Below are 115,343 nucleotides of genomic sequence, written 5' to 3' on the forward strand. Positions count from 1 at the left end.
CGCTCTTGGCCTGGCGTTGTTTTTAGGGGTCGGGGCTTCCGTGTTAATGAACCGATCAGATGAATCAGCAGCAAACGCCGTAGCGTAATTCGCCAATAAGTTAGAGGGGGATAACTCATGATACCAAATGGAATAGGTGGATCGAGCAGGGTCGTTAGAGATGATCGATCTTATGGAGGTGGGGCGCCGTTCGCCCCACCTTCCGGTAGCAGATATGTTCGGGCCTCTGTAGGGGCATTGGGAGCCGCCTCTTTGCTGGCTGTGGTTGTCGGTTCTGCCAAGGGAGGAAGGGCCGGATTGATCTTTGGGACATTCGCCGCAGCAGTAGGGGCATTGTCGTTGCTTGGGTGTGATAACGGTGGGAGCAGACCGAGGAGACGGGAGATTCCAGTACCATATCCCGTACCAATACCTGTGCCTGTACCAAGGCGTGAAATCCCCGTGCCATATCCTGTACCCTATCCTGTTCCTACCCCATATGGTGGTGATGAGGATTACGAAGGTGGAATCCGAAGAGGCGGTGGAACATACCGTGGTGGTGATGAAGATAGCGAGGGTGGTATCAGACGGGGATGGGAAACGCCAAGGCCGATACCTGTACCAACGCCCGAAATCCCGCGCGGTGATGAAGATAGTGAGGGTGGGATTAGAAGAGGTGGTGGGACATACCATGGAGGTTATGAAGGTAGTGGAAATGGTATCCCGAGCAGTGGTGGAGGCTCTTATGGTGGTGATGAAGATAGCGAGGGCGGGATCCGAAGATAATCAAATCAAACTAATGTAGATGCCGTAGCGTAAGGCATAAAGGGGGAAATTCATGATATGGCTGCGGTTGTCGGTTCTGCCAAGGGAGGAAGGGCCGGATTGATCTTTGGAACAATTGCCGCTGCAGGGGGGGCGTTGTCGCTGTTTGGTTGTGGTGGTGGTGAAAAGGGAAAAACCAAGCAATGGGAAAAGTCTGAGAGTGCTGTTCAGTCGGATGAAGTTGAACGGTATGCCAATGAGGGCAACGCGGACAAGCTGGATGAGATAGGGAACACTGCACGCTCGCGAAGCACCGCGATGGCCGAGAAGATCCGTCAGGCAAGACAAAGCAGATCCAAGACCGTTAATCATGAGGGACGAGAGATCCCTATTAAAGAGGCTGAGGCACTCGTTGTTTTTGACCGACTCGTTGCCGTCCGGGCCGACCTGAATGAGAACAGACTCTCTAAAAATGTCCAGGGCCGAATCGGTGGTGAATTGCCAGAAACCTGGCAACAGCGTCTTCAAGAAGAAGGGGGAAAGGCCCAGCAGTCCCAGTTTGATGGTTACCTGCTCCTGCTTCTTGATCAACTCGATGGGGAGGTGAGCAAAGACCAGGCAACTGCCGAGAGACTGGCAGGAGAAATCGCCTCCTTTGAAAAGCAGGCACCTAAGGTCCAGCTTGATAAAGCGACCGGCGACCTTCAGGGTTTTCGAACCGGCGAGGTTGGAAGAGAGCAGAGTCTCCATGGTCAGTATGCCAGTTTGGTTCGCAACAGGACCCATCAGCGGCTCTATTCAGCCAACACTGATTATCGGACACAGCATGATCGGAGTAACAAATTGTCTGTCTTGAACAGCACCTTGGTCAACCCGGCGGTCGATGCGGCCGTCTATATAGATACTCAGTTAGCAGAGATGATTCAAAATCGACGTCAGGAATTTATCCTCCTGGCCGAGGCGAGGAGACACGAGAGGGTCTTAACAACCTGCTATCGAGATGAACCGTATCACGTGCCAGATCCCATACCGGGTGGCGATGAGGATAGTGAAGGGGGCATCAAAAGAGGCGGTGGTAGACCCTCGGGCGGTGACGAGGACAGCGAAGGGGGAATCAAAAGAGGTGGTGGTGCAACCCCTCGTGGTGGTGATGAAGACAGTGAAGGTGGTATCCGCAGAGGTGGCGGGAGCCCTTCGACCGGTGGCGACGAGGATAGTGAAGGCGGTATCCGGAGGGGTGGAGGGACATCTCGTGGAGGCGACGAAGATAGCGAAGGTGGCATCCTGAGACAGGGGATGTTAGGATCTGGCCTTGCGGAAATCCGATATAAAAGAGTCCCCTATCAATGCTACGAAGACCAGAGTGGTTCTTACAAGACTCAGGCAGCAATTGTTGCCGAACGGGCAAAGAATGCGGCACGAAATGCCCAGGCAAGGCTTGAGACCCTTCAACCCCTCATTGGGCGGATGTATGGGGACCCTGTCATTAAGGCAGAGGGATTGGATCATCTCTTGCCGCGTGGATCGGTCCGACAGGTCCGTCCAGGATCGGGAGGGATTGAATATCTCTTCTACGACCCCTGGTTTAATCGGATTGATGACTTCTTCAGTCATTGGAGGGTTTACGACTCTCTGGATGATTTGGATGAGGCGATCCGTACAAAGAGCGAGTTTGGTCCGACCCTCTCATCCCTTAGGAGTTTGCAAGGGGCGGTCGGCTCCAAACAGGGTGAGGCGTCCGGATTTGTGAGCCGTGCGCTTGAGGCCGATCTGGCGCGACAGAGAGAAGAGGCCCGAAGCAAGCCTCAAACGCCACCGACTCAGTAATCCTGCTTTTTGAGACCCGGCCTTGTCCCTTGAAGAAAGATAAAGCCGGGTCTCTTTTTTTCCTTTCTGGAGTTTCCACTAAAAAACCGCTATCCTGCCCGTCGGGTATTTTACTATGGCACCCCCCTTAAAAGGTGAGGTCGTTTACCTCTTTGCCTTCGATGTCGCGGATGAGATCCGGACAGAGAAGGTGAGCAAGATCCTTTCCAAAAAGGCGATGCCATTTACCATCCCGCTCGACCATACGCTTCCCAAGGACATGCCTTTTTACACGCCGCTCACGATCGAGCCAAGGCCGCATGCCTGGAAACTGGGGGGACTCCCGATGAATATCGTTGTGAGGATTTATGATGTCGGGGTCGTCTCCCTCATGATCTCCGTCCCGTTCGAGGTCTCCTCTGTGAAGGAGCTCATAAAATTTCATGAACCGACCCTCGACAATCAGCGACCCCTCGACGCCGCTGCCCATGATCTCTGCACCGATATTGTAAAGAACCTCCAGGAATATATTGTGCGGGGGAGCGAAAAGGTGGGGACCCCAGAACCTTATACGGTCTTTACATTTCAGGAGGTTGGGGGGGTGGTCAATACCGGTCAATGGGTTGAGGAGCATCGACAGGAGATTGCCGGCCTGCTCGCGGAAACGGACGCCGAAAAACTGTCTCCTCAACAGGTGGAGGAGACATTCCGGCAGTCGATCAGCTTCAGTCAGGAAGATACGACAATTATTGACTGGGATTCAGCGTTCGTGATCGATCTCTCCGGTCCCCCCAAGGATATCCTTCACGTCCTGGAGCTTGCGAATCTCCAGCTGGAGGAGCTCGTCTTGATGGATCAGAGGCTCGACCGGTTTTTGGACCGGGCGTATGATGATCTCGAGGCAACGCGGTTCCCCTTTTTTGGATTTTTCAGAATGGGGCTCGCCAAGCTCAGACGATTCCGCATGGATGTCACGAAAATCACCGATGACGTCTCCAACATCAGTAAATTTTTTGGGGATTGGTATCTTGCCCGCGTTTATCTCGCTGCACGTGAACGATTTCACCTCTCGACCTGGAAGGAGAGCATTCAAAACCGCCTCTCTCATCTGGACCACCTCTACGAGGTTCTCCGAGCCGAGACCAATGAATCACGCATGCTCGTGCTTGAGTTTCTTATTGTGCTCCTGTTTATCATCGACCTCGTGGCCGTTTTTTTGAGGAACTGAGGCTGGTTCTCCGCTCACTTCTGGTAGGGTTTCCGGTTGACCAATAAGTTGACTTATGGTTGACTTATAGGGCCATGCCTTACAAGCCCTCTTTTCATATTACTCCGCACCTCCTAAAGGTTATTGAGGAAGTATCTGCCTGCCACCAAAAAATCATTATGGCCACCGTCCAGGTTCCTTGGGTCCCAATTCTCCAAAGAGAAGCCCGCACACGGATAACCCACAGTTCTACAGCCATCGAAGGAAATCCTTTGACGTTGGGTGAGGTGCAAGCCCTCGAAGAGGGGCGACCGGTTCCGGAGGCGGGAGAAAGAGCCCGGAGAGAGATCTTGAATCAATTGGCGGGGCTTCGATTCGTCGAAAAAAATCAGAAGAAAAAAATAATCACTCCTCGTGATCTTTTTCGTCTCCACAAAATTACCGCATCCGATGTCATGGATCAAGGTAAGGCTGGGCAATATCGTGTCTTCGGCGTCCGTGTTGGTTCCTACATTCCACCTGGGGCCAAAGAGGTTCCCAAACTCATGCAAGATTACCTCAAATGGTGGAACAAAGAGGCAGCAGAATGGCCCCCTGTAATCTCATCGGCCATCCTTCACTACCGCTTCGAGGAGATTCATCCTTTCGGAGACGGAAACGGACGTATGGGTCGTGCACTCGCCCTCTGGGAGCTTTATCGACGTGGATTTGACACAAATCATATTTTTTCTGTGGATGAGGTTTATTGGGAAAATCGGCCCCGTTATTATGCTCAGCTGGATGCCGTCCGAAAGGCTAACGGTGATTTGACCGGCTGGCTTGAATATTCCGCAGAGGCGCTCTATCTGACCTTGGAACGAGTCCTGGAACGTGTAAAACGCCTTACAGCAAAAGAGATAGCTAATAAAATAGTCCTCTCCCTCAAACAGGAACGACTCCTGCATCTCTTGCAAGATAAAGGGGGATTAGCCCCCAGCGAAATCTGGAGAATCCTCAAGGTCACCAAACAGGGGGCCGCAAAGATCTTAAAACCGTTGCTTGATTCAGGCCTTATTCAACGTATCGGCACCCGGAAGTCAGGAAGATACGTTGTGTCGGTTGTTCCCTTCTCGTTTTGATAAAAATTATCAATCTGATAATCTATGCCGCCGATATCTCTCAACAACATTTTGATTTAATTATCTTTTTAAAATGCCGGCTCCTCCTGATTTGGAGCTGAAATTGCACGAGTCATCACGCGTGGATCTCACTCTCCGCAAAGGCATCCTGATCGGTCTCTGCCTCCTCTTCGTCTCAACAATCGTTTGGGGAGGAAGCACGCCCAACCCCGTAAAACATTCAAGGTATTCAGAAAAGGAGAGGACAAAACAGGCGCTCCTGGAGGCCAAGGAGTTGAGGCAATTGGAGGGACGCAAAAGAACAGCCGTTCAGGAGATTCAAAGAGAGCTCCAACGGATAGCCAAATATAAAAAAAGAGATGCGAAGAGCCCAGACTCCACAAAGATATATGACTTAGTCGCTAGAAAATATGGGGACTTTGAGAAACAGATAGGGAGCCAGGATCCCGATGAATCGAGAGACGCGCTTCAAAGGTGTGAATTTCACGAATGTGCCGATCTCGATGATCTCCTCTCACTGGAAAACACAAAAAATGAGATCTCAAAAAAGATGGAAGAGCTCAGTCTGAAACTGGATCAGTTGAAGAAGATTCCAAGGTTGGGTCTGGTCAAGAAAGATCTCGAAACGGTCTCACGGCTCTCAGAGTTGTCCAAAAAAACCCGGAAAGATCAGGTGGCGACGAAGGCACACCATTTATGGAGAGAGGACCGGTCGAAAATACGGGCACTGGGGATGAACCTCTCAAAAATGAGTCACGTGGTGGCCAAGCAGACGGCCACCACCTTGCAGCAATTCACGACACTGATCAATGCCTTTGAATTGTACTTAGGCGATGAGCCACTGACAGCCACCGTACCGCCTTCGCAGACGATGACTGTACCTGTTCTCTATATCCACTGGTCGGACAACCCCGCTGAAATTAGTGACCGGGCAACACTCGACGAAGGTCTCCGTCAAATTCAGGAGTCGATCCGTCAATTTTCCTATGGACAGGCTGCGATCGACTTTACCGTCTGTGAGGCGGAGGGGGGAATTTATCCCGAGGAGGGCCCTTATGCCGAGGCGGTTCGGATCTGTGACCCCCAGCTTGATTATGTTGGAGAAGATGGGGAAACGCCACCGTTCATGTTGTTCTACCCTCTCCATGGCGGGGGAAAGACCCATTACAACACGCGATTTGATAGTGAAGAGGGGGAGTTTAGAACGGACACGGCGAAACCACACTGGGGGGCATTTAACGTTGATGTAGCGACCCATGAAATAGGACATGCGGCATGGGTCCTGAAACATGCCCACTCACTGGAGTGTGATGACTTTGTCTATGGTGGTACCACCTGTCGGCAGGGTGATGATTACGGGGACTACTTTGATACGATGGGTTACAATATTGGGCATTTTAATGCAAAGTACAAGGAGAAGGTCGGTTGGGTCGTCCCGAGGGTTTATTCCCCAATTCAGACTACCTATCTCCTCCGTCCCTTCGAAAGCGGCGAGACAGGGGACGTTGCACTCAAGCTGCCGGTCGATAACTCATTAACAGAGGGTGTTGCTGTTGATTACCGTGTCAATGAACTGTGTGACGATCTGTATATCGAGTATCGAAGGCCGATCGCTGGCGACGACGACGAGGCGTTGTTGAACGACTATATTGATTTGGGACTTGTCGATCCCGAAGGGGGGCTTGCCCTACATTGTGCCACAACAGAACCACCAGAGACCCATTATCGTTCAGACGGTTCTGCCTTTACAGGAGGAGGGACGCACAGTTGGCTCCTCGACTGTTCACCTTCATCACGCATCACCCGACGGGGTGACATCAAGGATTCATTGATTCGCCCAGGGGAGAGATGTGATGTCACCCAACTGGGATATGTTATAACATTCCAGCAGGTACGGCCTGACAACAGGGCGCAGGTGCTCGTGCAACGGTCATGTGACAACCCCAGCAGAGAAGAATTACCCGAGGAATGTGATGAAATCGACAATGACTGTGATGGGTGGGTGGATGAAGGGGGTGTCTGTCCCCTTCCTTCTCGCAGTTGCACCGATAGTGATGGAGGAAATAATCCGGTCGTCGGGGGAGGCGTTATCACCTCGACAGGTGGCCTCTTTCCCGTGACTGAAACCTTGAACGATTTTTGTGATGAAAGCGGCTCGATACTGACGGAATACGCCTGTATGGTAGGGGGCCGAAGTCACGCTATTTCTGGCCCTTGCCCCCCAGGTTTTTCTCAGTGCATCAATCCTGGAGGTGGTTTACCGGGATATTGTGTGCCTTGACCGTCCGGCTTGACACCGCTTAAGAATCCGATAAGAACTCCGCTCCCTCATGTCAAAAAATCTCTCGCGTGACGAACAGATCAGAAAGGATGCCGCGGATCTTCACCGATGGGGATATGTCCAGCAACTGTTCCGCGACATGGGCGGCTTTTCAAATTTCGCGATCTCCTTCTCTATTATTTCAGTCATCACGGGCGCAGCGACCCTCTACGGTCATGGAATCACATGGGGCGGACCAATGGTGTACGGATGGGGCTGGCCGATCGTCACCTTTTTTACGCTCTTTGTGGTCGCCAGTATGGCCGAGATCGCCTCGGCCTATCCGACCGCCGGGGCAATGTACCACTGGGCCTCCGTCCTGGGTGGCCCCGGCTGGGGCTGGTTCACGGCCTGGTTTAATTTCATCGGTCAGGTCGCTGTCCTTGCAGGGGTCGATTATGGGATTGCCCTGTTTCTGGCCCCGTTATTGGGACTCCCGGAGACGCAAACGTCTCTCTTGAGCCTGTACGCTATTGTATTGGTGAGCCATGGACTTTTTAATCACTACGGGATCCGAATCGTTGCCTGGCTCAACGACTTTAGTGTCGTCTATCATATTTTAGGAACGCTGCTCTTGATCGGTGCCCTTCTCTGGTTCGCCCCACTAAAACCGGTCTCATTCGCCTTTAAAACAGTCTGGACAGCCTCCCCTCATCCCTTTTGGTGGGCCTTTTTGGTGGGGCTCCTGCAACCACAGTGGACACTCACGGGTTATGATGCCTCAGCCCACACGACCGAGGAGACGGTTGATCCCAAGCGGAATGCACCCTGGGGGATGTTTCTCGCCGTTTTAATATCGGGGGTGATCGGCTTCCTCATGAATCTCGTAACAACATTGGCGATTCAGGACCTAAGCCTCACTACCTCATCCGCCAACCCCTACCTTTATATATTCGAAACGGCATTGGGAGAGCTGTTTGGAAGGATCATCCTCTGGATGGTCCTTGGGGCGATGTGGTTTTGTGGCTTATCTGCATTGACCTCGAGTGCCCGGATGCTCTTTGCCTTCTCACGGGACAGGGGGTTACCCGGTTGGCGGTTTTTGAGCCAGATCAGTGTGGCACACAAGACCCCGGCCCAGGCAACTTGGGTGCTCGTCGTGCTGGCTTTTCTAATCGCCATTTATTCCAAGAGCTACAGCGCTATTGTCTCGATCAGCGTCATCGGTCTTTATATCTCCTACATCCTCCCCGTCATCCTGGGGTTCAAGGCCCGTCTGCGCGGAAAGTGGCGCGATCGCGGCCCCTGGCATCTTGGCCGGTGGAGTCTTGTCATTAATGGAGTGGCAATCGCCTGGGTCGGTTTTATCTCTGTGCTGTTTGTTGTCCCACCAAACGAGCTGGCCGGCTATACGTTCGCGGGTCTCCTTCTGCTGTTAACCCTCTATTACTTCGTCTGGACAAGGAAACATTTTAAAGGGCCGAAACAGTCCTCATGACAAGAGACTAGGACCAGCCAAAAATAGGACAGAGCACCCACAACCCCCCCCAGATGATAAAAAATCCTACAATGTCGAAGATAACACCGACTCGAATCATCGCGGTAATCGGAACCCGACCACTCCCATAAACAATGGCATTCGGAGGAGTTGAGACCGGGAGCATGAAGCCGAAACTGGCCCCCAGGCAGGCCCCTAAGGCCGGCGGCACGGGAGAGATACCTGCTGACTTCGCCAACGCGATCATGACAGGAATGATCATACTGGCCGAGGCCGTGTTGGAAGTCGCTTCACTGACCAAGATGGAGAGTGCAATCGCAACACCGGTCACCTCCCACAAACTCTTGACCCCTGTGACCTCGGTCAACTGGCTGCCGATAAACTCGGCCAGCCCCGTGGAGAACATCAACTTTCCAAGGGTGAGTCCCCCTCCAAAGAGGATCAATGTTCCCCAATCAATCCTGACCGCCTGACTCCATCCGATGGTGAACTGCCTCTCCCTCCAATTGATCGGCAGAATAAAGAGGAGAAGGGCGGCAAAGACCGCTACGACCGACTCGTCCAGTCGACTCGAGACCAAGTGAACAAAGGCATGCTCTTTTCCATAAATCAGCGCCAATAGACTCGGAAGGATCCAGAAGAGAACCGCAACGCAGAAGGCGATAAACGCGTTCCTCTCGCCCCTGTTCCAACCACCATGCTGACTCTGTGCCGCCCGGGCGAGGTCCGGAAGATTTTTGAAGTCGGTCTCTTGCGACGGATGGAGGATCTTGAGGATCAAGAAAAGAACGCCATACATCACGACGAGCAGTGGAATCGTGAGAAGCATCCACTCAAAAAAGGTGATCTTCACCCCGGCAAGGCTCTGGATAAAGCCGATCCCGATCAGGTTGGGTGGAGAACCAACCGGCGTGCCAATGCCACCGACGGACGCCCCATAGGCAATCATGAGCATGATTCCCGACGCAAAACGGCGCCCGGGTGACTTGACCTCTGACATTGCATCGAGAACCCCCAGGGCAACGGGAAGCATCATCGCTGTGGTCGCACTATTGCTGATCCACATCGAGATCACGGCGGTGATCAATCCACAAGCAAGCAGGACACGAGAAGGGCCGCGACTCGCAAACCTCTTTGAGAGAATCGCCAAGGCAAACCGCTTGTGCAGACCATGGATCATGATCGCCTCCGCCAGGATAAAACTCCCGAGGAAGAGAAAGACGATCGGATCGGCAAACGGGGCAAGGACCTCCTTGGGAGGGGCGACTCCAAGAAAGACGGCCAGCAAGGCACCGAGGAGGGCAGTCGCGGGAAGAGGAATCGCCTCGGTGACCCAGAAAATCACAACCCAGCCTTGAACCGCCAAGAGTTGGTGCGCCGCGGGAGCCAAGGCAGGAATCGGGATAAGAAGGAGGGTGAGAAAAAGCAAAGGGCCTAAAAAGAATCCCGTGGTCTTTCTGATCCGTTCAAACCTCTCCTCCGCTGGAGACAAGAGCTCTTGAGACATAAAGGAACTCCCATCACGACCACGCCCAATTTTCAATGGGTAATGTTCGAACTGGTAGAAGCTAGTAGTCTTGCCTCTACCGCCATCCGTGTCCAGGTCGAATACATCTGTTTACAGGATAAACTGGCGGTGATAAACGGGCTCTCAATTTCCGGGGTAGCTCAGTGGCAGAGCTCTCGGCTGTTAACCGAGTGGTCGTCGGTTCGAATCCGACCCCCGGAGCATAGGGACAAGGAGTGATTTCAAGATAAAGTACACCAATGAATCTCTGGCTTCGTCTCATTGTGTTCATCCTTTCCTGACTCTCGCGTGGCCCCCTTCCATTTTTAGGTGAATCGGCCCTTAATTTCCACGTATTTCCTAATGATGCAGACCCCTTTGTAATGAATAACGGTCGCTATCTTACTTTTATGGATCTTGGGCGGATTGATATCATCTTAAGATCTGGATTGGTCAGGATGGTACTTAAAAAGAAATGGCGGCCTCTTGTGGGGATGCAAACTATTCGTTATAAAAAATCACTCAGGCTTTTTCAGAAGTTTCAGCTTAAAACAAAAATCCTCTGTTGGGATGAAAAGTGGTTTTATTTTGAACAGCGCTTTGAAAGGAATGGGGAGTTGATTGCTATCGGTCATATTAAGGGGCTGCTCCGTGGACCGAAAGGGAATGTGCCAACAACCGAAATAATCGCCAGCCTCAAAGAGCCAGTAAAGTCCCCTCCAATGCCTGATTTCATTTCAAAATGGCAGAGCGTCTATTACGCGAACACGAACGAGCCTTAGCGCCGATCCAACTTCTTGACGCTCTGGACTTATGACGCTGCGTATAGTTGATCAAATTGCCCAGTTTCACATCAACAAAAAATAACTCAGCGGCAGGTAAACAATTTTATCTTCTGGGAAGTGGGTTAGTTTTCCGTCACCGATAACAACGCCATAGTCACATTGAATCCTCTGCATGGTCTCGTTGGCTTGCGAACGCTCTTTTTCTCCTATACCGATTTCGATAGCGATTTGTTTCTTGTTGGCAATTTGCAGAATGAAGTCGGCTCCTCCCTGGACTCCGTCATAAGAGACTGCTCCGGCCCCGGATCCAATAAATTCCCGACTGAAATGCATCGCGGCGGCATCTTCTAAAAGCCTTCCCATGCGTGTATGGAAGGTGGCTTCTTTTCCGACAATCCCCAAAAGGGCCATCCGAATGGCCGGGGACATAAAAAGATACTTGGAAGGTTTGGTCAGTTTACTTTTGTGTGAACCATACGGCAAAACCCGGATCAATAACTCCGCCTGTTCCAATACAGAAAGCACCCTCTGTACGGTGATGCTACTTTCGATTCCAACCACGCTCGGCAATTTTGACAGACTTAAAACATCCCCGGCATCCGCAAGCAGGAAAAGCAACCGCTTGATCGCTTGCAGTGTCTGGGGATCAAAAGATTTCAGATTTTCAATATCCTTTTGAATAATCTTATCGAGCAGACCACTGATGGTTTCATAAACTTGAGTTGGATTTGAGAATTGAAGGGCAAACGGGAGCGTTCCCAGCATGAGATAATGCTGGATGTCGAGCTTATCGACGCGACTCCAGTATTGCAGAATCTCTTTTTCCAGTTGCGACAGGTTTTGATAAACCTCACGCGAATCGGATGCAAAATAGACCGCTTGTTTGATCTGACTTTTGAGTCCCTTGGCGGGAAAAATTCCCTGATGAAGCATCTGAAATTCGGGAAAACTTAAAGGGTATAATTTTTCTACAACAACCCGCCGATAGACATCCGGGTTTGTTTGCAGGGATACTGCAGACGATCCGGTGCAGAAAATAAATACCTGTTTGGTCCGGTCATAAAGCGATTTCAGGGCAAGTCCCCACTTCGGGTCGTACTGGACCTCATCAATAAAAAGGAAAATCGGTTTCTTGGTTCGCTCAAAGCTCTCGCCCAATATGCTTTCGTAGGCTTCGAGGATTTCCAGAAGATTGGAATTAACTAGGCCTGTTGCTTCATCGAGGGAGACATACAAGGTGCGTAGGGCATCAAAACGAGACTGTAGTTTCAAAAAGAGTTGAGACAATACGGTTGTCTTGCCGACCCCGCGAAGGCCGGGCACAATGATCCAGCGTTGCTCTGTCTTGCCAGCAAGAAAGTCATCCAGATGCCTCTCCAGTTTTTTGTAAATATGCCGTTGCGGGTAGATTTTCCCAGTAGGATCAGTAATATGGCCCTTTAAGCGATGGGGCGCCTGTGCGATTTGACCTTGAACATAATTGAGAGCGGCCTCTTTCACATATTCTAATATATAAGAAAAGTGGTTTTATTCAATATTAAAATATATAATACTATGATTCATTTTTAAATTCAGACGATTGCCCTATGTTTTCCCTGAAAATAGGGTGACATTTTGGCCGTGGTGGGCCTATACGGACGTGGGTGCGGCATAAGAGGTCGAGGGGGATCGGTTCATCAGGCCGGACGAGGTAGTGGCTGTAGTTCCGGAACCCGGTAAAAACGCCCCCTTGGAATTCAATTGTAAACGTTTTGCATAACAAAAGAAGCAAGGAGAAGGGTGGTGAGCGAGGAGTGCTGAGCAAACGGAGTGAGTCGAAGCATGACGAGTCGAAACACAAAATATTTCGTCTACATTCTCGAATCTTCCGACGGAAGATATTACACCGGTTACACAACCGATCTTGACCGCAGGTTCAAAGAACATCAAGCTGGAGTGGGTGGAAAATTTACTCGATCATTCGGTGCGGATAAAATTCTTCATCATGAATTCTATGCAACCCAATCCGAAGCGCTAAAACGAGAGGCACAGCTTAAAGGATGGACGCGGGCTAAAAAAGAGGCTCTCATCCGTGGTATGACAGAGGAACTCAGACACAAAGCAATTTTCAGACAGTCTCAAAGATTATTGAGACAAAAATCTTGGCCCCGCATCAAGAAGTTGAATCCATCTTAATTCTTCCTGTACGCCCCCAGAGTACGTTTTTTCTGTTTTTTTTGTATTCTTACGCATCTTTGTAAAATTCAAGTTGATACTGTCTACGAAAGTTGACTCGGGTAGTAGCCGTATCCGCTAAAAGTTGAAATGCTATAGAATTCCTTATGTGGCAGAAGCGAAAATGAAATTTGCGTTAACGTATAATAAACTTAAAACGATAATTACAGTTTTGGGGCTGGTTATTGCGAGTTACCAGCAAGGTTTGGCCGAAGTCTCCATTGTTGCCCAAAATAGAGCTTCTCCCAAACAAATCATTGTTAAATTTAGATCCGAGCTTTCCCGACCAATTGAGGATTTGCTGCCAGAGAATCTGAGATTTGACAGACCTAGTCAAAATGAGAGCTTGATAGATCTTTTCGATCAACACGCCTTAAGGAGTGTCTTAGATCAGCATGACTTCAAAGCAATGCGTCCCTTATTTGAAGATTTGGTGCGCAGAAAAAAACAAAGCGGCAAATCTGAATCTCAAATTTTCAAGGAGATTAAGAGCAAATTTGCAGAACGCACAAAACGCGTCATTGAAAAATCCCAGATACCGGAAAACATTTCAGGAACTTATGCTCTTGAGTTCGACGACTCCATACCCACTGACAGGATCCATGAAATAATTGCTGCCCTCGAGCAAAACCCTCAAGTCGCTTATGCCGAGCAAGACGGCTGGATTTGGGCGGCGATGACTCCTAACGACCCCATGTGGTCCTCTTCCCTTGCAGATCTTAACGAATATGATCTCTTCCATTTTAGAACTACCGGAAAACTCGGTCTGGTTCGCGAGAACTTCGAGCAAGCTTGGGATGTCACAACGGGTACGGGGGTGGTGGTTGCTGTCACCGACACGGGCCTTGATTGCGATCATCCGGATATGGCTGCTAACTGTTGGACAAACGATAAGGAAATTCCTGGAAATGGAATCGATGACGATGGCAATGGCTATATTGACGATACTTGGGGTTGGGATTTTATTAACAATAGTAATGATCCGACAGATGACAATAGCCACGGTACTCATGTGGCTGGCACCATCGCGGCCGTCGGTAACAATTTCTTAGATGTTATTGGCGGTGCCTTTGGTAGCAAGATAATGCCAGTGAAGGTGTTAAATCTTAGCGGCATTGGCCAATGGTCCGAGGTAGCCAGTGGGACAAACTACGCTTGTAATAATGGTGCGGATGTCATTAATGCCAGTTTGGGAGGCTATGGATTTACCCAAGCCATAGCGGATGCTGTTGCCGCTTGCCGCAGCCTTGGCGTTACCTATGTTGCTGCCGCTATGAATGATAACGTGGACTGTGCGGCATCGTATCCCTGCAGTTATAGCGGCGTTCAATGTGTTGCTTCTTTGGATGCTACAGATGAAAAATCAAGCTATTCTAATTTTGGCAATTGTATTGATGTGGCGGCTTACGGCCGGGATATAGTTTCCCTTCAGGCAGGTGGCATACCGGACTATACCAACACCGTAAGATGGATGAGCGGTACCAGTATGGCCACACCTCAGGTGGCAGCCCTGGCCGCTTTGATTATTTCAAAAAACCCGAGCTTTAGTAATGATCAGGTAGCTCAGATCATACGAACAACTGCAGATGATATTCACGACGCGGGCTTTGATATCACTAGTGGTTATGGGCGAATCAACGCCTGGCAGGCTGTCCAAGTCAACAGTGCTTTAGAAGCCATTATTACAGCTCCTCTGGTAGCTAACCAGTTACTAGCGAGAACCGATGTAACAGGTAAGGCGTGCGGAGCAAATTTTTCCAGCTACGTATTAGATATTGGTGCTGGCCAGAATCCCATCTCTTGGACAACTCTTTCCAGTTCCTCCTTACAAGTTTGCGGTGCTGGCACGGGAGGAAATCTGGGTTCTATAAATGTATCAAGCTTAGTTGAAGGTACTGCTTACACCCTGCGTCTTACTGTTACCGACACATCGGGCAACCAGTATGTTGATCGCGTGGGTGACCTGAAGTTTGCCATATTGCCCACTGTAACTATCATCTCTCCTCTGGAGGGTCACACGTATGGCGGTGCAACCGTTTTAGTGTCTGGCACGGCTTCGGACAACATAGCCGTGGACAGAGTGGAGGTTCAATTAGATAACGATCCCTACATCCTGGTCTCTGGCACAGACAATTGGTCTTACGAGCTAACCATTCCCCGAGATAATTACCAGGTACACATTGTTCGAGCTAAAGCCACGGATAATTTTGGTAACCAACAAATATCAATTGTTACCATTATTGTGGATACACGACTTCCCGTTATCTCAAACGTTTTAGCAGATCAAATTGAGGCAACTTCTGCTCGAATCACTTGGACAACAAATAAAAATGCAGATTCTCAAGTAGAGTATGGTTTAACCACAGCCTACGGCAATACCACCACTGTAGCGCCTGCTTTAGTTACGAGTCATTCCCAGAGCATCACGGGTCCAACCGTTCTTGTTCAACTAATAACACCTTTACCACGGCGAATCCGCCAGACATCACCGCTCCTACCATTTCCATGAGCTCACCTCTGGAGGGTGCCACGGTTACCGGTTCCGCTGTAACGGTTTCAGCTTCTGCGTCGGATAATGTTGGAGTCGTTGGCGTTCAGTTTAGACTCGACGGAGTAAATTTAGACACAGAGGATACCTCTGCTCCTTATAGCATCATTTGGAATAGCACCTTAACAGCAGGTGGAGCCCATACCCTTAGCGCTTTAGCCAGAGACGCGGCGGGCAATCAAGCGACCGCGACGAGTGTTAATGTAACGGTGGATAACACCGCTTGCGTCAGTTAAAATTACAAGAACTGCTTCCGGCATATCCGATGTCTATACCAATCCGAGGATAGTGGGAATTTTGGCTGGTGAAACCTATCGTGTTTCTGCGTGGCTGCGCCGAAGTGAGATTGGAGGCTCTTCTTCTTCCTCGGGCGCCAGGGTGACCGTGCGCTGGTATAACAGCTCTGATTCTCAACTGAGCGAAGACACAGTTTGTAGTAACTTGCAGGGAACTGCCGATTGGACAGAGTGTACGCGATCTTTTGTTACCCCACTTGAAACAGCCAAGGCTCGTGTTTTTTTAAGATTGTACAATTCTACGGGCACCGTGCATTTTGACGACGTTTCTCTACAATTTACCGCTCCAGATACCATTGGTCCTTCTATCTCGGGTATTTCTGTTTCCGGGATTACCGACACCCAAGCTACGATTGCCTGGACGACCAACGAAGATGCAAATTCTCAAGTGGAGTACGGCCCCTCGATCGCTTATGGCTTGAGCACGGCTTTAGATAGCGCGTTGGTGACTGGTCACAGCCAGAATCTGACAGGACTTAGCGCGTCTACCTTGTACCACTATCAGGTTTGCTCCGCTGACGCGGCTGGCAACCGAACCTGTTCTGAAGATCAAACACTGAATACTCTGGCCCCGCCCACGGTTGGTACCAACCTTGTTTCTAATACAGGTTTTGAATCTGGAACCTCGGGGTGGAGTTTTTGTAGCAGCTCGTATTGTTCAATAGACAGTGCTATCTATAGATCGGGAACGTATGCCGCTAAAATTACCCGAACTTCCCGTGGCATCTCGGAAATTTATACTAATCCAAGAATTTCCGGTGTTACCGCCGGGCAGAATTACCGTATTACCGCCTGGTTGCGCCTAGAAGCTGTTGTTGATAGTTCTTCCTCTTCCGGTGCGCGTGTTGTCGTTCGATGGTACGACAGTTTGAGTTCTCAAATTGGGGGAGATGTTACCGTTTGTAGTGGTATTCAGGGAACCGTAGATTGGACCGAGTGCTCTAACCTCTTCATTGCCCCCGCCTCCGCTACGCAAATGAGGGTATTTCTGCGTCTCTATAATGCCACAGGGAGCGTGTGGTTCGATGATGTTTCGGCCAACCAGGTCACCTACTAACTCGTGTTATGGGACTTTTTACTTATCACATAACGGTGAGAAGCGCCGTGAATTTTAGTTATTCCCGCCCAGGATGATCGGTAGACCATCCTTCCCGCTTCCGATCACAACCACCTTGGTGTTCTGACTGTCGGCCAGTTTGGCGGTTGCCTCGATTCCCTTCCAGGTGAGGAAGAAGGGAGTCAGTCCGCTCGTGACGATTCGTTGAAAATCGGCGATTCCCTGTGCCTCGACCCGCTTTCTGTCCGCCTCCTGCTTCTCCTTGTCCAAGACGAACTTCATCTGTTCGGATTGTTGTTCCGCCTCCAATTTTTTCTCAATGGCCGTGGAGAGGATCTGGGGCAGAGTCACATTGCGGAGCAACACTTTTTCTATTGTAATGCCGCGTTCTTCCATGAGGGGGGCCAACTGCTTGTAAATTTCGTCTGACATCAGACTTCGTTCGGAGGTGTAAAGCGCCTTCGCCTCATAGCTGGCTGTAACTCCCCTCACGACGGAGCGGGCCTGTGGAACGACAACAACCCGTGTGTAGTCGGGGCCAATTGTCCGGTAGACCTCGGCCGCCTTTTCCGGATTGAGGCTAAAGAGAAGCGAGGCGTCGAGCGTGACGCTCAACCCCTCTTTGGAGGGGACATTCGCCGCCTCCTCGATCTGCTGGGTCCGGATCGACATCTTGTGGATCCGCAGGAGGGGATTGACGATGTGAAAACCGGCCGGAATCGTTTCACTATAAATCTTTCCAAAGAAATCCTTGATTCCAACATTCCCGGCCGGGATAATCGTGAAACATTTTGACGAGAGCCAGACCAGAAACAGGAGTCCTACGTAGAACAGCAATCCTTTCTTTCTTGGGAAGAGGCGGTCCAGAAGATCTCTTGGATTAAATGACTCGTCGCTCATGGTGATTCTCCTTTTGACTAAAAAAACAGGTTATGGATACGTAGGGTTTCATACAGGGGTATAACATGGGTCCGCAAGATAAAAAGGGGCGCATCTGTTTTCCATTTGAGACCCCCTACATCAACACGATTCCGGTTGGGGATCAGCCACCCTATCCGGGTGACTTCAAGATCGAACAACAGATCCGGAACATGATCCGCTGGAATGCGATGGCGATGGTCGTTCGAGCTAACATGCGTGAGCCAGGGATCGGCGGTCATATTTCGACCTACGCCTCCTCCGCAAACCTCCTGGAGGTCGCCTTTTGCCACTTTCTAAAGGGGCATGATCATCCGGAGGGAGGGGACCAGGTCTTTTTTCAAGGGCATTCCTCGCCCGGAATTTATGCCCGTGCCTTTCTGGAAGGGCGGGTGACGCTTCAACAGGTGGAGAACTTTCGTCGCGAGTTGGCGGAAGGAGGGGGACTCTCTTCCTATCCGCATCCGTGGCTGATGCCTGATTTCTGGGAGTTTCCAACCGTCTCGATGGGACTCTCACCGATTCAGGCGATCTATCAGGCGAGGTTTAATCGCTATCTTGAGGATCGTGGAATCAAAGAGACGAGTAGTCAACGTGTCTGGGCGTTTGTGGGGGATGGAGAGATGGACGAACCGGAGTCGATGGGCTCGATCACCGTCGCCTCACGTGAACAGCTCGACAACCTGATTTTTGTCGTCAATTGTAACCTTCAACGCCTCGATGGCCCGGTTCGCGGCAACGGCAAGATTATTCAGGAGCTGGAGTCGATCTTTCGGGGGGCCGGCTGGAATGTGATCAAGGTGATCTGGGGGCGTGACTGGGACCCGCTGCTTGCTGCCGATAAAGAAGGGCATCTCGTTCGGCGAATGGGCGAGGCGGTCGATGGTGATTATCAGAAGTATGTCGTCGAACCTGGCAGCTATACACGGCAACATTTTTTTGGGAGAGATCCGGAGCTTTTAAAGATGGTTGAGTTGTTGACGGACGACCAGATCCGACGACTCCGTCGTGGGGGGCACGACACCTTCAAGATCTATTCTGCCTACAAGGCGGCTATGGAGAATAAGGGCAGTCCGACGATCATTCTGGCAAAGACGATCAAGGGATATGGATTGGGCGAGGGTGGAGAGGGACGAAACATCACCCATCAGCAAAAAAAGCTTAACGAGGCGGAGCTCCGGCAGTTTCGGGACCGATTCAAGATCCCGATTTCGGATAAACATCTCAAGGAGGCCCCCTTTTATCGCCCGCCGGCTAATAGCCCAGAAATAGAATATCTCCTCGAACGCCGCCGGGCATTAGGCGGGTTTGTTCCACGCAGAAAAACAGCAAAAGAGAAAATTTCAACCGTTACACTGAGCGATTTTCGGGAATTTCTTGTCGGAACCCAGGAAGGACGGGAGGTTTCGACAACAATGGCGTTTGTCTCTCTTTTGTCAAAGCTCCTCCGCCATCCCCGTCTTGGAAAATTTATCGTCCCGATCCTTCCTGACGAGGCGAGGACTTTTGGAATGGAACCGCTCTTTCGTCAGGTTGGGATCTACTCCGCCATGGGTCAGCTTTACGAACCGGTCGATGCGAAGATGATCCTTTACTACCGCGAGGCGAAGGAGGGGCAGCTCATTGAAGAGGGGTTGACCGAGGCAGGGGCGATCTCCTCTTTTGCAGCGGCTGGCAGTTCGGAGTCGAGTCATGGGGTAATGATGATCCCATTCTACATTTTCTACTCGATGTTTGGTTTCCAGAGGGTCGGCGATTTGATCTGGGCGTTGCAGGATCAACGGTGTCGCGGTTTTATTCTGGGGGCGACGGCGGGAAGGACGACGCTTTCCGGTGAAGGACTTCAACATCAAGATGGTCACAGTCCTCTTTTTGCCAGTGCCTATCCGCGCGTGAAGAGTTACGAACCGACCTTTGCCTACGAGATCCTTGTTCTCATTCGAGAAGGGATCCGCGAAATGTACGAGAGGGGAAGGGAGCTGATGTACTACCTCACCCTTCAGAACGAGAATTATCCGATGGCACCAATGCCGGACGGTGTTGAGGAGGGAATCCTCAAGGGGATGTATCTTTTTTCCAGTGGGGATATGGGAGGAAGGGCACAGCAAGCGGCGCCCCTACGTGTAACACTGTTGGGAAGCGGCTCGATTTTTCAGGAGGTTTTGAAGGCGCAGAAGATTTTGAGGGAAAAGTTCCATATCGTTGCTGACGTCTGGAATGTCACGAGCTACAGTGAGCTCCGACGCGAGGCGCTCGAGGTGGAGCGTTGGAACGTGCTCCATTCAAGCGAACCGCAAAAAAAACCTTGGATCACCCAGCGGTTGGGCAAGGTAGAGGGGCCCGTGATCTCTGTCAGCGACTGGATCCGGGCGGTCCCGGACCAGATTGCACGATGGGTGCCCCATTTTTATTCGTTGGGAACTGATGGTCTTGGGCGTAGTGCCTCGCGGGCGGAGCTGCGTCGTTTTTTTGAGGTTGATGCCGAATCGATTGTCGTGGCGAGTCTCTCCCAACTGGCCCGGCAGGGGAAGATCGGTCATCAGGTGGTAGGGGAGGCGATCCAAGGATTTGGAATCAATCCGGCCAAAGAAGATCCAGGTCTATAGCGTTTCAACTTTTTATTCGTACGGTAGTGCGGATAAAAAGTTAGAAATACTTATGGTTGGTCATTTTAAATTGTACTCATTGAAAGTTAATAAACCATATCCTAAATTTAAGATAAACTTTGGTCCTATTTTTGAACCCTTGCAATGTGTAGCGGATTGTATATACTTCAAGAATCCGTGGATTTCACCTTGCTCAAGGGGTTCGAGTGGGACGTCGGGAATATAGCAAAAATACAGAGCCGCCTTGACCTGGCCACGGTCGAGTTTGCATTTCATGGAGGACCCTATGTGGCATTTGATGAAAAGCATTCCTCGCACGAAAAGAGGTGGCTGTTGGTTAATAAAGTACAGGAACGATGTATTTTTATTATTTTTACAACACGTGACAGAAAAATTCGCGTGATTTCGGCAAGGTACATGAGAAAAAAGGAGGCCAAGAAATATGAAGACTGGTTCAAAAAGGAGTAAGGCAAGAAAGGCCTATTCAGAGACCGATATTGATCGGTGGCTTAAGGGAGCCGACTTGTCGCGGCTTTCTTCAAAAATCAAATTTCACAAAGTCAGTTTTTCCAATCTACAACCGACCGATTGGGACAATCTTTATGAAGACTTTCAAAGGAGCAAGCCAATTAGTATCCGTCTGCCAGTGCGTGTGATTGACAAGTTGAAGCAGGTCTCTCTCCAAAAAGGAATTGCTTATCAGTCGCTGATTCGGATGTGGGTGACCGAGAAACTGCAAATGGGCTCTTAATGTTGTTGTTTTTGCCGATAAGCTTTGGTCATCGACACCGAGCAATCATTGGAATATAATAGGTCTCACGTGAATCCTGCCCTTAAGAAAGGTTATTGGGGAGCGGTCATACTGCTTTGTGTCTTTATCATGGCCGGTTTTCCCGCACCTCGGATAAAAAAAGAGGTCAAGCGCAAGTTCCCGAAATCTCTTATAAAAGTAGAAGAGCTCAGGATAAAAGAGGAGGTGCCGCTGGAGGTTATTGCGAAGGACCGATTTTTTAAGGCCCTCATTCGTAAAGGTGTGGCGAAAAAAAAGGGAGGGGCAAGGATCGAGCCACGGCGGGCGATCCCCTCTTATTATTATCGCCCGTCGATTGACCCCAGGGTCCTCTCAGGGATGGAGCGACGCAAGACGATTCGGGTGAGTGTATTTGCAGATGACACGGATTACTCACCCCCTATATCAGACGATGATATTGAAGAGACATTTGAATTTGCCTCAGAGACGCTTCAGTCAAGTACGGGTTGGGTTTATCGAGTGATTGATATCCAACACGGGAGCTACTCAGCTTTGGGATCCAATGCCTCGGATTATCTTCAAGAGAGGTCTGATGGAGAATTAGAGTTGCCCGACTACATCGTTTTCTTTGCAAAGGATACCGATTCCCTTAGTTACGGGGGACACACCCTTGGTCCGTTTGCCTTTGAAACTGTTTGTAATCGAGCGGGTTCTCCTTACTATCCGCCGGGAGACGTTTATGGGGCGGTTCTTGATTGGCACCATCTGCTGGGCAGGTGTGGCTATGAGCTTGAGGGTGACTCCTATGTTCATGTGAGCTCAACTTCGTCAGGAGGAGCATGTCGTAATCAAGATGGACTTGAATGTGTCTTCCGCTATGGGGAATGGCAGTGTCCCGATCTCCTCGAGGATCCTGACTTCCTTCCATTTCTGGAAGACAGGCGTCTTTTTACCGCTGCCACTATCAACCACGAGCTCTTGCATTCTTTTGGACCTCCGGGGAGGAGCGATACCAATCATGGCTGTGGTCCTGAGGTCCCACCGGAAATTGTTGAACTATCAGCGTTTAACATCTGTGGGACAACGATCAGCTCTCTCTCGCAAGCATCCCGAAGCTGTGCGGGTGATCCCCGTCCACCAGGACTCCGTTGTAGAGAGGATCTGGAATGTCAAAGTGAACAGTGTTATTCCTTTCTCCCTCCTTCCGGGAGACGGACACGGTCTCTCTGTTCTCAATCCTGTGAAAGTGATGAAGATTGTTCCGCGGTTGAATTCTGGAGGGTGAGCTGTCTTGATCGTGCCGGGTCGCCGGTGACAGAAAAGGGATGCTATTATGAGTGATCCCTTGCCAGTAAAAATCCTTTGACTTCCTGCGTCAGTGTAAGAAAAGGGTGCCAGTGGCCTTCCCGGTAGGGCGGGCTTACCTTAAGAGGGGGAGATTACTGAAGGAGGTTTATTTTATGGAAGCTGTCATTGTTGCCGCGGTTCGAAGCCCGATGGGTAGATCCGGTAAGGGACTTCTTCAAAACATGAGGATTGATGACTTGGGTGCTGTGGTGGTTCGTGAGGTTCTGAAAAGGGTGCCCAATCTCGATCCCAAGGAGATTGAGGATGTCCAGATCGGCTGTGCCATGCCGGAAGGTGAACAGGGGATGAACGTGGCACGTCAGATCAGCATGCTCTCCGGTATCCCGCTGGAGGCGGCCGCCACCACGATCAACCGCTTTTGTGCCTCCGGATTAGAGTCGATCTGTAATGCGGCCTTGCGGGTCATGACCAGTCACGGCGATGTTTTTGTGGCAGGCGGGGTGGAGTCAATGAGCCATGTTCCGATGGGGGGATTCAATCCCTCGCTCAACGAAAAATTTTTTCAGGGAGGTTTGCCACAGGCGTACGTCTCGATGGGGATCACGGCTGAGAATGTCGCCTCAAAATATAAGGTGAGCCGTGAGGATCAGGACCGGTTCGCCCTCGGTTCTCACCGGAAGGCGGTTGCGGCCCAAAAAGAGGGGAAATTCAAAAGTGAGATGATGGCGATTGAGGTCCAGCTGCCGGATGGAAAGAAGGTGCTCCTCGACCGGGACGAGACCCCACGTGAGGAGTGTAGCCTCGAACAGCTTGCCAAGTTGAAACCGGCTTTTTTAGAGGGAGGCTCAGTCACTGCAGGGAATTCATCACCACTGACCGATGGTGCCGCGGCTGTTGTTGTCATGTCGATCGATCGTGCCAAGGCGTTGGGGATTCGTCCGCTGGTTAAAATTCGTGCCATGGCCGTCGCCGGTCTGGAACCGGAGTATATGGGGATGGGTCCTGTCCCTGCCGTCAAAAAAGTTTTGAAGAGGGCTGGCATGACACTCAAGGATATTGATGTGATCGAGATCAATGAGGCGTTTGCGTCCCAATCCCTTGCGGTTATTCGCGAGTTGGACCTCGATATGGAAAAAGTGAATCCACATGGAGGGGCGATTGCCCTCGGCCACCCGCTTGGTTGCAGTGGCTCTCGTATTATGGCGACGCTGATTAATGGTTTAATTATCAAGAATAAAACCGTTGGTCTTGAAACGATGTGTATTGGGGGCGGCCAAGGAATGGCCGCGATTGTGGAGCGGTTGTGATAAAGGCCCATCTGCTTCGTTGGCTGGCTCGGATGCTCCTCGACGTACGACACAAGTACGCCTGCGGTGCTCCTCACCAGCCTGCCTTGCATCCGGGCCTTTCTCCCAACCGCTCCTCGGATGGGTAGGAGAATGACCCCCTCTCCCCCTAAGCGGGAGAGGGGAATTGATATAGGGATGATGTTGGAGGGTGAGGGTGGAAATCAAAAGAGTTGCCGTTCTTGGTTCCGGTATCATGGGGTCGGGCATTGCGGCTCATCTGTCGGGGGCCGGGATTCCTTGTTACCTCCTTGATATTGTCCCGAAGGAGCCCGGTGCGGATCGCAACAGGTTGGCGAAGGCCGGAATCGAAGCACTCCTGAATTCAAAGCCGTCCCTGATTTTTTCAAAGAGAGATGCCCGATTGATCACTCCAGGCAACTTTGAAGACGATTGGGAAAAGTTGAAGGAGTGTGACTGGGTCATTGAGGTGGTTGTTGAACGGCTCGATATCAAACGGCAGGTCTTCGAACGTGTCGAGCAGACAGTCCGTCCTGAGACGATTGTAAGCTCAAACACATCGGGATTGTCACTTCGCTCGATGTCTGAGGGGCGCTCCTCTCCTTTTCGGAGAAATTTTCTTGTGACCCACTTTTTTAACCCTGTCCGTTATATGAAGCTCGTTGAGGTCGTCTCTTCATCCGAGACGGATCCCGGTACTGTCGAGACCATGGTCAGATTTTTGGAACAAAAACTTGGCAAAGGGGTTGTTTTTGCCAAGGACACCCCTAATTTTATCGCTAATCGGATCGGGGTCTTCGGCTGGTTTTCTGCCATGAAGTACATCCTGGAAAAAAATTATCCTGTCGAGGCGGTCGACAAAATTTTGGGGCCGGCGATTGGTCGTCCCAAGAGCGGGATGTTTCGGACGACCGATATGGTGGGGGTTGATACACTGGCCCATATCGCCCACCACACCTACGAGAGTTGTCCCAATGATGAGATGAGGGAGATTTACAAGGTCCCGAAAATTGTTGAGGAGATGATTGAAAAAAAACAGCTTGGGGAAAAAACGGGGCAAGGTTTCTACAAAAAGGTAAAACGGGGGGATGGAATCTCCGAGATTTTGGTTCTCGATTGGCAGACGGGCGAATACCGTTCTCAACAGAAGGTTCGTTATCCTTCACTTGGCAAGGTGAAGGAGATCGAATCATCCGCCGCACGATTGAAATTTTTTGTAAATCAAAAAGATGAGGGGGGAGAGCTTGCCTGGAAGGTTGTTCGTGACACCCTGCTCTATTCTGCCAACCGGATTCCTGAGATTGCTGATGATATCGTCAATTTCGATAATGGAATGAAGTGGGGATATAACTGGGATCTGGGCCCGTTTGAAATCTGGGATTGCCTGGGCGTCAAAGAGGCTGTCGAGAGAATCCGCCAGGACGGCTTCAAGATTCCATCGTTCGTTGAAGCGGTCCTTCAGAAGGGTGAAGGGACATTTTATCGCCGAGGCGCCGCCGGTCTTGAATATTTTGATCTCCATACCTCTTCCTACAAGGCAATCCGGCAGGGAGAGGGGGTCCTCCTTCTGAAATCAATCAGGGAACGGACGCCAGTGCTTCGCAAGAATGATTCAGCCTCATTGATCGATATTGGGGACGGTGTCCTTTGTCTCGAATTTAACTCCAAGATGAACGCGATAGACGACGAGATCTGCTCCCTCATGAAAGAGGGTGTTCGGGAGGCGGAAAGAAACTTCACGGGCATGGTTGTTGCCAACGAAGGGGAGAACTTTTCGGTCGGTGCCAATCTGATGCTCCTCTTCATGGCGGCCCAGATGGGGGATTGGAAACAGATCGAAACCGTTTTAAAAAACTTTCAGGACGCCTGTATGGGGCTCCGCTATTCCGCCAAGCCGGTTGTCGCCGTTCCTTTCAATCTCGCGTTGGGTGGTGGTTGCGAGGTCTGTTTGGGGGCCGATGCGATTCAGGCACACGCGGAGCTGTACATGGGGCTTGTCGAGTTGGGTGTTGGACTGATCCCGGCAGGCGGCGGTTGCAAGGAGATGATCCGCCGGTTCGATGAGTCGGTTAAGATGGGGCCTTTTCCAAAGGTGCAGCGGGCCTTTGAGACGATCGGTTTTGCCAGGGTCTCTACCTCTGCCAAGGAGGCGCAGGAGATCGGTTACATGACCAAAAAAGACAGGATCAGCCTTTCACGCGACCGTCTCCTGACGGATGCCAAGCGTCGTGTTGTGGAGATGGCCAAGAACTACCAAAGACCGGTTCCCAGGGAAGATATTGTTCTGCCGGGACATGGTGGCTACTACGCCATGGTCTCAGCGATTGAGGGTTTTCGCCTGCAGGGGAAGATCAGCGAGCATGACGAGGTGATCGCTAAAAAGCTTTCTCACATTCTTACGGGTGGCGATAGGCCGAACATGGGAAGGGTCTCGGAGCAAAAACTGCTCGACCTCGAACGGGAGGTTTTTCTCTCACTTTGTGGCATGGAGAAGACGCAGGAACGAATCCAACACATGCTATTAAAAGGCAAGCCGCTCCGAAACTGAGTCCTTCGATTCATAAATTCGGTGACGAATTTGTTTGCTCAGGACTAGTGCTGAGCGAGTAATTTTGTTGATTTTTTTGGCTTTGTATATACGCCATAGTAATTACGAGTCGAAGTACTGAGGAGTTTTATGCGTCGGGTGCGAAAGGCTGTCATTCCTGCTGCCGGTATTGGAACCCGCTTCCTGCCGATCACCAAGGTCGTTCCAAAGGAGATCTTGCCGATCGGCAGAAAGCCCGTGATTCAGTATGTTGTCGAAGAGGCGATTGCGTCGGGGATCGAGGAGATCATTTTTATCATCAGCCCTGGCAAGGAGATGATTGTTGATTATTTCCGCTCTGATCCAGTTCTTGAGTCTGTTCTGGGTGAGAGAGGGAAGAGGGAGGAGATTGAGCTTCTTGGCCGTATCCCGACTTGCGCCAAGGTTAGCGCCGTCTACCAGAGGCAACCGTTGGGACTGGGTCATGCGGTTCTTTGTGCCAAAGAGGCGGTTGGGAATGAGGACTTTCTCGTCATCTTGCCGGATGTGGTTGTGGATGCGAAGGTGCCGGCCTGTCGTCAGTTGATAGAGGTGTGTGGAAAAGCGTGGGGGCTCTTGATGGAGAAGGTCCCAAGAGAGAGGGTCAGTTTTTATGGAATTGTTGAGGTTGAGCGCGTTGGAAATGAACTCTATCAGATCCTGGGGGCTGTTGAAAAACCGAGTTCGGAAACTGCCCCGTCCGACCTTTCCATTTTAGGACGCTATCTGCTCCCCCCAGATGTTTTTTCCTGTATTGAGGCACTGACACCAACGGCTTTGGGAGAAATCCAACTTACAGAAGCGATTGATCGGCTGACGCGTCAGAGACCGGCTTATGGAGCGGTATGCCAGGGACTCCTTTTTGATGTAGGGACACCCGAAGGATTCATGCGTGCGGGGAGACACTATTTGGATACGGATCTTCCGTAGTCATCCTCAAGGCGGATAATATCATCCTCACCGAAGTAGGCCCCTCTCTGGACCTCGATAACCTCAAGAGTTTCTTTCCCGTCGTTGCCAAGTCGGTGGGGTGCTTCACAGGGGATATTGATTGATTCACCAGGCGAAAGAATTGATTCATGATCACCACAAATGACGCGGGCAATTCCCTTGAGGATAACCCAGTGTTCCGAGCGGTGGCGGTGTTTCTGCAGACTTAGTTTTTTCCCGGGGTCGACCAGAAGCCGCTTGACCTTGTGGTCCGGGGTGTCTTCCAGGATTGTGAACGATCCCCAAGGACGTCGGACGGTCCGATGAGAAACGGTCAACTCGTTTTTTGTTTTTTTGAGCCGGTCGACGATCTCCTTGACCTCTTGAACCCGTTCCCGCGGACTCACCAGGACCGTGTCGTCTGTTCTGATAATTACAAGATTTTCAATCCCGATGGTGGCGATGAGACCCTGATCGGCATAGAGGAGTGACGAGCGTGTATCGCGTGTCAGCGTCTCTCCACGAATGACATTTTGATCTGAATCCTTAGGGCTGATATTGTAGTACGCCTCCCAGCTTCCCAGATCGTTCCAGCCGGCCTCCATCGGTATGACAACGCCACCGTCTGTCTTTTCCATGAGTCCGTAATCGATCGAAAGTTTTGGGAGGGAGGCATAACCGCGTTCCAAGGTTGCCGCAGTAAGTGATGGATCTCCAAGTTCTTTGGCAATGCTGTAGATTTCAGGCCGAAGTCTCTTTAGAAGGGTCTGAAAAACTTCCGCACGAAAGAGAAACATGCCGGAGTTCCAGAAGTAACTTCCTTCCGCCAGATAGCGCAACGCTGTTTCATAATCCGGTTTTTCCACGAAGGAACCAATTTTGAAGCCACCGGGTGTATTCAAAGGATGCTCGGCTCGAATATAACCATACCCCGTTGCGGGGTAGAGGGGGCGGATGCCGAATGTGACAATCGCCTCTTCACCGACTAACCGAATCCCCTTCTGAAGGGCCTTCATAAAGGCTTCTTCATTGGAGATGAAATGATCAGACGGAAAGATCCCGATAATCGCCTTTGGATCTTGACGGGCAATCACTGCTACGGACCACGAGATGGCCGGGAGGGTGTTTCTTCCCTCAGGTTCCGCCAGAATCATTTTCGTGAGGTCGGGATGAACGGCCTCCAGTTGACGTTGGACCTCAAAGTGATGATCCGCTTGTGTCACCGTTACAATATGATCTGGAGAGATGGTTTTAAGCAGACGCAGCGCGGTGAGTTGGAGGAGCGTCTTTTCTTCCGTTAACGGAAGGAGTTGCTTGGGCAGGAGGCTTCGTGAGAGGGGCCATAAGCGGGTTCCGGTCCCACCGGCCAGGATGACGCCATACAAAGAGGGCATAGAAAGTCTCATAACACCGGCCTATAGAAGGCGCAATATCTCCCGTGCCAAGGCCGGTGCCGCCGTTAAGCCTGGCGACTCAATCCCCAGAGCATGAATCCAGTTCCCCTTCTTTTTGAGGATGAATTCGCCAACGGGTTGTCCTGCCCGAAAGAGTTTTGGCCGGTTTCCTGAGTATCCCTGTGAAAGGCTGAAGTCTTTGAGATGGGGCAGATAAAATCTTACGGATCTCTGAAAGTCTTCTATCGAGGAGAGAGGAGAATAGTTTGACTTCTCGCGGATGAAAAAGGCATTGGGCCCTACCAAAGTTTGGCCGTCAAGGGTCGGTGTCAGATGGACCCCCAGACCATGGGCCGACCGATTGGGAAGGTGATAGACGGGACGTTGGAGCGGTTGTTGGTTAAGGAGATAGTAATCCCCACGACAAGGTCGGATTTCGTATTCATTCAACCCGGACCAGCGAGCGACCTCATCGGCATAAAGTCCCGCGGCATTAATCGCAAGATCAAACGGAATTTCTCCACGTTCTGTTTCCAGTGCACGCTCTCCCCTGAGCCCGGTGACCCTGCATCCCAGAATGATATGGACTCCCCGTTCCTCAAGGTAAAGCGCCATTGATTTGAGATAGCCCGCGGCATCGACGAGCCCTGTTGAAGGGATGAAAATTGCTTGGGTAGGTCTTAGAAGAGGTTCTTGCCGAGAAAGTTGTTTTGGGGAGAGAAGTTGAGGTTTGGTGATCGGAAGATTCTCTATCCGGGCAAGAAAAGTTTCCAGATCTGCTTCCTGTCCCTCTTCAGGGACGATCCATTTACCACAGGCCTGGTGGTTGACATTCAACTCACGGAGCCATTGATAGGTGAACCGGTTTCCCTCAATGCAGACCTTTTCCTTGAATGAACCAGGTTTGTAGAAAACTCCGGAATGGATAACGCCGCTGTTTCTACCGCTTGTCTCCTCTCCAAGAGACGAGGCCGTCTCAAGGAGATAAACCTCATCCCCCCTCTCCTGAAAAACTCTCGCTGTATGAAGACCGACAATTCCGGCACCGATGATAACAACTAACATTTTTTCTCCAATTAAGAGATTGGCAAATCGGCATCCTGTTTTTTAAGAAAGTAGAGTCCTGTCACCAGCTTCAGGAGAAGATTAAAGACAGAAAACAGGAGGCCTATGTAAAAGAGGAGCTCCCCTACGGAAAGCAAGCCATTTTCCAGCGGAACTCCCTGGATATGAGGCTTGAAGAATTCCACCATTGCGGCCTGTGTGGTACCGAGCCCAGAAGGAGTGATCGGGATTGTGCCGACCAGAACGACAAAGGGAAAGAAGGCGAGTACTTTTGCGAGAGGGATTGAGGCCTGAAAAAAATGGGCGACAACATAAAGGGTTGTGTTGAGTGCCAGATGCATCGGTAATCTAGCCATAATTCCGCGAAGATAATCAGTCGGGACCGCATGGTGGAAGGTGTGAAAAAGGTCTCTCGTTCGGACCCATTTCAAGGTGCGCCAGTTGAGCGGAAGCCGAAAAAAGAGAAAGAGTGCGAAGAGGCCAACGGTACTTCCTCCCCAGATGGCCTGGATGAATTGACTCAGGTTAATCTCATGTACAACAAGATTTGTTGTCAAAGAGCCGATAAAGGCAAGCAAGATCGTTGTGTAGAGGTCGATCAGAACAATAAAGAGCATAAGGCTCGAACTTTTAAAAAAAGGGATCTTTTTCTTCTGTTTTAAAAAATAAGCGAATGCGCCCTGGCCGGCTCCAAAGTTGAGCGTCATCAGGAGGTACGAGGCGAAACGGATTGGCCCTATGTCTCGTACGGAGAGGGGATGTCCAAAGTGCGAGAAGAACCAGCCCAGCGACCAACAGTCGAAAAACCACATGAAAATGAAGTAACCAATAGAATAAATACAAAACGGCAAGACATTGAGGTATTGCCATGCTGTCAGAATTTGTGAGGGGGGGTACTGCCGAAACAGGTAATACAGGATGACCAACGCAAGGGCCCAAGGGAGAATTTTTTTAAAAGACTTTATGAGCAGAGAATGAATTTTACTCTCCGTTCTTATTTTGAGACTACAAATTTGTCGATATTTTCAAAGGCTGGAGAGGCTTGGGAGGAGTCTGGCAATCCCTCCGACTTAAAGGTCGGGATAAGGTCGGCGAACAATTGGAGAAGGGTCTCTGAGTCACCTGCTTGGGCGATCTCTTCAAACTCTCTGATTTTGTTCATCAGGAGGTGATGGTTCATTGGTGCAGAACTTTCTACCAGCATGATGTTTTCAATCCCGGACGGTTTGATTGATTCGTCTTTCCCAACAAGTTCTTCATACAGTTTTTCGCCGGGTCGGTGGCCAATAAAGGAGATCGGAATCTCAGTGTCCGGGAGATAACCGGTCAGGCGGATCAGGTTTCGAGCCAGCTCAAGCACCTTGATCTGTTCGCCCATCTCGAGCACAAAGACGTCTCCCTTGTGTGCCAAAGCAGTCGCATGAAGGACAAGATGAACCGCTTCGGGGATTAGCATAAAATATCGCCGCATCTCTTCATGGGTGATGGTGACAGGCCCTCCCTCCTCGATCTGTTTTATGAATCGTGGAATGACACTGCCGTTGCTGCCAATGACGTTTCCAAAACGGACTGAAGCAAAAACAGTTGGGTATCTCCTGTCCATTTGCTGTATGAAAAGCTCGGCGATTTTCTTGGTGGCCCCCATCACACTGGAGGGATTAACGGCCTTATCACTTGAGATGAGTATGAAGCGTTCAGCCCCATGACGTGCGGCGGCCTCGGCAACAGTTCGGGTTCCCGCAACATTGTTTTTCACTGCTTCACAGGGATGAGACTCCATCAGGGGGACATGTTTATGAGCCGCGGCATGAAAGACAATCTGGGGGCGAAGTTGTTCGAAAAGCCGATGAATCAACGTGTGATCGGTTACATCAGCAACCAGCGGATGAATTCGGGATGGAGGAAGTTGGGCTTGGCGGAGCAAGTCCTGTTCAATTTCGTAAAGGCTGTTTTCATGTCTTTCCACAAGGATGAGAGACCGTGGCTTCAGCGTCATGATTTGACGACAAAGCTCGGATCCGATCGATCCTCCAGCTCCCGTTACGAGCACCCTCTTTCCTTCGATCAGATGACGAACAGGTTCCGAATCGAGGTTGACAGGGGCCCGATCCAGAAGATCTTCGAGAGAAAGATTCCGGATTTGGCCGACGGAGATCTTTCCATCCAGAACATCCCGTAGATTAGGCAAGGTTTTGATCGGAATTTTATAGGGCTCCAGAATTTTTACCAATTCTCGAATCTTGGAGGGAGACATTTTGGAAATCGCAATGAGGATCTCATCGGGGGATCTTTCGGCAACAATCTTGGCCAGGTTTTTTCTTGTTCCAAGAACAGGGATGCGGTGAATCGATTGCCCCACTTTGGTCGGATCATCGTCGATGAAGCCGATCGGTTCATATTGGTAAAAATTATTGTTCTTTATATCGCGAACAATCATCTCTCCCGCGTCGCCGGCACCGAAGATGAGAACCTTCTTTTCGTAGTCGGGGTGTCCCAGTTCACGGTAAATTCGGCGGGTCAGACGCATCCCCCCCAAAAGGCAGACGAGCAAAACAGAGTCGATGATAACAAGGGTCGTGCTGGCGTCGGTTGTTTTTAAAAAAAACTTGAAGCAAATGGCAGAGAAGGCACTGCTCAAAAAAACGGCTCCGATGATGTTTCTTAAGTCCCAGATGCCGGTATAACGCCAGAGCCCCTCATAAAGCCGGAAAGGGATAAAGGTGGCTCCGCGGATCAGGAGGATCCATGGAAGCGTTGCCTCGAAAAGGTGAGTTTCTTCCTCGGACAGCAGGCCATTGTAGCGGAGGAGGAAGGCACAGTAGTAGGAGAAGACAATCGTTGTGAGATGAATGACGATGACAATAAGGCGCCGGTACTTCATAATAACTTTCTTGCTCGATTCCCATTGAGACATCATAACGACTTTACGAATCCTTTCCCTTGACCCCTACCGTGCCTGAACAATGTGGACGGAGCCTGGTGGTGGATAGGGGCTCAGTTTTTCCTCGCGCAAAGCGACCTGACAGAGAAGCGGCTCAACCTTCTTCCGCCTCAGAATTTTATGGATTCCCTGGAGGGCAAGCGGTTTGGCGAAAATAGCAACCGCCGTCAAAAAAGTAAGCTGCAGGTCCAACCAGAGTGACTGATTCTCAATATAGAATAATCCAAGACGGCTTTTCCAGGGGCGGATCAGCTGATTATACCCCAGATCGGGATTAGGATGACCTTTCAGGATCTCTCCTTCATCCGAAAAGACGATGGAAGAGAGATCGGTAATCCCCGGCTTGACAGAAAGCAGTTTTTTTTCCTCTTTTGTATAGAGAGCGACATCCCGTTCTACATTGGGACGGGGTCCGACCAGGGACATCTCGCCCCACAGGACGTTCCAGAGTTGGGTTAGTTCATCAATTTTGAAGCGCCGGATAAAATGGCCGACAGCCGTAATCCGAGAATCGTCTCCGGCGGTAGAATCAATCCCGCTTCGATCGGCGTTGATGACCATGGAACGGGCTTTAACAATCCTGAAGGTTTTACCATTCACTCCAACCCGCGAAGCGAGGTAAAATGGGGAGTGGCGATCCTGAAGCCAGACCAGGAAAAGGGTTGGCAGAAGAATTGGCGAAGAGAGGAGAAGGCCGAATAGGGAAAAGGTCATGTCCATGAGGCGCTTCACGAGTAAGGTCTCCATCTAAAATAGTGTGTAAATAAAAGGGGCTACGGCGGATCCCTGTGAAAAAATCATGAGCCCCCCGAAGAGAAAGAGGGTCAGGAGGATCGGCAGAAGCCAGTACTTTTTTCGCACCCTCATAAAGGCCCAAAGCTCTGATAAGACCGAAATCAAAACAACCTCCTCATACTCTCCCTGATATCCAATTGGTTCTTCTTAATCCAGTAGGAGGGTTGGTCCTTGACTGGACAGAATTTCTGAGTATCAGCTCCAAAAATTTTTTTCAACAACCCAAGTGGGGTTATTACAAGGTAAAAAACAATCAGGAGCGTGAGGGTGGTCAAAACACTGCCGATGATCGATGTCACCTGAGCCCATCGTTTGTGCACCTGTTTCAGCGATGAAGGTCGGAAGAGACCTAAGGTTAGAATAAGAACGGCCGGGACGAGCAGGTAAAGGCGAGGTTCCTGCTGTTTGACGAGTGGGATCAGTGCCCAGAAGAGCAAGGCACAGCCAAGAGCCACCCCGAATTTTTTGAGCTCTTTGGTATTAGTCGAGTTCAAATTTTCGTCTCCAGTCCCCTTCCTCATGAAGCGGTTTTTGGGCTGTTTTTTCCAAAATACAGTTTTCCATAACAAGATAATCCATTCCCGTCCTCATAAAGCATAGGTAGGCATCCTCCGGTGAGCAGACAATCGGTTCGCCACGAACATTAAAGGATGTGTTGACGAGTACCGGGGTGCCGGTTTTTTCCCCAAATGTCTTGATTAAGTTGTAAAAGCGCGGGTTTGTTTCCTTGTCGACCGTCTGGATTCTGGCCGAGTAGTCTATGTGTGTAATCGCCGGGATATCTGATCTTGGTTGATTGAGAAGATCGATTCCCCAGAGCCTTTTCGATCCATTACGACTTGAGGGGATTCTTCTTTGTTCTTTGACCGGAGCAACCAGAAGCATGTAGGGGCTGTCGCAATCGATCTCAAAGAACTCCTGAACCTGTTCACGCAAGACGGAAGGGGCAAAGGGACGGAACGATTCCCGAAACTTGATCTTGAGGTTCATCGTCGACTGCATATCTGGATTTCGGGCATCCCCCAGAATGCTTCGGCCGCCAAGTGCCCTCGGTCCAAACTCTGTCCTTCCCTGAAACCACCCAACTACTTTCCCCTCTTTTAGAATATCGGCGGTCCTGGAAGAGAGCTCCTGGTCGGGATATTTGCGGTAGGGGATCTCCTTTGATTTAAGGAACTCTTCCACCTTCTCGTTGGAATAGGAGGGGCCGAGAAAGGCTCCTTGCATCTGATCCTGTTTTTCATCAGAGATCCTTGGATTGTCCAGGTATTGGTACCAGGCGGCGAGTGCGGCCCCAAGCGCCCCGCCGGCGTCGGTGGCCGCGGGTTGAATCCAGATGTTTTTGAAGAGTTTCTGGCGCAGGAGCTTTCCGTTGGCCACACAATTCAATGCAACACCTCCGGCCATGCAGAGGTTCTCTTCGCCGGTCTCTTTCCTGGCAAAACGGGCCATACGAAGAATAATCTCTTCAACGACCTCCTGAACGGACCGGGCGAGGTCCATTTCTCTTTGCGTCACCTCCGATTCCGGTCTTCGTGGAGGGCCGCCGAACAGACGATCAAATTTTTCATTCGTCATCGTTAGCCCCTTACAATAGTTCATGAACTCCATATTGATGGCAAGTGACCCGTCCTCTTTGAGATCGATCAGGTGGCGGTAAATAGCATCGACATAGCGAGGCTCGCCATAGGGGGCGAGCCCCATCACCTTATATTCTGCCGAATTGACTTTAAATCCGGTGTAATAGGTGAAGGCAGAATAAAGAAGGCCTACTGAGTGAGGGAAGTGGAGCTCATATAACAGTTCCAGCTTGTTGCCTATTCCTCTCCCAATAGAAGCGGTTGCCCATTCCCCTACTCCATCAACGGTCAATACCGACGCTTTTTTAAAAGGAGATGGGAAAAAGGCAGAGGCGGCGTGAGATTGGTGATGCTCTGGAAAGAGCATGAGATGTTCCCAGTCCCTCTTCTCTTTTTTTGTCGGGCCAAAGAGTTTGTTGAGTTCTTTGGCCAGAAGACTTTTTAAGAAAATTTTCTCTTTAATCCAGATCGGCATTGCCTTCAGGAAGGAGCAAAATCCGGATGGCGCGAAGGCAAGATAAGTTTCAAGGAGGCGCTCAAATTTAAGAAACGGTTTGTCATAAAAGGCAACAAAGTCGATCTGCTTGGGCGTGATACCAGCTTCCGCGAGACAATATAAAATTGCATTCCCGGGAAAGGAGGGGTCATGCTTCTTCCTTGAAAACCGTTCTTCTTGAGCCGCGGCGATGATCTTCCCGTCCCGCACCAAACAGGCGGCGCTATCATGGTAGTAGGCAGAGATTCCAAGGATGTAAGTCATAATGATCAACCACAATTCGGACTTTTGGATAAACTGTTTCGCCTCTTTATGTTCTTAATGTTCTTAAACAGGCTTTGTAAAGTGGACTGCCTTAAGTATCTCATCACGCCTTGCCGGATGGGCAGCAATAAGATTCTCTATTCGAAGCTTGTTCAACGTTCTCAAGGGGTTACCATTAAAATCAAAGAGATCGTATCCAGTCTCTACGGCTATCAGTGCACCCCCTACATAGTCCCAGACAGACTTTGGAGTCAGACTGATTACCCCCGAACAGGATTTTTCATATCCGGCCCTTGCTAGTTTGTAGGCAATACTCCCCATCGGTGTGATCTGTTCAGGGGCCCAGTTCTTAAACAGCCCTTTTTTGCAGTCGGTTCGGCTTACCAACCACCGGGTACCGTGGTCTCCTTCCCTCAAAAGCATCCTCTTATTATTTCTAAAAGCCCCCTCTCCTCTTTTTGCACAAAACAGCTCTTTGGTGATCGGGTTATAGACAATCCCAATCTCGGGTAATCTGTTTATAATAAGGGCGAGTGATATTGCAAATTCATGATTTTTATTGATAAATTCTCTTGTCCCATCGAGTGGATCGATGACCCAGTAGCTTTGACAGCTAAAATTAAACGCTTCTCGGCTGTTATCCTCTTCCGAAAGGATAGGGCCAAGTCCTGTTTTTTTAAGCCCTTCTACGAGAATTTGATGGGATTTTTTATCAACAATCGTTGAAGGATTTTCAATATTTCTATTGTAGTTCAATGGCCGCGTTTCTCGAAAGCCATTTTCAATGACCTTTCCTGCCTTAAGTACTATTTTAATAATATTTTCAATCATTTAGTTATGTTTATCGATGATGTGTGATTTGCTTTGAGCGCTCATCCGATGATTTGAAATTAATTGCAAGGGTCAAATAATTTTCTTGCTATCTCAGATGACCCTTTAATATATGTTTCGCCTCCTGAACGTTCTATTTAAGAACAGTGGGTGAGGAAGTGAATTCAGAACATTTGAACGGAAAAGAAATCATAGTCTTGAACCTTCTCTCGGGTGACTCTCTGGCATCCCAAAGGCAGATTTCCGGACGGACCGGTTTTTCGCTCGGGCTTGTCAACTCGACCATAAAAAACTTGATCAGGGCAGGGTTTCTCAAGGTTGCGAAACTAAACAGTAAAAAGCTTCGTTATCTCCTGACCGAAGAGGGCTCAAATCTTCATGCCAGGCGTTCGTATAACCTGGTCGTTTCAGCAATAAGGCAATATCAACAAATTCGGGAACAACTACAAAAACAACTTATAATTCTTTATAATCAGGGCCATACCGATTTCATCCTCCATGGAAATCAGGAGATTTCTGAGGTTATAAGACCGATCATACAGGAAGAGTTGTCGAACAAGGTCTCTTTTCGTACCGAGGCCTCTCCTCATGATGAAAAAAGTATCCTGCTCAAGTTTTTTGGCGAAAAATCTCCACCTGATTTTAAGGGGCAGGTGGTTGAAATCCGCCTTGAGGTTCAACCATGAATCAGTGGTATGTTGTTCAGACAAAGCCGAGGCATGAGGAGATTGTAAAGGGACAGCTTGTTCAGGCCGGTTACCAGATCTTTCTTCCCAAAATGAAGGCATTCTCTACGAACCAGTCATACTTTAAACCGCTGTTTCCTTCCTACCTGTTTGTCTGTTCCGATTTTGAAAATAACTACCTCAGGAGAATGGTCCATTTTACTCGTGGTGTCCTACGAATCATTGGGGATGGTGAGAGGCCGGCCCCGGTCCATTCCAGTGTTATGGAGACCCTCATCAATAGTGTGAACAGTGGGCAGGTTGTTGAGCAGGAGCTACTGTTGAGGCAAGGGGATTCGGTGCGGGTTAAGAGTGGAGTTCTCAAAGACCTGATTGGAATTATTGAAAAGAATGTCTCGACCTCCGGGCGTGTAGGGGTGTTGTTTCGATGGTTCTCCGGAAAGATGAGGGCACATCTTCACTATCGCCAGGTTGAGGTGGTTTAATAGACGATAAGATTGTAACTAATTGAAACTTAAAGGAAATACTATATTTCCCTTGGGCGGTAGCTCGCCTGACACCCCTCACCCATAAAGGCTCTTAAGTTAAAGAAATTCCCTCTCCCGCAAGAGGAGAGGGAGAAAAGATTTTAGCGGTAAAATCAATTAAGGAGGATTCGGGTATGGCAGAAAAGCGAAAAATCGGTGTCATCGGACTGGGGTATGTTGGGTTACCACTTGCGGTTGCCTTTGGGGACTGTTTCCCGGTGGTTGGTTACGATCGGGATCGACGTCGTGTGAATGACCTCCTTGAGGGGCGTGATCGTACTAATGAAATTACAACGGAGAAACTGACCCAGTCAAAAATAACCTTTACAAGTGACCCGAATGATCTGGCGACGGTCAACTTTTTTGTGGTTACCGTCCCAACCCCTATTGATGACGCCAAGAGACCAGATCTCTCCTGCCTTGTCTCCGCCTCGGAGACCGTCGGTGCCAGACTCAAAAAGGGAGATATCGTTGTTTATGAATCAACTGTTTATCCCGGTGTGACGGAAGAGGAATGTATTCCTGTTCTGGAAAGAACCTCGGGTCTCAAGGCCGGTTCCGATTTCTTTGTCGGCTATTCTCCGGAACGGGTCAATCCCGGAGACAAGGAGAGGACCCTTACACGCGTTTTGAAGATCATCTCCGCCCAGAATGAGGAGACGCTAGCGGTCATGAATGCGGTCTATGGGCAGGTGATCAAGGCGGGTCTGTATCAGGCCCCCAGCATTAAGGTGGCGGAGGCGGCCAAGGTGATTGAAAATATCCAGCGTGATCTGAACATCGCCTTGATGAATGAGATCGCCGTAATCTGCCATCGTTTGGGTATTGATACCGCCGAGGTTTTAAGGGCGGCGGGGACGAAATGGAATTTTCTATCTTTTTCACCAGGGCTGGTTGGTGGCCACTGCATCGGCGTTGACCCCTACTACCTTACCCATAAGGCCGAGATCCTCGGTTATCATCCACAGGTCATCCTGTCGGGGCGTAGGATCAATGATTCTATGGGGATCTACATCGTTCAGCAGGCGGTCAAGAAGATGATCCAGAATAATCATTCGGTGAATGGTCATCGAGCCCTCGTGCTTGGCCTGACCTTTAAGGAGGATGTCCCGGACCTTCGAAACAGCCGTGTTCCGGAAATGATCAAGGAGCTTCAATCGTTTGGGCTTGAGGTTGATGTCTATGACCCGCTGGCGGATCCGGAAGAGGCCTTTGAACATTATGGTGTCCGCCTGGAACAAAATCTCGACAAGAAGAAGGGGTATGCCCTTTTTCTCGTGGCGGTCGCTCATAAGCCGTTTAAGGGGATGAAGGCATCCGTCATTAAGCAGATGGCGGCTTCTCAGGCGGTTGTTGTCGATGTAAAGAATCTCTTTTCGAAAGAGGATTTTGTGGGCACGGGACTCAACTACTGGAGAATTTAAATGTCTAATCCTTTCAGTCTGGAGGGGAAGGTCATCCTGATCTCGGGTGGATCTGGCTTGCTCGGTTCTTCGCTCGTGAGTGCCTTTCAGGAACAGGGTGGGCGCGTCATTGTTTTTGACCTGAAAGAGGGGAAGAGTTCCACTGTCTGCTACTATGAATGCGACGTGACAGATGCGAAGAGCATTCAAAAGGCCGTCCAGAAGGCGATAAAAGATGAAGAGAGGATTGATGTGCTCGTTAATTCGGCCTATCCCCACAACAGAAACTGGGGGAAAATTTTTGAGGAGATCAGCCGCGAAGACTGGTCTGAAAACGTCGATGGGCATTTGGGGGGCTATTTTCAACTCACGCAGGAGGTTGTTCGTGAGATGAAGAAGCAGAAGAGGGGAAGCATCATACAGGTAGGTTCCATTTATGGCATGGTCGGTCCCGATTTTTCCATTTATGAAGGGACAAGTATGACGATGCCGGCCGAATATGCGGCGATCAAGGGAGGGCTAACGACTTTAACGCGCTATCTGGCAACTTACCTGGCTCGCTTTAACATCCGCGTCAATATGGTTTCCCCGGGTGGTATCTATAGTGGTCAACCGGAGTCGTTTGTAAAAAATTATGAGAAGAGGGTTCCGTTGGGCAGAATGGCAACTCCCGAAGATATTTGTGGAGCGGTTCTTTTTCTCTCAAGCGATGCGGCCCGTTACATAACGGGTCAGAATTTGGCCGTCGATGGCGGATGGACCGCCTGGTAATTCCTTGGTTGGCAGATTTTCAAGGGCCGCTCTTGTTTTAATAGGGTTTGGGATTTTGGGTGTTGTTGGTTGTTCAGTGAAATGTGAGCCGTCGGCCCTTCTTGTAGAAGAGGAACCGAATTTACAAGCCTACCGGTTTTCTGACATTGGTGTTGGGCAAGGGGTTCGGATGATTGGCGATCATCTTTATATCTACGGTCAGTCCGAGACAGGAGGGATTGTTCAGGAGCTCGATTCCAATCTCAAGCCGACCGGGTGGATCGGCAGTCTCAACTACCAGGGATTTCCTCTGGTCGCCAAGCCGGTCTCCATTGCCTACCATGAGGGGAAGCCGACTTTTATTGGGGCTACGTCTCATAAGCGGAAGGCCGTCTTGTACCAGATCGACTGGAGCCTCTTCTATGAAGATAAGAATCTGGATCGAGCCCTCTTGAGGACGATTGAAGATCCGGAATCGGGAGAGGCGACCCGACCCGAATATGTTCTGTACGGTGACCAATGGTATCTGGCGACGACGGGGTATGATCGGGAGAAGACGGAGATTCGCCTTATGGATCCAGAGAGGTTGACCGAAGTTGATTCAACGACAGAGGTAGGTGTTATACGGTATCGCATTGAGGGAGATCCCTACATTCAAAATCTCTTCTGGTCGGAGTCAGAGTCGCAGTTGGTGCTGGTTCAGAACATCGGTTACGTCAAGGGATGGCGGCTGACCTCTCTCGATCTCCAAAAGGCGGTTGAGGGAGGGGTTGCACCGATTGTAAAGACGCGCTGTTTCCCCGATCAGTCTGAACTGGAGGGATACAGCAGGCTCTCTGATACGAGGGAGGTTTTTTTGACGTCGTCTCTCAAGGAGAATTTGTTTGTCTCCCCCTCTCCCTAGGAGGAGATTTTGTTGGTATGGAACTCAAAAATAAAAAGATTTTAGTGACCGGGGCGGATGGTTTCATCGGCAGTCACCTCGTTGAGGGGCTTCTAGAGGCTGGGTGCCGGGTTAAGGCATTTGTTTATTATAACTCGTTTAACTCCTGGGGGTGGCTTGATACTTTTTCTAAGAAGGATCTTCAGGAGATCGAAATTTTTACAGGGGATATCAGGGATCCCAACGGTGTTCGAACTGCGGTTAAAGGCCAGGAGATCGTTTTTCATCTAGCTGCCTTGATCGGCATCCCATTTTCGTACCACTCGCCCGACTCTTACGTTGATACGAATGTGAAAGGGACTCTAAATATTCTTCAGGCGAGCCGGAATGAGGTGGTGGAGAAGGTGCTCGTCACATCGACTTCTGAGGTTTATGGAACAGCTCAATATGTACCAATTGATGAGAGGCATCCGTTTCAGGGGCAGTCCCCCTACAGTGCCTCGAAGATTGGTGCCGATCGGATGGCAGAGTCTTTTTATCGCTCTTTTGAAACGCCGGTTACCATTGTTCGGCCGTTCAACACCTATGGTCCCCGTCAATCGGCACGTGCCTTTATTCCAACGGTCTTGAGTCAGCTCTTGGGTGGTGCAAAGAAGATCCGTATTGGGGCGCTTGGTCCGCGGCGTGACATGAATTATGTCAAGGATACCGTTGCCGGTTTTCTGGCGATCGCAAAATCGGACAAGGTCATTGGTGAAGAGATCAACATTGCGAGCCAGACGGAATGTACGATGGGTGATGTTGCCCGTGAGATTCTCTCTCTTGTCAATAGGGAGGCGGAGCTTGTGACGGAGGAAGCACGTGTCCGTCCGGGCAAAAGCGAAGTGGAACGACTGTACGGTTCTAATGAGAAGATTCGGAACCTCACCGACTGGTTGCCTCGTTATGACCTCCGGAGTGGTCTTCAGGAAACAATTGAATGGTTTCGTCAGAACCTCGATCGATATAAGCCGGAAATTTATAATATTTAGGAGTATCCCCTCCTTCACCCTCCCCTTAATGTAAGGGGAGAGAAGGGGCGGGGATATGATGCCCAAGATGGATTCGTTCATTTCGCTCTCTGTCCCCTCTCTCAAAGGGAACGAACTCAAATATCTGGCCGACTGTATCGAGACCAACTGGGTTTCGTCGGTAGGGCCTTATGTGGACCGGTTTGAACGGGAGGTTGCACATCGACTAGGGGTTCCTCATGCCGTTGCCTGTGTCAATGGCACCGCGGCGTTGCATGTCTCCCTCATTGCGGCGGGTGTCCAGGCGGAGGATGAGGTCATTGTCCCGACGGTCACTTTTATTGCCCCCGTGAACGCGGTTCGTTACGTTGGTGCCTGCCCCGTTTTTATGGACTGTGATGACCACCTTAATATGGATGCAGCGAAGCTTGTCGATTTTGTTGAGAAGGAATGCCACTTCAAGGATGGAAGGCTCTTAAACAGGAAGACCGGTCGCCGTGTCTCTGCGGTGATTGTGGTGCATGTCTTTGGTCATCCAGCCAATATGGAATTGATCGTGCAGCTTACGGAAAAATATGGTTTGAAACTGATTGAAGATGCAACAGAATCAATCGGGTCTTACTACAAAAGTTTAAAAGGGAAAAAACGTTTTGCCGGATCGATCGGAGATTTTGGCTGTCTTTCATTTAATGGGAACAAATTGATTACGACCGGGGGAGGGGGGATGGTGCTAACCAATGACGAAGCCTCGGCCCGACGGGTTCGTCATCTGACAACACAGGCGAAGGAGGATCCCCTCTATTTTCGACATGATGAGATTGGGTTTAACTATAGACTCACCAACCTCCAGGCCGCGGTAGGGGTGGCGCAGTTAGAGCAACTGGAGAAATTCATTGAGACCAAGAGGAAGAATTTTACAACCTATCGGGAAAGTCTTTGTGGTGTGACCGATTTGCGATGGATTGAGGAACCGGAGGGGACATACAGCAACTATTGGCACTATGCCTTGGTGGTAGACAAAGAAGGGGATCGGGATCGTCTTTTGATCCACCTCCGTGAGAAGCGGATCGAGGCTCGCCCCCTTTGGGCCCTCATCCATCGGCAGAGGCCGTATCAAAAATTCCAGGCCTATCGGATCGAAAAGGCGCTTCGATATGAGTCGGCCGTTCTGAATATCCCTTGTAGTGTCAGTTTGAAGGAAGAAGAGATTCAAAGGGTGACCGAGGTCATTAGGAGTGATTGGCGTGTCTTCTAAAGAACCAACTGTCTTGGGGCTGATCTGCGCCCGGGGAGGAAGCAAGCGCGTTCCTCGGAAAAACCTGCGCCCGTTGGGAGGAAAACCACTGATCGCTCATACAATACAGACGGCCCTTCAGTGCCGCTATGTGAGCCCACTCATTGTTTCTACGGAGGATGAAGAGATTGCAAAGGTGGCAAAGAGATGGGGTGCCGATGTTCCATTTATGAGGCCTGCCCCCCTGGCCGCCGATGATTCCGCCGAGTGGTTGTCCTGGCAGCATGCCCTGATACAGATGGAACGGATTCTGGAGAAAAGGATCGATTATCTGATTGGTCTGCCGACAACCTCCCCTTTCCGAAGTACTGAAGATATTGATGGTTGTTTTCAAAAACTGATTCATTCGGATGCAGATGCTGTGATCACGCTGTGCGAAGCAGACAGAAACCCGTATTTCAATATGGTGACATTACAGGACAGTTGGTTGAAAATAGCTATCCCTTCTGCCAAAAGGGTTGTGCGTACCCAAGAGGCACCGACTGTTTATGGTATCACGACGGTTGCCTATGCCTGTCGACGAGACTTTGTTCTCAATTCGGAGAGCCTTTTTGATGGGAAAATACAGGGGGTTTTAGTTCCCAAAGAGCGAGCGCTCGATATTGATACTGAGATTGATCTCAAATTCGCTGAATTTCTGATTCAGAATCAAGAATTGGTGTCCCCTCCAGTAAGAAGGGCCCTGAAAACAGATTGACTCCCAGGGGCATCTATAACAGAATCATCAACTAATCAGTATGCATAGCTTAGCAGTTCAAAAAAATACGACAGTTTGGGAGCGGATTTATTCCAAGAGGGAGGCTGGTTCGAGCCAGAGCTACCCTTGCGAAGATCTTATTATTACAATCAATCGATATTGTTCAGGCCTTGAAACCGCAGGCACGAAGGTGTTGGATGTTGGATTTGGGTGCGGAAATAATCTCAAGTTTTTGGCCAGGAAAGGGTTTGATTGTTACGGTGTTGAGGTCTCTCGCAGTGCCGTTGAAACCGCCTCTGAAAATCTTGCCGGGGAGGGTCTTCGGGCCGTTTTAAAACCGATTGAAAATCATCATTACCCGTTCCCCGATCACTTTTTTGATATTGTTGTCGCCTGGAATTCCTTGCCGTATACGGATGAGGAGAGTCTTCAGAGTGCCCTGTCCGAGGTCAAACGAACCTTAAAGCCTGGCGGTATGTTTTTTGCGACATTTGCCACGTTTAAGGATTCCCGGGTGACTGAAGGAAGGAAGATATCGGAGCGGACCTTCGAGGTGACCCTTTCCAATCAAAAGGGAAGTGTCATCCATGCCGCAAAGGATGAGGAGCAGGTAAGGAAGTTATTCGGCCTCTTTGAGAGGCTCGAGATTGGTTATTCTGAGATTACCGTGAAGGGTGTTACTATTTCACATTGGATTCTGTACGGGAGATAGCAAGGGCTGACTGACCCAGGGAGGTTTTTATGATGAGTGATTGTCTATTAATTTATCCCAATCCATCGGAGGATGCGACCGTCAGGGGGCCTGCCCTCAGTATCTTTTATCCGGGGGCTCACGCCGAAAACAACGGGCTGACAATCGATTACTACGACCAGCGCATGGATTCGCCTGAGAAACTCAAGACTTGTCTGGAAAATACGATGATGGTTGGTATTTCGAGCATGACCGGTAATCAACTCCGACAGACCGTGAATCTTCTGGAGATGATCAAGAGGGATTATCCATCTCTCCCAATCGTTATGGGAGGGGTTCATCCCAGCATGCAACCTCTCGAAACCATGAAGAATCAGCATGTTGACTTTGCGGTGATTGGAGAAGGAGAGGAAACCTTAACAGAACTGATCAAGGCGGTAAAAAATGGTCAGGCCTACGACAAGATCTTGGGATTGATATGGCGGAAAGAGGGCCAAGTTATCAGGAATGCGGATCGACCTCAACTCAGGATGGCCAATCTCCCTTTTCCTGTTACAGAAAAATCAAAACCTTATTATCAACTCGCTAGCAAGTATAACGAGCTCTTTTACATCCACAGTAGGGGATGTCCTTATAAATGCCGCTTCTGTTACAATTTAGAATTTAATGATGCCAAATGGCGATTGATGCCGGCAGACAAGATGGAAAGAGAAATCGGAATGCTTAATGAGATCTGCGGTGGTATCAATTATCTTTTCTTAAATGATGATTATTTAGGTTCAAACCCGGCTGTCATTAAACGCGTAAGCTCCGTGATGAAGAAGTACAATATCCGATGGGGGACCTGTTTACGTGCGAGCGATATCCGCGAAGATTCCCTCCCGTTGTTTGTTGAGGGGGGACTCGATCGAGCTCTGTTTGGTCTTGAGACTGGTTCGGAACGCCTCCTAAACGGCATTATTGGAAAGGGGCTTGTTCAGGGACTGGAGGATATCAGACGATGTGTAACGTTGCTCTCAAAAACCAATATTTTTCCTACCTACAGTTTTATGTGTAACGTTCCAACGGAAACTCGCGATGATATTAAGAAGACCCTTTCGATGATGGATTGGATTCACAAAACTGACTCCAAGGCAAGGCTTGGCCTCTATGTATATACCCCCTATCCCGGAACTCCGATGTTCAACGATGCCTTAGAGCAGGGATTTACGATGCCGGAGTCGTTAGAGCAGTGGGGAGAAATGAGCTTGCACAACGCGCATTTTAGCAAGCGTGCTGAAAGTTTGTATTATCTTGCTGGGCTTGTTTTCAGAAGGGATGTCAGTCGGCAAAAATTTCCGGGGATTCTTCGCCTTATGATATTGCCCTTTGAGTGGTCAGCCTCGATTCGCTGGAAGCTCCGCTTTTGGAGTTTTTATGAATTTGAGAAAAGATGCGTCATGTGGCTCTTTAAGTTTGGCACTTCTTTCCGGTTTAGAAGACAGAAACAGTTGGCCGCCGAAAAGGCAAAAGAACCCGCTTTCCTCATGCACCTGGGAGATTCAGAAAAAGAGGATCAGGAAATCCTGGATTCCCTAGAGGGGGTTTGCCAGCCGGAGAGCCCACGTGAAGTCAAACGCAGCCTTTATGCGAATGCAACCTCTGTCGGTTGAGTGTTCGAAGGCTCCGATCAAAAACAAACAAACTTAATGGTTCTATCGACTCGAAATGGTACTGACCAACGGAGAATCGTTGTTGGGCATCAACCCCAGTATCTCCCCCATTTGGGATTATTCAATAAGATTGCTAAGGGAGGTGCGTTTGTTTTTGTTGATAATGTTCAATACCAAAAAAAATCATGGCAAAATAGAACCTTGATCAAGGGGCTGGACGGAAAAGAAATCAGCCTGACAATACCGGTGCAGACCAAGGGGCGTTTCTCTCAAAGAATCAGGGATGTCGAGATCGTCGATCTTCACGCCTTGCGGAAGCATCTGAAGACAATCCGACTCAACTACCAGAAGACGGTCGGCTATGACGAGGTGATGCCGAGAATCACGAAGTGGTATGAGCAGAATGTAAAATATCTGGTCGATGTAACGATCCCCTTGATGCGGGAATGTTTCGAGTTGTTGGGAATTCAGAACGAAATATTTATCGGTACTGAACTGGGTCTTGAAAAATCAAAAACGGAGCTTCTTATTGAAATCTGCCAAAAAACAAATTGGGCCAATGTTTGTACAATCACTGAAAAACAGGTGGTACCTGAGAGATCTTGTGTTGTCGGGGTATGAGCCAAGATAAAAAAATACTGGTAACGGGAGGGTGCGGTCAGTTGGGGGTATTTGTCGTAAACCGTTTGGTTGAAGAGGGATATGAGCTGGTTGTTCTCGATAAGAGTCTGCCTAACTCTGACACCCATGTGATATTTCAAAAAGGAAAGGTAAAGTTCTATCCGTGTGATTTACTTCATGAGGATGAGGTTCGCAATTTAAGTCGGGAGCTCAATCAAATTCAATGCGCCATTCATTTGGCCTCGATGGTTGATGGATCGGTCGATGTTCTGGGGTCTGCCGTGGCGAGTATTAAACTGAATGTTCTGGCAACGATCAATCTGCTCTCTCTTGTGCCTCATCTGAGACACTTCGTCTATGCAAGCAGTATGATGGTTTACGGTTATCCACAGTTGACTCCTCTTCCTGAAAGACATCCGACAGAGCCAACCAACATTTATGGGGTGGCAAAGCTGGCGGCGGAAAAATATCTCCATGTCTATGCGTTACAGCAGAAGGTTAAGACAACCGTGTTAAGACTCAGTTCGCTTTACGGCCCTGGTCAGTATTCCGAGGGGAACCGCAATAGGGTCATCCCTCTGTTCTCCAGAAAAATAAGAAATGGTGAGCCGTTGACCATTTTCCCGGGAGATGAGGAGGAAATCAGGGACTATTTACACTTGAACGACGCAGCGAGGGCGTTTGTACTGGCCGTTCAAAAAAGCGAGGGGGGAGTTTTTAACATCGGTTCCGGGAGAGGGATCAGTATTCGGGATCTCGTGGAAACAATGGTTCATCTTTCAAAGAGAGAGGTTCGATGCCAGATGGGGGATCGGCGCCCATCCAAACCGGCCAATTATACTTTAGACATCACAAAGGCGAAAAATGTTCTGGGATTTGAATCCCGGATTCCGATTCAGCATGGTTTGAAGGAGGAGATTCAGGCGAGTGCTTAACGGAAATGAAAAAATCCTCGTGACGGGTGGCACCGGCCAATTGGGGAGTTGCTTGATTGAGCAATTGGTAGAAGGAGGCCTCAAACCATTTGTGATGGGCCGGCGAATCGAGCGGTCCCCAATTCTCCAGAAGCTTCTTCATGACGGCAAGATTTTATTTGCTTCGGTTGATCTCATGGAAGAGGCGGCGCCTATTGAAGATGCGTTAAGAGGTTTTAGCCCTGAAACTCTGATCCATTTGGGAAGCGTTGTGGACCAAAGGTCTGATTTCTTTTCATCGAGCAGGCAAACAATTACGGTGAATCTGATCGGAATGGTTCACCTTTTACAATCCCTGCCTGATTTAAAGATGATTTGTTATGCCAGCACCACCTCTGTCTATGGGATCCCCGAATTTCTGCCGATTGACGAAAGACATCCGACGAACCCTGTGAACACCTACGCGGCCAGCAAACTGGCCGCCGAAAAATATCTAACCCTTTTTTCTGAGTCAAAGGGGATTCCGGCCGCTCTCTTAAGAATATCCAGTGTTTATTCTGAGCTTCGTTATGCCCCAGAGCTCCAAAGGGCGATTCCTGAATATTTAAGGGCAGTGAGGGATGGTAGTGACCTTGTTGTTTGGGGGAAGGGTGACGCGAAGCAGGATTACATCTATATTGATGATGTGATTTCCGCCATCCTTCTTTCCGTTGAAAAGAGGTTCAATGGTCTGCTCAATATCGCTACGGGTGAGTCCCATACGGTACAGGAGGCGGCGGAACGGATTAGGGGAGTTGATGGGAAGAGCCTCTCCATAAAACAGAAACCCGTCGACACAAAGGCGGCTGATTATGCCTACGATATTCGTCTGGCAAGATCTCAAATCGGGTTTTCGCCACGGTACAGTTTTGAAGACGGCTTGTCCCGATGTGTGAGTGCCCTTAAGCGGTAGAGAAATATGGTGGAAGAGAAAACATTACTCGAATCCTGTGGCGGAACAATCAAGGCTCTAGCGTTGTCAGGCATCCGTTCGGAATACGATCTTTTTTATCCGCTGTTGAAGGCGTTGAATGAAGACGCCTGCTTTGATCTCGGCGTTATTGCAGAGAGTGCCCATTTATCACCTTTGCACAATTATTCGTTTAACCAGATGAAGAAGGACGGCTTCCGGATTGCGGAGGAGATTGAAAATCTGCTCTACTCCAACACAGAATCGGGCAAGGTAAAGTCCGCTGGCATCCTGCTGCAATCACTGGCACAGACCTTTAGAAGAGAGAAACCGGATCTAGTCTTGATTATTGGAGATCGGGAAGACCCTATTATTGGGGCGTTGGCGGCTAATTACATGAACATACCGACTGTTCACATTGCGGGGGGAGACAACACCTTTCCAAAGGGGGGGGATGTTGATGAACAGGTGCGACATGCCACCACAAAATTGAGTCATGTTCATCTCACAATGACAGAGGAGCATTCCCGGCGGGTTCTTAAATTGGGTGAGGAGTCATGGCGGGTTTTTACGGTTGGGAGTGGAGGTATTGACTGGATTCGGATGGCTGGTGATTTGGATCTTCGTGAAGTGGAGGAGGTGCTGGGGGTTGCAGTGAATAACGACTATATGATTGTTCTCTACAACGCCCTGAGCTCCGAAATTGATAAGGCGGTTGATGAATTGAGCCTCTGCCTTGAGGTAGCGGCCGAAACGTGTCTTGAGGTTTTTGTAGGGGCACCCAACAGCGATCCTGGCTTTCACGATATTATCACTTTGTTCAAGCGGTATGAGTCCCTGCCAAAATTCCATGTTTACAACTACCTTCCGCGGCGGATTTTTACCCGTTTGCTGTCTCATGCAAAATGCATCCTGGGAAACTCTTCCCTGGCGATGCATGAGGCCGAATTTATCGGACTTCCCGCAGTTAATGTAGGACAGAGGCAGTGGGGACGTTTGGCGGGGAACCAGGTCCAGTTTGTCCATGCCGATTTTGAAAGTGTAATGGGCGCTGTTAATAAAGCGTTGCATGACAAGGAATATAAAAAATCAATTACACGTGGAAAAAGTATTTATGGAGATGGCACCATGGCCAAGCGTTCACTTGAAATTCTTAAATCGCTTCCTTCCAAGGAAAAATTGTTGGCCAAGCGGATTACCTATTAATGGCGAGAGCTAAACCGGGAAATATTCTCCTTGTGGGAGGAGGTGGACACAGTCGTGTGGTGCTGAGCACGCTCCGGGCGCTTGGAAATTTTCAGATCGTCGGCCTTGTTGATAAGAATCTTAAGCCCGAGGTGTTGGTCAATGGAGTTAAAGTATTGGGAAGTGATGAGGTGTTACAGGAGGTTTACCGGCAGGGGTGCGACCTCGCCTTTATCAGTGTTGGATCGGTAGGCAATTCCGGAGTTCGACGGAAACTTTTTGAGAAGTTGACGACCATCGGATTCTCTCTCCCTTCCCTGGTTGATCCAAAGGCGGTGGTGGATGATTCGGTTCAATTAGGAGCGGGAACTTATGTGGCTGCAGGCGCTGTTGTGCAGTCTGGGGCCGTTATCGGCAAAAATGTCATTATCAATACGGGAGCCGTTGTAGATCATGACTGTTCCTTGGGGGACTTTGTTCATCTGGCCCCGGGTGCGACCCTGTCGGGAGGGGTCCATGTCGGTGAGGGCTCTCATATTGGAACAGGAAGCTCCGTGATTGAGGGAATTTCCGTTGGGAACCAAACGATGATTGGAGCCGGAAGCGTGGTGATTAAGGACATTCCGGATGATTGCAAGGCATTCGGCAATCCCTGCCGAATTCAGGAGAAAACAAAATGAATAAAATCTGTGTCGTAACAGGAACGCGTGCGGAGTACGGTCTCCTCTATTGGATTATGAAAGAAATCCAGGAGGATCCCGAACTAAAATTACAAGTGGTTGTTGCCGGAATGCATCTGTCCCCTCAGTTTGGTTCTACCTATAAATTGATCGAGGAGGACGGTTTTCATATTGATCAGAAGGTCGAAATGTTTCTGGCCGATGATTCGGCGCTTGGAATTTCCAGGGCGACGGGAGAAGCGACCCAAGGATTTGCCGAGGCGTTTGAAAAGCTAAAACCCAATATGGTTGTCGTGCTCGGGGACCGGTTCGAGGTGTTGGCTGCAGCCACGGCGGCCCTGATTTCCAGAATTCCCATCGCGCATATCCATGGAGGAGAGACGACGCTTGGAGCTTTTGATGATTCAATCCGTCATGCAATCACCAAGATGTCGTATCTTCATTTTGCGGCGGCGGAGCCTTACCGTTCCACGATTATTCAGATGGGAGAAGACCCGGCAAGAGTTTTTTCCTTTGGAGCTCCAGGTCTCGATAATGTGGACCGGCTTTCACTTCTCAGCAAGGAGGAGTTAGAAAAATCCCTTGGTTTTTCTTTTCAAGATCTAACCTTTCTAGTGACTTACCACCCGGTTACACTGGATGAAAAAGGATCCCAAGATCATGTTCATCAACTCCTGGCGGGATTAGACCAATTTCCAAAGGCTAAGATTATCTTTACCCAGTCGAATGCCGATCCCGATAACAAGGTTATTACAGACTTCATGCAGGCCTATGTTAGTAGGAACAAGGGGCGGGCTGTCTTTTTTGCCTCGCTCGGACAGGCCCGTTACCTCAGTGTAATGAAGCATGTGGATGTCGTCATTGGAAATTCCTCGAGCGGTATTATCGAGGCTCCCTCTTTCAAGAAGGCAACGGTTAACATCGGTGATCGGCAGAAGGGTCGACTCATGTCCGATTCGATTATTTCTTGTGAAGAAAATGTCGTGTCGATTGTGGAGGCGATCCGGAAGGCGATAAACCCGGATTTTCAGTCTCAACTTATTTTTGTGAAAAACCTCTACGGAAGCGGAGGGGCCTCCTTGAAAATTAAAAATGCCCTAAAAAGTTTCACCTCCCAAGAGTTTTCACTTAAGAAAGAGTTTTTTCATTCCCGATCAAAGAGGGTTTTAGTTATTGCACCTCACCCCGATGATGAAACTCTAGGGGCTGGCGGGGCTCTTTTAAGACACAGGGCTGAGGGAGATGAGATTAATTGGCTCATCATGACCCATATCAAGGAGGATACGGTCTATCCGGAGGAATTTAAAAAAATCCGGGAGGAAGAGATTCAAAAAATTGTAAACTTCTACGGTTTTAAACGGAAGATCCAATTTCCCTACCATACAACCAAACTTGATACCTACCCCGCGGGGGAGGTCATTGGTCGGCTGAGTCAAGTTATCAATGAGATTAGGCCGGATGTGATGTATGTCCCAAACCGCAGTGATATTCATTCCGATCATCGAATGACTTTTGAATATGCAATGGCGTGCAGCAAGACTTTTCGGTTTCCTTTTTTAAAAAAGGTGCTGATGTATGAAACGATTTCTGAAACGGATCTTGCAACACCTTTTCCCGACAATGTTTTTACGCCCAATGTGTTTGTTGATGTGACGCTCTATGTAGAGAAAAAATTAAAGGCGATGAAGATTTACCAGTCCGAACTGGGGGAACATCCTTTTCCTCGCAGTCTGGAAGCCCTCAAAGCTCTTACCATTCTGAGAGGATCGGTCGCTCATGTGAAGCATGCTGAGGCCTTTATGCTTCTCAAGGAGGTCTAAGGGATGGCTCACACTTTCATTATTGCGGAGGCAGGCGTTAATCACAACGGCTCGCTCGACTTGGCCAAGAAACTGGTCGATATTGCTGTCGTGGCCGGAGCCGATGCGGTAAAGTTTCAGACATTTAAAGCGGAACATTTAGTGACGAAGGGGCTTGACCGAGCGGATTACCAAAAAACCAATCTGGGTGGTGGCGAGACACAATTTGAGATGCTCAAGCGTCTCGAGCTCTCGCAGAACGACTTCGCCAGCCTGAAAGAGTATTGTGACCGCCAAAAAATACTTTTTCTCTCAACCCCATTTGATCAAGAGAGTGCGCTTTTTTTGGTCCGGGAGATTGGCATGACCCATGTGAAGATTCCATCCGGGGAGCTGACGAACCTTCCGTTCCTCCGCTTCCTGGCCTCCCTGAAGAAACCGCTCATTCTTTCAACGGGGATGGCGGACCTTCAGGAAGTAAGGGTGGCTGTTCGGACCCTCCGGCAAATTTCCGAAAAAACAGCGCTGACTCTTTTGCATTGCACGACAAGTTACCCCTGCCCCGAAGAGGAGGTAAATCTGCAGGCGATGCAGACCCTACGAGAGACTTTCAGTGCGCCGGTTGGTTATTCCGATCACACCTTGGGATGGGAGATCCCCGTCGCTGCGGTTGCGCTGGGCGCCTCTGTGATTGAAAAGCATTTTACTTTGGATCGTCAGATGAAAGGACCGGATCATCAAGCCTCGTTGGAACCCGAGGAATTGAAATCGATGATTAAGTCGATCCGGAAAATCGAGATAGCCCTCGGTTCTGCAGAAAAGAGACCGACCGCCTCTGAACTGCGTATTCGTGAGTTTGGCAGGAGGAGTCTTGTCACGGCAAAACCACTTTTGGCGGGGAGTGCCTTGCAGGAGATCGATCTCGTGGCACGTCGTGCCGGGGTTGGCATCTCTCCGGCGGAACGGGATCGTCTGATTGGGCGTCGGTTGAAGGTGGACAAGGCTGAAGGAGAGGTCATTCGCTGGGAAGATTTAAGAGAGGAGCACTCATGAAGAACGGTTTTGAAAAACTGCTCATTGCCAATTCTCTTTCCGTGAAAGAGACGATGAGGAAAATGGATGAGGTTGGAGAGAAAATACTTTTTGTTATGGATGCCGAGATGAAACTCTGCGGGAGTGTGACAGATGGGGATCTCAGGCGGTGGATTTTGAAAGAGGGAGGCTTGGCGGAGCCGATCTTCAAGGTCTATCACAAGAATCCCGTTTTCTTTTCAGGGGATGAAAAAATAGAATCAATTCGGCAAAAAATGATCGAACGAAAGATCGATGCGGCGCCGGTCGTCGATCGAGAAAACCGTGTGGTCGATGTTCTCTTTGTAAGGGAGCTCACTGGGAAAGGAACAAACGTCTCAAGAAAGCCGATGCGTATACCGGTCCTGGTCATGGCCGGTGGAAAGGGGACACGATTGGATCCTTTTACGCGAATTCTTCCCAAACCACTTATTCCATTCGGAGAGAAGCCGATCATAGAAATTATCATGGATCATTTTCAGGAATTTGGATGTCACGATTTCTTTTTGACGGTGAATTATAAAGGCAAGATGATCCAGACCTATTTTGAACAGCCTGAAAATGGCTATCAGGTGAAGCTGGTCTGGGAGGATCAGCCGACAGGGACGGCCGGTAGTCTCAAGTTGGCTGCTCCTCACATCGATGCGCCGCACTTTTTCGTCACCAATTGTGATATTCTGGTGAAGGCAGATTATGAAGATATTTACCGGTTTCATCATTCCAACCATTACGACATCACTGTGGTCGGCTCCGTTCAGCATCTGTCGGTCCCCTTCGGGGTTCTGGAGGTGAAAAATGGCGGACATCTCGACCGGATCGTCGAGAAACCGGAGCTTGATCTTCTTGTGAACACCGGCATGTATGTTGTCAGGCGAGAAGCGGCAGATCTGATTCCGGAAGGGGTAAAGTTCGACTTTAACGAGTTTATGACGAAGGTGAAGGAGACGGGAGGGCGCGTCGGGGTTTATCCCGTGAGCCAACAATCGTGGATTGATCTAGGGCAGTGGCAGGAATATCACACGGCCTTAAGAAACCTGGAAGGATGAACCTCAATATCCTCATTTGTGGTCTCGGTTCGATCGGCAAGAGGCATGCCCGATTGATTCAGGAGAACTATCCACATCGTCTTTACGCCCTTCGAACCGGCAAGGGGCAGGAGAAGAATGATTTAGGCATCACGGAGCTCTCTTCGTGGGACGAAGTGGACCAACATCATTTTGATGTTGCCTTTATTACGAACCCGACATTTCTCCACATTGAGACCGCCCGCCGCTGTGCGGAGAGAAAGATGCATCTTTTTATTGAAAAACCGATTGATTGCCAGCTGGCCGGCCTGGACGATCTTTTGGCAACCGTTGAACAGCATCGTTTGACGAGTTACGTCGCCTATCCTTTGAGATTTCATCCAGCGATCCGGCGTTTGAAGGAAAAGTTAAAAGGGGAGGAGATAAAATCGTGCCGGATGGTCTGTACCTCCTTTCTTTCGGATTGGCGGCCGAATCAAGACGTCAAAAAGAGTTACTCGGCCCGTCGCGATCAGGGAGGGGGGGTGCTTCTCGATCTCTCCCACGAAATTGATTTAGCGGCATATCTCTTTGGGGAGGTCGAACGGATTCAAGGAAAAATGGAGCGACGGGGAGAGGTCACGATTGATGCAGAGGATTTTGCGGATCTGAAGATCACCCATGAAAAATCGGCAACAGAGGTTTATCTTGATTGTGCCAATCGACAAACCCAGAGGTTTCTGGAAGTTAAGACACGAAACTCCTTTGAAAAAGTGAATCTGTTGGATGACAAAAATCCACTTTACGAGGCCCAGCTTGACTGCTTTTTCAAGAATCTTGATAATCCAAAGATAGACAACAATCTCTTTGAGGCCTCACGCCTGTTTCGAAAAATCGTTGCCTTTAGGAATAAAGGCCTTTCATGGCAAACATCCGCGTCATAGCCCGTCTTGATATTAAAGGCCCCAACCTCGTGAAGGGGGTCCATTTGGAAGGGCTTCGTGTCTTGGGAAAACCGAACCACTTTGCCCGCCATTACTTTGAGACCGGGGCGGATGAGATCCTTTATATGGATGTGGTCGCAAGCCTTTACGGGAGAAACAATCTCCTTCACATCGTTGAGAGGACTGCCAAAGAGGTCTTTATCCCGCTCATGGTCGGAGGGGGGCTTCGATCCCTTGAGGATATCAAGGCGGTTCTTCGTGCCGGAGCCGACAAGGTAGCGCTCAACACGGCGGTGATCAACCGGCCTGAACTGATTCGGGAGGCATCGCGCAAGTTTGGATCTTCCACGATCGTTGTTTCTATTGAGGCGATTAAACAGCCTGATGGGCGGTACGAGGCGTTTACGGATAATGGACGGCAGGCGACGGGAGTTGATGTCTTTGAGTGGGCGGTTCGCGCGGCCGAACTGGGTGCTGGTGAGATTATGATAACGTCGGTTGATCAGGAGGGAACCGGTCGTGGCTACGCTATTCCACTCACCCGGAAGATTGCCGATGCTGTTTCGATTCCTGTGATTGCCTGCGGGGGAGCCGGGCAGGTACAGCACGTGCAAGAGGTCATTACGGAAGGAAAGGCGGACGCCGCTTGTGTCGCCTCGATGCTGCATTATCAGTTTATTCAGGAGATGGAGCATGACGAGGATTATTCTGACGAGGGGAATATCGAATTTTTGAAAAGAAAGAGGACCTACAGCCGGATTCAGGGGGCGACGATTCCCCAGATTAAAGAGTGTTTGATTCAAAATGGGGTCTGCTGCCGCACCCTGCCCAAGTTAGAGGAGAAAATTGTCAACGCCTAGATCTAAAGTAGCGATTGTTGATTACGGCATCTGCAACATGTTCAGCGTGAAACACGCTTGTGAGCGGGTCGGGCTGGAGGCGACGATTACCTCCTCGATTCCTGAAATCATACAGGCCGATGCGGTGATCTTGCCCGGTGTCGGTGCCTTCGGTGACGCGATGGAGCAGTTGAAGGCGCTTGATCTCATCTCTCCCCTTAAAGATCTGGTTGGTTCTTCCAAACCGTTTATCGGTATCTGTCTTGGCTATCAGTTGCTCTTGAGTGAGAGTGAGGAGTTTGGATCCCATAAGGGGTTGGGTATTGTGAAAGGCTCTGTCAAACGGTTTGATCAGCCACGTGAGGGAGATCATATCTTGAGCGTCCCGCATGTCGGATGGAATCAAATCTGGAAGGATACGACGACCTCCTGGGAAGGGAGCCCGCTTCGGGGAACGACCCCCGGCGACTATGTCTATTTTTGCCACTCCTATTATGTCCAGCCGGAGGATCAGAGTGTGGCACTGACACGCACGCACTATGGCCATTACGATTTTATTTCGAGTCTGCGTTGCCAGAATGTTTTTGGTTTTCAGTTCCATCCCGAAAAAAGCGGTCCGGTCGGTCTTGAGATGTATCAAAATATTGCGAAATTGATTGGTGCGTAAAGGAGAGAATTTATGGAATCAAAGTACGGTGCCCCTGCCGAGGTGAAATTTTGCAAGAGATGTGTGATGCCGAACCAGAGGCCCTCGTCCAGCAATGAGTGGGCCCATACGGCAGGGAGCAGGCATAAATTTATTCATTTTGATGAGGAAGGCGTCTGCTCTGCCTGTCGCTTTGCTGAGGCCAAGGATCAAAAAATTGATTGGCAAGAGAGGGAGAAGGAGCTGCTGAATCTCCTCAGCCGGTATCGTAGCAAGGATGGTTCTTATGACTGCCTCGTTCCCGGGAGTGGGGGGAAGGACAGTTGCTATGCCTCCCACCTCCTCAAGTACAAATACGGGATGCATCCGTTGACCGTTACCTGGGCCCCCCATCTCTACACGGATGTCGGTTGGAATAATCATCAAAACTGGGTGCATGTCGGCGGGTTTGATAATTACCTTTTTACCCCCAACGGACGGATTCACCAGTTGTTAACCCGAAATGCGGTCTTAAATCTCCTTCATCCGTTTCAGCCGTTTATTCTGGGACAAAAAACCTTTGCGACCAAGATGGCGGTCAAATTTAACCTTCCTCTTGTTTTCTATGGGGAGGCGCCGGGGGAGTATGGGGCGAATGTTTCTATCCACCAGAAGAAATTCTCAACAGGTGAAACGACGACCGGAAAGGATCAGGACGAAGGTTTTCGGCTCGATTTCACTCGCGGGCGCAGTGGTGAGAATATTTATTTAGGAGGCAAATCGGTTTCGGAATATCTTCGTGAAGGGACAACGCTCGGGGATTTGGATCCCTATCTTCCGCTCGATCCACAGATTGCGCAAAGCAAGAATCTCGAGTTCCATTACCTCGGTTATTACATCAAATGGATTCCTCAAGAGGCGTATTACTATGCGGTGGAGCATACCGGTTTTCAGGCGAATCCTGTGAGGACCGAGGGGACCTATTCCAAATACAACAGCATTGACGACAAAACGGACGGTTATTTCTACTACACGACCTACATGAAGTTTGGTTACGGTCGGGCGACCCAGGATGCGGCGCAGGAGATCCGCAACAAGCATCTGACCCGCGAGGAAGGGGTGGCGCTTGTTCGTAGGTATGACGGGGAGTTCCCGGAACGGTATTACAAGGAATTTTTGGAATATATTTCAATGACGGATACAGAATTTAAGGCCCTCTGCGACAAATTTCGCTCTCCCCATTTGTGGGAGCAGACGAAAGAGGGTTGGCGATTACGGCACGTGGTGTCGTGAGGGTATCCCCACCCCGTCCCTCCCCTTAAGCTAAGGGGAGGGTGAGGGAGGGGATAAGGAGAAAAATCATGTCAAAAATCATCAAGGTAACCGACGAGATTAAAGACGGGCAGCTGCCGAAGTTGCCGAAGGAGATCAAATTTTGTTCGCGGTGCGTTGTTTCTAATCAGCGTCCTCGAATTGGGTTTGATGAAAACAATGTCTGCAGTGCCTGTCATTGGGCCTATGAAAAACAGAGTTTGGTGAATTGGGATGCAAGGGAGCACGAACTCGTGAAACTCCTCGACCAGTATCGTTCCAAAGACGGGAGCTATGATGTCGTCGTTCCTGGCAGTGGTGGTAAGGACAGTTCCATTGTGGCCCACAAACTAAAACACAAGTATGGAATGCATCCGCTCACGATCACCTGGGCCCCCTTCATGTATACCGATATCGGGTGGAAAAACTATGTCGACTTCAAGGACTCTGGTTTTGACAACATCCTTTGTTATCCAGATGGCAAGCTCCATCGGAAGCTCTCTTTATTGGCATTTGATCTCCTGGGAGATGCCTGGGAACCGTTCGCCTACGGCCAACAGTCTTGGGCGTTTCAGATCGCGACCCGCTTCAATATCCCACTTGTTTTTTTCGGTGAAAATGGGGAACTCGAGTACGGCGGGACGACACGCAACAAAAATAAGGCGGGGGAGCCGCTCGAGGAATGGGCAGAGATTTACTACAAAGACTCAGGCATTTCCTATTTGGTGGAGCAGGGTCTGAAAAGAAATGTTTTTACGAAGGAGGAGGTCCACTCCAAGCTGTTTGAGCTTTACGAGGTCCCGGATCTCGATGCGATGAAGAGGGTTGGCACCCAAATGCATTGGTGGTCGTACTACAATAAGTGGGTACCCCAGGAGCACTACTATTACGCCGTGGAGCATACCGGGTTTACTGCCAATCCGGTTCGGTCAGAAGGGACCTATTCCAAATATGCCAGTTTGGATGACAAGACCGATGGGTTTCATTTTTATCTTGCGTTCATCAAATTCGGGATTGGGCGATGCACCTCAGATGCGGCACACGAGATTCGTGACGGGCATCTCACGCGAGACGAGGGGGTCGCCCTGGTTCATAAATATGACGGAGAGTTTCCGATTAAGTATTACAAGGAATTTCTTGATTATCTCGGTATCAACGACCAGGAGTTCTGGCAGGTTTGTGATAAATTCCGTCAGCCCCACATCTGGGACAAGGTCGATGGGAAGTGGGCGTTAAAACATCGCGTCGATTATATTCCTCCCCTTGCGCAAAGATAATAAAACATCACGTCGAGTTCATATCGCACCGCAGATCGTCTTTGCCGACGGGATCAGCGGGAGCGGCAAAACGGCCCTTTCGGCAGTCTTGCAGAGTCTGGAGCGGGTCGAGGTCCAGCGAATCGATCCGATTTATGAAGAGATTTGTGTGATGAGGTTCCTCGATCGGATTGAAGAGGATGCCGCCGTCACCTTGATACGGATTCAAAGTGACTTGAGCTGCCACGATATGATGATTTCTCGTGGTGCCAATTTCCGTTGCAGCGACCTCTCGTCTGTCATCGCCAGACGTGAGGAGTATGAAAGGCGACTAACTCTTCCCGATGGTCCTCCGGTTTTGGAGAGGATCAGGCAGGAACGTCCGATACTCCACTTAATGACCCATCAGACGATCGGAATTTCTCATCCACTCTTTGAAGCGGTTGGGGATAGGGGGGTGTTGATCGAAATGGTGAGACATCCGCTCTTTGTCCTGACGGCATGGCTCGATTACATAAGTCGGTATGGGACTGACCCGCTCGAACTCGACATCTGTCTCGATTACAAGGGACAGGACCTCCCCTGGTTTGCCTTGGGGTGGGAGGAGATTTTTCTCGAATCGAACCGCATGGATCGCATTATCCGAAGTCTCGACTTCTTGACTACAAGACGGAACCTCTTCTTGAAGAGTCAGCCTCAAAATGCACGGCTCCTCTGCATTCCGTTTGAAAAATTTGTGCAGGAACCATGGCCCTTTATTGAAAAGATCGAAACGTTGCTCGGCACAAAAAGAACCGACCGAACCGAGAAGGTTTTGCAGGAGCAAAAAATTCCACGAAAGGTTCTGACGGATGTCCCATCCCTGCACGCATTGCAACGATACGGTTGGAGGCCTCTCAAAAATGGAGAGACGACCAATGAGGCAGAGGTGCAGAGACAGTGGGGGTTGGTGAAAAAGGAGGCGTCGATGGAGGCGGTCAGAATTTTTGAACAGATTTGCTCTCACTATGAAAGAGAATATGGCATATCCCCACCCCCTCCCTCCCCTTATCTAAGGGGAGGGTTAAGGGAGGGGATATAGATATGTCTCATAAAATTTCAATCCTGGACTGCACGCTCCGGGATGGCGGTTACTACAACCACTGGGATTATTCTCCGGAGCTCGTTGCCTTTTATCTTTCGGCGATGGGGAATGCACGGGTCGATGCGATTGAGATCGGCTTTCGTCTCCTGGACAAGAAGGGGTTTAAAGGGCCGTATGCCTACAGTACGGATGAATTTCTTTCAAAACTTTCGCTCCCCAAGGCGGTTCTGATCGGTGTCATGGTCAATGCGAAGGACCTTTTAGTTTATGAGAGTGGTCCTGAGGCGGCTGTTGGCAAATTGTTTCAGCCCCAAAACCTCTCTCCGATTGGTCTTGTGCGTGTGGCCGCCCATTTTCAGGAGGTCGAACAGTGCGGCCCCCTTGTCCGGCGCCTTAGGGAAAAGGGATATCAGGTTGGCTTCAATTTGATGCAGAGCGGTGGACGGAGCCGGGAAGAGATTGAGAAGGTGGCAAGGATCATCTCGGGATGGAACGCCGTCGATATCCTTTATTTCGCCGATTCGCTTGGGAATATGAATCCATCCTCCATGGGAGAGATTGTTTTAGCCTTAAGATCTTTCTGGAAAGGCCCGATCGGATTTCATGCCCATGACAATATGGGACTCGCCCTCCAAAACTGTCTGGTTGCTGCTGAGTCTGGGGTTGAGTGGCTGGACGGAACGATCCTTGGAATGGGGCGTGGGGCCGGCAACGTTCGGACTGAACATCTTCTTATTGAACTTCAGCGGAAAGGCCTCGGGGATTTTTACCCGGATGCCGTTTTCCCTCTTGCCCTCGAGCATTTTGAGGAGCTTCGGCAGAAATATGGATGGGGCATGAATCTCCTCTACTATCTTTCCGCCTCCTACGGAATCCACCCGACCTACGTTCAGGAGCTCCTCGGCGGGCAGTCTTACGAACCTCATCACCTGATTTCGGCCCTGGAGTTTCTTAAAAAAGAGGGGGGGCGATCCTATTCCCAAAGTCAGATGAAAAGGGCAGTCTTGAAACCTCAGGGGGCATCCGAGGGGACCTGGATAGCGACCGGGTGGGCCAAGGGACGTGATTTTTTGTTGATAGCGCCCGGTCCCGGTACTACTCGGTATCGGGAGGCGATACTGCAGTTTATCGAGAGGACAAATCCGGTCGTGATCTGTCTCAATGCCAACAGCAGTTTCCCCTGGGAAAAGGTGACCGCCTACGCCGCCTGTCATCAGGCGAGGCTCTTGCTTGATTCTGAGGCGCTTTGTTCGCTCCGAAAGCCGCTTATCGCGCCGCTTGGTGCGATCCCCGATCCGGTCCAGTCCAAATTCAGCAATGTGGAAATTTTAAACTATGGCCTCCAGGTTGAGGAGGGGGTTTTTCGGACCTCTTCAACAGGATGCACGATTCCGTCCTCGCTGGTCGCCGCATATGTGATGGCGCTGGCGGTCTCGAGCGGGGCACGGCGGACGCTGCTTGCTGGCTTCGATGGTTTTGGGGCGAGTGATCCACGTCAAGCGGAGATGATGCATGTTTTGAACTGCTATCCCCAGATTGGTCGTGAAGTTCCTCTGCTTGCAGTAACACCAACCTCTTATCCAGTGACACAGAGTTCGGTTTATGCTCCTGACTTATAACTCACCCTGCACAGATCTCAACGATACCTGCGATCCCTCTCTTACATTAAGAGAGGGGGCGGGGGGTGAGTTATGAAACCCGTCATCATCATCCCGGCCCGTTACGAATCTTCCCGCTTTCCCGGCAAACCGCTCGTGATGATCAAAGGGAAGACTCTTCTCCAGCATGTATGGGGTCAATCGGTAAAGGCGTTGTCTCCTCCTCAAGTTTATATTGCGACCGACGACGAACGGATTGCGGCCCACTGCCGCGAAAAAAAGATGCAGTTTGTGATGACCCCTTCTTCCTGCGCGACAGGGACCGATCGTCTGTATGAGGCAGCCAAACAGCTCCCCGCCGATCTCTATATTAATGTTCAGGGAGACGAACCGCTTGTTCGACCGGACGATATTCTGAAGGTCTTGCGGACCGCCGAAAAGATGCCGGATCGTGTCGTAAACGCGATGTGCCCAATTCAAACGGAGGAGGATTTTCGATCCCCCTCTGTGCCGAAGGTCGTGGCAACCCCCGAGGGAAGACTCCTTTATATGAGCCGGGCGGCGATCCCGACCGACAAGAAATTTTCCTTCCGGGCGGCGATGAAGCAGGTTTGTATCTATGCCTTTTCCAAATCTCTTCTGGAGAGATTCGGTCGGGTCAAGGGGAAGAGTCCCCTCGAGGCGATTGAGGATATCGAGATTCTGAGATTCCTGGAAACCGGTGTCGAGGTTCAGATGGTTCAGGTTTCATCCTCATCGATCGCCGTTGATTTTCCGGGGGATATTGTACGGGTGGAAAAGGCACTTCATGCTTGATGTATCCCCACCCCTTCCCTCCCCTTAGACTAAGGGGAGGGAGTGAGGGGATATGGGGCGAAGATGGATCTAACTATTTATCGCTCGGCAATTTTCGACTGCGACGGGGTGATTCTCGATTCCAACGGGATGAAGTCCCGTGCATTTCGTCAGGCGCTTGAAGGGGAGGAACCGGAGTTAATCGATCAGTTTATCCGTTACCATCAGGAAAATGGAGGAGTTTCACGCACCATCAAATTCCGCCATTTCTATCAAGTAATGAAAGAAGAAAAAGATTTTGAAAAAAAGGCGGAGGCAACGATGCGTCGTTATTCAGAACTCGCCAAACAGGGCCTTTTGAGGTGTCCGGAGATTCCGGGAATCCGGAAGCTGCTTGACCATCTTTACGTCCAAGGAGCCTCGCTATTTGTGGTTTCAGGCGGGGATGAAGAGGAGGTGCTCTCGGTTTTTGAGGCGCGTAATCTGCTCCGTTATTTCAAAAAAATTCTCGGGAGTCCAAAGACAAAAAACGAAAACATGGCCCTTCTGGAAAAAGAGAGGTTGATCCATCGGCCCGCAGTCTATTTTGGCGATTCAGCGGCCGACCTGGAGGCGGCCGAGGCGTTTGGGCTCGATTTTGTCTTTGTTGCCTCCCGATCCGAGTGGCGGGACGGCCGCGACAAAATAGCGGCGAAACGCCTACCGGCGATTGAGGATTTTTCAAACTTGTGATTTCTGAAGAAATCATCGTTCCTTTTTTGGTTGTCGCCCTTTTTTCGATGGTCCAATCGGTCTTCGGCGTCGGGCTTCTCCTGTTCGGGACTCCGACCCTTCTGATGTTTGGCCATCCGTTTGAACAGGCGCTTTCGATTCTGCTTCCTTGTTCGCTGGTGATCAGCCTGCTGCAGGTACTCCAGGACAGGTCTTCTGTTCAGACGACTGCCGGAGAGATTATTGGGTTCACGTTGCCGGCACTTCTTGTCGGGTTGGGTTTTGTCCTCTATTGGGGGCACGCTTATAATGCCCGGTTTGCGGTAGGGCTTATGTTAGTGTTGACCGGCCTGATGCGGAGCTTTTCCGGCTTGAGCTTGTTTTTAACACGCCTTGTGTCGCATTGCCGCCGGCCTTATCTCCTGGTGATGGGACTGATTCATGGACTTACCAACATGGGGGGTGGACTTTTGGCTATTTACGCAAACGCCCAATCGGAAGAGAAAAGAATGATTCGATCCTGTATCGCCTTTGGATATCTGCTCATGGCCCTCACCCAGGTTGGCTTTCTCGTTTTTTGGAATTCGTTTGTTCTCGATCGTCGATCGGTGATCCTGCCGGTTTTGGCAGGTTCTGTTTATCTGATTCTGGGAAACAGGATCTTTCAAGCGGCATCCCATTATGTTTATCAGGGAGCGATGACTGTTTTCCTCCTTTTGTTCGGCATCACACTGATCTTTGTATGACTCCATTTATCCGACGCAGAGAAATTACTCCCCACATTGTTTTTTCCGGTGCGGTTTCCGGAAGCGGCAAGTCGGCGGTCTGCTCTATTCTCTCGAGTCTCAATCGGGTCGAGATCCGGATGATTGATCATTACTATGATGATATGTGCATTGTGAGGTACTTCGACCGGATTACGGAGGATGCTGCTACCGCAATGCTTCGTAACCATGCGGATGTCGCCTGCTACTACCAGATGATCGGTCGTCATGTAAATTTCAGGCCGACCGATGCGACGAGCGTCCTCTCCAAGAGGGAGATTTATGAAGAGAGGATGCGGCTCCCCGACGGCCCCCCGACCCTGGAAAGAATTCGGAAGGAACAGCCGATCCTCCATCTGGCGATCCATGACATTATCGGACTGACACAGCCGCTCTTTAATGCCTTCGGCGACCGGATGACGTTTATTGAGATTGTTCGTCATCCTTTACAGATGGTTCCCCATTGGTGTTCCTTTGTCGACCGATACGGTCAAGACCCGATGGAATTCCAGCTCTGCTGTGACCACCGTGGTCGTGACATCCCCTTCTTTGCGGTAAGCTGGGCGGAAGAATGGAGGGAGTCAAACCGGATCGATCGGACCATCAGGGCCTTCAAATTCTTTCGCGATCTGCGATCCACTTTTCTGGAGAGTTTGGAGGAACGCTTCAAAAAGAGGTTTTTCACGGTTTCCTTTGAAAACTTCGTGCACGACCCGTGGCCATTTATCCGGAAATTTGAAGAGATTCTGAATACTCTCAGTACGCCGCTGACGAAAAAGATATTGGAGGAACAGAAAATTCCCCGAGAGGTCCTGGCCAATGTGCCTGATCACTCCCACTTCAAGCGTTATGGTACCCAATCCCTGCAGGAAAGGGGCATCACGTCGGACCGGGAAGCGTTGGACAAGAACTGGGCGTTTGTCCGGAGAGAGGCCTCGCCCGAGTGCCTTCGGATCCTTGAGTCGCTCAGTATCGAGTATGAAAAAACCTATGGAAGAGTTGATTAAACGTTTTCTCGCCTGCGAGGAGAAGGGGCGGTTTTTTTCTCTCCATGTCAAGGGGCGGGTCGTCTGGGATTATCTTCGGTATCCTCTCTTCGAATCGCTCCTTTTGCGGAATCTTGCTCGTCCCGTTAAGCCGTCGAATTCCGCGAAACATCAATTTTATGTTTCGTATTCCGTGCCTCTCCTTGCTCGTTTAAAAACGTCTATTTTAGAATTTGCAGCGCTTTCTTCTTACCTTGTTCAAACGGCCTTCAGGAAGAGTCAGAAGAACAACGACATTATTGTGATGAACTATGATCGCAAGAACTTGATTGATGGCAAGCAGGTGAATATCCATTTCTACCCTCTCATCAAATGTCTCACGCCGGAATATTCCATTCTCTTGATTGATCCTTCTCATTATCAGGAACCGGTGGAGGAGAATTATCCCTGCGAGGTTCTGCGCTCAAACCTCCTTTATCACCGCGCCCGTCTTTTGTCCCGCTTTGTGCGGTTTTCCGGGGAGGAGAATGAAGTTTTCCATCTCATTCAAAAAGTTCTTGAGGATGAATTTAAGGTCACCTTTAATATCTCGAAACTGGCTCGTCGTTTTTTTGCCAAGGATATCGTACTTTCCCGTCTTTATGGGAAGATCTTTGACAAGGTCCGGCCGCGGCTCATCATTCACTCGGATACCGGGAATGCCAAGGGGTGGATTGAGGCGGCGCATCAGCGCGGAATATCGGTCATCGATTTCCAGCACTCACTTATGTCGCCGATCAATATTCTTTATCGGTATCCTGCCGGTTTCGAGAAGCTGAGCACCCTTTCCGACCACATATTTACCTTTGGCGAATTCTGGCATGATTACTATTCTGTTCCCGCCAGACTCTCCGCCGTCGGTTTCCCTTTTCTGGAAATGATGAAGCAGGGGGTTTTGGAAAAGAAAATTGCCAAGATGAAGAGTGTCGTCGTTATTTCGAGTATGCTTTCCCGGGAAAGGTTGGAAAAGATCGCACTCGATCTTTCCCGGAAACTTCCCGATTACTGCATCCTCTACAAGTTACGCTTCGAAGAATACAATCACTGGAGAGAGAATTATTCTGCGGAATTTCAGGCGAGAGAGAATATCGTCGTGATTGATAATAACGACAGGTCGCTCTATGAACTGTTTGCCGCCTCCCGCTTTCAGATCGGGATCAACTCGACCGCACTTGTCGAGGGGCTCTCCTTCGGCCTTACGACTTTTATCGTCAGGGACGGCTATTACGAGGAGATGAAACCTCTGATCGAGCGAAAGGCGGTTTTTCTTGTCGAAACGGCCGATGAAATATCGGAGAAAATCATTAACAATGAACGGCCTCCTTTCTCCGTAAGTTGTAACCAGATCTTCCGCGATGGAAGCCTGACTCACGTACGGCAGGCAGTGAACCTGTTTTTCCCCTGATGTGATGGATTTTCAGGAACTTTACGAAAGATTTTATAAGATGGAAGGAAGAGAAAATCTCTTCGACTATCGCGTCAGGAACCGCGTCGTCTGGGACTACCTGAGATACTACGTCTTTAAAGAGCTGGAGAAGGGGCAGTCGCTGCCGGGTCAGATTGTTTACCGGAAAAAAATCAGACCTCTTGTGCACGTGATGGATGGGATTGGGTTCATTCGGAGACGCCGCCTTTCTCCTCCCTACGATATTGTTGTCGTCAATTATTCCCGCAAGACAATGATCGATGGCAAGTCGGTCAACTCCCAATTTTATCTCACGATCAATGCCCTCAAGGATCGATACCGGATTCTGCTGATTGATCCTTCACGGTATCGGGAAGAAGTGGAGAAGTTCTACGGTTGTGATGTTGTTCGCTCCATCCCGTGGCACTACAGGGCGAAGCTGGGAGGTGCGCTGATGCGTTATTCCGGTGAAGAGAAACGGGTCTTCGATACAATTCGAAAGGTTGTTCTCAATGAGTTTCAGGTCGGGTTGGATATGGATGCGATCGTTCGCCTGGGATTCTCGTACCAACTGGGACTTGGAAAGGAATTCGCAAAAATTTTCAAACGAGTCAGGCCCCGCCTGATTCTCTATTCGGAGACGGGCGGTTGCAAGGGGTGGATCGAGGAAGCGCACCGTTTGGAAATCCCCGTGGTGGAATATCAGCACTCGATCATCTGGAGAGGTTCCGTCCTTTGTAACTATGATAACGGCGTTGTGTCGCGGGATTTGAAGACTCTTCATGACTATATCTTCACGTTTGCGGAGTCGTGGCATCCCCAGTATCTCTGCCCGGCGAAAAAAATTCCGGTGGGGCACCCTCTCGTGGATCGCCATTTGAGCGGCCTTGCGAAATCGTCCGGTCGTCCGGAGGCGATCCTTTTCATCTCCACCAAGCGATCGGGAAGGGTTTTGGAGAGATTGGCTTTGGAGCTTTCTCGAAGAATGCCGGGCAGGCCGATTTTTTACAAATTACGGCCGGATGAGTATATCGGCTGGCGAGAGGCCTATTCGCGGGAGTTTTGTGAAAGCCGTGACGTTACGGTGATTGATCGGGATATCAAATCGCTCTATGATTGGTTCGCGGAGTCCGGATATATTGTGGGTGATGCTTCTATGGCGGTTGTCGAGGGAATGGCGGCGGGCCTTGTCCCCTTTATCCTGAAAAACCAACTTCACGTTGTCTTGGAAAATTACGTGAAGCAGGGGGCTGCCTTTTTGGTGGAAACGGCCGAAGAAATAGAAATGAAGATTAAACAAAAAGAGTTGCCGAGAAATCCCTTGAGAAGGGAGCAGTTGTTTCGTCCGGGAAGTCTGTCAAACATTACCCAGGCTGTTGATGCCATTTTTAGATCAAAAGGAGAGGAGAGGAATCATGGATCCATTTCTTGAGCATCGCAAGGCGCAGGAAAAGAGGCATCAGGTCGCCACCGCAGGCGTCCTCGATCCGATGAATAGCCTGATCACCGTCGAACTGAACATCACCGAGTTATGCAATCGGACCTGTGTCTTTTGTCCCCGTGTGGATCCCAAGGTTTATCCCAATCGTAATCTGTCAATGAAACTGGATATGGCAGAAAAGGTGGCACGGGATCTTGTTCGGATTGATTATAAAGGGCGGATTTCCTTCTCCGGATTTGGAGAACCTTTCTTACATAAGGGGTTTGTTGATTTTGTGAGGATCTTCAGGGGCCATCTTCCCCAAAATACCATTGAGACAAATACCAATGGTGATTTTCTCAAGCCAGAAACTGTTAGGCGATTTTTTGAAGCCGGATTGACCTATCTTTATATCAATCTCTACGATGGTCCCGAGCAGCGGGAACCGTTTCATCAATTGATGGCTAAGGCGGGAGTCGATGAATCCCGTTATCGCCTTCGCGACCATTGGGTTGGGGCGACGGAAGACTTTGGGCTTAACCTGAATAATCGATCGGGAATGGTCTCTCTTGAAGATTCGACCTCTCCTCAGAAGCTTCAGGGGCATCCTTGTTACTACCCCTTTTATAAAATGCTGATCGATTGGGATGGCCAGGTCCTTTTCTGTTCCAATGACTGGGGGAGGAAAATTGTTGTTGGAGACGTACGGAATCACTCGGTCAAGGATATTTGGCTCTCCGAAGAGATGCGTAAGATCCGCAAGCGTTTGATCTTCGGGGATCGATCGGTGAGTCCCTGTGATACCTGCAATGTTAAAGGGACACTGCACGGCAAATCGAGCGTCGATCTGCTTGCCCGGCATTACCAATTTTTGGACGTTGTCCCCCTTTGTAAGGGGGACTCCAGGGGGTAGAGTATTTATGCGTCTCGGATTCATAGGAACAGGTACCGCGGCTCAGGAGCATGCCAAGGTCGCCTTGGCTTTGGGGCACCGGATTGTAGCGGCCTCGGCACGGAGTGAGAGTTCGCCGCGATGGGAGAGGTTTCATTCTCTCGCCCCCACCGCTCGTTTTATCGCCGACGTCGATTCCCTCCTCAAGGCCCAAGATGTGGATGCGATCGTTGTCAGTCTTAATTGGAATGTGACCCACGAATGGTTAGAGGCGCTCGTCACTTCACCGAAACCGATGCTGATTGAGAAACCGCCAGCCCTCGATCAAGAAAGACTTAAGTCGGCTCTTCATCGTCATCCGGCAACTGTTGCCAACAAAAGAGTGGCGTACAACAGGAGGTTGTACGAACCGGTTCAGATTTTAAGAGCCAGGGTGAAGGAAGGGGGACTGAAGTCGGTCGAGGTGACACTTTCTGACGATATCGAGCATTATCGATCGCGGTATGGAGAGGAGATCATTCCTCATCTCACAATGTTTGCCGGCACACATCTTTTAGATCTGATGATTTTTCTGTTTTCTCCGCTCCGTCTCCTCAAGAGCTATCCCTACCCGGAAAAAGGAGAAGCCAAACCGTATGTCTCTTTTCATGCCTTGCTTGAGAGTGGTGCCGGCGTTCCCCTCTGGCTCTCTTTAAATGCCGATGATCCGAGCCCGGTTGGGATTCGTTGCCGTTTTGACGATGGCACGACCTGGCATTTGGCCCCTCTCGAACGGCTTAAGGTTTACCGAGGATTTCAGATTGAGCCTCCGACAAAGGAAAACAACATTCGTCGTTATACCCCTAAGCTTGAAAAAGAAGTGGCAGTCGATAACCGTTTCAAGCCAGGTTTTCTGGCACAGATGGAGGCGTTTTTGAGTGGTCGCATGGAAGAGATGGCTACGCTGGATGATTCGTTGGCCTTGTTTGATCTGTTCGATCAAATTAAAGGGAAAAATTAAGAAATGTCTCAAAGGGAAAAACCTGGAACTGTCATTTGGCTCACCGGTCTCTCCGGTTCCGGAAAGACAACCTTGGCCTTCCGTCTCAAGAATGAATTTGAATTACAGAAGTTGCCTGTGGAGGTTTTAGACGGCGATATGGTTCGGGATTTTTTTGAAAATGACTTAGGTTATAGCCGAAAAGAGCGGATTCTGAATGTGAAGCGAATCGCGTTTGCGGCGATGCTCATGGCGCGTCACGGAACCGATGTTATCGTTGCGAATATTGCCCCCTATTATGAGGTCCGTGATTTTATTCGGCGTCACCTGAAGAACTATCTCCAGATTTATGTCAAGGCATTGCCCGAAACAGTACGAAAGAGGGATGTCAAAGGACACTATCGTCGTTTTGAACAGGGGCAGATTCGCGACATGGTCGGGATTGATGATGACTACGATCAGCCACGTCGGCCCGATCTCATTTTAGATACGGATTGTGAAACAATTGATCAGTCGTTGGCAAGACTTGTTGATTTTTGCCGACAAAAGGGAGCTCTGACATGAGGCTGGTTGTCGACCAAGATGCAGAACTAGAACTTGCCAATATTCAAGAAGGGGTCTTTGCCCCTCTTTCCGGTTTTTTTGGGGGAAAGGATTATCGCTCGGTCGTCGATGAGATGCATATCCAAAACGGCTCCCCCTGGACGATACCGGTTACCCTTGATCTGGATGAGGGGGAGGTGAAGAGGGCAACCTCTTCCGGGGTTCTGACGCTCATCCGTCACGATGGGACTGAATTGGGCAAGTTAGAGGTCGAAGATATCTTTCGGGTTGACCTTGAGCACGATCTTCAGAAGGTTTTCGGGACGACCGACCGTCGCCATCCGGGTGTTGATAAAGAGGGGAGTCGTTCTCCTTATCGTGTGGGGGGAAAAGTCCGACCGACAAGGCTGGTGACAAATCATTCGGCCCCTGCTTCCTTCTCTCCTGTCGAAACGAGGAAGATTTTTCGGGAACGTGGTTGGAAGAGTGTGGCCGGATTCCAGACCCGGAATCCGATCCACAAGGCCCACGAATATCTTCAGCGTTTGGCCTTGGAAATGACCGACGGCCTATTCCTTCAACCGTTGATCGGTTGGAAGAAAAGCGGGGATATTGCTCCTGAGGCGGTCGTTGCCTCGTATCGTCGGATGGTGAAAGATTTTTATCCACTGGATCGTGTCTTGTTTGGCACCTTGAGAACACCGATGCGTTACGCCGGTCCCCGCGAGGCGGTCTTCCACGCAATTGTTCGCCGGAATTACGGCTGCACCCATTTTATTGTTGGTCGGGATCATGCGGGTGTTGGCAATTATTACGGCAAATACGAGGCCCAAGATTTTTGTAAAAAATTTCCCGATTTAGGGATAAAGATTCTCGACTTCGCCGGACCTTATTTTTGCGGTGCTTGCGGCCATATTGTGACTGAAAGATCCTGTCCTCATGGTGAGAAGTATGTGGTGCATGTTTCGGGAACGGAAGTTCGGGATCGTCTGCGGCGGGGCGAGAAACCGCCTGTTGAATATATGAGACCAGAGATTGCTGAAGTGTTGTTGGAGATGCAGAAAGAGGGGAAGTTGTTTATTGAGGACTGAGGAGGAGAATCTATGGACTTTCGAGTTATCGTTACCTTGGGCCCCGCCATACAGCACGAATCGACACTGAAGGAGATTCATGCAGTTGGCCCCTGTATTTTTAGAATCAACGGGGCCCACAGCAGTGGGGCGGCAGTTCTGCAACAGGTGAAATTCGTACGCGGCATCCTCCCGACCGCCTCTCTCATGGTCGATTTGCCAGGCAACAAGATCCGGACGGAGTGCTTGAAACAGCCAATTTCTTTGGTGAAGGGGAAGACGATTCGCCTGAACCCTGCTGATCTGAATTTCAAAGAGTTTTATCGTTACGTCAAAGTGGGAGACAAGGTGTATGCGAACGATTCCGTTTATACCCTTGAGATTCATTCGATTGAGGGAGAGACCCTTTATCTACTTTCTCATTCGGATGGAGAGCTCACGAACAACAAAGGGCTTCATGTGCAGGGGATTCATCATCAGATCCCGTTTATTTTTGAAAAAGATATGGAGCTCCTCGAGGCGGGATCGCAATGTGCCATTGATTATATCAGCCTCTCTTTCGTCCGAACTGCCGAAGATATCCGAGAGGTGAAGCGCCTTCTTGCCCGTATGGGGAATCAATCGTCCCGCCTGATTGCGAAGGTGGAGACACTCTCAGCGGTTAAGAATCTGGGACATATCCTGAGGGAGGTCGATGAGATCAACGTTGATCGAGGGGATCTCTCGACGGATGTCGGTCTTTTCGAACTCGCCTCCTATCAGGAACGGATCATTGAGGCGGCGAAGCGGGCCGGCAAAAAAGTTTTTCTGGCGACGCAATTTCTAAAAAACATGGAGAAGTGGCCTATCCCGTTGATCGCCGAGATCATTGACCTTCATAAGACGGTTAAATCGGGGATTCATGGTATTCAACTCTCAGAAGAGACGGCCATTGGAAAGTATCCCGTCGAGTGTGTCAGGAATGTCTTTAAGGTTTATTACAATTCATTTTCGAGTTAACCAAGGATGAATGATGAATAGGGAAATTCTGCGCGATTACTGGGTCGGCGCCGCTTCTGAAGATCGCCGCCTCTTCTATGCCCGCCCCGTGAAGGAATGGCTCAAGTGGAGCTTAAGGCTTATCGAATACCTTCTGGCACGCTACCTGGGGTGGCTCTATCAAATCTTCGTTCATAAAAGGAGACTCGGAAAAGGGGGGAAATACGCCCGTATCAAGGATCAGCGTTTTTTTTCCTGGTATCTGCCGGGTCGGCCTTATTTTGAAATTCAGATAGGCAACGATACCCGTTGCTCGGCGATCCTGGCGGAATCCGATGAATTCTCTTTTGAACGTAAGGTTGATCGTATTTTGGATAGAGACAAAGACCTCCTGTTTGGAATGGCCCCCCTTGTTGGGACCGCCCAGACTGCTTTGGTCAAGAAGTGGAATTGTCGGGTGAAGATCAAAGATCTGACATCAGGAGAGATCCATTCCTGGGAGGAGCGTTTCCCCTTTAACGGACGCTCGGAACGATTTGCCTATTATCCGGGGGATGGTTGGGCGGAGTTTAGGATCTCGCTCACACCTTATGTCGGGCGCAATATCAGGGTCACCATCTCCGGCACTCCTGCCGTTTCCCTCGCAACGCCCCAGTTGATTGCCCGAAAAGAAAAGGCCAGAAATGTCCTTTTGATCAGCTTTGAATCGCTGACTGACTTTCGGTACCTTCGCGAAAGATACGGGAACAGGGTGGGGGAGCTTCCCAATCTGGAACGTTTGTGCGGGGAGAGTGTTGTCTATCCGAAGGTTTATTCACCGACCGATTGCACCCTCTCTTTTGCCGCCTCGATCCTGACCGGGCTCATGCCGAGCCAGCATGGGATAGGGAATTACGCGATCGCCGCCGACAGCTTTGAAAACAGCGTTTATCATCCTGAGCTCCGGACTCTTCCTGGGATGTTCAAGGATCACCGATTCTTGACTTTCTTTGGAGGGACCCAGGTGAGGTTCAGCTCCAAGGTCGGATGGGCCAGGGGATTCGATCACTATTTTCATGTCTTTGATAAGTGGGGGACAAACACTCCCCAGTTTGACTGGCTGACCCGCGCCTTTAGGACTTATAAAGAATACGACAAGTTTTTCTACACGCACATCGATTTTCTGCACGAACCTCTGCTCGCCTTCAACGACCGGGAACGGATGCGCCTTCTCGATCTTCCCCATCTGCAATCAAATCCGGAAGAGGCGTTGGCGAATCTTTACTTTGAGCAGCTGCATGAGCTTGATTTTCAACTCGGGCTTTTCCTCGATTATTTGAAAAACTCGGGCCAATGGGATCAAACAGCGATTGTTATTACGGGGGATCATGGTGGTGGGCTTCATTTTGTGAAACACAGCGAGTTCGCCTTGTTTGAGGAGAGGGTCCGGGTCCCCCTGATTGTCAAATATCCGGACTGGCAGGCCAATCCTCTCGAGAGAAAGCCAATCACCAATTCGATCTCCGAGATTTACCGTGTTTTGCATCATCTCTTAAGCCAGAAACTCCCCGACTATCTCGCGGCATTGCCGCAGTATCAGCCGGAATACTCCCAATATGCGTTTTCAGAGACGATCATGAACCCGAACCGGCAATACAAGCGGTACAATCTGGCCGTCATGAATCACCCCTACAAGTATGTTGTCTGGCGCGAGGTCGACTGGGATCGATTCAAGCCAGAGGCAAAGTCGAAGGAATCTTTGTTCCAGTCGAATGGAGAGACCTATCAGGAGGAGAAGGACCTTTGTCATGATCAGCCGGAGGCGGCTGAAAAATACCGCCAGCTCGCCGAAAAAGTTTTAGAGAAGAATCTCCGGTTTATGGAGAAGTATCCTCCGCAGAAGTATTGATATGAATTCGCGCGAACTCCTGAAATCATCCCTCTTTTACACGGTGGTCCAGTATCTGGTGCTGGGGATCGGATTTGTCCGGGGGCTTTTTACCGCCAAATATCTGGGGCCGGCGTTGATGGGGAGCTACGGTCTGGTCACGCTCATTTTGGAATATCTGCGATTTTCAAATCTGGGGATTTCAAACGCGATGAATCTTGAAGTCTCCGTCAACAAGAACAAGGCGGAAAAGAGCGCCTATGTGCAAAACGTGATCAACAACGCCTTCTCCTACATGGTGGTGATTGCGCTTCTGTTAGGTGCCGTCGCCGTCGTTTTCCATTTTTTTGCACCCGGTTTTGCCGCCGCGGAGTTTTCAAAATACACCTTCGCCATATTTTTTATCGGCATGGTCGGGCAGATCAAGGTCTTTGCGGTTCTTTATGCCCGCCTGTTTGACAAATACCGCTTCATCAATTTGATCGAGCTCGCCTCGGCGGTCGTTTTGTGCCTCCTCGTCGTTTTGTTCATCGCCGATTATCAGTTGAACGCCGTGATCGGCTCAATGATCGCCTCGTCTCTCTTGACCCTTTCTCTTTGCCTTGTTCTCATCCACCGGAAGGTGAGTTTGCACATTGATTGGCGGCTTCTTCGGAAGCTCGCCACGATCGGCATTCCGCTGCTTCTTTGTGTCCTTTTTGAAAAGGTTTTTCAGACCGTCGATCGGATGTTGATTGTCCGGTTCCTGACCCGTGAGGATCTCGGGTTTTTTACGCTCGCCTACACGGTTCTTTCCAATACCCTGGTGGTGTTGAGCTCCTTTACATTTTTGAATTACCCGAAATTTTTGGAAAGATTCAACATGTCCAACTATTCTGGGGAAGCGAGGGATCGGCTTTGGCATGATCTCAAGCGTTACAGCACGGTCTATTCCGGGGTGATTATTGCGATCGCCTTGATCGGCCTGATCCTGGTGGAACCATTTATCAAGATCCTCCTGCCGGCTTATGGGCCGAGCATTGTGATTTACCGGATCCTGATGATCGGTTCCATTTTTGAAATGATCTCCTACTTTGCCGGCGCCTATCTTGTTTCCAACAAATACCAGAATCTTATCCTCTGGATGTTGGCGATTTCTACGCTCACGTCCCTCGTTCTGAATTATTTCGCTATTCACATGGGGTGGGGGCTTGTCGGAATCGCCGTGGCGACCTCGTTTTCGATGAGTCTCTATGCGGCCCTCAAGATTGGATTTGTACTGGCGAAAATCGGCACCTTTTCTTTGCTCCGGCTAACCGATTTTTACAAAAAATATATTTTGCTCTTGGCGTTTGTCATTCCTGTCCTGCTTTGGTTGCCGGCTCACCTTTATCTCGCGATGCCGGTGTTTCTGGTCCTTTATCTCTCCGAGCTCCTAGAAGTGAAGAGAAGGCTTTTGCCTGTTAAAAGTAGATGAATATCCGCAAAATCAAAAAGAGAATTGACTCGGCTACCGATCATGGTATTGGGGCGCTGAAAGAAATTCAATTTTAAATAATGATGGATAAGTTCTGGAAAAACAAGCGGGTCTTGGTAACTGGAGCGGACGGTTTCATTGGATCCCACCTGACGGAGATGCTACTCCGATTAAAGGCGTCCGTTTCTGTCTTCGTCAGGGGTAATTCAATAACAGGGACGACCTGTTACAAGCTTAAAAACATTGTCCATTTGAAAGGCGATTTACGGAAAATTATCACTGGGAATATCGCCTCCCCTGATGCCATTTCCCTTATCAGGGACGATGCTTCTCAAATTATTTTTCACTTGGCGGCGGATGCTTATGTTCCAAACTCCTTTGAACACCCCCTGGAGGTATTTGAGACAAATTTGACGGGAACACTGAACATTCTAACAGCAGCTCAGCAAATCAAAGATATCCAGAGAGTTGTTTGCACCTCCTCGAGTGAAATTTACGGCAGTGCGCAGTACGCGCCGATCGACGAGAAACATCCTCTCTGCCCAACCTCTCCGTACGCCGCTTCCAAGGTTGCTGCCGATCGTGCTTCTTTTTCCTTTTGCAATACCTACTCCCTGCCAATAGCTATCATCCGTCCTTTTAATACCTATGGGCCTCGCCATACCTATGACGTTATACCCAAATTCATATCATTGGCACTGGCTGGGAAAGAGCTCACGGTTGATGGTTCGGGTGAGCAAACGCGCGATTTTACCTATATTGATGATATGGTTCGGGCATTTCTCACTATGGGTTCTCATGCTAAGGCTGTGGGGCAGACGGTTAATTTTGGTACCGGTGTTGATGTCTCTGTCAGAGATGTTGCCGAGAAAATCGTTCGTATCAGTGGATCAAAGTCGAAGATTGTTCACGTTCCAGAACGGCTGGCGCAGGTAAAACAACTTTTGTGTGACTATCGCTTGGCTAAGAGTCTCTTTGATTACCAACCAAGGTTCTCAATTGACGAAGGTTTGCGACTCAACATTGACTGGGCAAAGATTCAAAAGACACATTAGGGATGGAAAGCAAGTCTAATAATCCTGTTACCGTTGAGCTCAACGAAGCTGCTACTTCTGCTTCTGATTGGGTATTGAACTCCAGGATTCAGTCTCTCGATCAACAACCTGATTGTCATGGGGCCTTTTATGCTTGGGTCGATGAAGATGCGGCAGAAGAGAATTTTATTTACCCTGAAATTACAGGTTATGGGATAACTGCTCTACTTTATATTGATTCGTTGCAAAACAAAAAAAAACTTATGCAAAGAGCTTGTTTGGCCGGAGATTGGGTCCTGAATTACGGTTTGCATCGTGACTTTGGAGGAGTACCTCCACGGAATCAATTTTCGCCTCATAAGATCTTGGTTACTTTTGACACGGGTATGGTTCTGTGTGGTTTGTCCCATCTTTTCCAAAGGAGTAAAAAACCCGCGTATCTCAAAGGGGCACGACGTATGGCTGATTTTTTGATCGACCATGGGCAAAAAGGGAATGGCCTCTTTGACGCCTGCTTTGATCTTGTGACTCAACAATGGGTAGATACGCCAGAAAAATGGTCTACTCAAAGTGGTAGCTACCATGCCAAGCTGTCATTAGGTTTTTTGCAGCTCTATCATTTAACAGGTTCCGAAAAATATAGGACGGCCACGGAAAGAATTTGCGATGCCTCATTAAAGCTGCAACTTCCCACCGGACGATTCGTTACCTACCGCAACGATGAGGGGGCAGGACCGAATGCCGGTGCAACACATATGCATCCTCATCTTTATTCTGCGGAAGGTTTGTTGGTGGCTGGCATGATCCTTGACCGGCCTGAATATATTGACAGTGCGGCTCGCGCAGTACAGTGGTCATTAGAGCAGCAGCTGTCCGATGGTGGAGTGCCCTGCTTTGTCAGTTCCGCAGGTGATTGCAATGTCAACCAACGCTCTGACACATTGGCGCAAGTTTTGAGGATGGGTGCGCTCTGTCATGGGGTAGGCGGGTTGCCGGTATCGTGTCTTTCAAGTTTGGCCAGGCTGAAGCTCAAACTTCTTAGCTACCAAAACAGGATTCCAAATCAGCCTGAGAAAGAGAATGGCATGGGTGGTTTCTACTATGGTAAAGAAATCAATGGCATCCGTCGAAATCACGTTAATTTCTGGTGCACGGTATTCGCTTTGCAAGGTCTTGTTGCGTATAGAAACATGGTCTTGGACGGTGTTTTACCTGATCTGGAATACCCTGACATTCGTTACTTAATTTAATGAAAATCCTTGTTACAGGCGGCGTCGGTTTTATCGGCTCTTTTCTTGCGGATGAATTGATTGAAAAAGGGCACGAGGTGGTTCTTTACGACAACCTTGATCCGCAAGTGCATCTCAACGGGAAGATCCCATCCTATTATAATCCAAAGGCCAAGTTCATCTGTGGTGATGTGAGGGATTATGAGAAGTTTCGTGATGTCCTCCTGGATGGCGTGCAGGTCGTCTTTCACTTTGCAGCCGCAGTTGGCATTACTCAGTCTCAATACAGGATCAAGCATTACTGTGACGTTAATCAAGGTGGTACCACCAACCTTTTGGACATTCTGGCCAACCATAAACATCGAGTTTGCAAGATTATTGTCGCTGCCTCCATGAGTAGCTATGGCGAGGGTGTCTGTCGGTGCGAAAGAGATGGCGAAGTCCGTCCGCCTGTTCGAAGTCCAGAGCAGATGGAGAGAGGTGACTGGAATCTTTACTGCCTGCTATGTCATTCCAGAGTCGAAACAATTCCAACGAGAGAAGATGCCGCTTTAAATTGCAATTCAATCTATTCCATTAACAAAATGAATCAGGAACAGTCAGTCCTCAATTTCGGCCGAACTTATGATCTTCCGGCCATTGCCCTTCGTTTTTTCAATGTCTATGGACCACGGCAGTCCTTATCGAATCCCTATACGGGAGTCAGTGCCATCTTCATGAGCAGGATCAAAAACAACAAGTCTCCAATCCTTTACGAAGATGGCCTCCAGACAAGGGATTTTGTCTCCGTCCACGACGTGGTCAAAGCGAACATTCTGGCTCTTGAAAAAGACGAGGGTAATTACCACGTCTTTAATGTCGGCTCCGGCATGCCGACAACTATTCGTAGCGTCGCCGAGAAATTGGCTGAGGCTCTGGGAGTAGATATTTCCCCTGTGGTTTCCGATAAATTCCGTAAGGGTGATGTGAGACATTGTTGTGCTGATATGACCAAAGCGAAAAACCTTCTTGGATTTTATCCCTCTGTCTCATTTGATGATGGGCTGAAGGAGTTAGTGGAGTGGTCGAAGGGTGAGATTGCCGCCGACCTTTTTCATGAGGCGGAGCGGGAAATGGTAGAAAGAGGGCTGGCAGGTCATGAAGAATAGACGGAGGATTGTGCTTGTGAGCCCGGATTACCCCCCTCCCTTGTCTGCGGGGTCAGCGGTTTATTTTTACAATTTGGTAGAAAACGCTACTGAACCAATGGATATTTTGACGGCCCCATTGCCTGCCGGAATGCAGGATGTATCCAGCAGAAGACATGGGGTCATTCATAGTCGATTCCTGGTTCGGGGTAATGATGCGACATCGATTCGTCTCTTTCTTATGTACCTCTACCTTTTTTTCTGGACCTTAAAGATTGGCGTTTGGCGAAGGTATGAGCTTGTCGTTTTTTTTACCAGCGTCATAGGTAATGGATTCTTCTCCGTGCTGTTCCGATTATTGCGTGTCAGGATTATTAGCTTTATCTTGGCAGAAGAAATTCCAATGGCAAGGAAAGCTCCAGGTTTGAAAGGGATGTTAAAGCGTCTTTGTATTAAGGGATACTCCTGGGCGAACGCCTTTATCAGTAATTGCGACTTTGCGACTGCAATCCTGATCAGAATGGGAATTGATTCGAATCGAATCTGCATGATTCCAAGTCCAGTCGCTCACAAAAAAATTTGCTCGGATTTCACCAAACGTCATCTGCGAAGGAATGGGTGCTATGAAATCCTCACGGTGGCGAGATTGGCGAAACATAAGGGAGTTCATCTCATCATCGATGCTCTAGATATTCTGAGAAAAGATATTCCTGATATCCATCTTACGGTTGTCGGTGATGGCACTGAGAAGTGCTCGTTAATGGACCAGGTATCCAGTAAGGGTTTGGAGAGGCATGTCACCTTCACAGGGGCGATATTCGACGATGAAAAGATTTCTCTCCTCTACAACTCCTGCGACCTGTTTGTGCTGGCAAACATCATGCTTAAGAATGGCAATTGCGACGGGACTCCCAATGTTCTCATCGAGGCAAGCGCCCATGGCAAGCCGGTCATTGCGGGGATCGAAGGGGGAACCTCTTCCGCCGTTGTCGATGGAGTCACAGGCTATCTGCTGGATCCCCGTGATATCAGCCTCTTGAGCAAAGTAATGAAGAATCTTCTTCTTGACAGGGAATTGGCGGCGCGCTTGGGGACAAACGGCCGAAGAAAAGTTGAAGAGGAGCATAATCCTGTGAAGGCAGGTCTCCGGTTTTCTACGTTTCTTCGGCAAGTTGCATGAATCCTTCTGTTTGCATTGTTGGTAACTCTGTCTCGCTTTTGGTGTCTCCGCCTCGCATGACACCAGATGAAAAAACTTATGGGGAGAATTTAAGAGATCGTGGTTTTTCCATTATTCATGCGGGCAAGCAAGGGGCAATGGTGAGTGATGTTTATCGGTATCTTGAAGACGAGGCGATAAGGCATTTCCCAGATTATGTCATTCTTCATTTCGGAATTGTGGAGTCTTCATGCCGCGCCCAGCCTCGATGGCTTCAGGGTTTCTTATCGTTAAATGACTGGCAAAACAATATTACCGGTCAAGAATTCAATTCGGGGTGTGCAAGATTGTTCAAAGCGGCGCTACGCAAGGCTTATCGTCAATTGGTAGAAAACTTTTTGTATACGGCAGGACTTTCGTGGAGATGGCTGTCTCCCAAGGATTTCCGAAGTATCTATCTGGATGTGATCCAGAGGCTTCTCCGTCAAACTTCGGTCAGAAAGATACAGTTGATCGGTATTACTCCGGTTACAGAAGGACTTGAACGGCGTCTTCCTGGCACTCGAGCGAGCACCAAGGTCTATAATGCCATTATGGAAGAAATCAGCCGTAAGATCCCCAATACCCTCTATATAGATGTCGATACCCCCGAGTTTTCTTCGCACACCATCGACGGCATCCATTTCACGCCAGCAGGGCATAAACTGCTTGCAGACAAAATCGAAATAAATCTTGCCGGTGATCGGACATCTTACTCCGCCTGGAGCGAAATCAAGCCCTTTCCATTGGGAGACAAGCTGAAGAAATGGACAAAACAAGCAAAACAGCGAAACGGAATTCATAGAGACTAAGATATGCCACTGAAAGTAGTCGTCATTCTTGGAACGCGCCCCGAAGTTATCAAGATGGCCCCCATTGTGTTACGCCTCAAAGAAGATCGTAAATATTTTGAGACACAGGTCTGTGCAACTGCTCAGCACCGAGAGATGCTCGACCAGGTCCTCCATTTTTTCGGAATCCGGCCTGATATCGATCTGAACCTGATGAAACCTGATCAGACTCTAGCCTCCCTCACGGAAGATGTGATGCGGGAGCTGACAAATGTGATGGTAAAGATTAAGCCGGATCTTGTTCTCGTTCAAGGGGACACAACGACGACGTTTGTCGGAGCTCTAACATCCTTCTACCAAAAAATTCCTGTCGGACATATCGAAGCTGGTCTTAGGACCGACCATCTGTCTGCTCCCTTCCCTGAGGAAGCTTATCGAAGATTAGTGAGCGTTCTAACGACACTTCATTTTGCACCGACGGAGAGGGCGGCTCAGGCCCTACTTCGTGAGGGAGTTTCGAGGGCTTCAATTCATGTAACTGGAAATACCGGTGTTGATGCCCTCCTCGAGGGACTTCATCGGATTGAATCTGATCCCCCGTTCTTTGATAGACTTCAAAAGTGGTTTCACAATTATGTCGACCCCTCAGGTTTCCTCAAACATTCTGGACGACTTGTTGTCATCACTGGGCATCGCCGTGAAAATTTTGGCGAGGGATTCAAATCGATTTGCGCGGCCATCCGTACCCTTTCACGGGAGTTTGCTAGGGATTACTTTGTTTATCCAGTTCACTTAAACCCTAATGTCAAGGGGCCAGTCTATCAATACTTGAGAGAGATTCCCAACGTTCGCTTGATTGAACCGGTTGACTATCCTCAAATGTTGTATCTTATGCAAAAGAGCTGTTTGATCTTGACTGACTCCGGTGGAATTCAAGAGGAGGCACCTACCTTGAAGATTCCAGTACTCATCATGAGGGAAAAGACCGAACGGCCGGAGGGAATCGAATGGGGCTGCACTCATCTGGTTGGAACCTCCGAAGAAGTTATCGTGAAGAAGGCGGCTGCTTTTCTCACCTCTCAGGAAATTTTCCGGAGAAACTCATCAGGTAACCCCTATGGTGATGGTAAGGCGGCAGACCGGGTTAAGCAGGCAATTCTATTTTGGGCAGGTATCACACACCAGCGTCCGGCTGAATTTCTTTGAGATCTGCCCTCGGGTAACGGTTCTCGATTCAGGCTGGAAGGATCCGATCTCGTTGGGGAAATGGTTTGTCTGTGACAAGAGGAGGCCAGAACCAAATTGACAAGCGCGCAATGGAGAAAATTAATTGCTACTGTCTATAGTTTCCTCATCAAGAGAAAATTCTGTTCGTTCGGAAGGCTGTCGCGCATTGAGTTCCCCTCGGCAATGAATTTTCCCTCTTCAATGATGATTGGAGACCGCGTGTTGGTTCGGGAGCATGCTTATTTTAATTGTGCTCCGAGCGGGAAGGGACCGACCCTCGTCATCGGCAACGGCAGCTATATAGGACGTTTCTCTCATTTTAATGCCTATGAATCGGTGATCCTTGAAGAGGATGTGCTCATTTCAGACCGTGTTTTTATTTCCGATGCGCATCACAATTATAGCGATCCTGAGAAACCCATCATTCGCCAAGGGCTTACACGGGCACAACCTGTTCGCCTTAAGCAGGGTTGCTGGATCGGTGTGGGGGCTGTCATTATGCCCGGAGTTACCATAGGTCAAAATGCTATTGTGGCTGCCAACGCTGTAGTCACAAGAGACCTTCCGAAGAAGAGGTCATGGGGCTTGGTGCCTCATCAGTCCGACATGACCTACACGGAAGAGAACAACCAGCTCCTTGATCCTCCCTTGGCGGGTGTATCGACGATTGCACCGGACTGTTGCAGTGCTGCAACGGTCCGGGGTGTTCTTCAGGTGATCGACTCCCTCTCCGAGGAGCGGTTTTTGAGCTATGTCAAAAACTACTACCGGAAAGGTCTGGAGAAGTTCGGGGACAAATGGGTTTATGCTGATATTAACACCGTTCTTTACGGGATCTGCAAAAACATCCGGATACAATCCTACCTGGAAATCGGTGTTCGCAGGGGCCGTAGCATGGCGATTGTTGCTTCGCTCCGGCCTGAATGTCGGATCGCCGGCTTTGATCTCTGGCTTCCAAATTATTGGGATCAGGAAAGCCCCGGAAAAGAGTTCGTCCAGAAAGAACTTAAAAAAGTTGGTTACCGTGGCGAATTGGTATTCATGGACGGAAATTCTAGAAAGACGGTTCCCGAATATTTTAAGAAGAATCCGGAAGCTTACTTCGATCTCATTACAGTGGATGGTGATCATTCCGTGGGTGGAGCCAGAGTCGATATTCGTAATGTGATCCCTCGCCTCAAAATTGGTGGGGTTCTAGTCTTTGATGATATTACGAACCCATGGCATCCTTATCTAAGTCGAGTTTGGGACAAAATGGTGGTTTGCAACCCAAGGTTTGCTGCCTACTCCTTTAAGGAGTTGGGACTTGGTGTTGGTTTCGCCGTTCGGAGGTATTAAATCGCTTTAATGCTACTCAAGATAATTCATAGGCTTTATAGCTGGTGGTTGAAACTGTGGTTGGGACGCTTCGGGAGAAAATCAACCATTAATTTCCCGGCGACCATCGATTTTCCAAAGGTGGTTCACATTGGGAATAAAGTGTGGATTCGGGAGCATGCTTGGTTGAACTGTGACGGGCGCTTTAACAATTCTCCCAGACTGATGGTCGGTGACGGCAGTTATATTGGGAGATTCGTTCATATCAATGCCTATGATTCTGTAGTCTTGGAGGAGTCAGTTCTGGTTTCGGACCGCGTTTATATTACAGACGTCCATCATCGCTACCATGAGTCACAGACTCCTATCATGGAGCAGGGGGTTATGAAACCCCGGCCAGTAAGGCTCAAAAGGGGTTGCTGGATCGGTGTGGGGGCTGTCATTATGCCCGGAGTTACCATAGGTCAAAATGCTATTGTGGCTGCCAACGCTGTAGTCACAAGAGACCTTCCGCTCGCGGTGTTCCGGCTAGAAATTATGACAAGAAAGCAGGAGACGATTAATGGTTATGAAAAAGGCTATCATCACAGGAATCACAGGGCAGGACGGTTCGTACCTCGCTGAGTTGCTACTGGAGAAAGGGTATCGGGTTCATGGGTTGGTTCGAAGAACCTCTACTTTTAATCGGCAACGTCTCAAAAAAATTCATCAAGACTATGAGCATCGATTACCGAATTTTTCGATGCATTATGGAGACATGACCGATTCGAGCAGCCTTATTGACTTAGTGAAAAAGGTTGAGCCAGACGAGATCTATAATTTGGCGGCACAAAGTCATGTACAGGTTTCCTTCGAGATTCCAGAATATACAGCCCAGTCCGATGCCTTAGGCGTTCTTCGTCTTCTCGAGGTCATCCGCACCTACTCGCCAAAAAGCCGCTTGTATCAGGCCTCTACCAGCGAATTGTATGGTAACGTTGCCGAAGTTCCTCAGAACGAGAAGACCCCTTTCCATCCCAGCAGTCCCTATGCGGTTGCCAAGCTTTATGCTTACTGGATTATTCGAAACTACCGCGGGTATTCTTTTTAACCACGAAAGCCCGAGACGTGGAGAAACATTCGTGACTCGAAAGATTGTGCATCAGCTCTGTAAAATCAAACAAGGGAAAGCGGATGTTCTTTATTTGGGAAATCTTAATGCAAAGAGAGACTGGGGTTATGCCCCCGAGTATGTCGATGCGATGTGGTTGATGTTGCAGCAGTCGGTACCTGACGATTACGTGATTGCTACGGGAGAGAGCCATTCCGTACGTGAGTTTGTCGAGGAGACGGCTCGTTTACTCCAATTTGACATCGTCTGGTCCGGTTCTGGAGTAGAGGAAGTTGGATCTGATCGCTCTTCCGGTAAGGAATTGGTTAAGATTGATCCTCGGCATTATCGTCCTACCGATGTTGTTCATTTGTGTGGGGATGCTAAAAAGGTCGAGAAATTGATCGGATGGAAGCCTAAAGTCCACTATAAAGAGTTAGTGAAAATCATGGTTGAATCTGAAATGGCCGCATTGGAATCAGACAGAGAAGATACCTAGTGTCAGGAAAAGCAGTTATTACCGGAGCTTCGGGTTTCATTGGGAGGTTGTTGTCCAGAAGGTTAGAGGATCGTGGTTACAGGGTCACCCGTGTTATCAGGCCGGGTGGGTCTAAAGTGTCTGATGCCGCTGTTTATGAAGCGGACATTCGAAGACCTGGAGTGCTCAACACGGTACTCGATGATGGGGTGACGCTCTTTCATATGGCAGCTCAGGCAGATATTAGGAAATCGGTCGACCGGCCTCGTGCCGATTATGAGGTGAATCTGTCTGGATTTTTTGAGGTTCTGGAATCGACGCGACAATGTCACGCCCGAATCGTCTTCCCCTCTACAGGCTCTGTATTTGATAGAACAAGCCCATTGCCTCTTTCAGAGATGTCGAGGATGCGTCCGAACTCCCCTTATGCAGCGGCCAAATTAGCGGGTGAGGCCTACTGTTCAGCTTACTGGAGGAGTTACGGTCTGGATACCCGGGTGGCTCGTATCTTTAGCATTTATGGAGAGGGACTGCAGCGATTTGCCGTTTATGATCTCACTCGAAAGATCATGCAAAATCCACAGCGTGTAGAACTTAGGGGGGACGGCATGCAGATTCGTGATTATTTACATATTGAGGATGTTGTTGAAGGGCTGATTACTATTGCAGAGAACGGTCGGCCCGGGGAGGATTATAACCTGGCCAGTGGAGTGCCGGTTCGGATTGCCGACTTGGCTACGGAGATTGGTCACTTGTTGGGGTATTCGGATTTGGCTCTCATGCCGGATGGGGAGATACCACAAGGTGAGAACCCAGCTTGGTATGCCGATATCACTAAGATTCGTGATATCGGATTTAAGCCGCGGATTGCCTTGTCGGAAGGACTAAGAAATACAGTGAGATGGATTCAAAAACAATCAGAGGTGGCCTGATGGTGCAAAAACGCTTTTTATTGATTAGTCCCGATTTCGCCCCTCCCTTAGTGGGCGGCGGAGTCGTCTGGATCTACAATCTCGTCCAAAATTGTCCTGAAGAGTTTGATGTGCTGACAGCGAGCCTTCCCAAAAATCAGACGGAAATGATTGGATTAAGACCGCGGTTGATTCGGAAGAACTGGATCGCCACCTCTAACAATCCCCCCCGCCTCCGGCTAATGGCGTCTTACCTTGGCATGATGGGTTGGCTTATTTTGCAGAGACTGCTCGGTCGTTATGATACCGTTGTCGTTAATATGTGTGTTTTCGGAAATAGCCTTTTTATCCTCACTGGCAAACTCCTTGGACTCAAAGTGATCGGTGTTGCCTTTGCCGAGGAAATTACCACACCCCTCTACGGAAAAATCTGGAAAGACCGTATCCATTATTTCCTGTTGAAGCATATTTATAAGATGGCGACCGGTTTTTTTTCCGTCTGCGATTTTTGCCGTCGTCTTTTGATAGAAGTGGGTGTCTCTTCATCTGTGATTGATGTGATTCCTCCTTGTATTGATTCCACAAGGATTGTGCGGCAGAAGAAGGAGAGAAGCCCGGGCTACAAAGTGCTGAGCGTAGGACGTCTCATTGAACGAAAGGGATTTCATGATCTGGTGGGGGCGATGCATCGCTTGAAACCCGACCTCCCCCAGATCCATTTGACCATTGTGGGTGATGGACTGATGAAGCCGATTCTGGAGCAAGAAATTTCAAGGCTTAATCTCCATGAAAGCGTTCTCCTCGCCGGTAAAGCGGCCGATCAGGAACTTGCGGACCTTTACCAACAGAGTGATCTTTTTGTCTTGGCCCACCGGATGCTCGCGAATGGGGACACAGAGGGAGCTCCCACGACCTTTTGCGAGGCGTCCGCCGCCGGTCTTCCGGTGATTGGGGGAACCGGTGGAGGGGCGGATACGATGATTGAAGAGGGGGTGAACGGCTACATTGTCGATACGGAAAATATTGAGGAGCTTAGCGACAAGATTCGGTATTTGTTGCTCCATCCGGAGATTGCCCGGGCGATGGGAGAGGCGGGGCGTCGAAAGGTCGAACGGGACCATCTACCGGCACGGGTCGGAGTGATGTTGTCGGAAACACTGCGGCGGTTGACGGCGGAGAAAACGGTTGTGGAGCAGTCATCGAAAGAGGCCGATGCGGCATGAAGCGTGATGTTCAAAGGGCGGTTTTTCTCGATCGTGACGGGACGATCAACGTCGATCGAGGCTATGTTTATCGGATCGATCAATTTGAATTTATCCCTGGCGCGGTGGAGGCGATGCGGCGCCTCACGGAGAACCAGATTGCCATCTATATCGTGACCAATCAGGCCGGCATCGGACTGGGGTTGTATACCGAAGAGGATTTTTGGGGACTCACGCGGCATATGTTGGGAACTCTGGCGCAAAACGGCGTTCGTGTGGAGCAGGTCTTTTTCTGCCCCCATCACCCCGAGGCGACCCTTGAGCAATACCGGCAAAAGTGTGGTTGCCGGAAACCGGAGACGGGGCTCTTTGAAGCGGTGCTGAAGGAGTATCCGAAAGAACGGTTGACACTGGTCGGTGACAAAAAGAGCGACATTGAGGCGGGGCAACGGCTCGGGATCCGGACCTATCTGGTGGAGACCGGCTACGGGGCAGAACATAAGAATCAGGTCCGTGCCGATTTTGTCGCGCCCGATCTAAAGACGGCAGTGGATCATCTCTTAAGGGTATGAACCGTATCATCACGGAAAAAAGGGTTCCGTTTTTCTCCTTTGTCAACCTGATCTTTCTGGGTTTTGCTGTGACCCTACCACTCTGGGTTTTTCAGAAGGACATTCCGGGTGTCGGCCTCAATCTTTTTTTGTTGGGCACTCTGCCTGTTTACATCCTTGGCCCTTTCCTGCTGCTTAACAAGCGTATTTGGCTCTTTCACAAGGGAATTCTAGTGTTCTTTGTGGCCATGCATGGGCTATACATTAATCCGAATGTCGTTGTTGAGTTTTCGATGAACTTTGTTGTTCAGCTCGTGGCCTGTTTGGTTTTCTACGTTGTATTCGTGAATGCGATCGACAGCATTGATTTATACAGCCGCATCATAAAGGTTATGCTTCTTGCCACCTTCGTTATTACTGCCTATTTGATCTATCTCTACTGGTTCGTTTGGCACAGCTCCTATCTCAATACGATTCTCAACACAGAGGATCTCTATTATTCCGGGAGATTGGGGAAAAACACACTCTCCTTTTTCCTGGCTTTGCTCTTCCCTTTTTCCTATTCTCTCTTCGCGCAGAAAAAAACTCCTCTCAATTTTCTTGTGCTGCTGGTTCTGGGGATCGGCATTTTTTATACCCTCTCTCGCATGGCGCTTTTAAGCATGTTTTTTGTGGTAATCGCCCTCCCCCTTTTTTCCCTACAACGACGACGCTATCTTTTTTTGAGCCTCGTGTTGTTGGGGCTTGTGGGCGTCATAAGATTTCATTACAACTTCACGGGCGATGATTACATGAAGTTGAGGGATGCCCGTTATGAAGAACACGTTCGTACGAGGGGAGGGGAGGGGTTTAAGGGCGGGGGCGGACATAGAGAGCGTCTCCTGACTCAGGGGGTTAAAGAATTTCTCCAGCATCCCTTGTGGGGAGGCGGCGCAGATTCGTACAGGTTCAATGTCGGTTCCGCAAGTCACAACGACTATATTCAGATCCTCTCCGAATTCGGGCTGTTTGGTTTTCTCCTTTTTATATTGATTTTTGCCCTTCATTTTTTGGAACTGATACGATTGCGGAAACGTATCGAGGAAAGACATAGATGGCTCTGTGACGCCCAGCTTGTGGCTCTTTTAAATCTCGCCTTCATGTTAAACGCGATTAATGCCTATAATGTCATCCCGTTCTGGTTTATCTGGGCTGGATGCGGTGTCATGATTAAAATCATGAGTCAAAGGCAACCGGCGGTCGTTGTCCAACCTTAAATGATCCAGGAACTTTTAAAAATTATGGCCTGTCCCGAATGCTCCGGTGAGCTCCGTCTTGCCGTTGAAAGAGGGAATTTGGCCCTGATCGAAAACGGTTCACTCACTTGTCAAATATGCCTCGCTGTTTTCCTGATCCGGGATGACATTCCGTTCTTCAAACCTCAGGTTTCTCACGCCGGCGTCAGGAACCAGCAAGAGACTTATTCCACTTGGTGGGACGATTATCATGACGAGCAATCGATTGTTGATGAGGCTCATCGGCCATTTTTCTACAACAGTCTGAGGATTCAGGCAGAGGAGTTTGAGGGGAAGGTCGTTTTAGATGGTGGCTGCGGAAACGGACGCTTTTCCTATGTGGTGAGTCACTATCGTCCCAAACTTCTGATCTCTTTTGATATCAGCTCCGGTCTTCTGCATGCGAAGCGGACGATTACCGCGAGGTGCCCTGAGGCCCGCGTTGCCTACGTTCAGGGGGATCTCACACGTCCCCCGTTCAAGAAGTCGGTATTTGACATCGTTTTCAGCTGGGGTGTCACGCATCATACACCTGACACGGCCCAAACCGTCTCCACGCTCTCTTCACTCGTTCGTCCGGGCGGGCTGATGGGAGTTTATGTCTATGAGTTTCACCCCCTCTACGGCTTCAACCGGCAATCGCTCTCACTGCTTGCCTATCTTCGAAGCCTTTTTCTGATTCGTCCGCTTAGGTTTTTCTGCTCAAGACTTTCCGCTCGTATTGTGCAGATGATCTTCACGCCGATTTACTATCTCGAGAGGTTCTTTGATTTTGGCGTGGTTGGATGTCATGGCTCTGCAGAGGATAAATGGAATCGGGAGAGATACCGGCGTGTCGTGATCGACCGGTTTAAGACCCGCTACGCGTCGGAACATCAGTTGGAAGAAGTGATCGGTTGGTTTCGTCAAAGCGGTTTCAATGAGCTTCGTGTCGGTTCTCATCCCAAGGTATCGGTTTCCGGGGTCAAAATGCCGGACGGCTCTTCCTTGCCGCTGGAGATCAAGCTTTATACCCAGGGCGAGACAGATCCAACCGTTGCGAAATATCTCGAGAACGATCGTTTTTGGAAGACAGGTTCCTGATTATGTGCGGTTTTGTCGCGATTTATGATTCCTTGGCACGCCGGACTGTTTCCCTTCCGACGATCCGGAAGATGTGTGATCTGATCGAACATCGTGGGCCCGATCACTTTGGACAGTATGAGGGCGCTCATCTAGCGATCGGATTTCGGAGGCTTTCGATCATCGATCTTTCTGCCGAGGCGAACCAGCCGATGGTGAAGGGGGATCTTGTGATCTCCTTCAACGGGGAGATTTACAATTACCGCGAACTGCGGAAGGAATTGGAGGCAGAAGGGGTCTTCTTCAAGACGCAATCGGATACGGAGGTGATCCTCGAGGCGTATAAGAAGTGGGGCGTCGATTCCCTTCGGCGTTTTAACGGGATGTTTTCGCTCCTTCTTTGGAACCGATCGACAAAATCCCTTTTTGTCGCGCGCGATCGTTTAGGGGTGAAACCTCTTTTTTATGCGAGGCATAATGGCAGGCATCTGTTCGCCTCCGATATCAAGTCCCTTTGGGAACTGATGCCGCCGGCCAACCACCTGAATACGGCGGCGCTGAAGAGTTTCTTTGGCCACAGCTATGTCAACGATGACCAGACGCCGACGGCCGGGGTCGAGCGGTTTCCGGCCGCCCACTCTCTGGTGATCGAAAACGGTCAGGAAAAGTGGGAACGGTACTGGGATCTGAACAATGCCGCCTCCTCCCCTCTGTCATTCGAAGAGGCTGTCGAAAAGACGGAAACCATTCTTGAGGAGGCGGTTGGTATCCGTCTCCGGAGCGACGTGCCGCTCGGCTGTTTCCTGAGCGGCGGGGTCGATTCTTCTCTGATCACGGCATTAACCTCAAAAAAACTGGACCGTCGTTTTCATACCTATTCAATCGGATTTGATGAGGCTCGGAGTGATGAATCTCCGTATGCAAAGAGGGTTTCCGAACAATATGGAACCGATCATCATCACTTGCAATTGAATCAGTCTTGTTTGGAAGAACTCCCGAAGATAGTCTGGTATTATTCCGAACCTTTTGGTGATGCCTCGGCGGTCCCGACCTGGTTTGTCTCGCGGGAGGCGAGGCGCAATCTTACTGTCGTTCTCACCGGGGATGGGGGGGACGAGGCGTTTGGGGGGTATGTCGATCCGTTTACCGTTTATCTGGGTCAAGGTTACCGGCGGCTCCCCGTTTTTTTAAGAAGGGGGCTTGCAGGGTTGTCGGGATTGACGCGGCTGGAAAGGTGGGGGGCGATCGGACGCCGGTTCCGCCGTTTCAATGAACTCTCTTTTGCCTCCCCCGAAGAGATTGCGATCGCCCTGAAGGACGGGAGTTGGGGATCAACGCCGGGGATCTTTTCACAAAACGGGTACGATCATCGCTCCTCCATTCTGAAACACCTGCGGTCCTGTCGGAGTGACGATTCGGTCCGTTGCCTGCTTTATGCCGACATTCAGGATCGACTCTCCCATGATTTTCTGGTGAAGGTCGATATGGGGACGATGGCCCATTCCCTCGAGGCCCGTTCTCCCTTTCTTGATTATCGTCTGATGGAACTTGGCTATTCCCTGCGTCATTCCGTTCGTTACCATCGGTGGCAGAGAAAGGCGGTCTTGAAGACGATTGCACGAAAATATATCGATCGTGATATTGTGGATCGTCGGAAGATGGGGTTTTCGATCCCGCAAGCGAAATGGCTTCGTCAGTGGTGGCCGACGGTGAGGAAAATCATTGACCGTTCTTCTTCTCTGGATAATTTTATCGGCCGAAAAAGATTGTCTCCCGTCTTCGCCGAGTTTGAGAAGGGGAGGGGAGACCATGCCAACCGGATCTGGCTGCTCCTCTGGTACCAAATTTGGGACGGTCTCTTCATTTCAGGAGTGTTCCGGGCCGATCAGAAATTAAGCGAAATTGTGCGATGAAAATCCTGCACATTGGTCCTGTCAAAAATAGCGTAGCAGAGCCGGATTACGATCCCGGCTTCGACGTATTTCCAGGCCTGGGTGTCGATGGGCCGTCGCGGAGCATCCTCGGTCTTGCTCGTGCCCTTTCAAATGCCGGTATTGAGACAGGTGTCCTGCCGACCAAGGCGTTTACAAAACCATCGGGGCTGAATGGTAGCGTTGAATTTCTGACCCCCTACACCGGTCGCAAACACAACTTTTTTATTCGTGCTGGTCGATGGTTACGACAGATCGAGGCGGAATTTGGCCGGCCCGATCTGGTGAATTTTCACGATGTGTACGATCTTTTTTCCGTAGTCCTTGCCTCGGCAATGAAGAAGGAGGGATGGTCCTATATCGTAACCCCGAGAGGTGGGCTCCGCCTTTTTGCTCAGAGGAGGGATAGCTACAAGAAGAAGGTTGCCAATCCGCTTTTTTTCAGGCGCTACCTGAGAAATGCGCGTTTCATCCATGCCTTGGCCGACCAGGAGGCAGAAGAGGTCCGTCTCTTTGATCGGTCGCTCAAGACAATCGTTGTTCCGAACGGGATCCCGTCAGAGTTCCTTTCGTTTGCCGCGAAACTTCCGGGAGGTCCTTCAAATGGTCATGAGAAGCGCGAGAAGAGGATTGTCGGTTTTATCGGGCAAATCTTTGTCGCTATCAAGGGGATTGACCTGATGCTCGCCGCAATCCGGAAATTCCAGACCCTCCGAAACGATCTCAAGTTCGTGTTTGTGGGTCCCATCCCGACCGCGATGGATCAACACTGGGTGCAAAAAATGAGGGGGGAACTTCCCCATGCTAACGACGTCGCGTTCATTGGTCCGAAATACGGCCGTGAGAAATGGGCCGCTCTCAACAGTTTCGATGTCTTTGCCCTGCCGTCTCGAACAGAGGGGATGCCGGTCGTCGGTTTGGAGGCAATGGCCTTCGGCAAACCGTGTCTTTTCTCCAAAGGCTCAAACATGGCTGAGGTGATCCGGGAGGCCGAAGGGGGTTGGGATTGCGGGGACGGAGCCGAAACCATTTATGAGCGGCTTTTGGAGGTCGCCCGGACTCCCGACGCACAGCTTCAAAAATACGGAAACAATGCACGGCGCTATGTGGCTGAACATTTTACCTGGGACAAGGTTGTTCGGTCCTATATCGCGATGGCCGAGAGGAGTCTTTCTTGTTGAGAGAAGGTTGGATAAAACTGAGGTCGTGGCGTTGCGGGCCTCGATCTCTCTGGTATTTCGCTCTTCTGAAGGGGGTAAAATATGACGGCTAAAGCGGGGCCTCAAAAAATAGGCATTAACGGTCTGGGCCGGATCGGCCGGGCGGTCTTGAGGATCGCCCTCCAGAAGGAAGGAGTTGAAATCGTGGCGATCAACGACATCAATCCGGATGTCGGTAATCTTGCCTATCTGATCAAGTATGATTCCACCTACGGCCGTTTGCCGCACTCGGTGACGACCGAAGGGGACCGGATTGTGATTGGCAACGAAAAAAAGATTGCTGTTTATCGCCAAGAAAATATTGATGAGGTGCCGTGGGAAAAGAGCGGGGCGGAGATCGTCATTGATGCCTCCGGGGTTAGCAAGAATCTCCAGAGGGGGGCCCGGCTCAAACAAAAAGGGGTCCGTCATTGTGTTGTGACCAATTCGCCGCCGGAGGATCAGGTTGATCGGACGATCATCCTGGGCGCGAACCATGAAGAACTCGATGTCAAAAGAGATTTTCTGATCTCCAGCAGTATCTGCGACGCCAACGCCTTTGCCCCGGTCGTTCGACTCCTTGACCGGCATTTCGGGATCGAGCATGGTTTCTTGACGACCCTTCACCCCTGGCTCAATTACCAGAATGTCCTGGATGGGCCGTCTATCTCCTATGCGACACCCGGCCAGATCCACGATCATTACGCCCTGGGTCGGGCGAGCACGACGTCGCTGATCCCGAAAACGACCTCGGCAGTCAATGCCACCTGCAAGGCGCTCAAAAAGATGAAGGGAAAATTTTTGTCGATGTCGTATCGTGTTCCGACGATGATTGTATCTTCCGCGGACATCTCGGTCCAGTTGACCGAAAAATGCGATGCCGTGAAAGTCAGGGAGATATTCGAGGTGGCGGAACGGGACCAGTCCTGGAAGATCTTTTACAACAACAAGGAGGCGCTCGTCTCGGCCGATTTTACCGGATCGGAATACTCGGCCGTCGTCGATCACCGCTGGATCATGATGAATGATCAAAACTACTTGAAAATGATCCTCTGGTACGATAACGAGTGGGGTTACTCATCGCGTGTCATCGACCTGATCCACCTGCTTCAGGCGCGGGGAGTAGAATGACCTGGAAGGAATTTTACGACATTGCTGCCCCTGAGGAGATTCGATTTCGTGAATCCCAGAAGAATTTTTTCGTGAGATTGAGTCGTTGGTTTTCAACAAGGCAGGCCTATTTCTTGCATCATATGGGGGTCACCGGGAATATGGTCTCACTGTTCCGGATTGTTTTATCTGCTGTGGCCCTCTACCTTTTTTATTTCCTGACTGAGGGTCGATGGGGCAGTGCATTTTTGGGGATCCTTCTCATGGCCTGGCAATTGAATCTTGATGGCACCGACGGAAGTTTAGCGAGGGTTCAAAAAGCGACAGGACCCCTCGGTGCTGTCCTCGACAATATAGGATGCAACTATTCCTATTATGGTTTTTGGGTGGTTGTTGCCTTGATGACCGATCGGGTCGCTTTAGTTCTTTTGAGTCTTGTGACGGGATATATTCTGGTGAACATTCGCCATGGGGGGGGAGAAACGCTCCCCGCCGAAGTCGACTCGCGTTTCCGGTGGGCCCTTTATACGCCGTTACTGCTTGTGGTGATTCCGACGATGATGATCCTCCTCTCCCTCCTGTTTTCGCCCCATGTTGTTGCGTGGGTCGTTTCGGTCGGATACCTGATGATCGCCGTTGTTTGGTTGGGGTTGTATATTCGGCATTACTCTGTCGTGCGGTCAACGTAAACAAGCACCCAATAAACAGACTAAATTACGAAACGATTACTTTTTATTTTTTTCATCGCCTTCGTTGGCTTAATTATTTTCGGATATTGCAGCTTGAAAAACCCATCTATCACGGACAATGATTATATGCGAGTCATTGCTCGTGATGATAGCAGAATTTATAAACTGCCCCTCATTTTTTCAGATGGCGCTATCTTTCAAAGAAATCGAGAGATTCCTATTTCTGGGACTTGTTACAAAAAAGACGTTATCGAAATTTCTGTTGATACAATTAGTCAAAAGACTCAATGCCGGAACGGGTGGTGGCTTCTCGCTTTTCCGCCGATGCCAGCAGGTGGTCCTTATGACATCAGTGTTCATATATCAGGCGAAAGAGTTCTTACTCACGTTATAAAAAATATTTATTATGGTGAGGTATGGATAGCTGCAGGTCAATCGAATATGAGCAGGCAATCCGAAATTCCTGAAATACAATTTACACTCCCGGTTAATGTTTTTTATTTGTCTCCCTATTCATATTGCTTCAAACATTGGAAAAAACTGCAAAATCTTTCTGAATTTTCTGCAGTTGCCAGCCACTTTTCAATAGAATTGTCAGACCGTATTAAGGTACCGATTGGGATAATTCTAATTGCAGAGGGTAGTTCAACAATTGCACACTGGCATCCATATAATGACTCGAGCTATTATAACTCTACCATAAAAAAATTATATCCTCTGCCATTTAGGGGGGTTATTTGGTGGCAGGGAGAATCTGACGCATTGGGTCCAAGTTATTCTCTTTACAAAAAAATCAAACCTCAGTTGAGAAGCTGGATTCGTCAATTGTTAGGATGGAATTGGGAAGGTCCTGGCAATTTATACTTAACAAAAAAGTACGATTACAATTATTTGTTTACAAGCTTAATAGAGGAGTGGAGAGAGGATTGGGGAATAGGAGATTTCCCTTTTATCTTTGTCCAGCTCCAAAAATTAGTTAAAGAAAATAACCATTGGATCAAGGTAAGACAAGCACAAGAAAACGCATTACAACTTCCTAAAACGGCCATGGTAATATCTTACGATATTACCGATGGAGAACTTCATCCAGCTGATACGAAACCGGTGGCGTTACGGTTAGCAGATACCGCAGCCAGATTTTATAAAGACTCACATGCGGGCTTAAAGTAAAAGCTAAGTATCAAAAAAGCGGAGTACACAATGGTCATAGCGTCATCGGCAATAATACTTGAAAATAGAAAGCTTTTGCTCATCGAACGATCTGAGTCTATGAGAGTCTTTCCTCTGTGTTGGGCTTGTCCCGGTGGGTTAGTTGAAGAAAATGAGTCAGCAGAGCAAGCCGTATTAAGGGAGGTAAAGGAAGAAACCAACCTGGATTTTAGGCCAACAAAATTATTTTCTACAGGCATGTATCAAGATAGAAACCTTTATAGATTTCTTGGTGAGTGGTCTGGACAAGTAAGGATTCAGAAGAAGGAAATATCAAAGTGGGGTTGGTTTTCTTATGAAGATGCGGCCCATTTAACATTCGCTTTTGAGTATAGAGAAGTTATTGAAAAGTTGCACAAATATGGATTGATATGAGTCATGGAAAGAGACTAAAGAGTGGACATCATCGTCCAATATTATATAAATGATAGAGAAATAAAAAATTAGCAACATCGCAGTGTTTTCTATGGATGATTTCTATAAGTCGAATGATAAAAGATTAGATATGGCGAAGACTTATGGAGGAAAACTATCAATAGAAATAGATACTTTAGAAGATCTAAGAAATGCACAGGAACTAATTAAAAATTTTAAAGACAATAGTGAAGGATTAACAACAGTAGAACTAACTAAACAATATCTAATAAAAAAGGGGGTATTTAAAAATCCAAAAGTTGATTTTATAGACATAGGAAATATAAATCACATATATAAAATAACATCCGGTGGAAAAGAGTTATATTTAAAGTACTATGGAATTAATCCAAGAAGAACAACAGAAGCAATTGAAATGATAGGTTACACAACTTCAAGATTTGAAAATGAAGTTGAAGCATTGGGTTTTTTAAACAAAACATTAGACGATAAATATAAGGGAGCCATACCAAAGATTTATTTCATTGATTATGAAAATAGAGTATTATTGATGACAGATATAGCACAGAATAAAGAAAATTTAAAAGGGGCACTTCTAAAAGAATATAATTTAAATGAAATAAAAAAGCCAATAAAGGAACTAGCAAGTATGGTGGCACAGCAGCATGCAAGAAGTATAAATAAAAAACTCGAGAATACTGATGAAAATTTTGTAAGAAGATTTTACAACTTCAGGACGTTCAATTCAGCAGTAAATTTGACACAAAATGAAAGGGAATTAATAAAAAAAAGAGCAGAAAAAATCTTAAAGGAAAATGGGGAATTTCAATGCCTAATAAATGCAGATATATCCCCAAAACAGATTTTCATAAATAAAGATGAAATAGGAATCTGTGACTTCGAAATTTTATCACCTGGAGTAGCAAGCCATGATATAGGATTCTTTATAGGGAATTTAAGGCTAATAGAGATTATTAAGGAGGATAAAAATATAGGAAAAATAATCGAAGAATTTCTAAAAACTTACTTTAATGAGTTAAACATAGAATTAAATGAGAATAAAGACAGGTTTATCGAGTTTACCAAAGAAAATTTAAAGTTTTTTATTGGCCTAGGAATGCTAAACAGGATAGATGCAGTGCCATTGGAAGAATACATTCCAGAAAATAAAGTACAAAATATAAGGGAAGAAGCAAAAAAATTAATTTTTAATTCATAAATTATTTTTATTAAAATTGGAAACCTTAGATTCATTTAGCAAGCAGTTTTTAGCACTGGATGGAAATTTAAATCTTAATGATTATATATTATGTGATTATGTCTTTCAAACTCCCGCTAATCCTCTTGATGCAGCGTTAGACCTGTGTAAATCACAAAGTACTTCTAGTGCCGGATGGGGAGAATCTGCGCGTGTTGATGGTGAAACGGAAGAAATTGTTGGCAGGTTTGGGGCTAAGCTTTTATATTATGAGATAATAGGTGAATCAAGTATTCCTGATCTTCCTTTAGTGAATGATTTTCAGAAACCAAATGATGGGATTTATAGGAGGGTAAAGGTTAGTATGGCTTTGCCTGCTCGTAATTTAGCTTATAATATTCCCATTTTATTCACTGCTGCGGCAGGAGAAATACATTATCTTCCTGGATTTGTAAGTGTCAAATGGACGGATGTGCACTTTCCAAGTTCATATTTAGAAGGTTACAAGGGTCCTTCATTTGGGGCAGAAGGCATGAGGCAGCTTTCATCTACAACCCCTGATGACCCTCTGATTATTGCTGTAGTCAAACCAAGTCTTGTTCCTCCTAAACAATTTGCAGAATTGGTTTATCAGGCTGCAGTGGGGGGGGCTCAGATGGTAAAGGAAGATGAACTTTTAGTTGATATAATTGATTCTCCTTTAGAAATAAGGGTTAAACTTGCTGCTGAGGCTATACATAAGGCAGAGAATAAACTTGGAAGAAAAATATTCTATCAACCCAATATTACCGGTGATGTTGCAGATCTTCAAAGAAATTATGAAGTTGCTGTCGAAAATGGTGCCAATAGCGTTATGGTTAATGGCGTGGCTATTGGACTTTCTGCAGTTAAAATGGTGACTTCTTGGAGTAAAGTTCCTGTTGCTTCTCATTTTGATCTTACTGCGTGCATGGCAAAAGTGCCTTATCAGGGAATAAGCCATAGGGTTCTTGCTAAATGTCACAGACTTGCAGGTATTGATAATTTGGTAGTTCCTTCTTTTGGTAGAACTATGATGGAGTATGAATCTGATATCTTTGATGAACTGACTTCATGTGTCGATTACCTAGGTAATATTAAACCTTCACTGCCTTTGCTTGGCGGGGGTTTAAAAGCCACAAATGTTGGTTATGTCCTAAATAAAGCAGGTACAAACAATGTTGGTTTAATTGTTGGACATGGTATTTATGGTCATCCCGATGGTCCTACTGCTGGCACCAGGAGCATTGTTCAGGCAGTTGAAGCATATAAACACAGTATTGATGCCAGAGAATATGCAAAAACACATCCAGAACTTTCTAGAGCTATTGAGAAATGGGATTATACTCCTTACTGAATTTTTATGAACGATATAATCATAATTTGTTGATGTTCGGAGGGGGTCATGTCTTGACGGCCTGTTGCCCAAATCGACTGATTCTTGTGGGCTAACAATATGAAAGCCCTTATTACGACAGCTGGTTTGGGAACAAGACTGGAGAAAATGAGGCACACCAACAAATGTTTGCTTGAGGTAGGGGATAGAAGTATCCTTCGGCGTTCCCTGGATTCGCTGCATCAGCACGGAATCCATGAAGTGTATGTAGTCACCGGTCATTTCGCGGAAAAAGTTGAAAAAGAAGTAGTTGGTAAAGCAACCTGTCTTTTCAACCCGTTTTACAAAGTGTCTGGTATTGTCATTTCAATATGGTTTGCCAAATCTTTTCTCTATAAAGAAGATTTTATTTTTCTCACAGGAGATGTTGTTTACGATTCCGGTCTTATAGATAAAATATTGAAGATAAAAAAAGACATAGTTATTCCCATGGAGAAGAAAAATGAGTATGACAAGGAAGACTCAAAAGTAATTGCAAGGGACGGGAAGGTAGAAAGTATGGGGAAAAGATTACCGCTCTCAAAGGTGAGCGGAGAGTTTTGTTGTATAGCCGCATTTAACAACAGAGGGAGCAAGCACCTATTCGATAAAATAGATTCATTCCTCACCAGAGGAAAGTTGAAAACGAATTTAATGGCGGTTTTCAATGAATTAATCGCAGATGGTGTTCATTTGACTCCGATTGATGTCACCGGTATTCCGAGAATTGAAATTGATTTCTTGAAAGATTTAGAGGATGCCAGAAAAAGGGTATTGCCCTTAATTGATAGCAAGCCTGTTTCTTTTTACCGGTGAATATGAACGCCAAAGTGCTTTCTAATTTTGTCGGCTTTTTTGGCCTTGTGCTGCCAGTCGCGGCCTTTTTTTTCTTATTGCAGGCGAGTAATGGCGATAAGATAACACCTCTATTAGGATTGTCGTTTATTGGTATTTATTTATTAGTTGATTTTGTTCATGGCGGTGAATTGAGTCCTGTCGGGAGAGAATTAAAAAAAGTGGGGCATGAAGTAGGCCGCTTCCTTGTGTTGGTACTTTTAGGAATTTATGCCCAGAATGACATCATTCTGGTAGTGAATGTGTTTTCAGGGTGTCTTGTTTTTGGTTTTACCATTCAGGCATGGAGAGCCGCTTCTGATGATAATACCTCATTGGGTATAATAAAAAGGGTTTGTCTGCATCCCTTATCTCTTAATTCTCTGAGAGCCCTATTGATCATTTTACCGCCCCTTTTAGTTCTTTGTGCTTTTTTAAATATATCGTTAGTTAAGGTTTCTACTTTGGTTTCCATTGTTTATTTTATAGCTACTGTTTTTTGTCTCATGTTTAGTCTGCGTCTTGCCAAAGAAGGGTATGAGGAAAAGTAATGCTGGCCTATGCTGATTATTTTCAAAAGGTGTATCAGAATGTTCCTATCTGGGAGCGTTCAGATAAGGGTCCGGCGTGGAAAGTAACCAAATATTGTGGTATCCGGACTGCTTATCTTCTTTACCGTTTGAACTGTTCGGCAAACGCCTTGAATATATTCTTTTTCTTTGTAATTTTGTCAGGCTTTATTTTATTGTTGCAAGGGCCCGGCAATATAATTACCTGGTTTTTGGGGATTATCTGTATTTGGTCATCCGTATTTATTGACGGTGTTGATGGTGCTTTGGCAAGGGCGCAAGATAAAACCTCGCTCGTTGGGGCTGTGCTGGACGATGTTGGCCCGGAGATTAGCAGGACGATGATGATTGTTTATTTGTCACTTCAAAGCCGCAATCATTATTTTTTAATTTTAAGCGCTTTGTCAGCATACATTCTGGTTTTCTTTATTAAAAGGACGTGGGACAACCTTTTGCTGCCAACAAAGTGGGTATGGATCAAAAATATCTTTACTCATCCCGTATCGCCGGTTGGTGTACGATTTATGCTGGGAGTCTTGCCGGCCCTACTTGGGATATTCGCATTTTTTGAAGAATGGTTGAGACCATTTGCGCTTGCTCTATCAATAGGATACATAATTATGGCGCTATGTTGGTTACTTCTTTGTGCTTCCACGAATCAATCATCAAAAGAATTTCTCCCTTCTTCTTGATTCTCAGTTTGAGATATTTGAGGAAGGTTGGGGGGTCTCGATTAAAAAGAAGACTCAGCTCCACCGATGACCTTTTCTGAATTTCAATCCAAAACCCTCTCCGTCAACTCTGTCTTCAAACGGGAAAACTTTGACCCGTTAACGAATGCCATTAAATGGCTCGGCCTTCGTTTTGCCTATCTCTTGCACAAGATCGGGATTTCGGCCAACGCCGTCGATATGTTAGGAATATTTCTTTCTTTTTTGGGTTTCACATTCATGCTCCGGGCTGTTTCAGGCGAAAAACTTCTTCCTCTCGCAGGGCTTTTAATCCTCTATTTTCATGTCTTTCTCGATTTCGTTGATGGAGCGATCGCCAGAGCACAAAATACACTCGGTCCTATCGGGGCGATTTTGGACGAGCTGGGGTGCTTCGTGGATCGTGTCGCCCTGCTGATCCTGCTTGGAATTTTTGCGGGACACTCTCTTTATGTTCTGGGAAATGTTTTTGCCGCCGGCATCCTGCTCTACCTTCTTCCGTCCATCCGGGCAAATATTCCGAAGCGTGGTCTAGTTGGGATATTTTGCCGAATTTGCTGTAATAAGTATTCCCTGTTGTCGGTACGGTTCATGTTGGCTTTGCTTCCTCTTTTCATAGTGCTCACTGGTTATTTAGGCATTTCTCTTGAAGCGGTCTCACGTTTTATTTCGACAATTTATATTACGCTTGCTGTGTTTTGGTGTCTTGCATTGATTCCTACCTATCCGGTCATAAACCCGAAGGTGCCATGAAAAATCCCACTATCATTCTCTGCGTCGGCCACCCCTCAACCGGAAAGAGCACGAGCACACAGAGGATTCAATTTGAGCTGGCCAGGACGCGGAATGTTGACCTGCTGACCACCATGAGCATCCGAAAGGAGTTGGGACTTTTTAAGGATCTTTGGGCAGAGAAGGGTCGTGACCTGGTTTATGAGGAAATCACCCGCCATACGGAAGAGCGTTTGGCTAGGGGTGCGGATCTCATTGTCCTGGATGGTAATTTTAATAAGAGGAGAAGAAGAGAAGCGATCTATGCCGTGGCCCGTCGGCACCGGGCAGATGTTGTCGTCTTAGAATGTTATGTGAATGACCTCAATGAAATTAAAGAAAGGATGGATTATCGTCAGAAAAATCAAGAAGCTATTGCCAATCGCGCCTCGTCTCTGGATCTGTACCACCTCATTAAAGAGGAGACTGAGTCGCTCGAAGAGGATCTTCTTCCCGGGGGACAGAAACCCCTGATCCTTCATTTTAATACAGATACCCAGATTGTTTCCCTGTGCAATGTTGCTGCAAAAGATGGGGCGCTCCCGTCGGTAGCAGAACAGATCCGTGCCTGTCTTTCGCGCGAGTCATCCCATGCGCGCGAGAGTCAGGTAAAGGCGTTCCTATTCGATATCGGTGGGGTTCTTCAAAGTCTTCGGTGGGAGGCGGTTAGCAATCGGCTTGCAGATCTGAAGGCGAACCTCAGCATGGATGAATTCCGCAATGCTCTTTATTATGAAAAAGAGAAATATTTTGGCCGGTACGAAGTAGCCAAGATGCCTCCGCACGAATTTTGGGGCATGATGGCGCAAAGATTAGATCTTCCGGAAGGGGCAATTCACGGGATTCGGGAGGCTTTCGCTGATTTATATGGGCCGGTTGATTCGGAGATGATCGACTTAGTTGCCCGACTCCATGGATCCTACCGGCTTTTTATTCTTTCCAACAGTTGTCCTGAGCTTGAGGGCGCAATTTGCCGGGATGGTAGTTTTTACCGTCAGTTCGAAAAGATTTATTTCTCTCATCGCATCGGTTTCAGAAAGCCCGACCCCGAGGCCTTTCGTTTTGTGCTGAAAGAGAATGACCTTAAGGCCAATGAATGCCTATTTGTAGATGACGTTTCGCACAATGTAAATGTTGCCCAGGAGATCGGCATGCAAGGCCTTCTCTTTCTCTCACCCGCAAGACTCAAAAAGACCTTGGCCCCTTATTTTAGCTGATTTTTATGAAACTTATTTTGGTGCGCCATGGGGAGACGGATGCTAATAATCGCGATCTTCTTCAGGGACAAATGGATTGTCCCTTGAATGAGAGAGGAAGGCTTCAGGCTGTTGCTCTGGCGGAAGGCCTTAAAGGGGAGACTTTGGATGTTGTCTATTGTAGCGATCTGAAGAGGAGTCGAGAAACAGCCGAGATTATCGCCCGCATTCACGAACGACCGGTAAGGATCATGAAAGAGGCGAGGGAGAGAAATTTTGGAATCTTTGAGGGGACGAGTCGGGCCGAATTTTATACCTATGAGAGATCCCTCCCCGACCCTTATCGGCACAAGCCGGAAAAAGGGGAGTCCTTTGCTGAACTTTATGAAAGGGCCCATTGCCTGCTTAAAGTCGTCTGTCGCCGGCACACTGGAGGGATCGTTCTTCTGATCTCACACGGTGATTTTGCCCGAATGTGTTTGGGAGTTCTGACCGGAAAACCGGTTCAGGAGGCCTGTCAGATACGACAGAGCAATTCCTGCATTAATATTCTCAATATACATGGGGATCTTCAGGCTGAGCCGCTCGTCCTGAATCAAATCTCCCATCTTCCGGAATCTCTTTTGAGTCATAATGGGTCGGAATTGTGAAGATTTTTCCGCTGAAGACCGGGACTATCCACTGCAACAAGAGCATTATCACCTTGGGGAGGGATTTTGATCAGTGGATCGACATCCCGTCTGTTGCCTGGCTTGTTGAGACGTCGAACAAAATGATTCTCGTTGATACCGGGATGTGCGATTCAGCGCGGGCGGACCGGTACCATTATTCCGGTTCTTGCCAAAAAGAGAACGAGAGAATTGATCGGGTTCTGGATCAAAAGGGGTACTCCGTTGACGACATTGATATGGTCATTTTTACCCATCTTCATTGGGACCACTGCTCCAATTGTGATCTCTTCCGAAAGGCGACATTTTACATCCAGAAGAGAGAAATCGTCTTTGCCAGAGACCCGATTCCTCCTTATTATCATTCTTACGAATCTGCCGAAGTCGGTTTGAAGGCCCCTTTTCAGTCCCTGAAGTTTGAGGTGATTGACGGAGATTGTGACATCGCCCCCGGAATCCGGATTCTTACAACCTTTGGGCACTCCCCCGGCCATCAATCCGTTCAGGTGACGACGGAACGAGGACGCTATGTGATCGCGGGAGACGCGATCATGAGCTATGAAAATCTCGAGCGGGACGACAAGAAAGGGGTGGCCTACCGGATGATCGGACGGTACATGGATTTTGAAAAAACATGGAGAAGCCTTGAAAAGATCACGGCTGCCGCCGATTTCATCCTCCCGTCTCACGATGACCGGGTGTTCGAGAAAAGTTTTTACGCTTAACCTTCCTGATGAGTCCCCAAAAGCTCAAATACGGTCTGATCGGTTGTGGACAGGCGGGAAAGGTGCATGCCTGGCATTTTTCACACCATCCTGAAATCCAACCACTCTTCTGCATGGATACGGATCGGGAATCGGCACATCGGCTCAGATCCGATCTCTCTTTTAAAAATGCCTACACCAATCTTGAGGAAGCCCTGGACTCTGAAAAACCCGATCTTGTCTCTATTGCCACCCCCCCGTCAGAACATGCGAGCCAGGTCATCTCCGCGGCTCAAAGGGGCATACAGGTGCTTTGTGAAAAACCGCTTTTTTTGGATTCCGGAGAGATGAAACCAACGCTGAATATTTGTTTTGAGCGGAATGTGACGCTGGGAGTGATGCTCCCGCGGAGGTTTTATAATGATACCCTTGCGACACGCGCTGTCCTGGCGGAAGGGCTTTTGGGGCGGATCTTGAAAGTTGATTTTGACCTTGAATGCCGCAAGGAAAGTTCCTATTACAAGGGCTGGCGCGGCAAAAAGGGGTTTGCTGGCGGGGGAGTGCTGATGAGCCAGGCGATTCATTCCATTGATCAGTTGGTCTTCCTTTTTGGAAAGCCGTCTCACGTGGAAGGTCAGGTTTGGAGGGTGCGAGATTCCATTGAAATTGAGGATGAGGCTCAAGGGGTCATCTTCTTTGAAAACGGAGTTCGTGTTGATTTGAGGGCGACCAATAATTCGAGCAATCACCTATGGCAGGGAGTCACCTCCATTGAAGGAGACAAGGGACGGATTGTTCTGGACTCCGAAAAAGTGGTTCTCTGGGATGTTGTTGCCGGTGCTGCAAGGCCGACGCCTGAGGAGATCGAGGAGATTCCTGAGGTCTACAAACCTGCTTACTATGGACCGGGACACCGGAAGGTGATACATCACTTCATCAATGTGATTCAGGGGAGGGAATCGCTCCGGGTTTCGGGAGAGGAATCTTGCGAATCCCTGAAAATCATTTGGGATTTTTATTCGGGGTCATCAAACAATCTATGTCTGTCAAAATAGGCATTAATGGTTTTGGCCGGATCGGCCGCGTCTTGAGGATCGCCCTCTCTTCCCGCGTTGTCGATCTGATCCGTCATATTCATGCCCAATCTCGAAAAGTTTAGCGTCCTCGACTCACGTTTCGAAAGACTGATGAGCGATGAGGGGTTGTTGATCCGAAAGGAAACACGCCTCAATCCGAAACTGGGTCCGTATTATAAGGAGCTTCAAAGGCTTACGGATCAATATGTCAGGTTGTTGCAGGAGGCTAGGATTCCCACTCCTAAGGTGGTTCGATCAGAGGCGGACGAGGCGAGGCTCCTGTTTGTCTGTGAGTATAAAGGATTGAATATATTGGAGTTTTTAGAGAAAGGAGGTCTTGAAGCCCTCCTTAGTAGGTCAGAGCTTTTGAACCAGATCCTTGAGATCATTCGGAAGGCACAGCGGAGGGCTCTCAATTTTGATCCCCACATCAAGAATTTCGTGGTCGATCATAAAGCGGTTTATTATGTCGACTTCACCCCTCCATGGCTGCAGGAATATTACGACCTACGGCTCTCGGTGGCGACCAAGGTTGAGCAGGAAATCTTGCTCCCCTTTTACCGGTGCATGGAGCCTGAAAACCTTGGGTTTCATTTCTGCAGCGATTTTTTGAAGATGGATCGGTCAAACATCTCCTTCATGCCGGAACTGCATCAAATCTTGAGAAAACGTGAGATGATTTCTGGTGACTACGGAGCTTTTTTAGGCCGTTGCGAACAAATCATGAATGATGAGTTGCGGCGGGAACGACAGGGGGTTTATCTACTTTAATGAAGGCGCTCATTTTAGCCGCCGGCCTTGGTTCCCGCCTGAAAGAAAAAACGGTGCAGCTTCCGAAGGCGCTCGTGCCGGTTGGCATGCAACCGATCCTTGCTTATCAGATGAAGGCTCTCCTGGAGAACGGCATAAAAGAGATCGGACTTGTTGTCGGTCATCAGGGGGATCGTTTGATCTCCTATATGCAAGAGAATTTTCCCAAAGTGCATTTTTCTTTTGTCTGGAACCGCGAATATCAAACGACCAACAGCTCTTATTCCTTCTGGCTGGCCCGCGACTGGATCGGTGGAGAGCACTATCTTCATCTCAATTGCGACGTCATTTTTTCGCCGACTCTTTTGAAGAAACTCATTGATTTTCCCCATTCCGATGTTCTCGCGGTCCGGACCGATGTTCCGCTGGGTGGCCGCCTCGAACATGTGGCACTGGAAGGGGATCGAATCGTCGAGATGTCGATCACCAGAACCGATCGATCGGTCGGGAAGGCGTTTGGTCTTGCGAAACTTGGGCCGGAGAGCACTCGATTTTTGACAAGACGGATCGGGCAACACATCGAGCAAGGGGACAAGAATCAAAACTGCTTCGGCATGATTCGCGAGGCGGTCTCTCACGTGGATTGTCGGGCCCTTGTCGTCAAGGAGGATCTTCTCATGGAGGTGAATACCCTCGAAGACTGGAAGCAAGCGAATGAGGCGTTGTCATGAGTTCTATTTTTTTTAAAGATCTGCTTTTATTTTTTGGGTTTCCCTTTTCCCTTTCGCTTCTTTTGATCGGTTCGGGGCTGGTTCTGTTTTGGGGAAGGAGGCGGATGAAACTGGCCTCGCTCCTGGTCATTTCAGGGGCCGGCCTTCTTCTTCTGTTCAGCCTCCCGCTGGTTTCTATGAGCCTCGTGGGGAGTCTGGAGAAGCGTTTCGCGGATCTGCCTGGGGATGATCTAGGTAATCCCGAATGGGCCTCCGTCAAGTATGTGGTGGTGTTAGCGGGTGGGAGCTCCCCCGATGGGACACTGCCGATCACCAGCCGGCAGCATTATGCCCAGTTGGCACGGGTTATTGAAGGGATGAGGATCTATCTCAAGAGGCCCGGGACGAAAATCGTTGTTTCAGGAGCCGCCTTTAACGGGAGACCCGACTCGGAGGTGATGAGCCAGTTCTTGAAAGAAATGGGGGTCAAGGGGGGAGATATCATTGAGGAATCCCGGTCTCTGAACACCTTTCAGCAGGCCCTCTATCTGAAGAAAATAGTGGGGGAAGAAAAATTCTTCCTGGTAACATCCGCAGTTCATATGCCTCGGTCGGCGGCCCTCTTTCAAAAAGCGGGACTCCACCCGATCCCTCATCCGGCGGATCATCGTTATCGGAAGCCCGGTTGGTTGGTCGGGATAAGACCCCGTGTGGAGAGCCTTTGGATCTCTGAAACGGCGCTCTACGAATATTACGGTCTCCTTCAATCCAGACTTCTCGGTCGAATATGATCTCCGTATTAATGAACATCTATTATAAGGAGAATCCCCTCCATCTGGATCTCGCGCTCCGGAGCCTGTATGACCAGACTTTTCAGGACTTCGAGCTCGTCCTGATTGTTGATGGACAGGCCCCGGGTGAGCTGAATCGGGTCCTGGAGCAATGGATTACCCGGTTTGGGGAGAGGGTGAAGTGCGTAAGACTGAAAGAAAATGTCGGCATAGCGAGGGCGATCAATGCCGGTCTTCCCGAATGTTCCCACGATCTGATTGCCAAAATGGATTCGGATGATTACAGTCTTCCAACCCGTCTGGAAAAGCAGGTTCAATTCATGCAGGAGCATCCTGAAGTCGATGTCCTGGGAACGCAGATGGGGGAATTTGAGGCGGTGCCGCAGAAGATTCATATGATCCGTCGGGTTCCGCTGGAGCATGACGAGATCGTGAAGCTCATGTGGTTTATGTGTCCGATGAACCACGTCACGGTGATGTATCGAAAAAAGGCGATCATATCGGTCGGGGGTTACGATCCGGCTTACGGCAATGATGATTTCCTGTGGGCCAAGATGCGGTTGGCCGGCTGCCGGTTTCAAAACCTGCCGGAACTTTTGGTTCATGCCCGCGTCGGCAACAACATGAAAGAGATGATCCGTCGTCGTTCGACATGGGAGTTGTTCCGATGGAATTGCAGGATCCGGACCTATCTCTTCAGACATCGAATGGTCGGTTTCTGGAAGTATCTTTGCAGTATGGGGATCGCCATCGGTGTTTATTGTCTTCCCTTGTGGTTCAAATGTTATATTTTTCGAAAAACAAGGGAGATCCTTCCTTTCTCTAAAGCAGAAAACGATTCGTTTGAAACGACAGACGTCCGACAGACCTTGTCAGACAAGGTTTCTGTCGCGATGAATGTCTATGACAGGGAGAACCCTGTTCATTTTGATATCGCCCTTCAAAGCCTCTACGACCAGACTTTCAAGGATTTCGAAATCATTCTGGCCGTTGATGGGCCTGTCACAAAAGAGATACACGATGTCATTCGGCATTGGGAACAGAAGTTTGGCCCAAGGATGAAATGCATCTATCTGGAAAAAAATTTAGGGATAGCCGGTTCGCTCAATGTCGCCATCCAGGCCTGTTCCCATGACCTGATTGCTCGGATGGATTCGGATGACTACAGCGTGCCCGACCGCTTGGAAAAACAACGCCGGTTCATGTTGGAACACCCTAAAATCGACGTGCTGGGCTCCCAGATGGGGGAATTTGAATCGGATCCTCACAGGGTTCATATGCTTCGGAAGGTGCCAATTCTTCATGACAGCATATCGAAGGCGATGTGGCTCAAAACTCCAATAAATCATGTTACAGTAATGTATAGAAAAAAAGCGATCATATCGGTCGGGGGTTACGATCCGGCTTATGGTAACGATGATTTTCTATGGGCCAAGATGGTCCGGGACGGTTTTCATTTTCGTAATCTTGATGATTGTCTTGTCCATGCCAGGGTTGGTGAGAATATGCGGGCCATGATCAAGCGGCGTGCGACCCTGGAACTTTTTCGCTGGAATTGCAAGATTCGCACCTATCTGTTCCAACACCGAATTATTTCTCCGTGGCATTATTTTTTAGGGCTGATGATTGCCTTGGGAATTTTCGTGTTGCCCTTGGGCTTGAAATGTTATCTATTCAGAAAATCAAGGGTGCGTCTCGCATAAAGAATCGGGGAGGGAACCAATGCGTGTTCTGATCACAGGCGGTGCCGGTTTTATCGGGTCTCATCTTGCGGAGAAATATCTCAGCAAGGGGGTCGAGGTCTACGCACTCGACAACTTCTCGACAGGACGACGGGAAAATCTGACCCCTCTGTTGTCGAACGAGCTTTTTCATCTGGTTGAGGGGAGTATTCTGGACCACTCCCTCATGGTGGAATTGGTCGGGACGTGTGATGTTGTCTTCCACATGGCCGCTGCGGTCGGCGTCCGGTATGTTCTGGAACACCCGCTTCTCTCGATCGAGACAAACATCAAGGGGACGGACATTGTGCTGGAACTTTGCAACAAGTTCCGTAAAAAGGTTGTCATCGCGTCGTCATCTGAGGTTTACGGCAAGCACACCACCGCGCCGCTTCGAGAGACGGAAAATATCATTTACGGCCCGCCGACGACGTGGCGGTGGAGCTATGCCGCATCGAAGCTGATCGACGAATACAATGCGATTGCCTATTACCGGATGAAGAAGCTTCCGGTCATCATTGTCCGTCTTTTCAATACGGTCGGTCCGCGTCAGTGCAAGGAATACGGGATGGTGCTGCCCCGGTTCGTCGATCAGGCCCTCACGGGAAAACCGATCACGGTCTATGGGGACGGCAGTCAGACGAGGACCTTTACCTATGTTCAGGATGTCGTGAAGGCGCTCGTAAAACTGATTGAGACTTCGAGGGCAATCGGTCAGGTGGTCAATGTTGGCGGCAATGAAGAGGTCTCTATCCTCAATCTGGCCAAGCGAGTTAAGGAAAAGACAAAGAGCCAATCGTCTATTGAGTTGGTCCCTTATGAAGTTGCCTACGAAAAAGATTTTGAAGATATGGCGCGGCGTGTCCCTTCTGTGGAAAAATTGCAAAGTCTTATTGAATATGTTCCCGATACCCCACTCGATTCCATTCTCGAACACACAATTGCTGATTACAAGGTCCGGAACAGCAGCAAGCTGAAGGCCGACGCAGTCTGAAGCGTCAACGAATGCTCCTGAAAACAATCAAAATAATTGTCATCAACATGATTCTTATTGTGGGCTTGTCCGAAGGGGTTTTACGGCTAGTTTGGGAGAATCCCTATCGCCTTCCTTCCAGGGATGTTTATCTTCATCAACCCAATAGGCATCAGAAATTTCCGTCGATGCATGAAATCTACGATACGGCGGACGAACCGATTATTTTCAATACCTCTCGTTTGGGCTTTATTGAAAGCACCCGTACGCGAAATATTGATTTAAATAATCCAGTCGATTCCTACGCTCTTGCAGTAGGAGGCTCAACTACGGAATGCTCTTCGATCCAGGAAAACTTTCGTTGGCCTGACTTGCTGGACGTCGTGACTTTGAATTTTGGAAAAAGCCGTATGCATTCGATCCATTCTTACTATAATATTAAACATTTATTGGAGGGAGGACTTCGTCCCAAATATATATTCGTGATGGATGGGGTTAACAATTTGAGTCGCTATCTGAGGATGGGGCAGGAGTTGTTTAAGGTAGAAGATTTCGAGTACGTGATGTGGAACCCCTACATTGATTTCATTGCGCAGAATTTCTATCTGGCTACATTTGTGAGGGGTTTATTTCAGCCCGATATTTTGCAATCTTACCGACAAGAAGCCGAGCGTTCGAAGCAAAATAGTGCCATAAGCGAAACTGAATTTAATAAGTTTCTAAAAAATAATGAGGAACCGATGTTCAAGGCCTTCCTTGGTGTTTATAACGAACTGAATCAAGTGGCCAAGCAGTATGGGGCACAAATAATCATCCTGACACAGCCCCATTCTTATCGTTTGGACTACAGGCCACAAAGAAATTACGACTTTCGGACCTTTCCCATTATTGAAACCGGTGAAAATGCTGCTGTGGGGAAAAAAGAAAATCTGGTAAGGGACAATTTTATTGACGGCAGGCGAACAAACATTGAGCAAGCAGGACGGCTTATGGATGTTGTTAATCGCGTCACATTGCGTGTCGCAGAATCCCTTGATGTTCCGTATATTGATACAGCTTCATGTTTCGAACTGCAAGACGTGAGCGAACTTATCTATGATGAGGTGCACTTCTCAAAAAAAGGAAGCCAGTATTTTTCCTCATGTGTTAACCGGGTTTTAGAAGTTGGTTTAAGCGAGGCTCGCCGTTGATTTATAACGCTTGTCGTGTCAACCCGCTTAATTTAATTTTATGAGCCACGTTACCCTGATACGTCCCGCGATGGTGGTGGTCCGGCTGATCCAGTCGCGATCGACCTGCCCTCCGATAGGGGTTGTCTATCTTGCCGCGAGCCTTAAAAAGGCAGGGCACCAGGTTCATCTGATCGATGCGGTCGGGGAATCGATCCTTCAGATCCTTCCTTTCGACGGAGGGGATGAATACGGCCACTATAATTTCTTTCATGGGCTCACACTTGACGAAACGGTCGATCGAGTCGATCCCAACACTGATTACATCGGTGTTTCCTGCATGTTCTCGATTGAGTGGCCCCTGGTTCGTGAGCTCCTGGTCAAATTGCGGAAGCGATTTCCGGACAAGCCAATCATCATCGGTGGAGAACATGTGACGGCGATGGCCGAATGGATCTTCAAGACACGGCCGGAAGTTGACTACGCAATTCTCGGTGAAGGGGAGGGGCCGCTTGTCGCGTTGATTGCTGCCCTTGAGTCGGGGCAGCCGGCCGGGTCGGTTCCCGGTGTGGTGGCGAAACAGAATCCGAAGAAACCCCAACGAACGGGGTCGGTCGATCGGTATCTTTTTGATCTGAGGATCAGGGAGGTCGATGATATTCCGCTTCCGGACTGGGACTCGATTCCGATCCTTCAATATCTGGACAACGGTTTCGGATACGGCACCGATCGCGGTCGCAATATGCCGATGTTGGCGACGCGCGGGTGTCCGTATCAATGCACCTTTTGCTCCAGCCCCCAGATGTGGAGCACCAAATGGCTAGCGAGAAAACCGGAACTGGTCCTCGACGAAATGGAGCTCTACCAGAAAAAGTACGGGGCCGAAAACTTCAGCTTTTATGACCTTACGGCGATCGTCAAAAGGGACTGGATCATAGAATTCTGTCAGCTTGTCCTAAAAAGGGAACTTAAGTTTACCTGGCAACTCCCGAGTGGGACCCGTTCGGAGGCGATCGACGGAGAGGTGGCGGATCTGCTCTATCAGGCCGGCTGCCGCAGTATGAATTACGCCCCGGAAAGCGGATCTTCTCGAACCCTCCAAAGGATCAAGAAAAAGGTGAATCTGGAAAGCATGAAAAAATCGATGAGGGCCTGCGGAAAGAGAGGGCTTGTGATTAAGAGCAATACGATCGTTGGATTCCCCGGAGAGACTCACCGGGATGTTTGGAAGACGATAAAGTGGCTCGCCGAGCTCGCGGTTCTCGGTGTCCACGAAGCGACACTGACACAGTACATTCCCTACCCAGGGACCGAACTCTTTGATCAGTTGACCAAAGAGGGGAGAATCGAACGACCATTCTCGGATAGCTATTTTGCGATGTTGGCAACCAAGGGAAATTTTTTGAGCAATATGTCCTGGTCGGAACATATCTCGCACAAGGCGGTGGCCCGGTACATCATGTTTTCGAATCTGCTCTTCATGTCCGTTAGCTCTCTTCTTCGCCCATGGCGTGTGGCACGCGCCGTAATCAATGTTGTCTTGAAGAGACCGGAAGAGAGCCGGCTAGAGGCAACCCTTCGAACGTTGTTTAGCGGCCGGATATTCCGGAATCTTTTCTCATCCCGGCGAAAAACCCCGTTCTTGATTTCGCGTCAACTCGCCCTGAAGGGTCATTCTATTCCGGGTAGCGATGACCTTCGTCGGGTCGCCTGAGGATCGTTGAATGCGCGTCGGCATCTCAAAAACGCTCAATATACTGCTTTTTCTTTTCCTGATGGTCGGGGGAATAGAGATCACCCTTCGGATTTTCTGGGCGAACCCATACGTTCTGCTATTTCCTGATGCCTACATTCACCATCCGAACCTCCATCGTATATTTCGTCACCTTGATCGTGTTTATGAGGGAGCTCCTGACCCTGTTTATTTTAATACATCTTCTTTAGGATTCATTGAGAGTCGCTGGACACGCGAGTTGGATCGAGGGAATTTATATGGGGCGGCATTCGGCGGTTCTACGACCGAATCGGCTACGGTTCAGGAAGACTCCCGGTGGACGGATCTGCTGAGTTTCCCGGTCCTCAATTATGGGCTGAGTCGGATGACTTCCGTTAATAACTACTTGGCCATGAAACATGTTCTGCAGGTTCAGGGGATGAAACCGAAAATCATATTCATGATGCAGGGGGTAAATGACGTGAGTGCCTTCCTGAGGCATGGGGTGTCTTTTTTTGACGTCGACCGGTATCGCCCTCTGATCAGGAACAAGGGGTACGATTTCATTGCCAAGAATGTATATAGCGCCGCCTTTCTATGGCGACTCTGGAAGCAGATGGACTATCATGGTTTTTACGCTCGCGAGAGCCGAAAATCACGATCTTATCCTGTGATGACAGAAGAGGAATTTCAATCCCTCATCGAGAGGATGGAGACGCCTCTTTTAGCGGCGCTTCAAGGAGTATTCAATCGCATGCAGATTCTCGCTTCGAGCAACGAGGCTCGTCTTATCCTGATCACGGAACCAGACTCGTTTCGTTCGGACTATCACCCTTGGAGAGGGGATGATTTGCGAGCCTATCCTTTGCACCGGGGAAAAAGGTGCTCTGTGGAACAGGCGGGTCGCTTGATGGATCTCTACCGTAAGATATACCTCCAAGCGGCAACAAATTTAGATCTACAGTTCATCGACGTGGCGGGATGCTTCCAGGCAGTGGATGTGAGTCCGCTGATCTACGATTCCGTTCATTTAACGGAACGTGGGAGTCTTTTTTTCGCGAATTGCGTCGAGAAGGCTTTGCAGGCAAAGAAGATTCCATGACGACTCACATATCCTCGGCCTCTCTGCCTACGTTACGCGCCGAGGGGGCTTCGATCTTTTTCCCTTTCCATGCCGGTCAATCCTTCTACTGGATTCCACATCCCCCTTGCGATCCAAGAG

105 protein-coding genes, 1 tRNA gene and 1 pseudogene are annotated in these 115,343 nt (G+C 49.1%); 95 read left to right on the top strand and 12 right to left on the bottom strand.

Going from position 1 to position 115,343, the window contains the following annotated elements:
* The first annotated feature begins 117 nt into the window (after positions 1-117).
* The 6 genes from HYT77_07590 to HYT77_07615 all read left to right on the top strand — a co-directional run bounded on the left by HYT77_07590 (position 118) and on the right by HYT77_07615 (position 8,633).
* Complete coding sequence (locus tag HYT77_07590; protein ID MBI2067857.1) at positions 118-765, top strand: hypothetical protein; 648 nt, start codon at positions 118-120, stop codon at positions 763-765.
* 57 nt (positions 766-822) lie between these two features.
* Positions 823-2,571 carry a hypothetical protein gene (locus tag HYT77_07595; GenBank protein MBI2067858.1) on the top strand — a complete coding sequence of 583 codons (1,749 nt, stop codon included), beginning with the start codon at positions 823-825 and terminating at the stop codon, positions 2,569-2,571.
* A 115-nt stretch (positions 2,572-2,686) separates the two neighbouring features.
* Complete coding sequence (locus HYT77_07600; GenBank protein MBI2067859.1) at positions 2,687-3,778, top strand: hypothetical protein; 1,092 nt, start codon at positions 2,687-2,689, stop codon at positions 3,776-3,778.
* A 158-nt stretch (positions 3,779-3,936) separates the two neighbouring features.
* A complete protein-coding gene (locus HYT77_07605) occupies positions 3,937-4,875 on the top strand; it encodes a Fic family protein (GenBank protein ID MBI2067860.1) in 939 nt (312 codons plus the stop codon).
* 73 nt (positions 4,876-4,948) lie between these two features.
* Entirely contained in the window at positions 4,949-7,156 is a 2,208-nt protein-coding gene (locus HYT77_07610; GenBank protein ID MBI2067861.1) for a hypothetical protein, read from the top strand.
* A 49-nt stretch (positions 7,157-7,205) separates the two neighbouring features.
* Positions 7,206-8,633: an amino acid permease gene (locus HYT77_07615; protein MBI2067862.1), complete on the top strand. Its 1,428-nt coding sequence runs from the start codon at positions 7,206-7,208 to the stop codon at positions 8,631-8,633.
* 7 nt (positions 8,634-8,640) lie between these two features.
* On the opposite strand, the gene HYT77_07620 is transcribed toward HYT77_07615, so the two are convergent.
* Entirely contained in the window at positions 8,641-10,140 is a 1,500-nt protein-coding gene (locus HYT77_07620) for a DASS family sodium-coupled anion symporter (GenBank protein ID MBI2067863.1), read from the bottom strand.
* Between the two features lie 150 nt (positions 10,141-10,290).
* Between HYT77_07620 and HYT77_07625 the strand changes: the two genes are divergently transcribed.
* Both HYT77_07625 and HYT77_07630 read left to right on the top strand, forming a co-directional pair.
* Positions 10,291-10,362 (top strand) — tRNA-Asn (locus tag HYT77_07625).
* A 161-nt stretch (positions 10,363-10,523) separates the two neighbouring features.
* Positions 10,524-10,922 carry a thioesterase family protein gene (locus HYT77_07630; GenBank protein ID MBI2067864.1) on the top strand — a complete coding sequence of 133 codons (399 nt, stop codon included), beginning with the start codon at positions 10,524-10,526 and terminating at the stop codon, positions 10,920-10,922.
* Positions 10,923-10,988: 66 nt separating this feature from the next.
* Here HYT77_07630 and HYT77_07635 read toward each other — a convergent pair whose 3' ends face one another.
* Positions 10,989-12,425, bottom strand: coding sequence for an ATP-binding protein (locus HYT77_07635; GenBank protein MBI2067865.1), 1,437 nt, complete (start codon positions 12,423-12,425; stop codon positions 10,989-10,991).
* A gap of 321 nt (positions 12,426-12,746) precedes the next feature.
* Here HYT77_07635 and HYT77_07640 point away from each other — a divergent pair, with 321 nt between their 5' ends.
* The 4 genes from HYT77_07640 to HYT77_07655 all read left to right on the top strand — a co-directional run bounded on the left by HYT77_07640 (position 12,747) and on the right by HYT77_07655 (position 17,040).
* Complete coding sequence (locus HYT77_07640; GenBank protein MBI2067866.1) at positions 12,747-13,100, top strand: GIY-YIG nuclease family protein; 354 nt, start codon at positions 12,747-12,749, stop codon at positions 13,098-13,100.
* 163 nt (positions 13,101-13,263) lie between these two features.
* Positions 13,264-15,648 (top strand): S8 family serine peptidase, encoded by a 2,385-nt coding sequence (locus HYT77_07645; GenBank protein ID MBI2067867.1) that lies wholly within the window; start codon positions 13,264-13,266, stop codon positions 15,646-15,648.
* Positions 15,645-15,923, top strand: a complete 279-nt coding sequence (locus HYT77_07650; protein ID MBI2067868.1) for an Ig-like domain-containing protein — start codon at positions 15,645-15,647, stop codon at positions 15,921-15,923. Before HYT77_07645 ends, HYT77_07650 begins: the two co-directional genes overlap by 4 nt.
* A 61-nt stretch (positions 15,924-15,984) precedes the next feature.
* A complete protein-coding gene (locus tag HYT77_07655) occupies positions 15,985-17,040 on the top strand; it encodes a fibronectin type III domain-containing protein (GenBank protein MBI2067869.1) in 1,056 nt (351 codons plus the stop codon).
* Positions 17,041-17,094: 54 nt separating this feature from the next.
* Here HYT77_07655 and HYT77_07660 read toward each other — a convergent pair whose 3' ends face one another.
* Complete coding sequence (locus HYT77_07660; GenBank protein ID MBI2067870.1) at positions 17,095-17,940, bottom strand: prohibitin family protein; 846 nt, start codon at positions 17,938-17,940, stop codon at positions 17,095-17,097.
* A gap of 65 nt (positions 17,941-18,005) precedes the next feature.
* On the opposite strand from HYT77_07660, the gene aceE reads away from it, so the two are divergent.
* The 7 genes from aceE (at position 18,006) to HYT77_07695 (ending at position 27,426) form a co-directional block, all read left to right on the top strand.
* The gene (aceE, locus tag HYT77_07665; protein ID MBI2067871.1) at positions 18,006-20,564 is read left to right on the top strand and encodes a pyruvate dehydrogenase (acetyl-transferring), homodimeric type; all 2,559 of its coding nucleotides are present in this window, start codon (positions 18,006-18,008) and stop codon (positions 20,562-20,564) included.
* Between the two features lie 177 nt (positions 20,565-20,741).
* Positions 20,742-21,032, top strand: a complete 291-nt coding sequence (locus HYT77_07670; GenBank protein MBI2067872.1) for a BrnT family toxin — start codon at positions 20,742-20,744, stop codon at positions 21,030-21,032.
* Positions 21,007-21,315 (top strand): hypothetical protein, encoded by a 309-nt coding sequence (locus tag HYT77_07675; GenBank protein ID MBI2067873.1) that lies wholly within the window; start codon positions 21,007-21,009, stop codon positions 21,313-21,315. The genes HYT77_07670 and HYT77_07675 overlap by 26 nt, the downstream gene beginning before the upstream one ends.
* Before the next feature lie 69 nt (positions 21,316-21,384).
* Positions 21,385-22,656: a hypothetical protein gene (locus HYT77_07680; GenBank protein MBI2067874.1), complete on the top strand. Its 1,272-nt coding sequence runs from the start codon at positions 21,385-21,387 to the stop codon at positions 22,654-22,656.
* 119 nt (positions 22,657-22,775) lie between these two features.
* Positions 22,776-23,930, top strand: a complete 1,155-nt coding sequence (locus HYT77_07685; GenBank protein MBI2067875.1) for a thiolase family protein — start codon at positions 22,776-22,778, stop codon at positions 23,928-23,930.
* 190 nt (positions 23,931-24,120) lie between these two features.
* Positions 24,121-26,478, top strand: a complete 2,358-nt coding sequence (locus HYT77_07690) for a 3-hydroxyacyl-CoA dehydrogenase/enoyl-CoA hydratase family protein (GenBank protein MBI2067876.1) — start codon at positions 24,121-24,123, stop codon at positions 26,476-26,478.
* A 129-nt stretch (positions 26,479-26,607) separates the two neighbouring features.
* Entirely contained in the window at positions 26,608-27,426 is an 819-nt protein-coding gene (locus HYT77_07695; GenBank protein ID MBI2067877.1) for a UTP--glucose-1-phosphate uridylyltransferase, read from the top strand.
* Here the strand turns inward: HYT77_07695 and HYT77_07700 are convergent.
* The 9 genes from HYT77_07700 to HYT77_07740 all read right to left on the bottom strand — a co-directional run bounded on the left by HYT77_07700 (position 27,402) and on the right by HYT77_07740 (position 36,792).
* Positions 27,402-28,832: a mannose-1-phosphate guanylyltransferase/mannose-6-phosphate isomerase gene (locus HYT77_07700; protein ID MBI2067878.1), complete on the bottom strand. Its 1,431-nt coding sequence runs from the start codon at positions 28,830-28,832 to the stop codon at positions 27,402-27,404. The two genes, HYT77_07695 and HYT77_07700, sit on opposite strands and share 25 nt — an antisense overlap.
* Before the next feature lie 9 nt (positions 28,833-28,841).
* On the bottom strand, positions 28,842-29,885 hold the full coding sequence (locus HYT77_07705) for an NAD(P)/FAD-dependent oxidoreductase (GenBank protein MBI2067879.1): 1,044 nt from the start codon (positions 29,883-29,885) through the stop codon (positions 28,842-28,844).
* 11 nt (positions 29,886-29,896) lie between these two features.
* The gene (locus tag HYT77_07710) at positions 29,897-30,811 is read right to left on the bottom strand and encodes a flippase-like domain-containing protein (GenBank protein MBI2067880.1); all 915 of its coding nucleotides are present in this window, start codon (positions 30,809-30,811) and stop codon (positions 29,897-29,899) included.
* 68 nt (positions 30,812-30,879) lie between these two features.
* Positions 30,880-32,802, bottom strand: a complete 1,923-nt coding sequence (locus HYT77_07715) for a polysaccharide biosynthesis protein (protein MBI2067881.1) — start codon at positions 32,800-32,802, stop codon at positions 30,880-30,882.
* 30 nt (positions 32,803-32,832) lie between these two features.
* Positions 32,833-33,558, bottom strand: coding sequence for a sugar transferase (locus HYT77_07720; GenBank protein ID MBI2067882.1), 726 nt, complete (start codon positions 33,556-33,558; stop codon positions 32,833-32,835).
* Between the two features lie 15 nt (positions 33,559-33,573).
* Positions 33,574-33,726, bottom strand: coding sequence for a hypothetical protein (locus tag HYT77_07725; GenBank protein MBI2067883.1), 153 nt, complete (start codon positions 33,724-33,726; stop codon positions 33,574-33,576).
* A complete protein-coding gene (locus HYT77_07730; GenBank protein MBI2067884.1) occupies positions 33,723-34,115 on the bottom strand; it encodes a hypothetical protein in 393 nt (130 codons plus the stop codon). Before HYT77_07730 ends, HYT77_07725 begins: the two co-directional genes overlap by 4 nt.
* The gene (locus HYT77_07735) at positions 34,102-35,961 is read right to left on the bottom strand and encodes a carbamoyltransferase (protein ID MBI2067885.1); all 1,860 of its coding nucleotides are present in this window, start codon (positions 35,959-35,961) and stop codon (positions 34,102-34,104) included. Before HYT77_07735 ends, HYT77_07730 begins: the two co-directional genes overlap by 14 nt.
* A gap of 63 nt (positions 35,962-36,024) precedes the next feature.
* On the bottom strand, positions 36,025-36,792 hold the full coding sequence (locus HYT77_07740) for a hypothetical protein (protein ID MBI2067886.1): 768 nt from the start codon (positions 36,790-36,792) through the stop codon (positions 36,025-36,027).
* A 158-nt stretch (positions 36,793-36,950) separates the two neighbouring features.
* Between HYT77_07740 and HYT77_07745 the strand changes: the two genes are divergently transcribed.
* The 76 genes and pseudogenes from HYT77_07745 (at position 36,951) to HYT77_08120 (ending at position 115,223) form a co-directional block, all read left to right on the top strand.
* Positions 36,951-37,478 (top strand): winged helix-turn-helix transcriptional regulator, encoded by a 528-nt coding sequence (locus HYT77_07745; protein MBI2067887.1) that lies wholly within the window; start codon positions 36,951-36,953, stop codon positions 37,476-37,478.
* A complete protein-coding gene (locus tag HYT77_07750) occupies positions 37,475-37,963 on the top strand; it encodes a hypothetical protein (GenBank protein ID MBI2067888.1) in 489 nt (162 codons plus the stop codon). The genes HYT77_07745 and HYT77_07750 overlap by 4 nt, the downstream gene beginning before the upstream one ends.
* A gap of 176 nt (positions 37,964-38,139) precedes the next feature.
* Positions 38,140-39,429: a nucleotide sugar dehydrogenase gene (locus HYT77_07755; protein ID MBI2067889.1), complete on the top strand. Its 1,290-nt coding sequence runs from the start codon at positions 38,140-38,142 to the stop codon at positions 39,427-39,429.
* On the top strand, positions 39,430-40,179 hold the full coding sequence (locus tag HYT77_07760; GenBank protein ID MBI2067890.1) for an SDR family oxidoreductase: 750 nt from the start codon (positions 39,430-39,432) through the stop codon (positions 40,177-40,179).
* A 76-nt stretch (positions 40,180-40,255) separates the two neighbouring features.
* Positions 40,256-41,062, top strand: coding sequence for a hypothetical protein (locus HYT77_07765; protein ID MBI2067891.1), 807 nt, complete (start codon positions 40,256-40,258; stop codon positions 41,060-41,062).
* Between the two features lie 17 nt (positions 41,063-41,079).
* A complete protein-coding gene (locus HYT77_07770) occupies positions 41,080-42,072 on the top strand; it encodes an SDR family NAD(P)-dependent oxidoreductase (GenBank protein ID MBI2067892.1) in 993 nt (330 codons plus the stop codon).
* 67 nt (positions 42,073-42,139) lie between these two features.
* Complete coding sequence (locus tag HYT77_07775) at positions 42,140-43,306, top strand: LegC family aminotransferase (GenBank protein ID MBI2067893.1); 1,167 nt, start codon at positions 42,140-42,142, stop codon at positions 43,304-43,306.
* A gap of 13 nt (positions 43,307-43,319) precedes the next feature.
* Positions 43,320-44,042 carry an acylneuraminate cytidylyltransferase family protein gene (locus HYT77_07780; protein ID MBI2067894.1) on the top strand — a complete coding sequence of 241 codons (723 nt, stop codon included), beginning with the start codon at positions 43,320-43,322 and terminating at the stop codon, positions 44,040-44,042.
* A gap of 40 nt (positions 44,043-44,082) precedes the next feature.
* Complete coding sequence (locus HYT77_07785) at positions 44,083-44,754, top strand: class I SAM-dependent methyltransferase (GenBank protein ID MBI2067895.1); 672 nt, start codon at positions 44,083-44,085, stop codon at positions 44,752-44,754.
* A 29-nt stretch (positions 44,755-44,783) separates the two neighbouring features.
* Positions 44,784-46,385 carry a B12-binding domain-containing radical SAM protein gene (locus HYT77_07790; protein ID MBI2067896.1) on the top strand — a complete coding sequence of 534 codons (1,602 nt, stop codon included), beginning with the start codon at positions 44,784-44,786 and terminating at the stop codon, positions 46,383-46,385.
* A gap of 36 nt (positions 46,386-46,421) precedes the next feature.
* The gene (locus tag HYT77_07795; GenBank protein ID MBI2067897.1) at positions 46,422-47,006 is read left to right on the top strand and encodes a WbqC family protein; all 585 of its coding nucleotides are present in this window, start codon (positions 46,422-46,424) and stop codon (positions 47,004-47,006) included.
* Positions 47,003-47,941 (top strand): NAD-dependent epimerase/dehydratase family protein, encoded by a 939-nt coding sequence (locus HYT77_07800; GenBank protein ID MBI2067898.1) that lies wholly within the window; start codon positions 47,003-47,005, stop codon positions 47,939-47,941. The genes HYT77_07795 and HYT77_07800 overlap by 4 nt, the downstream gene beginning before the upstream one ends.
* Complete coding sequence (locus tag HYT77_07805; protein ID MBI2067899.1) at positions 47,934-48,872, top strand: GDP-mannose 4,6-dehydratase; 939 nt, start codon at positions 47,934-47,936, stop codon at positions 48,870-48,872. The genes HYT77_07800 and HYT77_07805 overlap by 8 nt, the downstream gene beginning before the upstream one ends.
* Positions 48,873-48,878: 6 nt before the next feature.
* Positions 48,879-50,075: a UDP-N-acetylglucosamine 2-epimerase (hydrolyzing) gene (gene neuC / locus HYT77_07810; protein ID MBI2067900.1), complete on the top strand. Its 1,197-nt coding sequence runs from the start codon at positions 48,879-48,881 to the stop codon at positions 50,073-50,075.
* Positions 50,075-50,734, top strand: a complete 660-nt coding sequence (locus HYT77_07815) for an acetyltransferase (GenBank protein MBI2067901.1) — start codon at positions 50,075-50,077, stop codon at positions 50,732-50,734. Before neuC (HYT77_07810) ends, HYT77_07815 begins: the two co-directional genes overlap by 1 nt.
* Positions 50,731-52,554, top strand: a complete 1,824-nt coding sequence (gene neuC / locus HYT77_07820; GenBank protein MBI2067902.1) for a UDP-N-acetylglucosamine 2-epimerase (hydrolyzing) — start codon at positions 50,731-50,733, stop codon at positions 52,552-52,554. Before HYT77_07815 ends, neuC (HYT77_07820) begins: the two co-directional genes overlap by 4 nt.
* Before the next feature lie 3 nt (positions 52,555-52,557).
* A complete protein-coding gene (gene neuB / locus HYT77_07825; GenBank protein ID MBI2067903.1) occupies positions 52,558-53,586 on the top strand; it encodes an N-acetylneuraminate synthase in 1,029 nt (342 codons plus the stop codon).
* Positions 53,583-54,650: an NTP transferase domain-containing protein gene (locus tag HYT77_07830; GenBank protein ID MBI2067904.1), complete on the top strand. Its 1,068-nt coding sequence runs from the start codon at positions 53,583-53,585 to the stop codon at positions 54,648-54,650. The genes neuB and HYT77_07830 overlap by 4 nt, the downstream gene beginning before the upstream one ends.
* The gene (locus HYT77_07835) at positions 54,647-55,552 is read left to right on the top strand and encodes a Gfo/Idh/MocA family oxidoreductase (protein MBI2067905.1); all 906 of its coding nucleotides are present in this window, start codon (positions 54,647-54,649) and stop codon (positions 55,550-55,552) included. The genes HYT77_07830 and HYT77_07835 overlap by 4 nt, the downstream gene beginning before the upstream one ends.
* Entirely contained in the window at positions 55,531-56,412 is an 882-nt protein-coding gene (hisF, locus tag HYT77_07840) for an imidazole glycerol phosphate synthase subunit HisF (protein ID MBI2067906.1), read from the top strand. Before HYT77_07835 ends, hisF begins: the two co-directional genes overlap by 22 nt.
* A 37-nt stretch (positions 56,413-56,449) precedes the next feature.
* Positions 56,450-57,058 (top strand): imidazole glycerol phosphate synthase subunit HisH, encoded by a 609-nt coding sequence (gene hisH / locus HYT77_07845; protein ID MBI2067907.1) that lies wholly within the window; start codon positions 56,450-56,452, stop codon positions 57,056-57,058.
* Positions 57,059-57,070: 12 nt separating this feature from the next.
* On the top strand, positions 57,071-58,309 hold the full coding sequence (locus HYT77_07850; protein ID MBI2067908.1) for an N-acetyl sugar amidotransferase: 1,239 nt from the start codon (positions 57,071-57,073) through the stop codon (positions 58,307-58,309).
* A 68-nt stretch (positions 58,310-58,377) separates the two neighbouring features.
* On the top strand, positions 58,378-59,604 hold the full coding sequence (locus HYT77_07855) for an N-acetyl sugar amidotransferase (GenBank protein ID MBI2067909.1): 1,227 nt from the start codon (positions 58,378-58,380) through the stop codon (positions 59,602-59,604).
* The gene (locus tag HYT77_07860; GenBank protein MBI2067910.1) at positions 59,591-60,664 is read left to right on the top strand and encodes a hypothetical protein; all 1,074 of its coding nucleotides are present in this window, start codon (positions 59,591-59,593) and stop codon (positions 60,662-60,664) included. Before HYT77_07855 ends, HYT77_07860 begins: the two co-directional genes overlap by 14 nt.
* 2 nt (positions 60,665-60,666) lie before the next feature.
* Positions 60,667-62,286 carry an aldolase catalytic domain-containing protein gene (locus tag HYT77_07865; GenBank protein MBI2067911.1) on the top strand — a complete coding sequence of 540 codons (1,620 nt, stop codon included), beginning with the start codon at positions 60,667-60,669 and terminating at the stop codon, positions 62,284-62,286.
* A 72-nt stretch (positions 62,287-62,358) separates the two neighbouring features.
* A complete protein-coding gene (locus HYT77_07870) occupies positions 62,359-63,081 on the top strand; it encodes a 3-deoxy-manno-octulosonate cytidylyltransferase (GenBank protein ID MBI2067912.1) in 723 nt (240 codons plus the stop codon).
* Positions 63,082-63,144: 63 nt separating this feature from the next.
* Complete coding sequence (locus HYT77_07875) at positions 63,145-63,792, top strand: HAD family hydrolase (protein MBI2067913.1); 648 nt, start codon at positions 63,145-63,147, stop codon at positions 63,790-63,792.
* Positions 63,789-64,517, top strand: coding sequence for a hypothetical protein (locus HYT77_07880; protein MBI2067914.1), 729 nt, complete (start codon positions 63,789-63,791; stop codon positions 64,515-64,517). The genes HYT77_07875 and HYT77_07880 overlap by 4 nt, the downstream gene beginning before the upstream one ends.
* Positions 64,514-65,542 (top strand): hypothetical protein, encoded by a 1,029-nt coding sequence (locus HYT77_07885; protein MBI2067915.1) that lies wholly within the window; start codon positions 64,514-64,516, stop codon positions 65,540-65,542. Before HYT77_07880 ends, HYT77_07885 begins: the two co-directional genes overlap by 4 nt.
* Positions 65,514-66,965: a hypothetical protein gene (locus tag HYT77_07890; GenBank protein MBI2067916.1), complete on the top strand. Its 1,452-nt coding sequence runs from the start codon at positions 65,514-65,516 to the stop codon at positions 66,963-66,965. Before HYT77_07885 ends, HYT77_07890 begins: the two co-directional genes overlap by 29 nt.
* 40 nt (positions 66,966-67,005) lie before the next feature.
* Positions 67,006-68,397: a hypothetical protein gene (locus tag HYT77_07895; GenBank protein ID MBI2067917.1), complete on the top strand. Its 1,392-nt coding sequence runs from the start codon at positions 67,006-67,008 to the stop codon at positions 68,395-68,397.
* Positions 68,381-69,298, top strand: a complete 918-nt coding sequence (locus HYT77_07900; protein MBI2067918.1) for a radical SAM/SPASM domain-containing protein — start codon at positions 68,381-68,383, stop codon at positions 69,296-69,298. The genes HYT77_07895 and HYT77_07900 overlap by 17 nt, the downstream gene beginning before the upstream one ends.
* A gap of 7 nt (positions 69,299-69,305) precedes the next feature.
* Positions 69,306-70,277 (top strand): Gfo/Idh/MocA family oxidoreductase, encoded by a 972-nt coding sequence (locus HYT77_07905; protein ID MBI2067919.1) that lies wholly within the window; start codon positions 69,306-69,308, stop codon positions 70,275-70,277.
* A gap of 3 nt (positions 70,278-70,280) precedes the next feature.
* Positions 70,281-70,820 carry an adenylyl-sulfate kinase gene (cysC, locus tag HYT77_07910; GenBank protein MBI2067920.1) on the top strand — a complete coding sequence of 180 codons (540 nt, stop codon included), beginning with the start codon at positions 70,281-70,283 and terminating at the stop codon, positions 70,818-70,820.
* Entirely contained in the window at positions 70,817-71,890 is a 1,074-nt protein-coding gene (gene sat, locus HYT77_07915) for a sulfate adenylyltransferase (GenBank protein MBI2067921.1), read from the top strand. Before cysC ends, sat begins: the two co-directional genes overlap by 4 nt.
* Before the next feature lie 12 nt (positions 71,891-71,902).
* A complete protein-coding gene (locus HYT77_07920; protein ID MBI2067922.1) occupies positions 71,903-72,868 on the top strand; it encodes a hypothetical protein in 966 nt (321 codons plus the stop codon).
* Positions 72,869-72,881: 13 nt separating this feature from the next.
* Positions 72,882-74,735, top strand: a complete 1,854-nt coding sequence (locus HYT77_07925; GenBank protein MBI2067923.1) for a sulfatase-like hydrolase/transferase — start codon at positions 72,882-72,884, stop codon at positions 74,733-74,735.
* Between the two features lies 1 nt (position 74,736).
* Positions 74,737-76,170, top strand: a complete 1,434-nt coding sequence (locus HYT77_07930) for an oligosaccharide flippase family protein (GenBank protein ID MBI2067924.1) — start codon at positions 74,737-74,739, stop codon at positions 76,168-76,170.
* Positions 76,171-76,250: 80 nt separating this feature from the next.
* Complete coding sequence (locus HYT77_07935; GenBank protein MBI2067925.1) at positions 76,251-77,225, top strand: GDP-mannose 4,6-dehydratase; 975 nt, start codon at positions 76,251-76,253, stop codon at positions 77,223-77,225.
* 2 nt (positions 77,226-77,227) lie between these two features.
* Positions 77,228-78,454 (top strand): hypothetical protein, encoded by a 1,227-nt coding sequence (locus tag HYT77_07940; GenBank protein MBI2067926.1) that lies wholly within the window; start codon positions 77,228-77,230, stop codon positions 78,452-78,454.
* On the top strand, positions 78,454-79,581 hold the full coding sequence (locus HYT77_07945; GenBank protein ID MBI2067927.1) for an SDR family NAD(P)-dependent oxidoreductase: 1,128 nt from the start codon (positions 78,454-78,456) through the stop codon (positions 79,579-79,581). The genes HYT77_07940 and HYT77_07945 overlap by 1 nt, the downstream gene beginning before the upstream one ends.
* Positions 79,571-80,740 carry a glycosyltransferase family 4 protein gene (locus HYT77_07950; protein MBI2067928.1) on the top strand — a complete coding sequence of 390 codons (1,170 nt, stop codon included), beginning with the start codon at positions 79,571-79,573 and terminating at the stop codon, positions 80,738-80,740. Before HYT77_07945 ends, HYT77_07950 begins: the two co-directional genes overlap by 11 nt.
* A 56-nt stretch (positions 80,741-80,796) precedes the next feature.
* Positions 80,797-81,570 carry a hypothetical protein gene (locus HYT77_07955; GenBank protein MBI2067929.1) on the top strand — a complete coding sequence of 258 codons (774 nt, stop codon included), beginning with the start codon at positions 80,797-80,799 and terminating at the stop codon, positions 81,568-81,570.
* Positions 81,571-81,573: 3 nt separating this feature from the next.
* The gene (gene wecB / locus HYT77_07960; protein MBI2067930.1) at positions 81,574-82,755 is read left to right on the top strand and encodes a UDP-N-acetylglucosamine 2-epimerase (non-hydrolyzing); all 1,182 of its coding nucleotides are present in this window, start codon (positions 81,574-81,576) and stop codon (positions 82,753-82,755) included.
* A 222-nt stretch (positions 82,756-82,977) separates the two neighbouring features.
* Entirely contained in the window at positions 82,978-84,114 is a 1,137-nt protein-coding gene (locus tag HYT77_07965) for a class I SAM-dependent methyltransferase (GenBank protein ID MBI2067931.1), read from the top strand.
* Between the two features lie 9 nt (positions 84,115-84,123).
* On the top strand, positions 84,124-84,717 hold the full coding sequence (locus tag HYT77_07970; GenBank protein ID MBI2067932.1) for an acyltransferase: 594 nt from the start codon (positions 84,124-84,126) through the stop codon (positions 84,715-84,717).
* A pseudogene (gene gmd, locus HYT77_07975) lies at positions 84,662-85,682 on the top strand (GDP-mannose 4,6-dehydratase). The gene HYT77_07970 and the pseudogene gmd overlap by 56 nt, the downstream one beginning before the upstream one ends.
* 50 nt (positions 85,683-85,732) lie before the next feature.
* Positions 85,733-86,593, top strand: a complete 861-nt coding sequence (locus HYT77_07980; protein ID MBI2067933.1) for an NAD-dependent epimerase/dehydratase family protein — start codon at positions 85,733-85,735, stop codon at positions 86,591-86,593.
* The gene (locus HYT77_07985) at positions 86,593-87,795 is read left to right on the top strand and encodes a glycosyltransferase family 4 protein (protein MBI2067934.1); all 1,203 of its coding nucleotides are present in this window, start codon (positions 86,593-86,595) and stop codon (positions 87,793-87,795) included. The genes HYT77_07980 and HYT77_07985 overlap by 1 nt, the downstream gene beginning before the upstream one ends.
* The gene (locus HYT77_07990) at positions 87,792-88,346 is read left to right on the top strand and encodes an HAD family hydrolase (protein MBI2067935.1); all 555 of its coding nucleotides are present in this window, start codon (positions 87,792-87,794) and stop codon (positions 88,344-88,346) included. The genes HYT77_07985 and HYT77_07990 overlap by 4 nt, the downstream gene beginning before the upstream one ends.
* Positions 88,343-89,581 (top strand): O-antigen ligase family protein, encoded by a 1,239-nt coding sequence (locus tag HYT77_07995; GenBank protein ID MBI2067936.1) that lies wholly within the window; start codon positions 88,343-88,345, stop codon positions 89,579-89,581. The genes HYT77_07990 and HYT77_07995 overlap by 4 nt, the downstream gene beginning before the upstream one ends.
* Complete coding sequence (locus HYT77_08000) at positions 89,582-90,682, top strand: methyltransferase domain-containing protein (GenBank protein ID MBI2067937.1); 1,101 nt, start codon at positions 89,582-89,584, stop codon at positions 90,680-90,682. It begins immediately after the preceding gene.
* Between the two features lie 2 nt (positions 90,683-90,684).
* Positions 90,685-92,574, top strand: coding sequence for an asparagine synthase (glutamine-hydrolyzing) (gene asnB, locus HYT77_08005; GenBank protein MBI2067938.1), 1,890 nt, complete (start codon positions 90,685-90,687; stop codon positions 92,572-92,574).
* Entirely contained in the window at positions 92,571-93,773 is a 1,203-nt protein-coding gene (locus HYT77_08010) for a glycosyltransferase (GenBank protein MBI2067939.1), read from the top strand. Before asnB ends, HYT77_08010 begins: the two co-directional genes overlap by 4 nt.
* Positions 93,774-93,854: 81 nt before the next feature.
* The gene (locus HYT77_08015; GenBank protein MBI2067940.1) at positions 93,855-94,922 is read left to right on the top strand and encodes an aldehyde dehydrogenase; all 1,068 of its coding nucleotides are present in this window, start codon (positions 93,855-93,857) and stop codon (positions 94,920-94,922) included.
* A complete protein-coding gene (locus tag HYT77_08020; protein MBI2067941.1) occupies positions 94,919-95,590 on the top strand; it encodes a CDP-alcohol phosphatidyltransferase family protein in 672 nt (223 codons plus the stop codon). Before HYT77_08015 ends, HYT77_08020 begins: the two co-directional genes overlap by 4 nt.
* Before the next feature lie 126 nt (positions 95,591-95,716).
* Positions 95,717-96,760, top strand: coding sequence for a hypothetical protein (locus HYT77_08025; protein ID MBI2067942.1), 1,044 nt, complete (start codon positions 95,717-95,719; stop codon positions 96,758-96,760).
* Positions 96,761-96,790: 30 nt separating this feature from the next.
* A complete protein-coding gene (locus HYT77_08030) occupies positions 96,791-97,174 on the top strand; it encodes an NUDIX hydrolase (protein ID MBI2067943.1) in 384 nt (127 codons plus the stop codon).
* Between the two features lie 91 nt (positions 97,175-97,265).
* Positions 97,266-98,393 (top strand): hypothetical protein, encoded by a 1,128-nt coding sequence (locus HYT77_08035; GenBank protein ID MBI2067944.1) that lies wholly within the window; start codon positions 97,266-97,268, stop codon positions 98,391-98,393.
* A gap of 16 nt (positions 98,394-98,409) precedes the next feature.
* Positions 98,410-99,747 carry a hypothetical protein gene (locus HYT77_08040; protein ID MBI2067945.1) on the top strand — a complete coding sequence of 446 codons (1,338 nt, stop codon included), beginning with the start codon at positions 98,410-98,412 and terminating at the stop codon, positions 99,745-99,747.
* A 99-nt stretch (positions 99,748-99,846) separates the two neighbouring features.
* Complete coding sequence (locus HYT77_08045; protein ID MBI2067946.1) at positions 99,847-100,581, top strand: NTP transferase domain-containing protein; 735 nt, start codon at positions 99,847-99,849, stop codon at positions 100,579-100,581.
* Positions 100,582-100,583: 2 nt separating this feature from the next.
* Positions 100,584-101,150: a hypothetical protein gene (locus HYT77_08050; protein ID MBI2067947.1), complete on the top strand. Its 567-nt coding sequence runs from the start codon at positions 100,584-100,586 to the stop codon at positions 101,148-101,150.
* The gene (locus HYT77_08055; protein MBI2067948.1) at positions 101,150-101,860 is read left to right on the top strand and encodes a CDP-alcohol phosphatidyltransferase family protein; all 711 of its coding nucleotides are present in this window, start codon (positions 101,150-101,152) and stop codon (positions 101,858-101,860) included. Before HYT77_08050 ends, HYT77_08055 begins: the two co-directional genes overlap by 1 nt.
* A 66-nt stretch (positions 101,861-101,926) precedes the next feature.
* Positions 101,927-102,631, top strand: coding sequence for a CDP-alcohol phosphatidyltransferase family protein (locus tag HYT77_08060; protein MBI2067949.1), 705 nt, complete (start codon positions 101,927-101,929; stop codon positions 102,629-102,631).
* Positions 102,628-103,866 carry an HAD-IA family hydrolase gene (locus HYT77_08065; protein MBI2067950.1) on the top strand — a complete coding sequence of 413 codons (1,239 nt, stop codon included), beginning with the start codon at positions 102,628-102,630 and terminating at the stop codon, positions 103,864-103,866. Before HYT77_08060 ends, HYT77_08065 begins: the two co-directional genes overlap by 4 nt.
* Positions 103,867-103,871: 5 nt before the next feature.
* Positions 103,872-104,495, top strand: coding sequence for a histidine phosphatase family protein (locus HYT77_08070; protein ID MBI2067951.1), 624 nt, complete (start codon positions 103,872-103,874; stop codon positions 104,493-104,495).
* Positions 104,492-105,238: an N-acyl homoserine lactonase family protein gene (locus HYT77_08075; protein MBI2067952.1), complete on the top strand. Its 747-nt coding sequence runs from the start codon at positions 104,492-104,494 to the stop codon at positions 105,236-105,238. The genes HYT77_08070 and HYT77_08075 overlap by 4 nt, the downstream gene beginning before the upstream one ends.
* Positions 105,239-105,246: 8 nt before the next feature.
* Positions 105,247-106,272: a Gfo/Idh/MocA family oxidoreductase gene (locus HYT77_08080; protein MBI2067953.1), complete on the top strand. Its 1,026-nt coding sequence runs from the start codon at positions 105,247-105,249 to the stop codon at positions 106,270-106,272.
* Positions 106,273-106,422: 150 nt separating this feature from the next.
* Complete coding sequence (locus HYT77_08085; GenBank protein MBI2067954.1) at positions 106,423-107,064, top strand: hypothetical protein; 642 nt, start codon at positions 106,423-106,425, stop codon at positions 107,062-107,064.
* The gene (locus tag HYT77_08090) at positions 107,064-107,774 is read left to right on the top strand and encodes a phosphocholine cytidylyltransferase family protein (GenBank protein MBI2067955.1); all 711 of its coding nucleotides are present in this window, start codon (positions 107,064-107,066) and stop codon (positions 107,772-107,774) included. Before HYT77_08085 ends, HYT77_08090 begins: the two co-directional genes overlap by 1 nt.
* A complete protein-coding gene (locus HYT77_08095) occupies positions 107,771-108,544 on the top strand; it encodes a YdcF family protein (GenBank protein MBI2067956.1) in 774 nt (257 codons plus the stop codon). Before HYT77_08090 ends, HYT77_08095 begins: the two co-directional genes overlap by 4 nt.
* On the top strand, positions 108,541-110,247 hold the full coding sequence (locus HYT77_08100) for a glycosyltransferase (protein MBI2067957.1): 1,707 nt from the start codon (positions 108,541-108,543) through the stop codon (positions 110,245-110,247). The genes HYT77_08095 and HYT77_08100 overlap by 4 nt, the downstream gene beginning before the upstream one ends.
* Positions 110,248-110,266: 19 nt before the next feature.
* Positions 110,267-111,259, top strand: coding sequence for a GDP-mannose 4,6-dehydratase (locus tag HYT77_08105; GenBank protein MBI2067958.1), 993 nt, complete (start codon positions 110,267-110,269; stop codon positions 111,257-111,259).
* An 11-nt stretch (positions 111,260-111,270) separates the two neighbouring features.
* Positions 111,271-112,428, top strand: a complete 1,158-nt coding sequence (locus tag HYT77_08110; protein MBI2067959.1) for a hypothetical protein — start codon at positions 111,271-111,273, stop codon at positions 112,426-112,428.
* 40 nt (positions 112,429-112,468) lie between these two features.
* Entirely contained in the window at positions 112,469-114,121 is a 1,653-nt protein-coding gene (locus HYT77_08115; GenBank protein ID MBI2067960.1) for a B12-binding domain-containing radical SAM protein, read from the top strand.
* A 10-nt stretch (positions 114,122-114,131) separates the two neighbouring features.
* Positions 114,132-115,223 (top strand): hypothetical protein, encoded by a 1,092-nt coding sequence (locus HYT77_08120; protein ID MBI2067961.1) that lies wholly within the window; start codon positions 114,132-114,134, stop codon positions 115,221-115,223.
* Positions 115,224-115,343 lie beyond the last annotated feature (120 nt).

It is taken from the genome of Deltaproteobacteria bacterium (genome assembly GCA_016180855.1).
Lineage (GTDB): Bacteria > UBA10199 > UBA10199 > JACPAL01 > JACPAL01 > JACPAL01.

Excerpts from the sequence above, each read along its gene's own strand:
- HYT77_07885 (MBI2067915.1), top strand. The coding sequence starts at position 64,514 with ATGACTCCATTTATCCGACGCAGAGAAATTACTCCCCACATTGTTTTT.
- HYT77_08025 (MBI2067942.1), top strand. The coding sequence starts at position 95,717 with ATGCGAGTCATTGCTCGTGATGATAGCAGAATTTATAAACTGCCCCTC.
- HYT77_08035 (MBI2067944.1), top strand. The coding sequence starts at position 97,266 with ATGGATGATTTCTATAAGTCGAATGATAAAAGATTAGATATGGCGAAG.
- HYT77_07595 (MBI2067858.1), top strand. The coding sequence starts at position 823 with ATGGCTGCGGTTGTCGGTTCTGCCAAGGGAGGAAGGGCCGGATTGATC.
- HYT77_07775 (MBI2067893.1), top strand. The coding sequence starts at position 42,140 with ATGGATTCGTTCATTTCGCTCTCTGTCCCCTCTCTCAAAGGGAACGAA.
- HYT77_08070 (MBI2067951.1), top strand. The coding sequence starts at position 103,872 with ATGAAACTTATTTTGGTGCGCCATGGGGAGACGGATGCTAATAATCGC.
- hisF (MBI2067906.1), top strand. The coding sequence starts at position 55,531 with ATGGCAAACATCCGCGTCATAGCCCGTCTTGATATTAAAGGCCCCAAC.
- HYT77_07615 (MBI2067862.1), top strand. The coding sequence starts at position 7,206 with ATGTCAAAAAATCTCTCGCGTGACGAACAGATCAGAAAGGATGCCGCG.
- HYT77_07850 (MBI2067908.1), top strand. The coding sequence starts at position 57,071 with ATGGAATCAAAGTACGGTGCCCCTGCCGAGGTGAAATTTTGCAAGAGA.
- HYT77_07955 (MBI2067929.1), top strand. The coding sequence starts at position 80,797 with ATGACACCAGATGAAAAAACTTATGGGGAGAATTTAAGAGATCGTGGT.
- HYT77_08020 (MBI2067941.1), top strand. The coding sequence starts at position 94,919 with ATGACCTGGAAGGAATTTTACGACATTGCTGCCCCTGAGGAGATTCGA.
- HYT77_07610 (MBI2067861.1), top strand. The coding sequence starts at position 4,949 with ATGCCGGCTCCTCCTGATTTGGAGCTGAAATTGCACGAGTCATCACGC.
- HYT77_07900 (MBI2067918.1), top strand. The coding sequence starts at position 68,381 with ATGGATCCATTTCTTGAGCATCGCAAGGCGCAGGAAAAGAGGCATCAG.
- HYT77_07590 (MBI2067857.1), top strand. The coding sequence starts at position 118 with ATGATACCAAATGGAATAGGTGGATCGAGCAGGGTCGTTAGAGATGAT.
- HYT77_07640 (MBI2067866.1), top strand. The coding sequence starts at position 12,747 with ATGACGAGTCGAAACACAAAATATTTCGTCTACATTCTCGAATCTTCC.
- HYT77_07925 (MBI2067923.1), top strand. The coding sequence starts at position 72,882 with ATGAATAGGGAAATTCTGCGCGATTACTGGGTCGGCGCCGCTTCTGAA.
- HYT77_08100 (MBI2067957.1), top strand. The coding sequence starts at position 108,541 with ATGATCTCCGTATTAATGAACATCTATTATAAGGAGAATCCCCTCCAT.
- HYT77_07755 (MBI2067889.1), top strand. The coding sequence starts at position 38,140 with ATGGCAGAAAAGCGAAAAATCGGTGTCATCGGACTGGGGTATGTTGGG.
- HYT77_08045 (MBI2067946.1), top strand. The coding sequence starts at position 99,847 with ATGAAAGCCCTTATTACGACAGCTGGTTTGGGAACAAGACTGGAGAAA.
- HYT77_07790 (MBI2067896.1), top strand. The coding sequence starts at position 44,784 with ATGATGAGTGATTGTCTATTAATTTATCCCAATCCATCGGAGGATGCG.
- HYT77_07875 (MBI2067913.1), top strand. The coding sequence starts at position 63,145 with ATGGATCTAACTATTTATCGCTCGGCAATTTTCGACTGCGACGGGGTG.
- HYT77_07605 (MBI2067860.1), top strand. The coding sequence starts at position 3,937 with ATGGCCACCGTCCAGGTTCCTTGGGTCCCAATTCTCCAAAGAGAAGCC.
- HYT77_07895 (MBI2067917.1), top strand. The coding sequence starts at position 67,006 with ATGGAAGGAAGAGAAAATCTCTTCGACTATCGCGTCAGGAACCGCGTC.
- HYT77_08080 (MBI2067953.1), top strand. The coding sequence starts at position 105,247 with ATGAGTCCCCAAAAGCTCAAATACGGTCTGATCGGTTGTGGACAGGCG.
- HYT77_07705 (MBI2067879.1), bottom strand. The coding sequence starts at position 29,885 with ATGTTAGTTGTTATCATCGGTGCCGGAATTGTCGGTCTTCATACAGCG.
- HYT77_07695 (MBI2067877.1), top strand. The coding sequence starts at position 26,608 with ATGCGTCGGGTGCGAAAGGCTGTCATTCCTGCTGCCGGTATTGGAACC.
- HYT77_07935 (MBI2067925.1), top strand. The coding sequence starts at position 76,251 with ATGATGGATAAGTTCTGGAAAAACAAGCGGGTCTTGGTAACTGGAGCG.
- HYT77_07985 (MBI2067934.1), top strand. The coding sequence starts at position 86,593 with ATGGTGCAAAAACGCTTTTTATTGATTAGTCCCGATTTCGCCCCTCCC.
- HYT77_07995 (MBI2067936.1), top strand. The coding sequence starts at position 88,343 with ATGAACCGTATCATCACGGAAAAAAGGGTTCCGTTTTTCTCCTTTGTC.
- wecB (MBI2067930.1), top strand. The coding sequence starts at position 81,574 with ATGCCACTGAAAGTAGTCGTCATTCTTGGAACGCGCCCCGAAGTTATC.
- HYT77_07685 (MBI2067875.1), top strand. The coding sequence starts at position 22,776 with ATGGAAGCTGTCATTGTTGCCGCGGTTCGAAGCCCGATGGGTAGATCC.
- hisH (MBI2067907.1), top strand. The coding sequence starts at position 56,450 with ATGTTCAGCGTGAAACACGCTTGTGAGCGGGTCGGGCTGGAGGCGACG.
- HYT77_07735 (MBI2067885.1), bottom strand. The coding sequence starts at position 35,961 with ATGACTTACATCCTTGGAATCTCTGCCTACTACCATGATAGCGCCGCC.
- HYT77_07990 (MBI2067935.1), top strand. The coding sequence starts at position 87,792 with ATGAAGCGTGATGTTCAAAGGGCGGTTTTTCTCGATCGTGACGGGACG.
- HYT77_07890 (MBI2067916.1), top strand. The coding sequence starts at position 65,514 with ATGAAAAAACCTATGGAAGAGTTGATTAAACGTTTTCTCGCCTGCGAG.
- aceE (MBI2067871.1), top strand. The coding sequence starts at position 18,006 with ATGGGTCCGCAAGATAAAAAGGGGCGCATCTGTTTTCCATTTGAGACC.
- HYT77_07815 (MBI2067901.1), top strand. The coding sequence starts at position 50,075 with ATGGCGAGAGCTAAACCGGGAAATATTCTCCTTGTGGGAGGAGGTGGA.
- HYT77_07965 (MBI2067931.1), top strand. The coding sequence starts at position 82,978 with ATGATGATTGGAGACCGCGTGTTGGTTCGGGAGCATGCTTATTTTAAT.
- HYT77_07645 (MBI2067867.1), top strand. The coding sequence starts at position 13,264 with ATGAAATTTGCGTTAACGTATAATAAACTTAAAACGATAATTACAGTT.
- HYT77_08065 (MBI2067950.1), top strand. The coding sequence starts at position 102,628 with ATGAAAAATCCCACTATCATTCTCTGCGTCGGCCACCCCTCAACCGGA.
- HYT77_07940 (MBI2067926.1), top strand. The coding sequence starts at position 77,228 with ATGGAAAGCAAGTCTAATAATCCTGTTACCGTTGAGCTCAACGAAGCT.
- HYT77_08105 (MBI2067958.1), top strand. The coding sequence starts at position 110,267 with ATGCGTGTTCTGATCACAGGCGGTGCCGGTTTTATCGGGTCTCATCTT.
- neuC (MBI2067902.1), top strand. The coding sequence starts at position 50,731 with ATGAATAAAATCTGTGTCGTAACAGGAACGCGTGCGGAGTACGGTCTC.
- HYT77_07760 (MBI2067890.1), top strand. The coding sequence starts at position 39,430 with ATGTCTAATCCTTTCAGTCTGGAGGGGAAGGTCATCCTGATCTCGGGT.
- HYT77_07750 (MBI2067888.1), top strand. The coding sequence starts at position 37,475 with ATGAATCAGTGGTATGTTGTTCAGACAAAGCCGAGGCATGAGGAGATT.
- HYT77_07700 (MBI2067878.1), bottom strand. The coding sequence starts at position 28,832 with ATGAGACTTTCTATGCCCTCTTTGTATGGCGTCATCCTGGCCGGTGGG.
- HYT77_08060 (MBI2067949.1), top strand. The coding sequence starts at position 101,927 with ATGACCTTTTCTGAATTTCAATCCAAAACCCTCTCCGTCAACTCTGTC.
- HYT77_08015 (MBI2067940.1), top strand. The coding sequence starts at position 93,855 with ATGACGGCTAAAGCGGGGCCTCAAAAAATAGGCATTAACGGTCTGGGC.
- HYT77_08110 (MBI2067959.1), top strand. The coding sequence starts at position 111,271 with ATGCTCCTGAAAACAATCAAAATAATTGTCATCAACATGATTCTTATT.
- HYT77_08050 (MBI2067947.1), top strand. The coding sequence starts at position 100,584 with ATGAACGCCAAAGTGCTTTCTAATTTTGTCGGCTTTTTTGGCCTTGTG.
- HYT77_07830 (MBI2067904.1), top strand. The coding sequence starts at position 53,583 with ATGAAGAACGGTTTTGAAAAACTGCTCATTGCCAATTCTCTTTCCGTG.
- HYT77_07945 (MBI2067927.1), top strand. The coding sequence starts at position 78,454 with ATGAAAATCCTTGTTACAGGCGGCGTCGGTTTTATCGGCTCTTTTCTT.
- HYT77_07835 (MBI2067905.1), top strand. The coding sequence starts at position 54,647 with ATGAACCTCAATATCCTCATTTGTGGTCTCGGTTCGATCGGCAAGAGG.
- HYT77_07620 (MBI2067863.1), bottom strand. The coding sequence starts at position 10,140 with ATGTCTCAAGAGCTCTTGTCTCCAGCGGAGGAGAGGTTTGAACGGATC.
- HYT77_08000 (MBI2067937.1), top strand. The coding sequence starts at position 89,582 with ATGATCCAGGAACTTTTAAAAATTATGGCCTGTCCCGAATGCTCCGGT.
- sat (MBI2067921.1), top strand. The coding sequence starts at position 70,817 with ATGAGGCTGGTTGTCGACCAAGATGCAGAACTAGAACTTGCCAATATT.
- HYT77_07715 (MBI2067881.1), bottom strand. The coding sequence starts at position 32,802 with ATGATGTCTCAATGGGAATCGAGCAAGAAAGTTATTATGAAGTACCGG.
- HYT77_07785 (MBI2067895.1), top strand. The coding sequence starts at position 44,083 with ATGCATAGCTTAGCAGTTCAAAAAAATACGACAGTTTGGGAGCGGATT.
- HYT77_07740 (MBI2067886.1), bottom strand. The coding sequence starts at position 36,792 with ATGATTGAAAATATTATTAAAATAGTACTTAAGGCAGGAAAGGTCATT.
- HYT77_07770 (MBI2067892.1), top strand. The coding sequence starts at position 41,080 with ATGGAACTCAAAAATAAAAAGATTTTAGTGACCGGGGCGGATGGTTTC.
- HYT77_08010 (MBI2067939.1), top strand. The coding sequence starts at position 92,571 with ATGAAAATCCTGCACATTGGTCCTGTCAAAAATAGCGTAGCAGAGCCG.
- HYT77_07630 (MBI2067864.1), top strand. The coding sequence starts at position 10,524 with ATGAATAACGGTCGCTATCTTACTTTTATGGATCTTGGGCGGATTGAT.
- HYT77_08120 (MBI2067961.1), top strand. The coding sequence starts at position 114,132 with ATGCGCGTCGGCATCTCAAAAACGCTCAATATACTGCTTTTTCTTTTC.
- HYT77_07920 (MBI2067922.1), top strand. The coding sequence starts at position 71,903 with ATGGACTTTCGAGTTATCGTTACCTTGGGCCCCGCCATACAGCACGAA.
- cysC (MBI2067920.1), top strand. The coding sequence starts at position 70,281 with ATGTCTCAAAGGGAAAAACCTGGAACTGTCATTTGGCTCACCGGTCTC.
- HYT77_07950 (MBI2067928.1), top strand. The coding sequence starts at position 79,571 with ATGAAGAATAGACGGAGGATTGTGCTTGTGAGCCCGGATTACCCCCCT.
- HYT77_07600 (MBI2067859.1), top strand. The coding sequence starts at position 2,687 with ATGGCACCCCCCTTAAAAGGTGAGGTCGTTTACCTCTTTGCCTTCGAT.
- HYT77_07865 (MBI2067911.1), top strand. The coding sequence starts at position 60,667 with ATGTCTCATAAAATTTCAATCCTGGACTGCACGCTCCGGGATGGCGGT.
- HYT77_07930 (MBI2067924.1), top strand. The coding sequence starts at position 74,737 with ATGAATTCGCGCGAACTCCTGAAATCATCCCTCTTTTACACGGTGGTC.
- HYT77_08055 (MBI2067948.1), top strand. The coding sequence starts at position 101,150 with ATGCTGGCCTATGCTGATTATTTTCAAAAGGTGTATCAGAATGTTCCT.
- HYT77_07675 (MBI2067873.1), top strand. The coding sequence starts at position 21,007 with ATGAAGACTGGTTCAAAAAGGAGTAAGGCAAGAAAGGCCTATTCAGAG.
- HYT77_07970 (MBI2067932.1), top strand. The coding sequence starts at position 84,124 with ATGCTACTCAAGATAATTCATAGGCTTTATAGCTGGTGGTTGAAACTG.
- HYT77_07855 (MBI2067909.1), top strand. The coding sequence starts at position 58,378 with ATGTCAAAAATCATCAAGGTAACCGACGAGATTAAAGACGGGCAGCTG.
- HYT77_08115 (MBI2067960.1), top strand. The coding sequence starts at position 112,469 with ATGAGCCACGTTACCCTGATACGTCCCGCGATGGTGGTGGTCCGGCTG.
- neuB (MBI2067903.1), top strand. The coding sequence starts at position 52,558 with ATGGCTCACACTTTCATTATTGCGGAGGCAGGCGTTAATCACAACGGC.
- HYT77_07905 (MBI2067919.1), top strand. The coding sequence starts at position 69,306 with ATGCGTCTCGGATTCATAGGAACAGGTACCGCGGCTCAGGAGCATGCC.
- HYT77_08095 (MBI2067956.1), top strand. The coding sequence starts at position 107,771 with ATGAGTTCTATTTTTTTTAAAGATCTGCTTTTATTTTTTGGGTTTCCC.
- HYT77_07650 (MBI2067868.1), top strand. The coding sequence starts at position 15,645 with ATGAGCTCACCTCTGGAGGGTGCCACGGTTACCGGTTCCGCTGTAACG.
- HYT77_08090 (MBI2067955.1), top strand. The coding sequence starts at position 107,064 with ATGAAGGCGCTCATTTTAGCCGCCGGCCTTGGTTCCCGCCTGAAAGAA.
- neuC (MBI2067900.1), top strand. The coding sequence starts at position 48,879 with ATGGTGGAAGAGAAAACATTACTCGAATCCTGTGGCGGAACAATCAAG.
- HYT77_07870 (MBI2067912.1), top strand. The coding sequence starts at position 62,359 with ATGAAACCCGTCATCATCATCCCGGCCCGTTACGAATCTTCCCGCTTT.
- HYT77_08030 (MBI2067943.1), top strand. The coding sequence starts at position 96,791 with ATGGTCATAGCGTCATCGGCAATAATACTTGAAAATAGAAAGCTTTTG.
- HYT77_07795 (MBI2067897.1), top strand. The coding sequence starts at position 46,422 with ATGGTTCTATCGACTCGAAATGGTACTGACCAACGGAGAATCGTTGTT.
- HYT77_07800 (MBI2067898.1), top strand. The coding sequence starts at position 47,003 with ATGAGCCAAGATAAAAAAATACTGGTAACGGGAGGGTGCGGTCAGTTG.
- asnB (MBI2067938.1), top strand. The coding sequence starts at position 90,685 with ATGTGCGGTTTTGTCGCGATTTATGATTCCTTGGCACGCCGGACTGTT.
- HYT77_07660 (MBI2067870.1), bottom strand. The coding sequence starts at position 17,940 with ATGAGCGACGAGTCATTTAATCCAAGAGATCTTCTGGACCGCCTCTTC.